The 111,334-nt window shown below is 64.6% G+C and carries 111 protein-coding genes (2 of these 111 cut by a window edge); 28 read left to right on the forward strand and 83 right to left on the reverse strand.

The genetic code is table 11. The features are described 5' to 3' along the window. On the forward strand, nt 1-227 hold the final stretch of the coding sequence (locus B6V74_RS01310; protein ID WP_075774530.1) for an MFS transporter. 997 nt of this gene lie to the left of the window's left edge; 227 of the gene's 1,224 nt are visible here — the last part of the coding sequence; the start codon falls outside the window, past its left edge; the stop codon is at nt 225-227. Between the two features lie 238 nt (nt 228-465). On the opposite strand, the gene B6V74_RS01315 is transcribed toward B6V74_RS01310, so the two are convergent. After that, nucleotides 466-966: an Lrp/AsnC family transcriptional regulator gene (locus B6V74_RS01315; protein WP_075774529.1), complete on the reverse strand. Its 501-nt coding sequence runs from the start codon at nt 964-966 to the stop codon at nt 466-468. 168 nt (nt 967-1,134) lie between these two features. Between B6V74_RS01315 and trxB the strand changes: the two genes are divergently transcribed. The 3 genes from trxB to B6V74_RS01330 are packed head-to-tail and all read left to right on the forward strand — an operon-like array spanning nt 1,135 to nt 3,166. Further along, entirely contained in the window at nt 1,135-2,085 is a 951-nt protein-coding gene (gene trxB / locus B6V74_RS01320) for a thioredoxin-disulfide reductase (RefSeq protein WP_088718868.1), read from the forward strand. Beyond that, a complete protein-coding gene (locus B6V74_RS01325) occupies nt 2,082-2,561 on the forward strand; it encodes an RES family NAD+ phosphorylase (RefSeq protein WP_088721756.1) in 480 nt (159 codons plus the stop codon). The genes trxB and B6V74_RS01325 overlap by 4 nt, the downstream gene beginning before the upstream one ends. Before the next feature lie 59 nt (nt 2,562-2,620). Continuing rightward, on the forward strand, nt 2,621-3,166 hold the full coding sequence (locus B6V74_RS01330; protein WP_088721757.1) for a VOC family protein: 546 nt from the start codon (nt 2,621-2,623) through the stop codon (nt 3,164-3,166). Between the two features lie 13 nt (nt 3,167-3,179). On the opposite strand, the gene B6V74_RS01335 is transcribed toward B6V74_RS01330, so the two are convergent. The 8 genes from B6V74_RS01335 to B6V74_RS01370 form a co-directional block, all read right to left on the reverse strand. After that, nucleotides 3,180-4,229, reverse strand: a complete 1,050-nt coding sequence (locus B6V74_RS01335; RefSeq protein ID WP_088718871.1) for a low specificity L-threonine aldolase — start codon at nt 4,227-4,229, stop codon at nt 3,180-3,182. After that, nucleotides 4,226-4,675 carry a YcgN family cysteine cluster protein gene (locus tag B6V74_RS01340; protein ID WP_075774736.1) on the reverse strand — a complete coding sequence of 150 codons (450 nt, stop codon included), beginning with the start codon at nt 4,673-4,675 and terminating at the stop codon, nt 4,226-4,228. Before B6V74_RS01340 ends, B6V74_RS01335 begins: the two co-directional genes overlap by 4 nt. Before the next feature lie 259 nt (nt 4,676-4,934). Beyond that, nucleotides 4,935-5,873 carry a bifunctional riboflavin kinase/FAD synthetase gene (locus tag B6V74_RS01345; RefSeq protein ID WP_088721758.1) on the reverse strand — a complete coding sequence of 313 codons (939 nt, stop codon included), beginning with the start codon at nt 5,871-5,873 and terminating at the stop codon, nt 4,935-4,937. 29 nt (nt 5,874-5,902) lie between these two features. Then, nucleotides 5,903-6,346, reverse strand: a complete 444-nt coding sequence (locus tag B6V74_RS01350) for a MaoC family dehydratase (RefSeq protein ID WP_075774735.1) — start codon at nt 6,344-6,346, stop codon at nt 5,903-5,905. Between the two features lie 141 nt (nt 6,347-6,487). Beyond that, nucleotides 6,488-7,366, reverse strand: a complete 879-nt coding sequence (locus B6V74_RS01355; protein ID WP_088721759.1) for a TIGR01459 family HAD-type hydrolase — start codon at nt 7,364-7,366, stop codon at nt 6,488-6,490. 115 nt (nt 7,367-7,481) lie between these two features. Continuing rightward, entirely contained in the window at nt 7,482-8,333 is an 852-nt protein-coding gene (locus B6V74_RS01360) for a CpsD/CapB family tyrosine-protein kinase (RefSeq protein ID WP_088721760.1), read from the reverse strand. Nucleotides 8,334-8,348: 15 nt separating this feature from the next. Further along, entirely contained in the window at nt 8,349-9,857 is a 1,509-nt protein-coding gene (locus B6V74_RS01365; RefSeq protein WP_088721761.1) for a hypothetical protein, read from the reverse strand. Continuing rightward, nucleotides 9,857-10,813, reverse strand: coding sequence for an AAA family ATPase (locus B6V74_RS01370; protein WP_168184164.1), 957 nt, complete (start codon nt 10,811-10,813; stop codon nt 9,857-9,859). The genes B6V74_RS01365 and B6V74_RS01370 overlap by 1 nt, the downstream gene beginning before the upstream one ends. Before the next feature lie 244 nt (nt 10,814-11,057). Between B6V74_RS01370 and B6V74_RS01375 the strand changes: the two genes are divergently transcribed. Both B6V74_RS01375 and xrtD read left to right on the forward strand, forming a co-directional pair. After that, the gene (locus B6V74_RS01375) at nt 11,058-13,583 is read left to right on the forward strand and encodes a tetratricopeptide repeat protein (protein WP_088721763.1); all 2,526 of its coding nucleotides are present in this window, start codon (nt 11,058-11,060) and stop codon (nt 13,581-13,583) included. Nucleotides 13,584-13,664: 81 nt separating this feature from the next. After that, on the forward strand, nt 13,665-15,245 hold the full coding sequence (gene xrtD / locus B6V74_RS01380) for a VPLPA-CTERM-specific exosortase XrtD (protein ID WP_088721764.1): 1,581 nt from the start codon (nt 13,665-13,667) through the stop codon (nt 15,243-15,245). 5 nt (nt 15,246-15,250) lie between these two features. Here the strand turns inward: xrtD and B6V74_RS01385 are convergent, their stop codons facing one another. Both B6V74_RS01385 and B6V74_RS01390 read right to left on the reverse strand, forming a co-directional pair. After that, nucleotides 15,251-15,544 carry a hypothetical protein gene (locus B6V74_RS01385; RefSeq protein ID WP_168184165.1) on the reverse strand — a complete coding sequence of 98 codons (294 nt, stop codon included), beginning with the start codon at nt 15,542-15,544 and terminating at the stop codon, nt 15,251-15,253. Between the two features lie 158 nt (nt 15,545-15,702). Further along, on the reverse strand, nt 15,703-16,899 hold the full coding sequence (locus B6V74_RS01390; protein ID WP_088721766.1) for a glycosyltransferase family 4 protein: 1,197 nt from the start codon (nt 16,897-16,899) through the stop codon (nt 15,703-15,705). Between the two features lie 226 nt (nt 16,900-17,125). Between B6V74_RS01390 and B6V74_RS01395 the strand changes: the two genes are divergently transcribed. Continuing rightward, a complete protein-coding gene (locus B6V74_RS01395) occupies nt 17,126-17,815 on the forward strand; it encodes a metallophosphoesterase (protein ID WP_240497026.1) in 690 nt (229 codons plus the stop codon). 75 nt (nt 17,816-17,890) lie between these two features. Here the strand turns inward: B6V74_RS01395 and B6V74_RS01400 are convergent, their stop codons facing one another. After that, nucleotides 17,891-18,574, reverse strand: a complete 684-nt coding sequence (locus B6V74_RS01400) for a sugar transferase (protein ID WP_077701185.1) — start codon at nt 18,572-18,574, stop codon at nt 17,891-17,893. A gap of 396 nt (nt 18,575-18,970) precedes the next feature. Here B6V74_RS01400 and B6V74_RS01405 point away from each other — a divergent pair, with 396 nt between their 5' ends. Then, nucleotides 18,971-19,285, forward strand: a complete 315-nt coding sequence (locus B6V74_RS01405) for a TM2 domain-containing protein (protein WP_075774515.1) — start codon at nt 18,971-18,973, stop codon at nt 19,283-19,285. On the opposite strand, the gene B6V74_RS01410 is transcribed toward B6V74_RS01405, so the two are convergent. Together B6V74_RS01410 and B6V74_RS01415 are read right to left on the reverse strand one after the other, a co-directional pair. After that, nucleotides 19,282-20,097, reverse strand: a complete 816-nt coding sequence (locus tag B6V74_RS01410; RefSeq protein ID WP_088722168.1) for a DUF3445 domain-containing protein — start codon at nt 20,095-20,097, stop codon at nt 19,282-19,284. The two genes, B6V74_RS01405 and B6V74_RS01410, sit on opposite strands and share 4 nt — an antisense overlap. A gap of 45 nt (nt 20,098-20,142) precedes the next feature. Then, complete coding sequence (locus B6V74_RS01415) at nt 20,143-20,559, reverse strand: DUF6314 family protein (RefSeq protein WP_088721767.1); 417 nt, start codon at nt 20,557-20,559, stop codon at nt 20,143-20,145. Nucleotides 20,560-20,630: 71 nt separating this feature from the next. On the opposite strand from B6V74_RS01415, the gene purB reads away from it, so the two are divergent. The 7 genes from purB (at nt 20,631) to B6V74_RS01445 (ending at nt 26,858) form a co-directional block, all read left to right on the forward strand. Next, entirely contained in the window at nt 20,631-21,935 is a 1,305-nt protein-coding gene (gene purB, locus B6V74_RS01420) for an adenylosuccinate lyase (protein ID WP_075774513.1), read from the forward strand. Between the two features lie 100 nt (nt 21,936-22,035). Next, nucleotides 22,036-22,188 (forward strand): hypothetical protein, encoded by a 153-nt coding sequence (locus tag B6V74_RS18860; RefSeq protein WP_157771572.1) that lies wholly within the window; start codon nt 22,036-22,038, stop codon nt 22,186-22,188. 135 nt (nt 22,189-22,323) lie between these two features. Beyond that, a complete protein-coding gene (locus B6V74_RS01425; RefSeq protein WP_240497058.1) occupies nt 22,324-23,361 on the forward strand; it encodes a FliG C-terminal domain-containing protein in 1,038 nt (345 codons plus the stop codon). Nucleotides 23,362-23,539: 178 nt separating this feature from the next. Next, the gene (gap, locus tag B6V74_RS01430) at nt 23,540-24,541 is read left to right on the forward strand and encodes a type I glyceraldehyde-3-phosphate dehydrogenase (protein WP_075774731.1); all 1,002 of its coding nucleotides are present in this window, start codon (nt 23,540-23,542) and stop codon (nt 24,539-24,541) included. 31 nt (nt 24,542-24,572) lie between these two features. Next, nucleotides 24,573-24,716, forward strand: coding sequence for a hypothetical protein (locus tag B6V74_RS18865; protein ID WP_088718884.1), 144 nt, complete (start codon nt 24,573-24,575; stop codon nt 24,714-24,716). A 108-nt stretch (nt 24,717-24,824) separates the two neighbouring features. Next, the gene (gap, locus tag B6V74_RS01440) at nt 24,825-25,826 is read left to right on the forward strand and encodes a type I glyceraldehyde-3-phosphate dehydrogenase (protein ID WP_088721768.1); all 1,002 of its coding nucleotides are present in this window, start codon (nt 24,825-24,827) and stop codon (nt 25,824-25,826) included. Between the two features lie 240 nt (nt 25,827-26,066). Further along, nucleotides 26,067-26,858, forward strand: coding sequence for a YfdX family protein (locus B6V74_RS01445; RefSeq protein ID WP_088721769.1), 792 nt, complete (start codon nt 26,067-26,069; stop codon nt 26,856-26,858). On the opposite strand, the gene coaD is transcribed toward B6V74_RS01445, so the two are convergent. From coaD to B6V74_RS01460, 3 genes are all read right to left on the reverse strand, one after another. Continuing rightward, nucleotides 26,859-27,356 carry a pantetheine-phosphate adenylyltransferase gene (gene coaD, locus B6V74_RS01450; RefSeq protein WP_088721770.1) on the reverse strand — a complete coding sequence of 166 codons (498 nt, stop codon included), beginning with the start codon at nt 27,354-27,356 and terminating at the stop codon, nt 26,859-26,861. It lies immediately after the preceding gene. A 90-nt stretch (nt 27,357-27,446) separates the two neighbouring features. Beyond that, entirely contained in the window at nt 27,447-27,881 is a 435-nt protein-coding gene (locus B6V74_RS01455) for a CBS domain-containing protein (protein ID WP_075774509.1), read from the reverse strand. A gap of 89 nt (nt 27,882-27,970) precedes the next feature. Next, nucleotides 27,971-28,870, reverse strand: coding sequence for a LysR family transcriptional regulator (locus tag B6V74_RS01460; RefSeq protein ID WP_075774508.1), 900 nt, complete (start codon nt 28,868-28,870; stop codon nt 27,971-27,973). A 115-nt stretch (nt 28,871-28,985) separates the two neighbouring features. Between B6V74_RS01460 and B6V74_RS01465 the strand changes: the two genes are divergently transcribed. Next, nucleotides 28,986-30,488 carry a CoA-acylating methylmalonate-semialdehyde dehydrogenase gene (locus tag B6V74_RS01465; protein WP_075774507.1) on the forward strand — a complete coding sequence of 501 codons (1,503 nt, stop codon included), beginning with the start codon at nt 28,986-28,988 and terminating at the stop codon, nt 30,486-30,488. Nucleotides 30,489-30,584: 96 nt separating this feature from the next. Here the strand turns inward: B6V74_RS01465 and B6V74_RS01470 are convergent, their stop codons facing one another. The 7 genes from B6V74_RS01470 to B6V74_RS01500 form a co-directional block, all read right to left on the reverse strand. Continuing rightward, complete coding sequence (locus B6V74_RS01470) at nt 30,585-30,935, reverse strand: H-type lectin domain-containing protein (protein ID WP_075774506.1); 351 nt, start codon at nt 30,933-30,935, stop codon at nt 30,585-30,587. A 106-nt stretch (nt 30,936-31,041) separates the two neighbouring features. After that, nucleotides 31,042-31,443 (reverse strand): F0F1 ATP synthase subunit epsilon, encoded by a 402-nt coding sequence (locus tag B6V74_RS01475; protein ID WP_088721771.1) that lies wholly within the window; start codon nt 31,441-31,443, stop codon nt 31,042-31,044. A 9-nt stretch (nt 31,444-31,452) separates the two neighbouring features. Next, nucleotides 31,453-32,871: a F0F1 ATP synthase subunit beta gene (atpD, locus tag B6V74_RS01480; RefSeq protein WP_075774504.1), complete on the reverse strand. Its 1,419-nt coding sequence runs from the start codon at nt 32,869-32,871 to the stop codon at nt 31,453-31,455. A gap of 21 nt (nt 32,872-32,892) precedes the next feature. Continuing rightward, nucleotides 32,893-33,771: a F0F1 ATP synthase subunit gamma gene (locus B6V74_RS01485; RefSeq protein WP_075774503.1), complete on the reverse strand. Its 879-nt coding sequence runs from the start codon at nt 33,769-33,771 to the stop codon at nt 32,893-32,895. 21 nt (nt 33,772-33,792) lie between these two features. Continuing rightward, nucleotides 33,793-35,322, reverse strand: coding sequence for a F0F1 ATP synthase subunit alpha (gene atpA / locus B6V74_RS01490; RefSeq protein ID WP_075774502.1), 1,530 nt, complete (start codon nt 35,320-35,322; stop codon nt 33,793-33,795). Continuing rightward, a complete protein-coding gene (locus tag B6V74_RS01495) occupies nt 35,323-35,883 on the reverse strand; it encodes a F0F1 ATP synthase subunit delta (protein WP_075774730.1) in 561 nt (186 codons plus the stop codon). 402 nt (nt 35,884-36,285) lie between these two features. Further along, nucleotides 36,286-37,044, reverse strand: a complete 759-nt coding sequence (locus tag B6V74_RS01500; protein ID WP_075774501.1) for a methyltransferase domain-containing protein — start codon at nt 37,042-37,044, stop codon at nt 36,286-36,288. A gap of 62 nt (nt 37,045-37,106) precedes the next feature. Here B6V74_RS01500 and gloB point away from each other — a divergent pair, with 62 nt between their 5' ends. After that, entirely contained in the window at nt 37,107-37,877 is a 771-nt protein-coding gene (gene gloB, locus B6V74_RS01505) for a hydroxyacylglutathione hydrolase (RefSeq protein WP_075774500.1), read from the forward strand. A gap of 3 nt (nt 37,878-37,880) precedes the next feature. On the opposite strand, the gene B6V74_RS01510 is transcribed toward gloB, so the two are convergent. From B6V74_RS01510 to B6V74_RS01520, 4 genes are all read right to left on the reverse strand, one after another. Next, on the reverse strand, nt 37,881-38,351 hold the full coding sequence (locus tag B6V74_RS01510) for a LysE family translocator (protein WP_206185169.1): 471 nt from the start codon (nt 38,349-38,351) through the stop codon (nt 37,881-37,883). Then, nucleotides 38,352-38,495 (reverse strand): hypothetical protein, encoded by a 144-nt coding sequence (locus B6V74_RS19045; RefSeq protein ID WP_206185170.1) that lies wholly within the window; start codon nt 38,493-38,495, stop codon nt 38,352-38,354. It lies immediately after the preceding gene. Between the two features lie 81 nt (nt 38,496-38,576). Continuing rightward, nucleotides 38,577-40,334 (reverse strand): sulfotransferase, encoded by a 1,758-nt coding sequence (locus tag B6V74_RS01515; RefSeq protein WP_088721772.1) that lies wholly within the window; start codon nt 40,332-40,334, stop codon nt 38,577-38,579. 173 nt (nt 40,335-40,507) lie between these two features. Next, nucleotides 40,508-42,301 carry a sulfotransferase gene (locus B6V74_RS01520; RefSeq protein WP_168184166.1) on the reverse strand — a complete coding sequence of 598 codons (1,794 nt, stop codon included), beginning with the start codon at nt 42,299-42,301 and terminating at the stop codon, nt 40,508-40,510. 203 nt (nt 42,302-42,504) lie between these two features. Here B6V74_RS01520 and B6V74_RS01525 point away from each other — a divergent pair, with 203 nt between their 5' ends. The 3 genes from B6V74_RS01525 (at nt 42,505) to B6V74_RS01535 (ending at nt 47,459) form a co-directional block, all read left to right on the forward strand. Beyond that, nucleotides 42,505-43,893 (forward strand): HPP family protein, encoded by a 1,389-nt coding sequence (locus B6V74_RS01525; RefSeq protein WP_088718893.1) that lies wholly within the window; start codon nt 42,505-42,507, stop codon nt 43,891-43,893. A 261-nt stretch (nt 43,894-44,154) separates the two neighbouring features. After that, the gene (gene clpA, locus B6V74_RS01530; RefSeq protein ID WP_088718894.1) at nt 44,155-46,473 is read left to right on the forward strand and encodes an ATP-dependent Clp protease ATP-binding subunit ClpA; all 2,319 of its coding nucleotides are present in this window, start codon (nt 44,155-44,157) and stop codon (nt 46,471-46,473) included. 56 nt (nt 46,474-46,529) lie between these two features. Continuing rightward, nucleotides 46,530-47,459, forward strand: coding sequence for a M23 family metallopeptidase (locus B6V74_RS01535; RefSeq protein ID WP_088721774.1), 930 nt, complete (start codon nt 46,530-46,532; stop codon nt 47,457-47,459). Between the two features lie 3 nt (nt 47,460-47,462). Here the strand turns inward: B6V74_RS01535 and B6V74_RS01540 are convergent, their stop codons facing one another. After that, the gene (locus tag B6V74_RS01540; protein WP_088721775.1) at nt 47,463-49,343 is read right to left on the reverse strand and encodes a cation:proton antiporter; all 1,881 of its coding nucleotides are present in this window, start codon (nt 49,341-49,343) and stop codon (nt 47,463-47,465) included. Nucleotides 49,344-49,618: 275 nt separating this feature from the next. On the opposite strand from B6V74_RS01540, the gene B6V74_RS01545 reads away from it, so the two are divergent. After that, nucleotides 49,619-51,184: a DEAD/DEAH box helicase gene (locus tag B6V74_RS01545; RefSeq protein ID WP_088721776.1), complete on the forward strand. Its 1,566-nt coding sequence runs from the start codon at nt 49,619-49,621 to the stop codon at nt 51,182-51,184. Between the two features lie 125 nt (nt 51,185-51,309). On the opposite strand, the gene B6V74_RS01550 is transcribed toward B6V74_RS01545, so the two are convergent. From B6V74_RS01550 to B6V74_RS01700, 31 genes are all read right to left on the reverse strand, one after another. Continuing rightward, complete coding sequence (locus tag B6V74_RS01550) at nt 51,310-52,932, reverse strand: ribonuclease J (RefSeq protein WP_088721777.1); 1,623 nt, start codon at nt 52,930-52,932, stop codon at nt 51,310-51,312. 47 nt (nt 52,933-52,979) lie between these two features. After that, a complete protein-coding gene (locus B6V74_RS01555) occupies nt 52,980-53,756 on the reverse strand; it encodes a type III pantothenate kinase (protein WP_075774490.1) in 777 nt (258 codons plus the stop codon). A 16-nt stretch (nt 53,757-53,772) separates the two neighbouring features. Further along, complete coding sequence (locus B6V74_RS01560; RefSeq protein ID WP_075774489.1) at nt 53,773-54,525, reverse strand: biotin--[acetyl-CoA-carboxylase] ligase; 753 nt, start codon at nt 54,523-54,525, stop codon at nt 53,773-53,775. Then, nucleotides 54,515-55,954 carry an NADH-quinone oxidoreductase subunit NuoN gene (gene nuoN / locus B6V74_RS01565; protein ID WP_075774488.1) on the reverse strand — a complete coding sequence of 480 codons (1,440 nt, stop codon included), beginning with the start codon at nt 55,952-55,954 and terminating at the stop codon, nt 54,515-54,517. The genes B6V74_RS01560 and nuoN overlap by 11 nt, the downstream gene beginning before the upstream one ends. Nucleotides 55,955-55,965: 11 nt before the next feature. Next, nucleotides 55,966-57,504 (reverse strand): NADH-quinone oxidoreductase subunit M, encoded by a 1,539-nt coding sequence (locus B6V74_RS01570; protein ID WP_075774487.1) that lies wholly within the window; start codon nt 57,502-57,504, stop codon nt 55,966-55,968. After that, complete coding sequence (nuoL, locus tag B6V74_RS01575) at nt 57,504-59,705, reverse strand: NADH-quinone oxidoreductase subunit L (protein ID WP_088721778.1); 2,202 nt, start codon at nt 59,703-59,705, stop codon at nt 57,504-57,506. Before nuoL ends, B6V74_RS01570 begins: the two co-directional genes overlap by 1 nt. 6 nt (nt 59,706-59,711) lie before the next feature. Beyond that, on the reverse strand, nt 59,712-60,017 hold the full coding sequence (gene nuoK / locus B6V74_RS01580; RefSeq protein ID WP_075774485.1) for an NADH-quinone oxidoreductase subunit NuoK: 306 nt from the start codon (nt 60,015-60,017) through the stop codon (nt 59,712-59,714). A 49-nt stretch (nt 60,018-60,066) separates the two neighbouring features. After that, a complete protein-coding gene (locus B6V74_RS01585; RefSeq protein ID WP_075774484.1) occupies nt 60,067-60,675 on the reverse strand; it encodes an NADH-quinone oxidoreductase subunit J in 609 nt (202 codons plus the stop codon). Then, entirely contained in the window at nt 60,672-61,082 is a 411-nt protein-coding gene (locus B6V74_RS01590) for a carboxymuconolactone decarboxylase family protein (RefSeq protein WP_075774483.1), read from the reverse strand. The genes B6V74_RS01585 and B6V74_RS01590 overlap by 4 nt, the downstream gene beginning before the upstream one ends. After that, on the reverse strand, nt 61,079-61,570 hold the full coding sequence (nuoI, locus tag B6V74_RS01595; RefSeq protein ID WP_075774482.1) for an NADH-quinone oxidoreductase subunit NuoI: 492 nt from the start codon (nt 61,568-61,570) through the stop codon (nt 61,079-61,081). The genes B6V74_RS01590 and nuoI overlap by 4 nt, the downstream gene beginning before the upstream one ends. Before the next feature lie 3 nt (nt 61,571-61,573). Continuing rightward, complete coding sequence (nuoH, locus tag B6V74_RS01600) at nt 61,574-62,611, reverse strand: NADH-quinone oxidoreductase subunit NuoH (protein ID WP_075774481.1); 1,038 nt, start codon at nt 62,609-62,611, stop codon at nt 61,574-61,576. Between the two features lie 15 nt (nt 62,612-62,626). Continuing rightward, nucleotides 62,627-63,037, reverse strand: coding sequence for a hypothetical protein (locus B6V74_RS01605; protein WP_075774729.1), 411 nt, complete (start codon nt 63,035-63,037; stop codon nt 62,627-62,629). A 14-nt stretch (nt 63,038-63,051) separates the two neighbouring features. After that, nucleotides 63,052-65,085, reverse strand: coding sequence for an NADH-quinone oxidoreductase subunit NuoG (gene nuoG / locus B6V74_RS01610; RefSeq protein WP_088721779.1), 2,034 nt, complete (start codon nt 65,083-65,085; stop codon nt 63,052-63,054). Between the two features lie 52 nt (nt 65,086-65,137). Next, nucleotides 65,138-65,476 carry a hypothetical protein gene (locus tag B6V74_RS01615; RefSeq protein WP_075774479.1) on the reverse strand — a complete coding sequence of 113 codons (339 nt, stop codon included), beginning with the start codon at nt 65,474-65,476 and terminating at the stop codon, nt 65,138-65,140. Continuing rightward, nucleotides 65,467-65,844: a hypothetical protein gene (locus B6V74_RS01620; RefSeq protein WP_143597887.1), complete on the reverse strand. Its 378-nt coding sequence runs from the start codon at nt 65,842-65,844 to the stop codon at nt 65,467-65,469. The genes B6V74_RS01615 and B6V74_RS01620 overlap by 10 nt, the downstream gene beginning before the upstream one ends. A gap of 5 nt (nt 65,845-65,849) precedes the next feature. Beyond that, nucleotides 65,850-67,145, reverse strand: a complete 1,296-nt coding sequence (nuoF, locus tag B6V74_RS01625) for an NADH-quinone oxidoreductase subunit NuoF (RefSeq protein WP_075774477.1) — start codon at nt 67,143-67,145, stop codon at nt 65,850-65,852. 10 nt (nt 67,146-67,155) lie between these two features. Continuing rightward, the gene (locus tag B6V74_RS01630) at nt 67,156-67,371 is read right to left on the reverse strand and encodes a DUF5337 family protein (RefSeq protein WP_088721780.1); all 216 of its coding nucleotides are present in this window, start codon (nt 67,369-67,371) and stop codon (nt 67,156-67,158) included. Between the two features lie 10 nt (nt 67,372-67,381). Further along, on the reverse strand, nt 67,382-68,293 hold the full coding sequence (locus tag B6V74_RS01635; RefSeq protein ID WP_088718901.1) for a hypothetical protein: 912 nt from the start codon (nt 68,291-68,293) through the stop codon (nt 67,382-67,384). Nucleotides 68,294-68,343: 50 nt separating this feature from the next. Next, on the reverse strand, nt 68,344-69,579 hold the full coding sequence (locus B6V74_RS01640) for an NADH-quinone oxidoreductase subunit E (protein WP_088718902.1): 1,236 nt from the start codon (nt 69,577-69,579) through the stop codon (nt 68,344-68,346). After that, nucleotides 69,579-70,823 (reverse strand): NADH-quinone oxidoreductase subunit D, encoded by a 1,245-nt coding sequence (locus B6V74_RS01645; protein WP_075774473.1) that lies wholly within the window; start codon nt 70,821-70,823, stop codon nt 69,579-69,581. Before B6V74_RS01645 ends, B6V74_RS01640 begins: the two co-directional genes overlap by 1 nt. Further along, complete coding sequence (locus B6V74_RS01650) at nt 70,820-71,431, reverse strand: NADH-quinone oxidoreductase subunit C (protein ID WP_088721781.1); 612 nt, start codon at nt 71,429-71,431, stop codon at nt 70,820-70,822. The genes B6V74_RS01645 and B6V74_RS01650 overlap by 4 nt, the downstream gene beginning before the upstream one ends. A 12-nt stretch (nt 71,432-71,443) precedes the next feature. Then, complete coding sequence (locus tag B6V74_RS01655) at nt 71,444-71,968, reverse strand: NADH-quinone oxidoreductase subunit B (protein ID WP_075774728.1); 525 nt, start codon at nt 71,966-71,968, stop codon at nt 71,444-71,446. Further along, nucleotides 71,968-72,333 carry an NADH-quinone oxidoreductase subunit A gene (locus tag B6V74_RS01660; RefSeq protein ID WP_075774471.1) on the reverse strand — a complete coding sequence of 122 codons (366 nt, stop codon included), beginning with the start codon at nt 72,331-72,333 and terminating at the stop codon, nt 71,968-71,970. Before B6V74_RS01660 ends, B6V74_RS01655 begins: the two co-directional genes overlap by 1 nt. Nucleotides 72,334-72,630: 297 nt before the next feature. After that, nucleotides 72,631-73,413 (reverse strand): crotonase/enoyl-CoA hydratase family protein, encoded by a 783-nt coding sequence (locus tag B6V74_RS01665; protein ID WP_088721782.1) that lies wholly within the window; start codon nt 73,411-73,413, stop codon nt 72,631-72,633. Further along, complete coding sequence (locus B6V74_RS01670; protein WP_088721783.1) at nt 73,406-74,269, reverse strand: hydroxymethylglutaryl-CoA lyase; 864 nt, start codon at nt 74,267-74,269, stop codon at nt 73,406-73,408. The genes B6V74_RS01665 and B6V74_RS01670 overlap by 8 nt, the downstream gene beginning before the upstream one ends. After that, nucleotides 74,262-74,930, reverse strand: coding sequence for a glutathione S-transferase family protein (locus B6V74_RS01675; RefSeq protein ID WP_088721784.1), 669 nt, complete (start codon nt 74,928-74,930; stop codon nt 74,262-74,264). Before B6V74_RS01675 ends, B6V74_RS01670 begins: the two co-directional genes overlap by 8 nt. Continuing rightward, nucleotides 74,927-76,843, reverse strand: a complete 1,917-nt coding sequence (locus tag B6V74_RS01680) for an acetyl/propionyl/methylcrotonyl-CoA carboxylase subunit alpha (protein WP_088721785.1) — start codon at nt 76,841-76,843, stop codon at nt 74,927-74,929. The genes B6V74_RS01675 and B6V74_RS01680 overlap by 4 nt, the downstream gene beginning before the upstream one ends. 130 nt (nt 76,844-76,973) lie before the next feature. Further along, nucleotides 76,974-78,578 carry a carboxyl transferase domain-containing protein gene (locus B6V74_RS01685; protein ID WP_088721786.1) on the reverse strand — a complete coding sequence of 535 codons (1,605 nt, stop codon included), beginning with the start codon at nt 78,576-78,578 and terminating at the stop codon, nt 76,974-76,976. Next, a complete protein-coding gene (locus tag B6V74_RS01690) occupies nt 78,575-79,039 on the reverse strand; it encodes a lysozyme inhibitor LprI family protein (protein ID WP_158275119.1) in 465 nt (154 codons plus the stop codon). The genes B6V74_RS01685 and B6V74_RS01690 overlap by 4 nt, the downstream gene beginning before the upstream one ends. 47 nt (nt 79,040-79,086) lie before the next feature. Continuing rightward, nucleotides 79,087-79,593, reverse strand: a complete 507-nt coding sequence (locus tag B6V74_RS01695) for a lysozyme inhibitor LprI family protein (protein ID WP_088721787.1) — start codon at nt 79,591-79,593, stop codon at nt 79,087-79,089. Continuing rightward, nucleotides 79,593-80,753 (reverse strand): isovaleryl-CoA dehydrogenase, encoded by a 1,161-nt coding sequence (locus tag B6V74_RS01700; protein ID WP_088718909.1) that lies wholly within the window; start codon nt 80,751-80,753, stop codon nt 79,593-79,595. The genes B6V74_RS01695 and B6V74_RS01700 overlap by 1 nt, the downstream gene beginning before the upstream one ends. Nucleotides 80,754-80,937: 184 nt before the next feature. On the opposite strand from B6V74_RS01700, the gene B6V74_RS01705 reads away from it, so the two are divergent. Beyond that, nucleotides 80,938-82,179, forward strand: a complete 1,242-nt coding sequence (locus tag B6V74_RS01705; protein WP_088721788.1) for an FAD-dependent oxidoreductase — start codon at nt 80,938-80,940, stop codon at nt 82,177-82,179. A gap of 25 nt (nt 82,180-82,204) precedes the next feature. After that, entirely contained in the window at nt 82,205-83,128 is a 924-nt protein-coding gene (locus B6V74_RS01710) for an ornithine cyclodeaminase (RefSeq protein WP_088721789.1), read from the forward strand. A gap of 19 nt (nt 83,129-83,147) precedes the next feature. Here B6V74_RS01710 and B6V74_RS01715 read toward each other — a convergent pair whose 3' ends face one another. The 3 genes from B6V74_RS01715 to B6V74_RS01725 are packed head-to-tail and all read right to left on the reverse strand — an operon-like array spanning nt 83,148 to nt 86,267. Then, a complete protein-coding gene (locus B6V74_RS01715; RefSeq protein WP_088721790.1) occupies nt 83,148-84,326 on the reverse strand; it encodes an aminotransferase class I/II-fold pyridoxal phosphate-dependent enzyme in 1,179 nt (392 codons plus the stop codon). Next, nucleotides 84,326-85,549 carry a TCR/Tet family MFS transporter gene (locus B6V74_RS01720; protein WP_088721791.1) on the reverse strand — a complete coding sequence of 408 codons (1,224 nt, stop codon included), beginning with the start codon at nt 85,547-85,549 and terminating at the stop codon, nt 84,326-84,328. Before B6V74_RS01720 ends, B6V74_RS01715 begins: the two co-directional genes overlap by 1 nt. Nucleotides 85,550-85,595: 46 nt before the next feature. Continuing rightward, on the reverse strand, nt 85,596-86,267 hold the full coding sequence (locus B6V74_RS01725; RefSeq protein WP_088721792.1) for an HAD-IA family hydrolase: 672 nt from the start codon (nt 86,265-86,267) through the stop codon (nt 85,596-85,598). A gap of 107 nt (nt 86,268-86,374) precedes the next feature. Between B6V74_RS01725 and glmU the strand changes: the two genes are divergently transcribed. The 3 genes from glmU to B6V74_RS01740 are packed head-to-tail and all read left to right on the forward strand — an operon-like array spanning nt 86,375 to nt 90,387. Then, on the forward strand, nt 86,375-87,721 hold the full coding sequence (glmU, locus tag B6V74_RS01730; protein WP_075774457.1) for a bifunctional UDP-N-acetylglucosamine diphosphorylase/glucosamine-1-phosphate N-acetyltransferase GlmU: 1,347 nt from the start codon (nt 86,375-86,377) through the stop codon (nt 87,719-87,721). Between the two features lie 3 nt (nt 87,722-87,724). Next, complete coding sequence (gene glmS / locus B6V74_RS01735; RefSeq protein ID WP_088721793.1) at nt 87,725-89,539, forward strand: glutamine--fructose-6-phosphate transaminase (isomerizing); 1,815 nt, start codon at nt 87,725-87,727, stop codon at nt 89,537-89,539. Continuing rightward, complete coding sequence (locus B6V74_RS01740; RefSeq protein ID WP_088721794.1) at nt 89,536-90,387, forward strand: DNA alkylation repair protein; 852 nt, start codon at nt 89,536-89,538, stop codon at nt 90,385-90,387. Before glmS ends, B6V74_RS01740 begins: the two co-directional genes overlap by 4 nt. On the opposite strand, the gene B6V74_RS01745 is transcribed toward B6V74_RS01740, so the two are convergent. From B6V74_RS01745 to B6V74_RS01755, 3 genes are all read right to left on the reverse strand, one after another. Then, the gene (locus B6V74_RS01745; RefSeq protein WP_088721795.1) at nt 90,382-91,071 is read right to left on the reverse strand and encodes a D-lyxose/D-mannose family sugar isomerase; all 690 of its coding nucleotides are present in this window, start codon (nt 91,069-91,071) and stop codon (nt 90,382-90,384) included. The genes B6V74_RS01740 and B6V74_RS01745 overlap by 6 nt on opposite strands. 26 nt (nt 91,072-91,097) lie before the next feature. Next, entirely contained in the window at nt 91,098-91,871 is a 774-nt protein-coding gene (locus B6V74_RS01750) for a gamma-glutamyl-gamma-aminobutyrate hydrolase family protein (RefSeq protein ID WP_075774454.1), read from the reverse strand. 123 nt (nt 91,872-91,994) lie between these two features. Further along, entirely contained in the window at nt 91,995-93,056 is a 1,062-nt protein-coding gene (locus B6V74_RS01755) for a Hint domain-containing protein (RefSeq protein ID WP_088721796.1), read from the reverse strand. Between the two features lie 208 nt (nt 93,057-93,264). On the opposite strand from B6V74_RS01755, the gene B6V74_RS01760 reads away from it, so the two are divergent. Further along, complete coding sequence (locus tag B6V74_RS01760; protein ID WP_088721797.1) at nt 93,265-93,501, forward strand: hypothetical protein; 237 nt, start codon at nt 93,265-93,267, stop codon at nt 93,499-93,501. A gap of 11 nt (nt 93,502-93,512) precedes the next feature. Then, nucleotides 93,513-93,860: a hypothetical protein gene (locus B6V74_RS01765; RefSeq protein ID WP_088721798.1), complete on the forward strand. Its 348-nt coding sequence runs from the start codon at nt 93,513-93,515 to the stop codon at nt 93,858-93,860. Between the two features lie 342 nt (nt 93,861-94,202). On the opposite strand, the gene B6V74_RS01770 is transcribed toward B6V74_RS01765, so the two are convergent. The 17 genes from B6V74_RS01770 to mraY all read right to left on the reverse strand — a co-directional run. After that, nucleotides 94,203-95,441: an aminopeptidase gene (locus tag B6V74_RS01770; RefSeq protein WP_088721799.1), complete on the reverse strand. Its 1,239-nt coding sequence runs from the start codon at nt 95,439-95,441 to the stop codon at nt 94,203-94,205. An 80-nt stretch (nt 95,442-95,521) separates the two neighbouring features. Continuing rightward, nucleotides 95,522-96,493, reverse strand: coding sequence for a UDP-glucose 4-epimerase GalE (gene galE / locus B6V74_RS01775; protein WP_088721800.1), 972 nt, complete (start codon nt 96,491-96,493; stop codon nt 95,522-95,524). Next, nucleotides 96,494-97,798: an SEL1-like repeat protein gene (locus B6V74_RS01780; RefSeq protein WP_088721801.1), complete on the reverse strand. Its 1,305-nt coding sequence runs from the start codon at nt 97,796-97,798 to the stop codon at nt 96,494-96,496. A 20-nt stretch (nt 97,799-97,818) separates the two neighbouring features. Beyond that, the gene (locus B6V74_RS01785) at nt 97,819-98,298 is read right to left on the reverse strand and encodes a prepilin peptidase (RefSeq protein ID WP_075774447.1); all 480 of its coding nucleotides are present in this window, start codon (nt 98,296-98,298) and stop codon (nt 97,819-97,821) included. Then, nucleotides 98,295-99,020 carry a helix-turn-helix transcriptional regulator gene (locus B6V74_RS01790; RefSeq protein WP_157771571.1) on the reverse strand — a complete coding sequence of 242 codons (726 nt, stop codon included), beginning with the start codon at nt 99,018-99,020 and terminating at the stop codon, nt 98,295-98,297. The genes B6V74_RS01785 and B6V74_RS01790 overlap by 4 nt, the downstream gene beginning before the upstream one ends. A 378-nt stretch (nt 99,021-99,398) precedes the next feature. Next, nucleotides 99,399-100,400 (reverse strand): type II secretion system F family protein, encoded by a 1,002-nt coding sequence (locus tag B6V74_RS01795; RefSeq protein ID WP_088721802.1) that lies wholly within the window; start codon nt 100,398-100,400, stop codon nt 99,399-99,401. A 16-nt stretch (nt 100,401-100,416) separates the two neighbouring features. Then, entirely contained in the window at nt 100,417-101,388 is a 972-nt protein-coding gene (locus tag B6V74_RS01800) for a type II secretion system F family protein (protein WP_088721803.1), read from the reverse strand. A gap of 3 nt (nt 101,389-101,391) precedes the next feature. After that, nucleotides 101,392-102,822 carry a CpaF family protein gene (locus B6V74_RS01805; RefSeq protein WP_088718924.1) on the reverse strand — a complete coding sequence of 477 codons (1,431 nt, stop codon included), beginning with the start codon at nt 102,820-102,822 and terminating at the stop codon, nt 101,392-101,394. A gap of 13 nt (nt 102,823-102,835) precedes the next feature. Next, complete coding sequence (locus B6V74_RS01810) at nt 102,836-103,735, reverse strand: hypothetical protein (protein WP_141104879.1); 900 nt, start codon at nt 103,733-103,735, stop codon at nt 102,836-102,838. Between the two features lie 18 nt (nt 103,736-103,753). Then, nucleotides 103,754-104,404, reverse strand: a complete 651-nt coding sequence (locus tag B6V74_RS01815; protein ID WP_088718926.1) for a TadE/TadG family type IV pilus assembly protein — start codon at nt 104,402-104,404, stop codon at nt 103,754-103,756. After that, on the reverse strand, nt 104,401-104,910 hold the full coding sequence (locus tag B6V74_RS01820; RefSeq protein ID WP_075774440.1) for a TadE/TadG family type IV pilus assembly protein: 510 nt from the start codon (nt 104,908-104,910) through the stop codon (nt 104,401-104,403). The genes B6V74_RS01815 and B6V74_RS01820 overlap by 4 nt, the downstream gene beginning before the upstream one ends. A gap of 5 nt (nt 104,911-104,915) precedes the next feature. Further along, nucleotides 104,916-106,409 (reverse strand): pilus assembly protein TadG-related protein, encoded by a 1,494-nt coding sequence (locus B6V74_RS01825; protein ID WP_088722170.1) that lies wholly within the window; start codon nt 106,407-106,409, stop codon nt 104,916-104,918. A 33-nt stretch (nt 106,410-106,442) separates the two neighbouring features. After that, a complete protein-coding gene (gene cpaB, locus B6V74_RS01830) occupies nt 106,443-107,249 on the reverse strand; it encodes a Flp pilus assembly protein CpaB (protein ID WP_088718928.1) in 807 nt (268 codons plus the stop codon). Between the two features lie 127 nt (nt 107,250-107,376). After that, the gene (locus B6V74_RS01835) at nt 107,377-107,592 is read right to left on the reverse strand and encodes a Flp family type IVb pilin (protein WP_088721804.1); all 216 of its coding nucleotides are present in this window, start codon (nt 107,590-107,592) and stop codon (nt 107,377-107,379) included. A 431-nt stretch (nt 107,593-108,023) separates the two neighbouring features. Beyond that, on the reverse strand, nt 108,024-109,421 hold the full coding sequence (murD, locus tag B6V74_RS01840; RefSeq protein ID WP_088721805.1) for a UDP-N-acetylmuramoyl-L-alanine--D-glutamate ligase: 1,398 nt from the start codon (nt 109,419-109,421) through the stop codon (nt 108,024-108,026). A 215-nt stretch (nt 109,422-109,636) separates the two neighbouring features. Beyond that, nucleotides 109,637-110,227, reverse strand: a complete 591-nt coding sequence (locus B6V74_RS01845) for a hypothetical protein (RefSeq protein WP_088721806.1) — start codon at nt 110,225-110,227, stop codon at nt 109,637-109,639. A 180-nt stretch (nt 110,228-110,407) separates the two neighbouring features. After that, nucleotides 110,408-111,334 carry the 3' portion of a phospho-N-acetylmuramoyl-pentapeptide-transferase gene (gene mraY / locus B6V74_RS01850; RefSeq protein ID WP_075774434.1) on the reverse strand. The gene runs 156 nt beyond the window's last position, so the window shows 927 of its 1,083 coding nt (coding positions 157-1,083); its start codon lies beyond the right edge, outside the window; the stop codon is at nt 110,408-110,410.

The following is a 111,334-nucleotide window of genomic DNA, read 5'->3' on the forward strand; positions in this document are numbered from 1 at the left end:
CAGCCCATAGCCCGGAAGAGCGCGGGCATGTGCAGGGGATGAACGATTTCGTGGTGTTCGGCGGCGTCTTCCTCGCCTCGCTCGCCTCGGGCGGGCTGATGAACTGCACCCAGAGCGGCAATGCCCAGGCGGGCTGGCAGGCAGTCAACCTCGCGATGATCCCGTTTCTGACGCTGGCCGGCGCCGCGCTGATCTGGCTGGTGCTGCGCCCGAAAGAGACGCGCTGAGGGGCGCCGCCCCGTCGCCGGACGGCGAAATATATCAAGAAACGCGTCGCCGGCCGGCGACATATATCAAAAAAGAAGTGGGCTCTGCCCCCGAGGCCTACGGCCCCCTCGGGATATTTCTCAAGAGCGAAGCGGCCACGCGCCCCTTCGGCTTGGCGAAAATATCCCGGGGCGGGAATTCGCGACAGCGAAGGGAGGGGCAGCGCCCCTCCGGCAACGGATGGGTTCAGGGCAAGGCTCAGGCCAGTTTGGCGATACGCTCTTCGAGCACGTCGAAGGGCACGCCCGGCTCGTCCTTGGCACAGCGGATTACCAGCGAGGTTTTCACGCTGGCGACGTTCTCGGCGGCGGTAAGTTGTCCTGTCAGGAAGCTCTGGAAGCTCGACAGGTCGGGCGCCACGCATTTCAGCACGAAATCGATCTCGCCATTGAGCATGTGGCACTCGCGCACGAGCGGCCATTCCCGGCAGCGCGCCTCGAAATTCGACAGGTCCGCCTCGGCCTGGCTGTGCAGGCGCACCATCGCGAAGACCTGCACCTCGAATCCCAGTTCGCGCGGGTTTACATCGGCATGGTAGCCACGAATGTAACCCGCCTCTTCGAGCGTGCGCACGCGGCGCAGGCACGGCGGGGCCGAAATCCCCACGCGTTTCGCCAATTCGACATTCGTCATCCGCCCGTCCGCCTGCAGTTCAGCAAGGATTTTGCGGTCGATATCGTCGAGCCGAGAGGTGGCCATGTTGAAATAATCCTTCGTGCGTTGCGGCAGAACTTACCGCCGGAAGAGAGGAGGCGCAATAATATTTCGCGACACGCTCCGCAAGTGCTATTTGTCGCGGCATGCAGGGGCTTTTCGGCGCGCTTCGCTCCGACTATATCCGTCGGGCAGATTTCCAAGGAGGCGGGCATGTCCGAGACGAAGAAAACCAAGGTTCTGATCATCGGTTCCGGCCCTGCCGGCTACACGGCGGCGGTCTATGCGTCGCGTGCGATGCTCGAGCCGGTTCTGGTGCAGGGCATGCAGCCGGGCGGCCAGTTGACCATCACCACCGAGGTCGAGAACTGGCCCGGCGAGAGCGAGATCCAGGGCCCCGAGCTGATGGTGAAGATGGAAGAGCATGCCCGCGCGATGGGCACCGAGATCATCATGGATATGATCACCGAGCTCGACACGTCGAAGCGCCCCTTCGTTGCAAAAGGCGATTCGGGTACGACCTACGAGGCTTCGGCGGTGATCCTCGCCACCGGTGCGCAGGCGAAATGGCTTGGGCTCCCCTCGGAAGAGAAGTTCAAGGGCTTCGGCGTCTCGGCCTGCGCGACCTGTGACGGGTTCTTCTATCGCGGCAAGGAAGTCGTGGTGATCGGCGGCGGCAACACCGCTGTCGAAGAGGCGCTGTTCCTGACCAACTTCGCTTCCAAGGTGACGCTGATCCACCGCCGCGACACGCTGCGTTCGGAGAAGATCCTGCAGGAGCGCCTGTTCAAGAACCCCAAGGTCGAGATCGAGTGGAATCACACGGTCGAGGAAATCCTCGGCGACGAAAATCCGCTGGGCGTGACCGGCGTGCGCGTGAAATCCACCGCGGACGGCTCGGAGAAGGTGATTCCCTGCGACGGGTTCTTCGTGGCGATCGGCCACGCGCCTTCGTCGGAACTGGTCAAGGACAGCCTGAAGATGCAATCGGGCGGCTATGTCTGGGTGGAACCGGGCTCGACCCGGACCTCGCAGCCGGGCATTTTCGCGGCAGGCGACCTGACCGATCACACTTATCGTCAGGCGGTCACCTCCGCCGGCATGGGCTGCATGGCCGCGCTCGACGCCGAGAAATTCCTCGCCGAGCAGGGCGAAGCCGAGTGATCTCTTTCCACGGCACGGTCTGGCGGATCCTCTCTGCCGATCGTGCCGAAGATGCTTGCGAACCGGCCCGCCATCCGGAGGGCCGGTTTCATCATTCCGGGCAGGTAGCCCTTTATGCCTCGCTGAGTGCCGAAGGGGCTGGCGTAGCCCTGCGGCGTTACGTGCGGGCCAGCGATCCGCCGCGGGTGATCGTTCCGTTGCAGATCACAGCGCAGGCGGTGGACGACCTGCGAGGCACGCCCGATCAGGCGGCGGCGTCGGCGGTCTGGCAGGATGAGAGGGCGAGCGGCGCGCCCTCGTCCACTTGGCACTTCTCGGATCGAGCGCGGAACAGCGGCGCGCAAGCGATGCTCTATGCGTCGCGCTCGCGTCCCGATCTGAGCCATCTCGTGCAGTTCGAGGTTACCCCCGCGACGGTCCGGCAGCTTGCTCCCGCGAAGGTCTGGCAGCCGCCCTACCCTATCCCGTCTGCGTGAAGCGTCATTGCATGGTCGCCTGCCTCCTTTAGTGTGAAGGCAACCGAAGGAGGCCTCTCATGCGCTGGCGCGGGGTCAATCACGTCGAATTTTCGGTGCTCGACTATGAAAGGTCGATCGCCTTCTACGATGCGATGTTCGGATGGCTTGGATATAAGAGCTTCTGGACGCTCGATATCGGATATCGGTCGACCTATTACATGGCGCGCTTCCCGATGCCGCATTCCTATATCGGCATCCAGCCCGCGCATTCCGGCAAGAAGCTGGATCATGACGCGCGGGCGGTGGGCATACATCACATCGCGCTCTGGGCGAAGTCGCGCGCCGAAGTGGATGCGTTTCACCGAGATTTCCTGATCCCGCGCGAGCTGTCGGTGACCGACGCCCCGCAGGAATATCCCGTCTATGCGCCGGGCTATTACGCGGTGTTCTTCGACGATCCGATCAACGGCATTCACTGGGAGCTCGCACATATCCCGCGCATTCCGGGCCTTGGTGCGATCCGCCGGTTCCGCGCGGCCCTGAGAGCCGCACAGAAAGAGCATCCGGAATGGGATGGCCCGCCCGAGAAGATCGCCTTTCGCGAGCTGCCCGGGGGGCGCTGATCTTCAGCGCCGATTACGCCAGGTGGCTGAGGAAGGCGTCGATTTCCTCGGGCGTTGTGGCCCAGGAACAGACCAGACGCGCGGCCAGAAGCTCGTCTTCAGGGCCTTCCAGCGACTGATCGAAGGGCCAGAGATAGTAATAGGCCCCGGCCGCATTCGCGCGCTTATGCGCGCCGCGCGGCAAGGCGGCGAAGACCGCATTGGCCTGCGTCGGGTGGATCAGCTTCGCGCCCTCGATCTGGCCGATGCCTTCCGAGAGTTTGCGTGCCATTTCATTTGCATGCCGCGCGGTCTTCAACCACAGATCATCGGCCAGATAGGCCTGCATCTGGGCCGCGAGGAAACGGTGTTTCGAGAAAAGATGGCCACCGCGCTTGCGGCGCAGCTCGAACTCCCAGGCGCGTTTGGGATCGAAGATCACCACCGCCTCAACCGCCATGCAGCCGTTCTTGGTGCCGCCGAAGCTGAGCACGTCGACGCCCGCCTTCCACGTCATCTCCGCAGGAGTGCAACCCGCAGCGACCAGCGCATTGGCAAAACGCGCGCCGTCCATATGCACCGGCAGATGGTAGCGGCGTGCGACATCGGTCAGCGCCTTCACGTCCTCGGGCGAATAGACCGCGCCTGCCTCGGTCGAGTTGGTGATCGAGACCATGCCGCGCTGCACGTTATGGATACCGCCGCGGCCCGTGTGCGCGATGGTGCGCGCCAGCGCGTCGGGGTCCATCTTCGCATCCGGCCCGTCGACGAGAACCAGTTTCGAGCCGTTGGTGTAGAATTCCGGCGCGCCGCACTCGTCTTCCTCGATATGGGCGTTGCGGTGGCAGAAGATCGCGCCCCAGGGATCGGTCAGCACCGCACAGGAGAGCGCATTGGCCGCCGTTCCGGTCGCGACCAGATAGACACGCGCTTCGGGTGCCTCGAAGATCTCGCGGATCTTCGCCTGAACGCCCTCGGTGATCGGATCGTCGCCATAGGAATGCAGATGACCCTCATTCGCGGCCGTGAGGCCCTCGAGAATGGCGGGATGGGCGCCGGACGTGTTGTCGGAGGCAAAATTCATGAGAGATCCTCGATCGTGTATTCGTCCCACTCGTCTTCGGGCACTTCGAACTCGGGCACGGTCCAGCCGCGCACGCTCTCCCCGGCCTCATGGACCGTCTCGCGCGAGCCCGAGATCAGGTAGTGCCAGTCGTGTAGAGGTTTGTCTTCGAAGCGCAGCCGGTAGGCGCAGGTCGCGGGCATCCAATAGGCGATCTTGTGGATCGTCTTGGGGCTCAGCGTCACGCATTCGGGGACGAACTGGTGGCGAATGTCATATTGCGTGCAGCTGCAGCTCTCACCATCGAGCAGCCGACAGGCGACGCGGGTGAAGACGACCTCGCCCGTATCCTCGTATTCGAGCTTGTTCAGGCAACATTTGCCGCAGCCATCGCAAAGCGCCTCCCATTCGGGGGCGGTGAGCTTCTTCAGCGGCAGTTTCCAGAACTCGGGGCGCAATTTGGTCATGGCGCGGAAAATGGGGCAGCGGCGGGGAAATGGAAAGGGCAGATCGGCGTATCGTGAGCGGATCTGCGATTTGGACGTGGCGGGACGGGCTGCGCCCGACCTCGGGCGGGCGTTCGCGACTCTCGTGGTCTGAGCTTTATGGTCCCGTCACCGAGCGACGTCGATGCGCGCGCTGGCGGCGAAAAGCGCCCTCCCGCTGGGAGGTCGGGCGCGGCCCGGGCGGGTCGCCCGGGCGGGAGTTGAGGTCGGCGTTCGCCTCTCAGCGCTCCGCCAGAATCTCCCGCGCGCGGACGCAATCGGCATCCATCTGCGCGACCAGCGCCTCGAGCACGTCGAACTTCATCTCGGGGCGCAGGAATTCGACCAGCGCGACCGAGACATGCTCGCCATAAAGGTCGCCTTTGAAATCGAAGACATAGGTTTCGAGGTTCGGGGTGTTCTCGCCGAACATCGGACGCACTCCGAGGCTCGCCGCCCCCAGATAGCTACCCTTGTAGGGACCGGTCAGCACGTCGAACTTCACCGCATAGACGCCAAGCTTGGGCAGATGCAGCCCGGCCATCGACATGTTCGCGGTCGGATAACCCAGATCGCGTCCGCGCTTGTCACCGTGGAGCACTTCGCCCTCGATCCGGTGCAGGTGACCCAGCATCGCGGCGGCATCCTCGGGACGGCCCTCGGCCAGCGCGGTGCGGATCGCGGTCGAGGACGCCTCGACCCCCTCGACATGCAGAAGCGGCGCGACGGTGACCTCGAAGCCGTATTTCGCGCCCAGCTCCGTCAGCATCGCCACGTCGCCCTCGCGCCCCTTGCCGAAGCGGAAATCGCCGCCCACCGCGACATGGGTCACGCCCAGCCCTTCGGCCAGCACCTCGCGGGCGAACATGTCGGCGCTCATATCGGCCAGTTCGTCGTTGAAGGGCAGCTCATAGAGGCGATCGACGCCGAGCTTGGCGAGCCGGTTGGCGCGCGCCTCGGGGTTCATCAGCCGGAACGGCGGCAGGGTCTTGCTGGCGCGCGCTGCGAAGAATTCGCGCGGATGGGGTTCGAAGGTGATGACGCCCAGCGGCGCATCTTTCCCGCGCGCCTGATCGATCACAGATTGATGGCCGAGATGGATGCCGTCGAAATTGCCCATCGCGACGGAGGCCCCGCGCGAGGATTTCTCCAGCGATTTCCAAGTGGTCAAGCGTTTCATCCACCCCGCCCTCCGGCGAGGTCGCCGGGTCAGTCGAACTTGCGCGAGGGCGCCAGAACCAGCGCCTCGCCTTTCACGACCACCGTATCGCCCACCGCGCAGTGGGTTTCAAGCGTGACACGGCGACGCGAATGGTCGATCGCCGTGACCTTGACCTCGGCGTAGACCACATCGCCCGGGCGCACGGGGGCCATGAATTTGAGCGACTGGCCCAGATAGACCGTGCCGTGACCGGGAAGCTGCTCGCCGATCACCGCCGAGATCAGCCCCGCGGTCAGCATGCCATGCGCGATTCGACCCTCGAAAATGGTGTCTTGCGCATAGGCATCGTCCAGATGGACCGGGTTATGGTCGGTGGAAACCTCCGCGAACATCTCGATGTCGCGGTCGGTGACCTCCTTGCGGAGGTAGCGCACCATGCCGATTTCCAGATCTTCGATGCAGATCGTGCCACGGGGCAGGTTGTCGAGCATATCCATAGGTCCCAGCCGGAAGTTCATGTTGCACTGCGGCATAGCACATGCGGCAGAGCACAGGCAAGGCGCCTGCGCAACTTTTTTACCCTACCGAGACAAAAGTCGCAACAAAGTTACGTAGAGAATTTGATGCTCCGCTCAGGTCAGTTGCCCCATGCTGTAGAGTGGATCGCGCTGACGCGCCTCCAGCCAGGTGCGCAGCAGCTCCGGATTGGGGTTCTGCGGATCGGCGCCGAACTGGTCATGCGCCAGACCGCCGGTGATGAAGAGGCAGTCCATCCCCTCCCCCGCGGCGCCGGCCACGTCGGTATTGATCCCGTCGCCGATGGCGAGGATGCGCTCATCCTCCGCGCCGCCCAGACGGCTCAACTTGCGCCGCGCGAGATCGTAGATCGGCGGATGGGGCTTTCCGAAATACATCGCCTCGCCGCCCATTTCCTCGTAGAGCGCGGCCAAAGCGCCAGCGCAATAGATGCGCTTGTCGCCCAGATCCACGACGATATCGGGGTTCGCGCAGAGCATCGGCAACTCGCGCATCTTCGCCAGCAGGAATTTCGGGCGGTAATCCTCGGGAACTTCGTTCACCTCATCGAAGGGACCGGTGCAGACGATACCCTCTGCATCGTCGAAATCGACGCGAGTGATCTCGGCTTGCCCCTGCCATTCTTCCGGCACCTCGGTGAAGAAGCCGTCATCCTTGGACGGCCCCAGATGCCAGACCTTCTTGCCAACGGCGCCCGCGAACATCGCATCCTGCGCGGCATCGCCGGAAGAGACGACGAGGTCATAGGCGTCGCGCGGACAGCCCAGCTTGTCGAGTGACTCCATCACGAACTTCGACGGACGCGGCGCGTTGGTCAGGAGGACGACCTTGCCGCCCTTCGCGCGAAACGCCTGCAGCGCCGCGACAGCCCCGGGGAAAGCCTCGACCCCGTTATGCAGGCAGCCCCACAGATCGCAGAACAGCGCGTCATACGAGTCGGAAATCTCGGAGAGAGAAGAGATGATGCGGGTCATATCGGCCTTTCGTCAGCAGAGTTTGGCGCGGTCCGAAGCCTCGGCCTGCGGGACCTCGCTCGCTTACCGAGGCTATATGGCACGGGCGTGACGGAAGGCAAAGCGGCGGCACCGCTCAGTTCGCGTCCGAAACGACCCCGTAACCGTAACCATAGGCATAGCCATATTCGGGGGCCGCGAAGCGGAACTTGTTGACCACGACGCCCATCACGTTGGTGCGCTCGGCCAGCTCGCGCTCGCAGATGTCGATTTCCCGGATCGTGGTCTCTTCGGTCGCGGCGATGATCAGCACGCAATCGACATGGGCGGCGAGCGAGAGCGTATCGTCGCTGACCAGCACGGGCGCGGTGTCGAAGATCATAAGGTCGGGGGCGTAGATAGCCTCGATCCGCTCCAGCGCCTCGGTCGCGCGGCGCGACTGGATCAGCTCGGCCGGGGTCGCGACCGGTTTGCTGTTTGCTCCGATCGCGAGGTTGGCGCCCAGACGCAGCGCGTGATCGGCGAACTCGGCTTCCCCTGCGAAAACGTCGGAAACTTGCGGGCCGCGCGGCGCGTCGAGCAGTTTAAGAAGCGAGGGCTTGCGGAAATCGGCCTCGATGAGCAGGGTGCGCCGCTCTTCTTGCCGTGCGAGGCTCAGCGCGAGATTGAGTGCGACGGTGGATTTCCCGCACCCCGCCGAGGGCGAGGTGATCGCCAGCCGCCGCCAGCCATTGGCCCGCATCTGCTGCACGATCTTCGTGCGCATCAGGTCGATCGGGGCACTCTCGGCGCTGCTGTCGGGACTGACGATGCGCTTGCCGCGCAGTCGCCCGAGGTTCGGGGCAATCGGCGTCAGCGCCTGCCACGCGTTCGCGGTGAGACTGTCACTGCCCTGATACGCTGGCGCGCGCGCGGCAGGCTCGAACGCCGTACGCCCGGTGCGGGCGGCCCGGGCCTTGGCAATCGCATCTCGAAGTCTTTCGGCCATCTCGCTCTCCTTGCCTCAGAACAGCCGGTCGAGCGGCATGTAGAACGCGCTGAACAGCACCACGACCGCGATGAACGCCCCGCCGACCATCGAGCCGGAGACCACTATATTGCGGCGACGGGCGCGTAAGTCTTCGGGCGTGCTCAGGTAGGGCAGCGTCGCGAAAGCCGCGATGCCCAAATGGCGCTGCAGGTCTTCGGGGCGACGGATACCGGTGCTGAGCAATTCCTTCAGCGCGATCGCGACGAGGCCGAGCAGTAGCCCCACTCCGACCCCGGCCAGCGCCAGCGTCTTGCGGTTGGGTTTCACCGGCTCGCCCGGTGCCACCGCCTGATCGATCACGGTCAGCTTCTCGCCCTTGGCCAGCGACTCGATCGTGTCGCCCGTCTCGGCCACCGCGCGCGCCTGCACGGCGCTGTCGTACTGATCGGCGAGATTGTCGTGATCGCGGCGCAGCGCTTCGAGCGCCGATGCATTGGCGGGCACTTTCGCCATGGCTTCGCGAAGCTGCGTCATCTTCAAGTCAGCGGCCTCGCCCGCAGCCTGCGCCACGAAAAGCGCATCGGTCAACTCGCGCAGACGGTTCTCGAAGGCCGACTTCGCTTTCGGCAGCGGTAGTTGTGCCTGCTGCGACAACTCCTGAATTTGCGCCCCCAGCGCCGCGAGGCGCGCGTCATCAGCGGGCAGAAGAGGTTTGAGCGCGTCGCGCTGCGCTTCCAGCCGGGACAGTTCGCGGGCTGCGGGCGGGTAGATCGCGTCGCGGTCGACCTTGCGCCCTGCCGCCTCGCGCAGGCGCACCAGCCGGTCGATCTCCGTTTCGGTCTCGTTCACATGCGCGAGCCGGGTCTCCGCGTCCGCCTGCACCGCGGCGAGACGGTCGCGAAGCAGCGGCAGCTCCTCGGGCAGCGCGTCGCCGTTCTCCTGCTTGAACTGCAAGATCGCCGCGGAGGATTTCGACAGCTCCGCCTCCAGCCGATTCACCTCGCGCGAGAAGAAATCGAGCGTATCGCGTGCGGCCTTGGTGCGAATATCGGCGTCTTCCTTCAGAATGCGCGTCACCAGCTCGTTCGCGACCCGCGCGGCGCGAGCCGGAGCGCCGGCGCGAAAAGACACCGTCATGAAAGTCGCGTCCTTGGGGGCGGAGCGCGATCTGCTCTGCTCGGAAATTTCGATCGCGACCGAATTCTTCAGCGCCTCGAACACTGCGTCGGCATCGCGCGCGCCGGTCTCGGTGCGCAGGTCCGGAAACAGCGCCATCCGACGCGCCATGTCGAGAAGGCTCTCACGCGAGAGCACGCGCTTGCGGATCACCTGCAGCTTGGCGTTGGTATCGGTGTGCGCGGTCGAGGCGGCGAGACGGTCGGGGATGCGATCGCCTTCGACAACCAGAAGCGCCCTGGCCTCGTAGATCGGTGTGATCATCCGTCCGGCCGCCAGCCCGACAAGCGCCCCCAGCAGCACCGCCAGCAAGAGCCAGTGGATCCGCCGGGCGAACAGGGCCGCGTAGAAGCGGAGCTCCCGCATCAGCGCCCTCCCCTGTGCAGAAAGGCGGGCGCGGGCTCCGGCTGTGAGGGACCGGGCGCAAGGCCGGCATGCCCAGCGCTTGCAGCAGAGATCGGCGCGGGTGCGATCACGCGCGGCTTGGCGCGCTGCGTCTCGACCGGGAGATAGAAGACATTGTCCTCGATCACCCTGTCGATGATCTCGCCGGTGACGACCTCCGAACGCGCCGAATAGGCATAGACCATGCCCAGATCGGCCAGCTGGTTCATCAGCCGCGGCAGGCCGCCGCAATGGGCGTGCAGTTTCTGTGCGGCCTCGGGGGTGAATATCTCCCGCGTCGCACCTGCAACCCGCAGGCGATGGGTGACATAGGGCTGCGCGCAATCGGCGGGCATCGGCCCGAGATGGAAGCCGGAAGACACACGCTGCGCGAACTGGCGCAGCTCTGGCCGCGCGATCAGGTCGCGCAGTTCCGGCTGCCCCATCAGGATCAGCTGCACCAGCTCGTCTTTGTCGGCGTTGATATTGGTGATCATGCGCAGCTCTTCGAGCACGCCCGCATCGAGGTTCTGCGCCTCGTCGATCACCACCACCACGCGCCGCCCGGCAGCATATTCCTGGATCAGAAGCTGCTGGAACCGATCGTAGATCAGGACGTAATCCTCGCCCGCCTCCACCCGCTGGCCGAGCGAGAGCATGATCCAGCGGATCACGTCATCGCGCGAGCCCCGCGCGTTGGAGACCAGAGCGATCGTTACATCCTCGGAGATGGTCGCCATCAGGTGACGTAGCAACGTCGTCTTGCCCGCCCCCACCTCTCCCGTGATGAGCGTGATCGGCGCGCGCGAGAAAAGCCCGTATTCGAGCATCGTCGCCGCGTGCTTGTGCTCTGGCGACCAGAACAGGAAGTCGGGATCGGGCAGCAGCGAAAAAGGCCGCTCCGCCAGTCCGAAGAATTCGGTGTAGATTTCGTTCATGCCTGTACCGGGCCTTTGGCCTCTTGGATTTGCGCCAGTAAGCGGCATCCCCCCGCACTTCGCAAGAATTCGTGAGGAAATCGTGAGAAGTTACAGCCAAACTGTCGCAAAAACGCGTCTATCCCTCGAAAAACTGGCCTTTTAGACAGGGGTAGGATGTTCAAATCTCTTTATAGTTGACGTCGCAGCAGCTAGCCTTCTTGCCAAGCGCCGATCAGAGCGCAGTAGCAGACAGGCAAGACAGATGCCCCGATACCAGTATGCGCGCGCGAGCTGTCTCGCGCTTTGCGCAGCGCTCGCATTGAGCGGTTGCAAGAGTGACGAAGACAAGGCCGAGGCCCATTACCAATCGGCCCAGACGCTTCTGGCCGAAGGCGATCCGCTCCGCGCGATGGTCGAGCTGCGCAATGTCTTCGAATATGACGGCACGCATAAGGCCGCGCGGCGCGCCTATGCCGATCTGCTGCTGGCGCAGGGACGGCTGCAGGAAGCCTTCAGCCAGTATCTGCGCCTTCTCGAACAATATCCAGAGACCGTCGATGTCCATCGCATCCTTGCGGAGCTGTCGCTGCGCACAGGCAACCTGCCCCGCGCGCAGGAAGAGGCGGACGCGGTCAAGGAACTCGCGCCCGACGATCCCGGCGCGCAGGCGGTGCAGCTTGCGCTCGACCTGCGGGACGCCAGCCTGTCGCGCGATACCGCGCGCCGCTCCGAGATCGCAGCGACGGCCGAAGCACTGACCGAAGCGCATCCGGAGATCCTCACCGGCTGGCACGTACTGATCGACGCGCGAAACGCGGAAGGCGATGACGCGGCGACGCTTACAGCCCTCGATGCCGCGCTGACCCGCGACCCGGCGCAATACCGTTTGCAGGTCCTTAAGCTGGAGCTGATCTCGAAACACGGCTCAAGCGCCGAGATCGGCGCGCAGCTCGAAGTGATGCAGAGGCTGTTTCCCGAGGACACGAAGACCCGCACCGCGCTGATCGCATGGTATGTGCTGCGCGACGATCCGGCGGGGGCCGCGCGCTTCCTGCGCAAGCTCACGACCGATCGCGACCGGCAGACGAGCGGCTATCTGGAACTGGTGCGCTTTCTGGCCCGCGCAAAAGGGGCCGACGCTGCGCGGGCGGAACTCGACTCTTTGATCGCGCAGTCGCAGGGCGAGCCGAACGAGGCGATCTTCACCGCGATGCGCGCCGATCTGGATTTTCAGGCGGGTGACCGGGCAGCGGCGCTTGCGCGGATGCAGGCACTTATCACCCGCCATCCCGACAGCGAGGAGATGCGTCAGGTCCGCACCGCTTACGCCCGGATGCTCGACCACGACGGGCAACGCGAAAAGGCGAAGGCCGAGATTGCGGCCATCCTGAAGACCGACCCGACAAACGTCCCTGCCCTGCAACAGCGCGCGACTTGGCGGATCGAGGAAGATCGCACCGATCTCGCGATCACCGATCTGCGCAGCGCCTTACAACAGTCCCCCGACAACCCGCAGACCCTGACCCTGCTGGGCGAGACCTATATGCGCGACGGCGCCCCCGATCTCGCGCTGGGGCAGTTCAGCCAAGCCTATGACGCGGCGGGCCGCGCCGCGCCGGAGGCGATCCGCTATGTCGATTTCCTTTTCGCGCACGACCGCGCCAGTGCCGCGCGGACGGTTCTGGCCGAGGCCGTGGAGGTCACTCCGAACAGCCCGGGCCTGCTCAAGCGACAGGCCGATCTGGCGCTGGCCGATCACGACTGGGCACTCGCCCATCGCAGTGCCGACCGGCTCGCCGCGCTTGCCGCGCCGGGCACCGAGGGGTTGGCGCAGTCGATCCGTGCCGCGATCCTCCTCGGGCGCGGGCGAAGCGAGAGCGCGATAGAGACGGTGAAAACTCTGGTGCAGGCGTCCGGCCCCGGCGACGACGGCATCACCACGGCCACGGCAGTCTCCGCAGCGGCGGTCTCGGCGGTGGTGCAGGCGCAACTGGCCTCCGGACGTGGGGCCGAGGCCCGCGCCTATCTCGACGCTCAACTGGAGCAACAGCCCGGTAATCGCGGCTTGCGCCTGCTGGCGGCCAATCTCTCCGCGATCCGGGGCGACACCGATCAGGCGGAGGCGGCGCTGCGCACACTGATGCATGAAGCCCCCGCCGATCCGCGTCCCGCGCGCCAGCTCTATCGCCTGCTTGCGTCTCAAGGGCGCGAAGGCGACGCGCTTGCGGTGATCCAGACCGCTCTGGAGAAGGCTCCGCAGGCCGATCCGGTGCTACTGCTCTACCGGGCGCGGTCGGAAGAGAAATCGGGCCGGTTCGACGCGGCGATCGCGACCTATGACGATCTCTACACGCGCGACAGCAGCGACCTGATTGTCGCCAATAACCTTGCGAGCCTGCTGAGCAGCCATCGCGACGACCGACCCAGCCTCGAGCGCGCGGCCCGGATCGCGAAACGCTTCCGCGAGCGACCTGAACCTGCCTTCAAGGACACCTATGGCTGGACAGAATACCGGCTGGGAAATTACGGCGCCGCGCGCCCCCTTCTTGCCGCTGCCGCGGCCGGGCTGCCGGAGAACGCGCTGGCGCAATATCACTACGCTGCCGTGCTGATAGCGCTGGAAGAGACCGACCTCGCCGAGGCCGCCTTGCGCGATGCGCTGCGCTTGGCCGGCGCGCCACTGCCGCCCGCCATGCAAGGCGCGCAGGAGCAGCTTGCAGCGCTGACCGGGACCGCGCGGGCGGGCTCGTCGGGCAACACCCCGCGCCGGGCCCCGGACCAGCGCTGATTTTGTCTTTGGATCAAAGCTCTCGCAGGGTAAGCTCATGTGAAAGCGCCGCGTCAGACGGCCTATGAGCGAGCAGTCGAGATGATCACTACGAGCCCCCCTCTGCGCGAGGAGCGTGCCCTGCCATGGGGCACGCTCGGCCTGCTGACGCTGGCCGTCCTTTCCTATCCGTTCTTCGCATTGGGGCTGGCCAGCCTCGGGGCTGCGTGGTCCACGCCGGAATACAGCCACGGGCCGCTGATCCCGCTGATTTCGCTCTATCTTTTCGCGCGCGAACTGCACCACGCGCCGCTGCAACTGGACGCCCGCCCGCAGCGCTGGCAAGGCGTCACGGTGATCGCAGTGGCGCTCTCCCTCGCTGTCTTCGGCGCGCGCGCGCAGATCGCCGACCTCGTGACCTATGCGCTGATTATCTGGACGATGGGCGTGGTGCTGCTGAGCATGGGCTGGCAGGCGGGCAAGCGCCATTGGAAGCCGGTGCTGCATCTGATCTTCATGCTGCCGCTGCCGCAGATCCTCTACTGGAAACTCACCATCGCCCTCCAGCTCGTCTCGTCCGAGCTGGGTGTGATGCTGGTGCGCGCCGCTGACATTCCAGTGCATCTGAGCGGCAACGTCATCGACCTCGGCGTCTACAAGCTGCAGGTGGCCGATGCCTGTTCGGGGCTGCGCTATCTCTTCCCCATCCTCAGCTTTTCCTACCTGTTCGGCATCCTCTATCGCGGGCCGTTCTGGCATAAGGCGGCGCTCTTCGCGATGGCCGCGCCGCTGACGGTGCTTCTGAATTCGCTGCGCATCGGCATGGTCGCGATCCTCGTCGACGCTTACGGCATCGAGCAGGCCGAGGGCTTTCTGCATGTCTTCGAGGGTTGGGTGATCTTCGGCGCGGCGATCGCGATCCTCAGCCTCACCGCGATCGGGCTGCAGCGGCTCGTGGCCGAGCCGAAACCGCTCTCCGAGGCGCTAGATCTGGACTATCGCCGCTTTGCGCCTGAGGCACGCCGCTTGCGCAATCTCGCACCGTCGCGCGATCTGGGGTTGGCGGTCATCCTCACGGGGGTCGCGCTGGTGCTCTGGTCGGGCCTGCCGCAGATGACGACGCTCCCGCCGGAGCGCGCGCCCCTGTCGTCCTTCCCGACGCAGATCGACAGTTGGCAGGGCACGCGCCACCCGCTGGAGCCTGCGACCGAGCAAGTCCTAGCGGCGAGCGATTATCTCAACGCGGTCTATGCCGATCCCGCGCAGGACGCGCCGGTGAACCTGTTCGTCGCCTGGTATGCCGATCAGAGCCAGGGCGACGGCATCCACTCGCCCGAGGTGTGCCTGCCCGTCGGTGGCTGGGAGGTCAGCGCCTTCCGCCCGCATCGCATCGCCCTGCCCCACCGCGCCCCCTTCGAGGTCAACCGCGCGATCATCACCAAGGGGCTCAACAGGCAACTGGTGTATTACTGGTTCGACGGACGTGGCCGCGCGATGACGAGTGACTGGCGCGCGAAGCTGTCGGTGATCGCGGATGGCCTCACGCGCGGACGAACCGATGGCGCGCTGGTACGCTATGTCACGCCGATCCGCCGCGACGAGGATATCCGCGCGGCCGACCGGCGCCTTACACGTTTCATCGGACAGTCGCTGCCCAGGCTGAGCACCTCGATTCCAGAGTGACGGGCTTACGAGCCCAGCGCGACGGTCCCGCCCCAGCAACCCGGGATCGGGTTACGGGTGTCGAAGACGAGCGGACATGTTTCCACGGCTTTGATCGCGCGGTCCACGCGCGCATCTGCCATCGCAGGCGTCAGCCCGATCGCGAGCGCATGGGCCACCGGATCGTAAAGCGAGCGGCCCGTCTGACCGGGCATCGAAGTCGGAGCGGTTTCGCGCAGATCACCCGCGAAAGAAGAGCTGGCCACACCGGTCACAACCAGTGCGGCAAACGCTACCGCCGATGTCCTCCAATGCGCCATACAGGATCCAAGCCGAATGCCGAATGAAACAGCGCGAACCGCAACGCTGCTCGCCCCTTGAGTTTGTGGCGCAATTGGGGCCGCGCGCAACTGGAATCTTGGCGAAAATCAAGCGAAAGTAACGATTTAGGAGAAACAGTTTAGCCTGATCTCAGGCTTTATTTCTCCATCTTGGAGAATATCCGGTCATAGGCCGAAAGGAGCTGTCGCGCCGAGAAATCCCAGGACAGCGCATCGAGCACCCGCGCCCGGCCCAGTCGCCCCATCGAACGCGCGCGCTCGGGCGCTTCGATCAGGGCCGCGATGCGGGTGGCGAAGTCCTTCGGATCGTTGGCACGTGCATAAAGCGCGGCCTCCCCTGCAGAGGCCCGCCCTTCGGTCAGTTCGAACTGCACCAAAGGCTTCTCGAGCGTCATGTATTCCATGACCTTGTTCATGGTGGAAATGTCGTTCATCGCGTTTTTCGGATCGGGCGCGACGCCGATATCGATCGCATTCATCGTCGCGAGCATCTCTTCGCCGTAAAGCGGGCCGGTGAAGGTGAAAGACTCGCTCAGGCCCCGCGCGGCGACGTCGGCCTCCACGTTAGGCAGTTCGGGGCCGAAGCCCACGATCACCACATGTAGATCGGTATGGCCGAGCTTGCGCACCAGATGCTCGACCGCCTGAACCAGAAGGTCCATCCCCTCCTGCTGGCCGATCACGCCGATATAGCCGAGCACGGTCTTCGCGCCCTTGCGATAGGCCGGATCGCCGGGTCCGGGCAGGAAGGTCTCGACGCGAGGGGCGGAGCGGACGACGAAGACGTCCTCGGGGGCCATGCCACCGCGGGTGATCGCGATCTTGCGGAAGCTCTCATTCGTGGCCATCGAAACCGAGGCGCTGGCGAAGGTGATCCGCTCCCAGATGCGCATCACGGCCCACAGGAGCCCCTTCTTGCCGAACTTGGCCTCGAACAGCTCCGGGCAGACGTCGTGGTGGTCGAACATGTAGCGCACGCCCGACAGCCGGTAGCGCCACGCCAGAAGCCAGATCAGGTCGGGCGGGTTGCAGCCTTGGATCACGTCGAAGCCGCGCTCGCGCTTCACCTGTTTCGCCAGCCGGAACCACGCCTTGATCGCGTGCCAGTATTCCCGCGCATAGGCGACCGCGCCGGAATGGGCTTCGGGTGGTGCGGGATGGCGGTAGATATGGATGCCCTCGATCTCTTCATAAGCCGCGTCCCAGCCGCGACCCATCGGACAGATCACCGAGACCTCGTAGCCCGCGGCGCGCAATGTCGTGGCCTCCAGCCAGACCCTGCGATCCAGCGGCACCGGCAGGTTCTCCACCACGATCAGAATGCGTCTCGCCATGCCGCTTAAGACCCGCCCTTGCCACGGGGGCGGTTTGCCGCCCATTTTTATGTGAGCCCCTTTCGCTCACGTCTTGCGACGGTTATGTCCCAGCCACGCGTTGGTTTCCACCCCGCATAACTCCGGATTTCCCCATATGTTGCGCTCTCTACTCTCCCGTCTCAAACCAGAGACCGCTCCCTCCTCGGCACCCAATGGCCTGCCCCGTCCGGAGGCGCCGATCTGCGTGATCGGGGACCTTCACGGCCGCGCCGATCTCTTGGCCAAGATGTTCGAGCGGATCGGGCAGGAACCGGAAGGGGCAAAGGCCCGGATCATCACGCTCGGCGACATGATCGACCGTGGCCCGAATTCGGCGCGGGTGCTCGCGACGCTGCACGCGGCGCAGCTTGCCAACCCCTCGCGGATGATCTGCCTGATGGGCAATCACGAGCGGATGATGCTCGATTTCCTGCTCGCGCCCGACGCACGCACGGCCGGTTGGCTGCGCGTCGGTGGGGCGCAGACGCTGCAAAGCTATGGCATCGCGCCGCCCGATCCCAACGAGACCGATCTCGAGGTGCTCGACGCGGTGCGGATGGATCTCGCGCGTGCGCTGGGGCCCGATCTGCTGGCCTGGCTCGATGCGCGGCCCGCGATGTGGCGCGAGGGGCGGTTCGCCGCGACCCATGCCGGGGCCGATCCCTATCACCCGATGGAACGCCAAAGCCGCGATGCGCTGCTCTGGGGCCATCCCCGTTTCGGACAGATGACCCGGCGCGACGGGGTCTGGATCGCATTCGGCCATTGGGTCGTCGATCAACCCATGGCCGATCAGGGCCGCATTGCAGTTGATACCGGCGCCTATGAAACCGGGCTCCTGAGCGCAGCATGGCTCGACAAGGGCGGGCTGCGCTTCCTGCAAGTCGCGAATTGAACCAATACGGGCGCCCCGATGGGAGCGCCCGTTGGCAGGTTACAAGCCGTCTCTCTCTCGCAACCGGTGTCGGAATTACTTGCCCGTCTGGCGCAGCACCACGGCGACGGTCATCAGGCAGAGCCACAGATCGGTCAGCAGCGACAGTTTCGCGTAATAGCGTTCGTCGAAGCGCACGCGATCCACGAAGGCGGTGGTCGAACGCCCCGCGACCTGCCACAGCCCGGTGATGCCGGGGCGCATCTTGTAATAGGCCCGGCCCATGGCGCCTTTGTAGCTGGCCTCCTGATCGAGCATGAAGGGGCGCGGCCCCACGAGGCTCATCGAACCGAAGAGCACGTTGAAGAACTGCGGCAGCTCGTCGAGGCTGGTGCGGCGCAGGAAGCGGCCGATACGCGTGATCCGCGGATCGTCGTCGAGCTTCTGGTTCACCGACCATTCCAGCGCGAGCGCCGGGTTTTCGTTGCACATACGCACGAGCTGCGCCTCGGCATCGACATGCATGGTGCGCAGCTTGTAGCAGCGGAACCGCTTGCCGCCCTGCCCGACGCGTATCTGCGAATAGAAGGCGGGACCGCCATCGGCGCGCACCGCGAGCGCCAGAAGCGCGATCAGCGGCAGCAGAACCGGAAGGATCGCGACCACGGCGAGAATGTCGAAAAGGCGCTTTCCCATGCCTTCGTAGCGCAGAATACGCGCTCCTGTCCGGGTCGCGCCCGTCGCATTTGCCAGTTCGAAATTGGTCGAGAGATCCGACATTTTCTTCCCTATTGACTGCCTCAAAGTGCGAACCTTCGAGCCCGCTTTTCTTTAACCCGGTTTTTACCTTTGATTCGTCCATAATTGTGACGAAAGCCGCCAATTGTTGCGGCTCCGGCCCATAAACGGATCTCGACAAAAAATCACAAGCCGTTGATCACCGTTTTTTATCTTGTTGTTTTATATGTTACATTTCTTCCTAACTGCCGTAATCCGCAGCCTCGCCGCACTCGCGCATAAGGCGAATGGCGCTACGCTGCCCCTAGGTAACTTTTGGTTAAAGACTTATAAATCCGGACGCCTGCGTCGCCCCGCCGCCATGGCGGAATTTCCGCCCCCTCTTGATCGCGCGGCACAACTGCCCATATCGGCTGGGAAGATGTTATGGAGATTAACATGACCCGAGACGATGCCCGCGCGCTCTATATCGAGCAGCGCGTCGCGAATGAGAAGAAGTCGGCCCTGCTGGGCTATGTGCTGTGGTTCATGCTGCCCATGCTTGGCGTGCACCGGATGTATATGGGGCGCGTCTTCTCCGGCGTGGTGATGCTGGCGCTGACCGGGATCGGCACGCTTCTGTCGCCCATCCTGATCGGCTTCATCCCGCTCGGCCTTGCAGGCCTGTGGTGGCTGATCGACGCGCTGCTGATCCCCGGCATGGTCTCGCAGGATATGGCAGAGACGCGCTGGCGGCTGATGCAGGAAGCTTAATCCGCCTGCCGGATCGGGTGTTCGGCCAACGCCTGCGCCTGATCCGGGCTCAGGCTTTCCGGTCGCACGACCTGCGTGTGGATCGAGAAGACCACGGCATTCGTGCGCGGCAGCCGGAACAGGCATTGCCGCTCCACCCTAATATAAGGGGCGTCGGCGGGCGCGTGGGCGAATTCGTATTCCGAGCGTGGATCATGCAGATGTGCCGCCGAGCGCGAGGCGGTCCCGCGCATCAGCCCCCCGCCCTCACGCACGCCATCCAGCAAGCGCTGCACCCGCTTGCCGAGATCGTCGGTGTAGAGCTCGATCGGTTCGTGAATGCGCATCATCGGGCGCATGAATTTCTCGCGCAGCGTCCAGCCCGACGGGAAACACAGCACACCGCCGGTCAGCACATGCTCGGTATGGCCGAACGCGTCGGGGTCGGCTTCCATCAGGCATAGATCGCATTGCAGCAGCCGCCCGAGCGTGGCGAGCGGGTCCGTGCGATCCAGCGCGACCACCGCCCCATCGGGCCGCGTGACCGTCTCCGCACTGCAGGCAAATCCCAGCGCCGGCAACATCGGCAAGATCAGATCGTAGAGCTCCTCCGCCGCAGGTCGTCCGTGCTCCGACAGGCCCAGCACCAGATCGCGCGCCTCCTCGATCAGCCGGTCGCGCAGGCCCATCTGGGCGGCGTAGGCATCATCGACCTCCAGCCAGTCCTCATATGTCACCGGGATCACACCTGGCAGCCGCCGCGTGCGCGGATCGGCCCAAGGCGCGAAGCTCAGGCGGTTTTGCAGGATCGGTGTGGCGACAAGGTCTTTCATCCCCGCAGATTGCCGCGCGCCGCGGCCCACGACAAGAGGCCCTCGTCAGGGCGGCCCCGCGCCGCGCACGTAGTCCGAGATCATCTGGTAATCCTTGCGCGGCCCCTGCACCCGCCAGATCGCCCGCCATGCGGGCCAGGCCTCGAAATCGTAGCTGACGCGGTAGTCATCGGGATCGCACCAATGGCTTGCGGTGGGCTTCAGCGGATCGAAGCTATGGAAAGGCCGCCCATCCTCGAACGCGACCGCGATCTGCCCCGCCTCCAGCCGCCAGAAATAGCTGCGCTCGGCATGAAAGCTCTGGCCGCCCGGCATCATCAACTCGCCGCTCTCGCGATAATGCAACCCGACCCCTTCGGGCGCGAAACTGGCGCGGCCCTCGAACCGGGCCTCGGTGCCATCCGCATGCAGAATACGGCGCGTCAGCACCCAGTCCCCCTCGAAATCCGACAGCTGCGGCATTGGCTCTCCCTTGCCCCAAAGGCAGCTGCAGTCTAACAAGCGCGCAACCACACGCAATCAAGAGGCCGCCGATGATCCCGCGTTATGCCCGCAAAGAGATGGTCGACATCTGGGAACCCGCCACCAAGTTCAAGATCTGGTACGAGATCGAGGCGCATGCCTGCGACGCTCAGGCCGAGCTGGGCGTGATCCCGAAAGAGAATGCCGAGGCTGTCTGGAAAGCCAAGGATGTCGAGTTCGACGTCGACCGCATCGATGAGATCGAAGCCGTCACCAAGCATGACGTGATCGCTTTCCTCACCCATCTGGCCGAGCACGTGGGCAGCGACGAAGCGCGCTTCGTCCATCAGGGCATGACCTCGTCGGATGTGCTCGACACCTGCCTCAACGTGCAGCTGGTACGCGCCGCCGATATCCTGCTGGCCGATCTCGACAAGGTTCTGGCGGCGCTGAAGAAGCGCGCCTACGAGCACAAGGACACGGTGCGCGTGGGCCGCTCGCACGGCATCCATGCGGAGCCCACCACGATGGGCCTGACCTTCGCGCGCTTCTACGCAGAGATGGACCGCAACAAGGCGCGCCTCGCGGCCGCCCGCGAAGAAGTCGCCACCGGCGCGATCTCGGGCGCTGTCGGCACCTTCGCCAATATCGACCCGCGCGTCGAAGAACATGTCTGCAAGATGCTGGGTCTGCGCCCCGAGCCGATCTCGACGCAGGTGATCCCGCGCGACCGTCACGCGATGTTCTTCGCGACGCTGGGCGTCATCGCCTCGTCGATCGAGAACGTCGCGATCGAAATCCGCCACATGCAGCGCACCGAAGTGCTCGAAGGCGCGGAATTCTTCTCGATGGGCCAGAAGGGCTCTTCGGCGATGCCGCACAAGAAGAACCCGGTCCTGACCGAGAACCTCACCGGCCTCGCCCGCCTCGTGCGGATGACCGTGATCCCGGCGATGGAGAACGTGGCGCTTTGGCACGAGCGTGACATCTCGCACAGCTCGGTCGAGCGCGGGATCGCCCCCGACGCCACCGTGACGTTGGACTTCGCGCTGAACCGTCTCGCCGGTGTCGTCGACAAGATGATTATCTACCCCGAGAATATGCTGGAGAACATGAACAAGTTCCCCGGCCTCGTGATGAGCCAGCGCGTCCTGCTGGCGCTGACCCAGGCTGGCGTATCGCGCGAAGACGCCTATGCGATGGTGCAGCGCAATGCGCTGAAGGTCTGGGAAGACCGCGTCGATTTCCGCGAGCAGCTGCTGGCCGACAAGGACGTCGTGGCCGCGCTCGGCGTGGACGGCATCAACGAAAAATTCGACATGGGCTACCATACCAAGCATGTCGACACGATTTTTGCCCGCGTTTTCGGCGAATAATCGAGACACAAGCCCGTTTCGCGCCGCCTATGTCGACAGACTATAGGCGGCGCGCGTGATTCGGGCTTACCCTAGGGCATCTGGCAAAGGGAGATTGCAGATGATCCGAACCATCCTTGCAGCCACCGTGCTGATCTTCGCCCCGCTCGTGGCTTCCGCCGAATGCTACGGCGATCATCAGGCCTCCATGTCCTGCCCGCAGGGCAAGGTCTGGGATAAGGACGCGAATGCCTGCGTCCTGCAATCCAGCTGACCGCTGAGACGGTAAGTCCGTCTTAACGTCCTCCGTGCAAAGCTGACCGCGAAACCGCATTGGCCGCCCGCGCGGCCGATGCCCAGCACGGAGGTTCTCGCGGTGAATGCGATCGCGCCCATGGCGCTCGGCCATATGCCCGGGTCCGACTCGGCCAGCGACAAAGCTGCCCGCCCCGGGCCGCTGTCGCGGCGCCAGAAAGCTGCGATCATCGTGCGGCTGCTCGCCTCCGAAGGGCTGAAACTTCCGCTGACGGAGTTGAGCGACGATCAACAGACCGAATTGACCGAGACCGTGGCGCAGTTGCGCCTCGTCGATCGCGACACCGTCGTCAGCGTGGTCGAGGAGTTCTGCGGAGAACTGGAGGCGGTCGGCCTCGCCTTCCCCGGTGGGCTGGAAGGGGCGCTGTCTCTGCTCGATGGGCAGCTTTCGCCCTCGGCCTCGAACCGACTGCGCCGACTGGCCCTCGGCTCCTCCCGGGGCGACCCGTGGCAGCGGATCGCGGGCCTCTCGGCAGAGGTACTTCTACCCGTGCTGGAAGGCGAAAGCGTCGAGGTGGGCGCCGTGATGCTATCGAAGCTCTCGGTCGCGAAATCGGCGGAGCTGCTTGGTCTCCTGCCGGGAGAGAAGGCGCGCCGGATCGCCTATGCCGTCTCGCTGACCGGGAATGTCGCGCCGGAAACGGTGCTGCGCATCGGGCAGGCGCTTGCCGCGCAACTCGATGCCGCCCCGCCGAAAGCCTTCGATTCCGGTCCCGTGGAAAGGGTCGGCGCGATCCTGAACTACTCCGCATCTGCGACCCGCGACGCGGTGCTCAAGGGGCTCGAGGAGGAGGACAAGACATTCGCCGACGAGGTGAAGAAGGCAATCTTCACCTTTGCCAACATCCCCGCCCGCATCGACGCGCGCGATATCCCGAAAGTGCTCCGAGTCGTCGATCAGGCGCAGCTGACCGTCGCACTTGCCGGGGCGACCGGGTCGCTTAAACCCTCGGCAGAGTTCATTCTCACGAACATGTCCCAGCGCATGGCGCAATCGCTGCGCGACGAAATGGCGAATCTCGGCAAGGTGAAGGAGAAAGACGCCGAAGAGGCGATGAGCGCGGTCGTCGCCGCCATTCGGGAGATGGAAGCGGCGGGCGAGATATTCCTCGTCGCGGAGGATGAGGATTGAACGAAAGATTCTGTCGCAGAGTCCCGTCTGGCGAAGCCCTTCACCTCAAAGTCCCGCCCTGCCCCGCAATGTTATCGCAAACACCGCGTGTTTACGCTAACATACTGTTTCAAAACCTTTTCTCACTCTGCATGCAATGGTATCCAGCGCCGAAATCACGCGCTTCGGAGAGATCATCATGACCGTCACCATCGGCATCAACGGCTTCGGCCGCATCGGGCGCTGCACGCTCGCGCATATCGCGGAAGCCGCACGCAACGACGTGCAGGTCGTCAAGATCAACGCCACCGGCCCGATCGAGACCAACGCGCATCTCCTGAAATACGACTCCGTCCACGGCCGGTTCGGCGGACAGGTGAAAGTCGCGGGCAACACGCTCGACCTCGGGCGCGGCCCGATCGACGTGATGTCGACCTATGATCCGGAAGAACTCGACTGGGACGGCGTCGATGTCGTCCTCGAATGTACCGGCAAGTTCAACGCCCGCGACAAGGCCGCAGTCCACCTGGGTCGCGGCGCGAAGCGGGTGCTGGTCTCCGCGCCCGCGACCGATGCCGACAAGACCGTCGTCTACGGCGTCAACCATCGCGAATTGACTCAGGCGCATCACGTCGTTTCGAACGGGTCGTGCACCACGAACTGCCTCGCCCCGCTCGCCAAGGTGCTCAACGACGCAATCGGCATCGAATCGGGCGTGATGACGACGATCCACTCCTATACCGGCGATCAACCCACGCTCGACCGCCGCCACAAGGATCTCTACCGCGCCCGCGCCGCCGCGATGGCGATGATCCCGACCTCGACCGGCGCTGCCAAAGCCTTGGGAGAAGTGCTGCCCGAACTGAAGGGCCGACTCGACGGCACCGCGCTGCGCGTTCCGACCCCCAATGTTTCCGCAGTTGATCTGACCTTCGAGGCCCGCAAGTCCGTGACCCGCGAGGAGGTGAACGAGATCGTCCGCGAAGCCGCCGCCGGCTACATGGGCATGGTGCTGGGCTACGACCCCGAGCCGAAAGTCTCGATCGACTTCAACCACACGCAGCAATCCTCTATCTTCGCGCCGGACCAGACCAAGGTCGTGGGCAAGCTTGTCCGCGTCCTTGCCTGGTACGATAACGAGTGGGGGTTCTCCTGCCGGATGGCCGATGTGGCCGGGGCGATGGGGCGACTTGTGCATTGACGCGCCGGGCAAGGGCGCGCGAAGGGAATAGATGACCAATCGGATCGCGCTCTGGCTTGGGGGCCTCCTCATATTTCTCATTCTGGCGGATGTATTGGCCGATGACGGCCGGATCCTGCTCTTTCTGGCGAAAAAAATCGTCGATCTCGTTCAATATGTCGCGTTCTGGCGCTAGCTTCAGGGTGTAACCCCGTTGACCTTTGGCGCTGAACGCGCTTGTTAGCGTTAACGGAAGACCTGCCCGTGCAACTCCCTGCCGGGCAGCCAGCCAGAGGAGACGGATATGACGGTTAAAGTTGCCATCAACGGGTTCGGTCGCATCGGCCGCAACGTGCTGCGCGGGATCATCGAGTCGGGTCGCACCGATATCGAGGTGATCGCGATCAACGATCTCGGCCCGGTCGAGACGAACGCGCATCTGCTGCAATTCGACTCCGTGCACGGCAAATTCCCGCAGGAAGTCACGACCGGCGAAGACTGGATCGATGCCGGCCGCGGCAAGATCAAGGTCACCGCGATCCGCGACCCGAAAGAACTGCCCTGGGGCGATGTCGATGTCGCGCTGGAATGCACCGGCATCTTCACCGCGCGCGAAAAGGCAGCCTTCCACCTCGAGAACGGCTCGAAGCGGGTTCTGGTCTCGGCCCCGGCCAGCGGCGCTGACAAGACGATCGTGTTCGGTGTCAACGACGGTGCACTGACCGCGGACGACCTCGTGGTCTCGAACGCGTCCTGCACCACGAACTGCCTCTCGCCGGTCGCGAAAGTCCTGAACGATGCGATCGGGATCGAGAAGGGCTTCATGACCACGATCCACAGCTACACCGGCGACCAGCCGACGCTGGACACGATGCACAAGGATCTCTACCGCGCCCGTGCGGCCGCGCTGTCGATGATCCCGACCTCGACCGGCGCGGCCAAGGCCGTGGGCCTCGTGCTGCCGGAGCTCAACGGCAAGCTCGACGGCGTCGCGATCCGCGTGCCGACGCCGAATGTCTCGGTCGTCGATCTGGTCTTCGAGGCCGCAAAAGACACCAGCGTCGAAGAGATCAATGCCGCGATCAAGGCAGCAGCGGACGGCCCGCTGAAGGGAATCCTCGGCTATACCGAGAAGCCCAACGTCTCCAGCGACTTCAACCACGACTCGCATTCGTCGATCTTCCATATGGACCAGACCAAGGTGATGGAGGGCCGCATGGTCCGCATCCTGAGCTGGTACGACAACGAATGGGGCTTCTCCAACCGCATGGCGGATACCGCCGTCGCGATGGGCAAGCTGATCTGACGTGATCGGGGTGCTGCCCCGGCAAGGCGAAAATGACGAAGGGCGGTCCAAGTTGGGCCGCCCTTTTCGCGTTCACCTCTCACACACGGCTCACAGAGGGCGCACGGCCCCTCTCGGGCGCGCCGTGAGCCTTGATGCGTGGTGATAGAACCCTTTGAAATCGGGGACGTTTCAGGGTCATGGAGCGCGCCGCCCGGCGGCTCCGCCTTAGCTGAACCCCATCACGAAAGGGAATATCCCATGGAACGCAGCAAGAAATTCCTCGCCCTCGCCCTCTCCTCCGCGCTGATCGCGGGTCCCGCAGGCTTCGAGATGGCCTCCGCGGCCACGACGAATTCCAACAGCAATTCCGGGGGGAGCGCGATCCAGAGCAGCCAGAGCCAAAGTAATGACGCGGTCTCGCAGACCACGGCGAGTTCCACCGACAAGGAATTGCTGACCACGGTCGACGACGCCTACACCGCGATGCGCGAAGTACGCGCCGCGCGGCTGGCGATCTTCGACGGCAATACCGACATGGCGAGGAAGATGACCAAGGACGCCACGGCGAAAATGCAGGCCGCCGAGAAAGCCGAGAGCCAATGGGGCGTGCCCTCGAAGGCTGGCACGAAAGGCGTGACCTACCTGCCCTTCGACAGCTCCATCGCGCTTGGCGAGAGCTTCACCGTGACGCCGGAGAACCAGAAGGCCGTCGGCAAGGCCAATCAGCAGATGGCGAACGGCAATGCGAAGGCGGCGGCCAAGACGCTTAAGGATAACGATATCGATGTGTCGATCTCGGCGGCGTTGGTGCCGGCGAAGTCTTCGCTCACCCATCTGCAGGATGCGTCCAAGCTGATCAAATCGGGCAATTACTACGAGGCGAACCTCGCGCTGAAAGGCGTCGAGGATTCCGTCGTGATCGATCAATGGGGGCTCGACAACCTGCCGCAGCAGGCGGGCAACGCCGCCAACGCCTCGGCGAATGCGAGCGGCAGCACCCAGATGCAGCAGAAATCGCAGCAATCCGGCAAGTCAGCCTCGAAAGACTGATCAGCGGTTGGCGTAAGCCTTGATCAAGGCATCGCGCACGGCGGGGGTGACGAATTTCGAAACATCCCCGTCGAGCCGCGCAATTTCCTTCACCAGTTTCGAAGCAATCGCCTGCCGCCGCGCATCGGCCATCAGGAACACCGTCTCGACCGAGGAATCGAGCGCGCGGTTCATTCCGACCATCTGGAACTCGTATTCGAAATCGGCCACCGCACGCAGCCCGCGCACGATCACGGTCGCACCGACATCCTTGGCGCAATCGATCAGCAGGTTTTCGAAAGGATGCACGACGATTTCGCCGCCGCGGCGGTCGGTGATCTTGGCGCATTCTTCCTGGAGCATGGCGACGCGTTCCTCGAGCGGGAAAAGCGGCCCCTTGTCACGGTTGATCGCGACCCCGATCACGAGCCGATCCACCAGAGCCATCGCGCGCTCGATAATGTCGAGGTGACCCAGCGTGACCGGATCGAAAGTTCCGGGGTAAAGACCGATCCGCATGGCATCCTCCCTCGTCGCCCGCCAAAAAGCTCAGCGCACGCAACTATATTGCGCGATCAAATGCAAGCGGGAAGGTGCTGCAATGCGGCATCAGTTGCCCATGATCATGCCCTGAAGCGACTCTTTCTCCATGTGAAGCTCGTTCAGGCGCGCCTTGACCACGTCACCGATCGAGATCACACCGACCATCTTGCCATTTTCGCGCACCGGCATGTGGCGGAAACGGCCCTCGGTCATCAGGCTCATCACCTCTTCGGTGCTGTCCATCGGGGCGCAGTGCTTGACGTCACGGGTCATGACATCCGCGGCCGTCATCACCAGACACTCCGCACCGCGCTTGGCGATCTCGCGCACGACATCGCGCTCAGAGACGATCCCGTCCACGGTTTCGCCATCCTGCGAGACGATCACCGCACCGATGCGTTTCGAGGCCAGCTTGGCGATTACCTCGCTCAGCTTCATGTCCGGGGCGACGGTAAAAATTTCCATCTCGCCCTTGTTCTTGAGAATCTGCATCACCTGCATCGACGTCTCCCTGAAAAGGTCGTGTAGACTCGAGCGTCCCACTGCTTTCATAGATTTGTCAACGGCTTTGCGGTTCACGGGGCCAACAGTTATATTTCAACCGCAGCGTGTTCGAGCCGTGCGACCTCGTCGCGAAGCCCCTGTCCCAGCGCCTCCGCGAAGCGCGTCAATCGCTCGGAACGGCGATCGTCCGCGTGGCGGATCAACCAAAAGGCGCGGTTGAGCCGGATCTCGCCACCCAGCACCCGCTGCACCCCGGGGGCGAAGGGAAGCGCGAAATCATGCACGATCCCCACACCCGCACCTGCCTCGATCATCCGCGTCTGTACCGCCGCCGAGTTCGAGGCGAGCCCCATCACCTCTGCCTCGGTCTCGGCGAAGTAGTCCAGTTCCTTGTCGAAGATCATGTCGGGGATGTAGCCGATCATCCGGTGATGACGGAGATCCTCCTTGCAGGTAATTGGCGGCGCTTTCGCGAGATAGTCGCGATGGGCGGCGAGGCTGAGATGATAATCGCTCAATTTTTGCACGGTCAGACGGCCCGCCGTCGGGCGCGATACCGCGATCGCCATATCCGCCTCACGCTTCGAGAGGTTGAAGACGCGCGGCAGGGCGACGACCTGAATCTCCAGCCCCGGATTTTCTTCGGCGATCTTCGCGCAGACCTGCGGCAGAAGGTAATTCGCGCAGCCATCGGGCGCGCCGATCCTCAGCTGGCCGGTCAACTGGCCCGCGATCCCGGACATTTCCTCGTCCGCGCCCGCAAAGACCTGCTCCGCCGCTTCGGCATGCGGCAGGAGCCGATCCCCGGACTCGGAAAGCGCATAGCCCTGCGGCGACTTCACGAAAAGCTTCGCGCCCATCCCCTCTTCGAGCCGCGCGATCCGACGCCCCACGGTGGCCGCGTCCAGCTTCAATCGCCGCCCCGCACCCGACAGGCTCTCGGCCCGCGCGACGGCAAGGAAAATCCGCAGATCGTCCCAATCCATACCACGCCCCTCTTTGCAAAAACGCAAAACGCTTTTGAGCTACTTCCTCTTTTATGCTCATTTTCGCAAGGCTAGAGTGCGCTCAAGCCAAGATTATCTGTAGGAGGAGCGTCTCATGGAAGAAATCGGTCACTGGATCAACGGCAAGCGCGTTGCGGGCACTTCGGGCCGCTTCGGCGAAGTCTTCAACCCCGCTACCGGCGAGCAGATCGCCAAGGTGGCACTGGCCACCCCGGCCGAGCTCGACGCAGCGATCGCGGACGCCGCGAAAGCGCAGCTGGAGTGGCAGAAGGTCAACCCGCAGCGCCGCGCCCGCGTGATGATGAAATTCGGTCAGCTGATCGAGCGCGACATGGACAAGCTCGCCGAGGCTCTGTCGAAAGAGCACGGCAAGACCATCCCCGACGCGAAGGGCGACGTGCAGCGTGGCCTCGAAGTGATCGAGGTCTGCATGGGCGCGCCGGCGATGCTCAAGGGCGAATACACGGGCGACGCAGGCCCCGGTATCGACCTCTACTCAATGCGTCAGCCGCTGGGCGTCGTGGCCGGTATCACGCCGTTCAACTTCCCCGCCATGATCCCGCTCTGGAAGATGGGTCCGGCTCTGTCGGCCGGTAACGCGATGATCCTCAAGCCGTCCGAGCGCGTGCCGACCACCGCGATCATGCTCGCTGAACTGGCGCAGGAAGCCGGTCTTCCCGATGGCGTGCTGCAGGTCGTCAACGGCGACAAGGAAGCCGTGGACACGATCCTCGATCACGAGACGATCCAGGGCGTTGGCTTCGTGGGCTCGACCCCGATCGCGCAATACATCTACGGTCGCGCCGCCACCAACGGCAAGCGCGCGCAGTGCTTCGGCGGTGCGAAGAACCACATGATCATCATGCCCGATGCGGACATGGACAAGGCCGCCGACGCGCTGATCGGCGCGGGCTACGGCGCCGCTGGCGAGCGCTGCATGGCGATTTCGGTTGCGGTTCCGGTGGGTGACGGCACGGCGGATGCGCTGGTCGAGCGTCTCGTGCCGAAAATCGAGAAGCTGAAAGTCGGCCCCTATACCGGCGGCGACGACGTGGACTACGGTCCGGTCATCACCAAGCAGGCGCAGGAGCGGATCAAGTCGCTCATCAATTCGGGTGTTGAGCAGGGTGCAAACCTCGTGGTCGATGGCCGCGACTTCTCGCTGCAGGGTTATGAGGACGGCTTCTTCGTCGGCCCGTCGCTTTTCGACAACGTCACCCCCGACATGGACATCTACAAAGAGGAAATCTTTGGCCCGGTCCTGTCGATGGTGCGCACGAAGTCCTATGACGAGGCGCTCGATCTGGTGGTCGACAACCCCTATGGCAACGGCACCGCGATCTACACCGCCGATGGCGACGTCGCTCGCGACTTCGCGGCGAACGTCAATGTCGGCATGGTCGGCATCAACTTCCCGATCCCGGTTCCGCTGAGCTACTACACCTTCGGCGGCTGGAAGAAGTCGGCCTTCGGCGACCTCAACCAGTACGGCCCGGACGCCTTCCGCTTCTACACCAAGACCAAGACCGTCACGGCGCGCTGGTTCTCGGGCATCAAGGACGAAGGCGCAGCGCTCAACTTCAAGGCGCTCGACTGATCTTGAGACGGGCGGTTTGCGAACCGCCCTCCCCCACACATAGGAAAACGCCCCGCCGATCGGCGGGGCGTTTTTCATCGGCCTTATCGACGCGGCTCAGTCGATATCCCAATCATCCTCATGCGAGACCCCGCCCAACGCCAGCCAGTCGGCACGCACACGTGCCACGCGGCTGTCCCCCCAAGTGCGAAAGACGATCACGAAGCCCTCGGGCGTGACGCCGTCGCTCGAGATATCCATCCGCGAATTGTGCTTGCTGTCCACGTCCCACATCGACAGGGAGACCTGCACCATCGGGGTCGCGCGGAACGGCTCGGGGAAGGCGACCTTCTTGCGCAACTCGCGCGGGCCCTCGCCCGTCCACATGGCGCCGCCATCCTGAAAATCGGAGAACAGCACGAGCGAGCCGCGTTGCATTCCCAGACGGTGGCTTTCGATAGTGATCATCGCGAGAGGGCCTTTTCCTTTCAACCTGAGGCAGAGCTTACTCGAACTGCAGGCAATAAAAAGCCCCGGAAAATCCGGGGCTTCCTAAATCTTATCGCGAAAGCTCTCAGCCCAGCATATGCGAGCCGAGGGCCTCCATGTCGGCCAGAAGCTTCGCGGTCATGTCGGCCACCGAAGGATGCGCCTCGTCATGGACGCGACGGGCTTCCTCGATGAGGCGCTCGTGCACTTCCTTGGTGAACTCTTCCGCAGGCAGCGAACGTTCGGCCAGAACCGTGATCCCCTCGGGGGTGATCTCGGCGAAGCCACCCGTCACCGCGTAGCTCTGGGTTGCCGACCGCGTCACCATGGTCAGCTTTCCCGGACGCAGCGTGGTCAGCATCGGGGCGTGGCCCGGCATGACCGTGAGGTCACCATCCGCGCCGGGCACCATGACCTCGACCGCTTCCTCTTCCGAGGCCAGCTTGCGCTCGGGCGCAACGAGATCGAATTGCATCGTGTCGGCCATAATGCCTCCTTACGCCGCAGCGGCGAGTTTCTCGGCTTTCGCTTTCACGTCCTCGATGCCGCCAACCATGTAGAAGGCCGCTTCGGGCAGGTGATCGTATTCGCCTGCAACAACCGCCTTGAACGACGCGATGGTGTCTTCGAGCGGAACCTGAACGCCGTCCGAACCGGTGAACACTTTCGCAACGTCGAAGGGCTGCGAGAGGAAACGCTGGATCTTACGGGCACGTGCCACGGTCAGCTTATCCTCTTCGGACAGTTCGTCCATGCCGAGGATGGCAATGATGTCCTGCAGAGCCTTGTAGCGCTGGAGGATCTCCTGCACCTGACGCGCGACCTTGTAGTGCTCTTCGCCGACGATGCCCGGATCGAGGATACGCGAGGACGAGTCCAGCGGGTCCACGGCCGGGTAGATGCCGAGTTCCGAAATCGCACGCGACAGAACGGTCGTGGCGTCAAGGTGGGCGAAGGTGGTCGCCGGAGCCGGGTCGGTAAGGTCGTCAGCCGGAACGTAGACGGCCTGGATCGAGGTGATCGAGCCGGCTTTGGTCGAGGTGATGCGTTCCTGCATCGCGCCCATGTCGGTGGCCAGCGTCGGCTGGTAGCCCACTGCCGAGGGGATGCGGCCCAGAAGTGCCGACACCTCGGAACCCGCCTGCGTGAAGCGGAAGATGTTGTCCACGAAGAACAGAACGTCGGTACCCGACTGGTCGCGGAACTGCTCTGCCAGGGTCAGACCGGTCAGAGCGACGCGCGCACGCGCACCCGGAGGCTCGTTCATCTGGCCGTAGACCAGTGCCACCTGCGAGCTCGACAGATCGTCGGGCTTGATGACGTTGGATTCGATCATCTCGTGATAGAGGTCGTTCCCTTCACGGGTCCGCTCGCCCACACCAGCGAACACGGAGTAACCCGAGTGCACCTTCGCGATGTTGTTGATCAGCTCCATGATCAGAACGGTCTTGCCGACGCCAGCGCCGCCGAACAGGCCGATCTTACCGCCCTTGGAGTAGGGCGCGAGCAGGTCGATGACCTTGATGCCGGTCACGAGGATTTCCGAGGACGTCGCCTGAGCTTCGAAGTTCGGCGCGGGCTGGTGGATGGCACGGGTTTCTTCCGCTTCCACGGGACCCTTCTCGTCCACGGGCTCACCGATCACGTTCAGGATGCGACCGAGCGTGGCGTTGCCGACCGGCACCGAGATCGGCTTGCCGGTGTTCTTCACTTCGGCGCCGCGCACGAGGCCTTCGGTCGCGTCCATCGCGATGGTGCGCACCGAGTTTTCGCCGAGGTGCTGAGCCACTTCGAGAACGAGGCGCTTGCCGTTGTTCTCGGTTTCCAGCGCGTTGAGGATCGCAGGCAGCTCGCCGTCGAACTGCACGTCGACGACGGCGCCGATGACCTGGGTCACTTTACCATTGCTTGCCATGTCTGTTTTTCTCCGGTTCCGTCAGAGCGCCTCGGCGCCCGAAATGATTTCGATGAGTTCCTTGGTGATCGCGGCCTGGCGCGTGCGGTTGTATTCGATCGTCAGCTTGTCGATCATTTCGCCCGCATTGCGCGTCGCAGCGTCCATCGCGGACATCCGCGCACCTTGTTCCGAGGCACCGTTCTCCAGCAGAGCCGTGAAGATCTGCGTCGCGACCCCACGCGGCAGCAGGTCGGTGAGGATCTGCGTCTCGCTGGGTTCGTAGTCGTAATTCACGCTCGGCGTTTCTTCGCCCTCTTCCGGTTCGTAGGAAGCGGGGATGATCTGCTTCGCGGTCGGGCGTTGCGCGATCACGCTCTCGAAGAGCGAGAAGAAGATCGTCGCAACGTCGAACTCGCCCTTGTCGAAGCGGCCGATCAGGTCGCGGGCGATCTTCTGCGCGTCGTCATAGCTCAGGCGCTTGACGTCGCTCAGATCGACATGGCCGATGAAGTACTGACCGTATTCACGGCGCAGCGCATCGCGGCCTTTCTTGCCGACGGTGATGATCTTCACCTCTTTGCCCTCGGCCAGCAGCTTGTCAGCCGTCTGGCGCGCGAGCTTCGCAATATTGGCGTTGAAGCCACCGCACAGGCCGCGTTCGGCGGTCATGACCACCAGAAGCTGCACCCGGTCCGAACCGGTCCCCGAGAGCAGGCGCGGCGCATTGTCCGATCCCTGCACCGAGGCCGCGAGCCCGGCCATCACGGAGTGCATCCGCTCGGCATAGGGGCGCGCAGCCTCCGCCGCCTCTTGGGCGCGGCGGAGTTTCGCGGCGGCGACCATTTGCATCGCCTTGGTGATCTTCCGCGTGTTCTTGACGCTTCCGATCCGGTTTTTGAGGTCCTTAAGGCTGGGCATGTCCCTGTCCTTTCAGGCCAATCACGCGTAGGTCTTGGCGAATTCGTCGATAGCGGCTTTCAGCTTGTCGGCCGCGTCACCCTTGATCTTCGGATCCTCGTTCGTCAGCCAGTCGAGGATGTCCTTGCGCGAGTTGCGCAGGTAATCCAGCAGACCCTGTTCGAACTTGCCAACCTCGGACACCGGGATGTTATCGAGATAGCCGTTGGTCCCCGCGAAGATGACCGCAACGATTTCCGCGTTGGTGAGCGGCGAATACTGCGGCTGCTTCATCAGCTCGGTCAGGCGCGCACCACGGTTCAGCAGCTTCTGGGTTGCGGCGTCGAGATCCGAGCCGAACTGAGCGAAGGCCGCCATTTCGCGATACTGTGCGAGTTCCAGCTTAACCGGGCCTGCAACGGTCTTCATCGAGTTCGTCTGAGCCGACGAGCCGACGCGCGACACCGACAGACCGGTGTTCACGGCGGGACGGATACCTTGGTAGAACAGTTCCGTCTCGAGGAAGATCTGACCGTCGGTGATCGAGATCACGTTGGTCGGAATGAAGGCCGACACGTCGCCGCCCTGCGTTTCGATGACCGGCAGAGCGGTCAGCGAACCGGCGCCGAAGTCCTCGTTCAGCTTCGCCGAACGCTCCAGCAGGCGGGAGTGCAGGTAGAACACGTCGCCCGGGTAAGCTTCGCGGCCCGGCGGACGACGCAGCAGCAGCGACATCTGACGATAAGCGACAGCCTGCTTCGAGAGGTCATCATAGATGATCAGCGCGTGCATGCCGTTGTCGCGGAAATATTCGGCCATCGCGGTCGCGGTGTAGGGCGCGAGGTACTGCATCGGCGCGGGGTCCGACGCGGTCGCGGCGATCACGGTGGTGTATTCGATCGCACCGGTCTCTTCGAGCTTCTTCACCAGCTGCGCCACGGTCGAGCGCTTCTGGCCGATCGCGACGTAGAAGCAGTGCAGCTTGTTGGACGGATCGGCGTCGTTGTACGACTTCTGGTTCAGAATGGTATCGAGCGCGATTGCGGTCTTACCGGTCTGACGGTCGCCAATGATCAGCTCACGCTGGCCACGGCCGATCGGGATCATCGCGTCAACCGACTTGAGGCCGGTCGCCATCGGCTCGTGAACCGATTTACGCGGGATGATGCCCGGGGCTTTCACGTCGGCGACGCGACGCTCTTTCGCTTCGATGGCGCCTTTGCCGTCGAGCGCGTTGCCGAGACCGTCGACCACGCGGCCGAGCAGCGCTTCACCGACCGGCACGTCCACGATGGAGTTCGTGCGCTTGACGGTGTCGCCTTCTTTGATGTCCTGGTCCGAACCGAAGATCACGACGCCGACGTTGTCGGTTTCGAGGTTCAGTGCCATCCCGCGGATACCACCGGGGAATTCAACCATCTCGCCGGCCTGGACGTTGTCGAGCCCGTAGACGCGCGCGATACCGTCGCCAACCGACAGCACGCGACCGACTTCGGCCACTTGGGCGTCCTGCCCGAAATTCTTGATCTGCTCCTTGAGGATCGCAGAAATCTCAGCTGCTTGGATGCCCATTTATCCGACCTCTTTCATGGCGTTCTTGAGAGAAGCGAGCTTCGAACGGATCGACGTGTCGACCATGCGCGAGCCCAGCTTTACGATCATGCCACCGATGAGGCTTTCATCGACGGCGGTGTTCAATTTGACGGTCTTGCCCGTCTGGTTCTTCAGCACTTCGGCGAGTTTCTTGGCCTGCGCGGCGCTGAGCTCGTTGGCCGAGGTGACATCGGCGGTCACTTCGCCCTTCTCGTCCGCGATCAGGTCCGACAGCGCCTTGAGAAGCTGCGGCAGCACGAAGAGGCGACGCTTGGCACCCATCAGCTGCAGGCCATTAGACATCGGGTCCGACAGACCCATTTTCCCCGCCAGAGCGCCAATCGCGGCTGCCTGCTGGTCGCGCGTGTAGACCGGCGATGCGATCACCTCACGCAGCTCGGCAGAGCCCGCCAGCGCCTCCGACAGCGCGGAGACATCGGCTTCGAGCGCGGCGAGGGCATTTTCTTCGCGCGAGAGTTCAAAAATGGCCAGCGCATAGCGGCCGGCGATGCTTGCGGAAATCGAAGCTGGTTCGGACACGTCCACCCTTCCGATGCTTTTTTGCCCCGACCCGGAACAGGCCTTGGGGCGCTCCCCCGGCGCGCTTGAGACATGCCCTCCGCGCCGCTTATCGGGGAGGTCACTAGCAGAGCAATCCCCCCCTCGCAACCGTCTTGAGCACGAGAATGTGAGCAGAAGCCCCCCAATATGCCCTTCGTCGCGGGAAGGTGACAGGAAGAGGAGGATTTTGTGGGCGCTAACAGGAATTTGGAGCGCTCGGTCACGGATCGCTGTGCGGAAGTGATTCACCTCAATGCGCGTTGGTTGTCGGATAATTATTCCGCACCTGCGGCGGACGACCGAGAGTTGCGCCCCGGGGCGGTATGCGAACCTGAGTGTTGCGCGGCGACGTTCTGCCGCGCGCGAGGCGTTAACTCTGGCTCAAACCGGGTCCGTCGCCGGCTTCACCGCCCCTTCGAGAATCGAAAGCGGCTTGCGCACGCGCGCGCCCAGACCTGAATCGCGGCGCGCATGGACTTGCTTGGAGACCTCGAGCATCACCACCCCGGCGGCCAGCACGCCGGCGGCCTTGGTGCCCACGCGTTCCCACATAGCGGCCGAGCGCAGCCAGAAGCGGCGATGGCTCGGCGGGATATAGAGCGCACCGGTATGACGTTCGGGCACGAAGCCGGAACGGCGCGCGAGCTGGTCGAGCTGCCCCAGAGTGTAGGGCTTGCCGAAGCCGAAGGGCGTGGCTTCGCGCGGCGCCCAGAGCCCGGCCCGGTTCGGAACGATGAACATCGCCCTGCCCCCCGGGCCCAGCACCCGCCAGCATTCCTGCATCAGGGCCTCGGAATTGTCCGAGGTCTCCAGCCCATGCATCACGATCAGCCGATCCACCCGGCCCGTCTCCAGCGGCCAGCGCGCCTCGTCGCACAGGACAGAGACATTGGGCATGCCCGCTGGCCACGGCATCACGCCCTGCTCTGCCGGCATCAAGCCGATCACCCGGCGCGCGGGCTCCAGGTAAGGACGCAGCAGCGGCACCGCGAAGCCGTAGCCCGCCACCGTGAGCCCCGCCATCTGCGGCCCCGTCGCGGGCCACATCGAAACAACCCGGTCCCGGATTGCCCGCTGCGCCGCGCGGCCTAGCTGCGTCCGGTAGTAGAAATTCCGCAGGTCGAGTACGTCGAGATGCATTGCGCCTTTCGCTTCCTTCGGCTTAGCTATGTTCCAAGATAATCAAAGCGGTAGAAAACACCATGGCCGTTGAGCTTCTCATCATTCCCTGCCTCTCCGACAACTATGCCTATGTCGTGCATGAGGCGGCGACGGACACAACCACCGTGATCGACGTTCCAGAAGCGCCTCCGATCCTGAAGGCGCTGAACGAACGGGGCTGGAAAGCGAATCTCATCCTGCTGACACATCACCACGCCGATCACATCGACGGCGTTCAGGCGTTGTCGGCGGCGACGGGGGCGAAAATCGTCGGTGCCAAGGCGGATGCGCATCGCCTGCCCAAGCTCGATCAGGAGGTCTCGCCGGGCGAGAAACTCGCGATCGGGATGGAGCATGTCGAAATTCTTGCCGCCGACGGCCACACGGTCGGCCATATCGCCTATTACTTCCCCGAAGGCGGCCTGCTGTTCTCCGGCGACAGCCTGATGAGCTGGGGCTGCGGAAGGCTCTTCGAAGGCTCGGCGCAACAGATGTTCGACACGCTGAGCCGGTTCTGCGAACTGCCCGACGATACACTGGTCTGTTCGGGGCACGAATATACCGAGGCGAACGGTCGCTTTGCGCTCTCGATCGAGCCGGAGAATCCGAACCTTCTTGCGCGGATGGAAGATGTTCGCGCCACCCGCGCCCAGTCCCGGCCCACCGTTCCGGTCGAACTGGCACTTGAGAAGACCACCAACCCGTTCCTGCGCGGCACCGATCCGCAACTGCGCGACGCGCTCGGCCTGCCCGAGAGCGCGTCACCCGTCGAGGTTTTCACCGAAGCCCGCGCCCGCAAGGACCGGTTCTGAACCTCACCGCCGCGCATCGCGCAACACGCTCAGCGCCAACGCGGCGAGCACCGTCCCCATCGCCCAGCATTGCACCCGCATCCAGAGCGGGCGCGTCGCGAGGAACCGGGCCATTGCGCCTGCGCCGATCACGATGGCGACATTCACGCTCACCGAGATCACGATCTGCACCGCGCCAAGCGCCAGAGATTGCGCCAGCACCGATCCGGCTGCGGGGTCGATGAATTGCGGCAGCAGCGACAGATACATCACCGCGATCTTGGGATTGAGCAGGTTCGTGACGAACCCCATCAAGAACAGCTTGCGCGGCCCGTCGACCGGCAACTCGCGCGTCTCGAAGGCAGAGCGCCCGCCCGGTCGCACAGCCTGCCATGCCAGCCAGAACAGATAGAGCGCCCCGGCAATCCGCAGAGCGTCATAGGCATAAGGCACGGCAAGAACGACTGCGGTGATCCCGAAGGCGGCACAGAGCATTTAAAAGACGAACCCCAATGCCACCCCGCCCAGCGAGATCAGCCCCGCGCGCCGCCCTTGGCAGATCGTGCGTGAGACGAGATAGATCATGTTCGGACCGGGGCTCAGCACCATCGCAAGCGCCACGGCACCGAAAGCGAGCATATGTTGAGAGTTCGGGCATGGCGGAACTTTCCGTTGGGTGCGGTCAGCTTAGCGAGCCTTCCTCACGCCACAAGCCCGCGCTTAGTCTAACTTCGCGAAAGCGGCCTCCAGATAGGGCGCATATTTCTCCCATGCCTGCGAACTGCCCTTGTAGATGGGCTTGCGCACCTGCGTGTCCGATGTCGTCGCGACCGTGCGGGCGTTGTCCTGCGGGCGCAGGCAGGCGTCTTCCCAGCGCAGCCCGAGCGCATCGATCAGCGCGCGGCTGCGCGCCTCAGGGGCTTCCGTCAGCGCCTCATAGTCGCAATCGACGATCGCACCGGGCTGCACCGCCCAATGCGCCATCAGATCGCGATAGAGCCCGTGATAGGCCACGAGATCGTCCAGATCATGTGCGTAGCCATTGCCCGTGCTGGAAAAGAAGTTGCGATAGATCGACCAGAGGGTCGCGCGCGGATCGCGATGGACAAGCACGATCGAAGCGCGCGGAAACAGCGCCCGGATCGCTCCGATCCAGCGGAAATTGAGCGGCATCTTGTCGGTCACGAACGGCTTGCCATCGGCCAGTCTGGTGAGCGTCTCGTAATAGGCGGAACGTATCCGCCCCGCCTCCCGGCTAAGCGCCTCCGGGTCGCTCCAGTCGAGCGCACTCATCTCGCGATCGAGCGTGGCGATCTCATCTCCGGGCGCGACCTGACTGTGCTGGGTGACGATCTGCTCGACCAGCGTCGTGCCCGAGCGCGGAAGGCCCAGCAGGAAGATCGGCACCGGTGCGGCCTTGTCGGTCTCTGTCTCAGGGATTGGCGGATGGGGCGCGGCAAAACGCTTGCGCAGCTGCGCAAAAAGCTTGCGATCCTGCGCGATGTCATAGCCCAGTTCAGCCTTGCGCCGCGCATTGGCCGACTGCCAGAGCGCGAAGGCCCGCTCCGTCCCGCCCACATCGTGCATCGCCTTGGCGAGCGCGAATTCGAGCAGCATCAGGTCATGCTCGGAATGCGCCTCCGCCGCGACCTGCGCCTCGAGTTGCGAAAGCAGCGGATCGTCCGGCGCGAAGCCATGCAGGCGAGAGAGATTCCACCACGCCTCGGCATAGCTCGGGTCGGCCGCGAGCGCCGCCTCGAACCGCGTCCGTGCCCCGGCGATATCGCCTTCGGCGAGGAGAATGTTGCCAAGGTTGTTCAACGCGAAGACATGGCGCGGGTCGGGCGACCGCGCTTGTGCGGCCCCAGACATCGCATCGCCAGTGAGCTTATCGTCCGCTACGGCCTCCAGCGCCGCCTCGAACCGTGTGCGCGCCTCGATCTCGCGGCCGAGCGCGAGGAAGGCATTGCCCTGATTGTTCAGCGCCACGGGGTCACCCGGGCGCAGCGCCAATACGCGGTCGAACGACGCGATCGCGTCTTCATGGCGCCCCAGCTCCATCAGTTCATTGCCCAGGTTGCCGTGGGTGTCGGCGTGATCGGGCCGCAGGGAGATCAGGCGGCGATAGGTCTCGGCTGCAGCGTCGTGATCGCCCAGGCCCCCCTCCCCCGCAGCTTTTAATTCGAGCAAGAGGATAGCCTCCGGATACTCTGTCAGCGCCCGTTTCGTCTGCTGGACGAGCTCGCGGTTGCGCCCCGTCTGCATCAACCCCATCAACTGCTGCAGCAGCGCGCGCGGCGGCCCCGCGGCCGGTTTCCCCTTGCTGACCTGCGCGAGCGCTTCTAGCCCCGCCTTGGCGCGCTTGTTGCCCGGAAAACGGCCGAGCACGTCACGGTAAAGCGCCTCGGCCTGCCGGTATTCCCCGCGCTTGGCATGGCCACGTGCGGCGAGCAGCATCTTGTCAACGGACCCGGCCATCGGCTCTCCTTCGCGAAATCGACCCGACCATAGCGAGCCGCCGCGCGATGACAAGCACGGCAGCAGCGCCACCGGGAGGGGCGCCGACAAGCGGGAACGAAGACCGTCCGAACGGAACGCTCAGCGAAATGCGCCCGCAGAGGAGCGGGCGCAGTTAGGCCGAAGACCGAACATCAGTCGAGCTTCGCGAATGCCGCCTCCAGATACGGGGCGTATTTCTCCCACGCCTGCGAGCTGCCCTTGTAGATCGGTTTGACCACCTGATCGCGCGATGCGGTGCGGGCGATGCGCTTGTTGTCCTGCGGGCGAAGGCAAGCCTCGTCGAAGGGCAATTCGAGATAGTCGAGCAGCGCGCGAATTTCGGTCTCCGGATTTTCCACCAGACGCTCGTAGTTCAGGTCGTAAATCGTCTCGGCGAAGAGCGATTTCCAATGCGCCATCAGGTCCTGATGCAACGCCCGATAAGCCACCAGATCGTCGAGGCTATGCGCGTAGGCGTTGCCATCGGAGCCGAAATTCAACCGATAGATCGACCAGATCACCGCGCGCGGGTCGCGCTGAAGATGGATGATCTTTGCCTTGGGAAACAGCGCCCGGATCGCCCCGACCCAGCGGAAATTGAGCGGCATCTTGTCGGTCACGAAAGGCGCGCCTTTGGCGTGCGCGCGCAAAACCTCGCGATATTCGGCCCGGATTTCCTCGGCCTTCGCGCGGAAGTCCTCTGGATTCGACCAGCCGATCTGGGACAAGGGGCTGCCGAGTTCGATCAACTCGCCGCCCGGCGCGACCATCGGATGGGCGCTCACGATCTGTTCGCTCAGTGTCGTGCCGGAGCGCGGCAGGCCGACGATGAAGATCGGCTCCGGGCCATCTTGCGCGGCCTCGGGAATGGCTGCAGGCACGGCCGGGAAGGCCTGCTCGATCTGCGCGAACAGCGTCTCGTCCTGTTCGATCGTGTAGCCCAGCAGCTCTTTGCGACGCGCATTGCCGCGTGCATAGAAAGCGAAGGATTTGTCGATGTCGCCGATATCCTCATAGGCTTTGCCCAGGGCGAATTCGTATCGGACCCGTTCCCTCTCCGAATGATGCGGTGCCTCAAGCAGACCTTCAAGGCGTGCGACGAGAGGATCGCCTTCGGAAATACGCGTCGCCATAATCAGCGACGCCAGCGCTTCGGCATGGTCGGGATTGATTGCGAGCGCACGCTTGTAATAGTCGATCGCACCCGGCTTGTCGCCGAGATCGCGTCGCACGTCGCCCATCGTCGTCAAGGCGCGGAAATTGTCGGGCAACTTCGCAAGAACTTCCAACAGATGAGGCTCGGCCTCTTGCGCTTTATGGCTCAGGACGAGCGCGTTGGCGAGGTTCAGCTGTGCCTCGACGAAATCGGGCGCGGCCTCATGGGCGGCGCGATACATCTCGAGCGCCTCGCTTTGCTCGCCCGCGCGGCGCTTGGCGTTACCGATATTGTTGAGCGCAACCGGGTCGCCTGGGCGCAATTCCAGAACGCGCTCGAATTCGACCACGGCTTCGTCGTCGCGATTCAGCGCCATCAACTCGTTGCCGTAGCTGCCGTGGGCATCGGGCGCGTCGGGAAACATACCTACCAGTTCGCGCAAGAGCGCCGCGGCCCCCTCGTGATCGCCCAGGGTCGAGAGCGCCGCGGCCCGCACTTCCATCGCGGCAGGGGCGCGCGGGAATTGCTTGAGGACACGGGCGGCGACTTCGGCGGCCTCGCGATCGCGGCCCGCCTTCTTCAGGCCGAAGAGCTGGTCGATCACCGGGCGCGGCGGGTTCATCGAACGGGTCGCGCGCGACTGCGAGATCTCGGCCAGCCCGGCCTGCGCCCGCTTGTTGCCGGGAAATCGCGCGAGAACCTCGCGATAGAGCGCCTCGGCCTCCGCGAAAGCTCCGCTTTTTGCATGGGTCTTCGCCGCGCGCAGCGTCTTGTCTATCGGTCCGGCCATCGCGCTCTCCCCGTTTTTCGTCCTGCCTGAGAATTCGCGCCCGACCATAGACGCGCCGCGCCTGATGGCAAGATGCCAGACGGGCTTCGGGGAGCGTTTAGCCCTGAGATGGCGTTCCCGCCGCCCGGCCTCTCGCCGCCCCCGCGCTTGCATCCGCGCGTGGCAGGCGCGATACCTGTCGCGAATTCAACCCCAGCGAACCGATGCCGATCTCACGCCTGCCCAAGAATGTCCGCCGCCAGCTGCGCCGCTTCGGCCCCTCCATGGGGCGTAGGCCCGCGGTCGACATCCTGCGCGGCGCGGTGGGCGCAGGAGTGGCGATCCTCGTCGTGACCTTCATCGTGGCCACCTTGCCCCATTCACGACAGGCCGGGATCTATCTCGTGTCCAGCTTCGCCTCGATGGCGGTTCTCCTGTTCGTTCTGCCGAACTCGCCGCTGGCGCAGCCGTGGTCCGCGATGATGGGGATGATGATCTCCGCCGTGGTGCCGGTCGCGGTGCTGATGGTGACCCCTCCACCCTATGCGGACGGGCTCGCAGTGGGCGGGTCGATCGCGGCGATGATGGCCGCGCGCGCGCTGCATCCGCCAGCCGCCGGGATCGCGCTGCTCGTGATCTTGGAACACGAGGCGGGGCGGCGTCTCGGCTTCGATTTCGCGATCTTCCCGATCGCGGTGATGACGGTGCTGATGATCGGGTTCGCAATGGTCTGGAACCGGCTCTTCGGGATTTCCTACCCGACGCGCCCTCTCGCCTATTCCCCGGCCCATGTCGGACGTGCGCGCGGCCCGGCCCGCTCGCTCAGTCAGCGCGACCTGTCGAACCTGCTGGTCGAGTTCAACCAGTCGGCCAACATGGACCCCGCCGATCTGGCGCGGCTCATGGCGGTGGCCGAACACCGCGCCGCCGAGTCGCTTCTGGCCGACACGCATGTGCGCGATCTGATGACGCAGAACCCGGTGACCGTCAGCCCCGAAGCGCCGCTGTCCGAGATCGTGCGCAAGATGACCGCGCTCAACGTCCACACCCTGCCGGTGGTCGACAATTCGGGATACTATCTGGGCGTGGTCGATCAGCATGACGCGCTCGAAGAGCTGTTCAAGGAGTTCGACATCCTGCGCCGCCCCCTGCGGTTCCGCGCCGCCCCGCCCGAGGCCGAGGTGCGCGCGATCTTCCATACCGATATCGAGACCGTCGAGGGCGACACGCCGGTGGGCCAATTGCTCGAACGGCTGGCCCGACGCGAGGCGCGGGTCGTGCCGGTGACCGAAAGCGGGCGGCTCGTCGGCATCCTGACCCGGACCGACATCATAGCGCTGCTGCTGGAACATTCGCCAGCCGCCCATTCCGAGGCGGAGCTCGAGGAGGAAGGCGACGAGGACGAGGAGGACGCGCCCCAAAAGAGAGAGGATGCTTCCCCGGGAACCAGAGCCACCAAGCGCCCCGGCAAGGCGCCCGCATCCAAGGGCAAAACCGACCCCGAAGACGCCGAACTGGCGGCGGAACTGCACCAAAGTGCGGCGCGCCGCCCGCCAGTCCACGAGGACACGCAGCACGACACCGCGCAAAGCCGCGCCGAGTCGCCCAAGTAACCGTCAGAGCGCTTGAACCCGCGAAAACCCTCCCCATATGGGAGAGGTCAAACGCAACTCCCCTAGATATTGCGCGCCTCATCGGTATCCCTGCACCGTCGCGCCCGCTAAATGATCGTTTTTTCCGTACGAATCGGAGTCCGATCTGTTTTTGGGCATGAAAAGACTTGAAGCGCGACGAATTCCACCGAACTTTAATCTTATAGGGCAACACTAGGCTGGGTATCCTCCCGCGCCGCCCTTCGAGGAAAGGAGCAGATAATGCCGTCGTTTTCCAATACGCTCGAACAGGCAATCCACGGGGCGCTGGCGCTCGCCAATGCCCGAAAGCATGAACTCGCGACGCTAGAACACCTGCTCCTCGCCTTGATCGACGAGCCGGACGCCGCGCGGGTGATGAAGGCCTGCGCCGTCGATACCGACGAATTGCGCCAGACCTTGGTGGAGTTCATCGATGATGAACTGTCCACCCTCGTGACCGAAATCGAAGGCTCGGAAGCCGTGCCGACCGCCGCCTTCCAGCGCGTGATCCAGCGCGCGGCCATCCATGTCCAAAGCTCGGGCCGCTCGGAAGTGACCGGGGCGAATGTGCTCGTCGCGATCTTCGCCGAGCGCGAAAGCAACGCCGCCTACTTCCTGCAAGAGCAGGACATGACCCGCTACGACGCGGTGAACTTCATCGCGCATGGCGTGGCGAAGGATCCGGAGTTTGGCGAAACGCGCCCGGTGTCGGGTGCCGAGGAAGAGGCCAAGGCCGAAGGGGCGACCCAGGCCGAAGCCAAGGATTCCGCGCTCGAGAAATACTGCGTGAACCTCAACGCGAAATCCGAGAAGGGCGATGTCGACCCGCTGATCGGGCGCGAGCATGAGGTCGAGCGCTGCATTCAGGTCCTCTGCCGCCGCCGCAAGAACAACCCGCTTCTGGTGGGCGACCCCGGCGTGGGCAAGACCGCGATCGCGGAAGGCCTCGCGCTGAAGATCACCCGGGGGGAGACCCCGGAAATTCTCGCCAATTCGACGATCTACTCGCTGGATATGGGCGCACTGCTCGCCGGCACCCGCTATCGCGGTGACTTCGAAGAGCGCCTGAAGGCCGTGGTGAAGGAGCTTGAAGAGCATCCCGACGCGATCCTCTTCATCGACGAAATCCACACCGTGATCGGTGCAGGCGCGACCTCGGGTGGTGCCATGGATGCCTCGAACCTCCTGAAGCCCGCGCTTCAGGGCGGCAAGCTGCGCACCATGGGCTCTACCACCTACAAGGAGTTCCGCCAGCACTTCGAAAAGGACCGCGCGCTGAGCCGCCGGTTCCAGAAGATCGACGTGAACGAGCCCTCGGTGCCGGACTCCATCAAGATCCTGATGGGTCTGAAGCCCTATTTCGAGAAGCACCACGACATCCGCTACACCAACGACGCCATCAAGACGGCGGTGGAACTGTCGGCGCGCTATGTCCATGACCGCAAGCTGCCCGACAAGGCGATCGACGTGATCGACGAGGCGGGCGCGGCCCAACATCTCGTGGCCGAAAGCAAGCGGCGCAAGACCATCGGTCCGAAAGAGATCGAGGCGGTCGTCGCCAAGATCGCGCGGATCCCGCCGAAATCGGTCTCGAAGGACGATGCCGAGGTGCTCAAGGATCTCGAGAAGTCCCTCAAGCGCGTCGTGTTCGGCCAGGACAAGGCGATCGAGACGCTGTCCTCCGCGATCAAGTTGGCCCGTGCGGGTCTGCGCGAGCCGGAGAAGCCGATCGGCAACTACCTCTTCGCGGGTCCGACCGGTGTCGGCAAGACCGAGGTCGCCAAGCAGCTCGCCGATACGCTCGGCGTGGAACTGATGCGCTTCGACATGTCGGAATACATGGAGAAGCACGCGGTCTCGCGCCTGATCGGTGCGCCTCCGGGCTATGTCGGCTTCGATCAGGGGGGCATGCTGACCGACAGCGTCGACCAGCACCCGCATTGCGTGCTGCTGCTCGACGAGATCGAAAAGGCCCACCCGGATGTCTACAACATCCTGCTGCAGGTGATGGATCACGGGAAGCTCACCGACCATAACGGCCGGACCGTCGACTTCCGCAACGTGATCCTGATCATGACCTCGAATGCGGGCGCCGCCGAACAGGCGAAGACCGCAATCGGCTTCGGGCGCGATCGGCGCGAAGGCGAGGATATGGCCGCGATCGAGCGGACCTTCACGCCCGAGTTCCGCAACCGTCTGGACGCGGTGGTCAGCTTCGCGCCGCTGCCGCGCGAGGTGATCTTGCAGGTGGTCGACAAGTTCGTGCTGCAACTCGAAGCGCAGCTCATCGACCGCAACGTCCATATCGAGCTCACCCCGGCCGCCGCCAATTGGCTCGCCGAGAAGGGCTACGACGACAAGATGGGCGCGCGTCCGCTGGGCCGGGTCATTCAGGAGCATATCAAGAAGCCGCTCGCCGAAGAGCTGCTCTTCGGCAAGCTCACGAAGGGCGGTGTCGCCAAGGTCTCGATCAAGGACGACAAGATCGTCATCAAGGTCGAGGAACCGGGCAAAAAGCGGATCTCCGGCTCCAAGCCGCGCCTGCTGACCGCCGAATGATCTAGGCCGTGCTCCGCGCGGTAGTGATAAGCCTTCTCGTCCCGGCCGTGCCCAGCATGGCCGGGACTTTTCTATTTGACGCGCCGACGCTGCAAATGCCGGTCGACTGCACCCTTGGCCAGGATTGCTATATCCAGAATTACGTCGACCGCGACCCCGGTCCCGGCGCGCGCGATGCGGGTTGCGGCGGGCTGACCTATGACGGCCACAAGGGCACCGATTTCGCGCTCCTGACCGAAGCGCAGATGCAGGAGGGCGTGAAGTTGATCGCCGCCGCGCCGGGCCGGGTCGTCGCCACCCGCGATGGAGAGCCCGACGGAGCTTATGTCAGCGGACGAACGGTCGCGGTCGCGGGCAAGGAATGCGGCAACGGGATCGTCATCGATCTAGGACGCGGCTGGCAGACCCAGTATTGCCATCTGCGCGAAGGCTCGATTTCCGTTGCACGTGGCGCGCGGGTCGAGGCGGGCACCCCGCTCGGCCTCGTCGGCCAATCGGGTCAGGCGGAATTCCCGCATCTGCATCTGTCGCTGCGCCATGAGGGCACGGTCGTTGATCCCTTCGACCCTGAGATGCAGGACACCTGCGCGACTGCCGCACCGCGGAGTCTCTGGTCCGCCCCCGTCCCCTACATGCCAAGCGGCTGGCTCGCGACCGGGTTCACCGCCGCACCGCCACGCTTCAACGCGATCCTCGCCGGCGACCCCCTGCCGCCGCCCCGCGAAACCGGACCCGCCCTCATCTTCTGGGGCTACGGCTTCGGCCTGCGTGCGGGAGACACGATCAGTTTCGAGATCACCGGCCCGGATGGGATCAGCATCAGTACGACCAGCGAGGTCGACGCACCCAAGGCCCGGTTCTTCCGCTATGTCGGCAAAAAGACCCCGCCTTACGGCTGGCCCAAAGGTCCCTACGCGGGCCAGATCGCGCTGCGCCGCGACGGCGCGGTGATCGCCCGTCGATCAGCCACCGCCCGGATCGAATGAACCTCAAGGGATCCGCGCGGCGGGGCCCGGCTGGCCCGAGGGTTTCTCCCCGGCCTTGGCCTTCTGCACGGTCTCTTCCTCGAAGGCCTCGGGTGGCAGCAGCGAGATGATCCGCCCGCCCGGCTCGACCTTCATTTCGGCCGGGTCGATCACGAAGCGAAGGTCACCGCTCTTCGCCACGACCATCACAGGCTTCGCCTTGGGTCGCTTCTCGCGCCACCGGGCCAGCGTGTATTCCTCGGTGATCCGGGTCACGCGGAAGCGCCAGCCCTCGGCGAGCAGTGTCTCCCACCCCTCGAGCGTGCGCCCCTCACCAAAGCGGCGCCCACCGAGCTGCGTCGGCAGCGCGTGGCGTTCGCGATCGTCCTTCTGACGCGGCACCTGCCAGACCTTGTCGCGGCCCAGCTCGGGCGCGAGATCGGTCGCGACGAGCGTGTTATAGGCGTCGTTGTCGGTCGCGGCGAGCAGGGTCGAATAAGCCATCAGCTCGACCTTGTCCTCCGCCGCCTCGCCCAGAATGTCGCCGTAGAAAGTCTTGAGCCCATTGGCGCGGGGCCGGATCAGGTGCGCATGGTTCGGATCGGTGATCAGCACCGGCACCTCGGCCTTGCTCAGCGTCTCGGCCAGCGCCGACGTGAAGCGCGAGCCGCCCACGATCAGCAGCCCCGGCTTGTCGGCATTGGCCAGTCCCAGCTTCCGCGCCAGCGGCGCCAAGGTGAAGCCGTGCACGATCACAGTCACCAGCACCAGTACGAAGGCCAGCGGCCCGATGCGCAGCCCGTCGGCCACCCCGATCTCGGCCAGACGCTGTCCGAAAAGGCCCGCAACCGCCACGAGCACCACCCCGCGCGGGCCGGTGAAGGCGATCAGCAGGCGCTCGTTGCGCGGCAGGCCCGTCCCTATCAGCGAAATCAGGACCGTCATCGGGCGGGCGACCAGCACCACCAGCACGACGAACAACAGCGCGTGCCAGTCGAGGGCGGCCAGCTGGTCGATCTCGATATTCGCGGCGAGCAGGATGAACACGCCCGAGACCAGAAGCACCGTCGCATGCTCCTTGAACCGGCGCAGCTCCTCGTAGGAGGGCAAATCGGCATTTCCGATCACCAGCCCCATCACCGTCACTGCGAGCAGCCCGCTTTCATGCAGCACGTAATCGGTCACCGCGAAGGTCGCCAAAAGGGTCGCGAACAGCACCGGGACTTTCATGAATTCCGGCACCCATCCGCGCGAGAAGCTGCGCGCGATGCCCCAGCCGACCGCGCCGCCGATCGCCGCGGCAAAGCCGATCCCGAGCGCGAGATGCCAGACCGCCTCGCCCATCGGCAGGTTGGAGCGCAGCGTGAACACCACCTCGAAGGCCAGAACCGCCGCCAGCGCGCCGATCGGGTCGTTCACGATGGCTTCCCATTGCAGCAGCCGTGCGGGGCGGCGGGCAAGTTTCGCCGTGCGCAGAAGCGGCGCGATCACCGTCGGGCCGGTAACGACCATGATGCCGCCGAAGACCGCCGCGCTTTCCCAACTCAGCCCCGCGCCCCAGACGAGAGCGAGTGCCGAGAGAAACCAGCCAAGCGGCGCGCCGATGAAGACAAGCCGCCTGACCCCGGTTTTCGCGTCGCCCAGACGGTGGAAATCCAGCGAGAACCCGCCCTCGAACAGGATCACCGCCACCGCGAGCGCGATCAACGGGCTCAGCAGCTCACCGAAGTCGCGGCTCGGGTTCAAAAGCCCGGTCGCTGGACCCGCAATAAGCCCTGCGACCAGCATGATCACGATGGCCGGAAGGCGCATCCGCCATGCCAGCCATTGCGCGCCGACACCGCAAACACCTACCAGCGCAAAGGCCAATACCGGGCCGAGACCCGCCGATTCCGCGACTGCCATATCTGTCCCTCGTCACACTTCGGGATCAAACCCCGTTCAGAAGGTCAGGTTCCGTGCCCCTTTGCAAGAGCCCCTTGCCATAGGAGCGTCCCGCCCGCCGGTTAGTGGCCCTGCCCTGAAAAGATTGACCTTTGCGTCGCAATCCGGTACGCCGCAGCCAAGCTCCGTAATCCGGCGGGGCTCTTCCTGGGCGCCCGGTTCCTCAAGCGCCCGATAGCGGCCCCGCCCGATGCGGGTCGCGACAGGACGCGATTAAAGGTAAACCAAGGATACCCATGACGAAATTCACCGATCTGAAGCTGGACCCGAAGGTCCTTTCCGCCGTTGTCGACGCTGGCTACGAAGAGCCAACGCCCATTCAGGCTGGCGCCATTCCGCCCGCACTCGAGGGCAAGGACGTGCTCGGCATCGCGCAGACCGGGACCGGCAAGACCGCCAGCTTCACCCTGCCGATGCTGACGCTGCTGCGTCGGGGCCGCGCCCGCGCCCGGATGCCGCGCTCGCTCGTGCTGTGCCCGACGCGCGAATTGGCAGCGCAGGTCGCCGAGAACTTCGACCTCTACGCCAAGAACACCAAGCTCACCCGCGCGCTGCTGATCGGCGGCGTATCGTTCGGAGAGCAGGACAAACTGATCGACAAGGGCGTCGACGTGCTCATCGCGACGCCGGGCCGCCTGCTCGACCATTTCGAGCGCGGCAAGCTGATCCTGACCGACGTGAAGGTCATGGTCGTGGACGAGGCCGACCGGATGCTCGACATGGGGTTCATCCCCGATATCGAACGCATCTTCCAGCTGACGCCCTTCACGCGCCAAACTCTGTTCTTCTCGGCCACGATGGCGCCCGAGATCGAGCGGATCACCAACACCTTCCTGCATGCGCCGGTGCGCATCGAAGTGGCGCGTCAGGCGACGACGGGCGCGAATATCACCCAGAAGCTGATCGAGATCGAACCGGCGCGCCGCGACCAGACCGCGAAAGCCAAACGCGAATTGCTGCGCGCGGTGATCGAGGCCGAGGGCGAGGCCTGCACCAATGCGATCGTCTTCTGCAACCGCAAGGTCGACGTGGATATCGTTACGAAAAGCCTGCAGAAATACGGCTTCGACGCGGCCCCGATCCATGGCGATCTCGACCAGAGCCAGCGCACCCGCACGCTCGAGAGTTTCCGCGATGGCAAGCTGAAGCTGCTGATCGCCTCTGACGTCGCCGCGCGCGGCCTCGACGTGCCGTCGGTGAGCCACGTGTTCAACTACGACCTGCCGATGCATGCCGAGGACTATGTCCACCGGATCGGCCGCACCGGTCGCGCGGGCCGCAAGGGCACGGCGATCTCGATCGCGGTCCCCTCGGACGAGAAATTCCTCGGCCAGATCGAAAGCCTCGTCGAGCAGGAAATCCCGCGCGCCGAGCCGCCGGAAGGGTTCGAGCTGTCCGAAGGTGCGAAGCAGCCCGCGCGCAAGCGCGAGGACTCCAAGGGCGGTCGCTCGCGTGGCGGGCGCAGCCGCGATCGCGGCGGGCGTGGCTCGAAACGCGAGCGCAGCGAAGAGACGCAGCAACCGCAGATCGCCGCGCCGCAAGAGCAAAAAGAAGCTCCGAAGGCCGAGGCTCAACCCGAAGAGGCTCGCAGCGAGCCCCAGGAGACCGCGAGCGCGCCGAAATCGCAGCCCCGCGATCAGGGTAATGACGAAGGCAACGCACGCCGCTCCCGCGGGGGCCGCAACCGTCGCGAGCGTGAGAACGAAGTGGTGGGCATGGGCGACCACGTCCCGGACTTCCTCACCGTTTCCTTCCGCCCCGGCGCGATCGAAGAGACCGCCGAGGACAGCGCGGACAGCTGACGCTTTCGTATTGGTAAAAGTATCCCCGCCGGAGGCGTCCTCCGGTGGGGCTTTTCTTTGTCTCTGAGGATGGGGCGATGCCCTACCCGTTCGCGATCCGCGCCATTGACGGCGCGGACTCGCGCTCACTCGGTCAGACGGCTCGTGACGACGATCACTTCGGGCTTCTTGCCAATCTCTTCCATCGCGACCTGACGGGCGATGCGGCGCAGGCCCTCGTCCAGCTTGTCGTCATTGCTCAGGATCTTGACCGGCGCGCGCTCAAGATATTCGGTCATCTCGTCCTCGATCGTCTCGGCCAGCGGCGCGCCGGAGCGGCCCAGTTTCGGCAAGCCGTTCAGCTCGACCCAGGGCTCGCCCAGCGGCTGGTCCTGCTCGTCGAGGATCACCGTCACGAGGCACAAGCCGTTCAGCGCCATTCGCATCCGGTCGCGCACCACGCCGTCCATCGCGCCGATCTGCACCGAACCGTCGAGATAGGTGCGGCCCGCTTCGATATATTCGACGACTTTCGGCACCTCGCCGGTCAGGTCGATCATCGTGCCGTTCGTCGCGACTTCCGACGCGATGCCCTTGTCCGCGGCCAGCTTCGCATGTTCGCGCAGGTGGCGATGCTCGCCATGCATCGGGATCAGCATCTTCGGCGCGATCAGTTCGTGCACCGCTTCGAGATCGGGGCGGTTGGCGTGGCCCGAGACGTGATAGAGCCCGCCGTGATCGTCTACCACGTCGACTCCCATCTCGGAGAACGCGTTCATGATCCGGATCACGCCGCGCTCGTTGCCCGGGATCGTCTTCGAGGAGAACAGGAACGTGTCCCCCTCCTTCATCTCGAGCCCCAGGTACTTGCCGCGGCTCAGCTGGGCCGAGGCAGCGCGTCGCTCGCCCTGGGAGCCGGTCACGATCAGCATTAGGTTCTGGCGCGGCACGTCGGTCGCCTCTTCCGCCGAGATCGTGCCGGGCATGCCTTTCAGCACGCCGGTTTCCTCGGCGACCGAGACCATGCGCTTCATCGCGCGCCCCAGCAGACAGACAGACCGACCCGCGGCTTTGCCCGCTTCGGCAAGCGTCTTCAGGCGCGCCACGTTCGAGGCGAAGGTGGTCGCGACGACCATGCCGGTCTGCGCGCGGATGAGTTCCGAGATCGGCTCGGCCAAAGTGGCCTCCGAGCGGCCCGGCAGCGGCGAGAAGACGTTTGTGGAATCGCTCACCAGAACCTTCACGCCTTCGCCTTCCTTGGCAATGGCATGCCACATTTCGGGGTCGAAGGGCTCGCCGACGATCGGGTTGCCGTCGAGCTTGAAGTCGCCCGTATGCATGACGCGGCCCGCAGGTGTGTCGATGATGAGGCCGGAGCTTTCGGGGATCGAATGCGAGATCGGCACGAATTGCACCTTGAACGGGCCGGCCTCGATCACCTTCGGGCGCGGCTCGACGATCTGGATCGTCTCGGGCGGGATGCCCGCCTCTTCCAGCTTCAGCTGGCCGATCCGACCGGTGAAAGCGCGCGCGTAGACCGGCTTGCGCAGCTTGTTCCAGACATGCGGCAGCGCGCCGATGTGGTCCTCATGCGCGTGGGTGATGAAGATCGCGTCGATGCGGTCGGCATTCGCTTCCAGCCATTCGAGATCGGCGAAGATCAGGTCGACGCCGGGCGTGCCGTCCATATCCGGGAAAGTCACGCCCAGATCGACAACGATCAGCCGCTCTTTCCCCTCTGGGCCGTAGCCGTAGACATAGGCGTTCATGCCGATTTCGCCGGCACCGCCGAGGGGGAGGTAGATCAGTCTGTCACTCACGCGGGAAGGTCCTTGTTATAGTCGTTGAGGAGGCGAAGGCCGTGCATGGTAAGGTCGTATTCCACACTGTCAAACAGGTCGAACCCCTGGCTGAACAGCTCTGCCAGACCGCCGGTCGCGATGACTTTCATCGGTCGGTCCCGCTCGAGCCGGATTTGGCGCACGACGCCTTCGACGAGGCCGATATAGCCCCAGAAAACGCCCGATTGGATACAGGCGACGGTGTTGGTGCCGATCGCCTTCTCGGGCATCGTCACATCGACATGAGGTAGGGCGGCCGCGGAGGCGTGCAACGCCTCGAGCGACAGGTTGACGCCGGGTGCGATCACCCCGCCGATATAGGCCCCGTCGGAGGCGACCACGTCGAAAGTGGTCGCAGTACCGAAATCGACGACGACGATATCGCCGCCATGCCGGTCATAGCCCGCAACCGTGTTCACGAGGCGATCCGGCCCGACGGTCGTGCCCGGATCGACGCGGGGCTCCACCGGTAGGCGGCATTCGGGCTTGCCGACGACCAACGGGCGGCAGTTGAAGTAACGGTTAGACAGAACCCGCAGGTTGAAGACCACCCGCGGCACGGTCGAGGAGATGATGACCTCGGTGATCGCGCCTGCGATCTCCTGCACGCGCATCATGCCCGACAGCCAGAGGAAATATTCGTCCGCCGTTCGCTGGTGATTGGTTTCCATCCGCCAAGTGGCGATGAAATCCGTCCCGTTCCAGACCGAGAAGACGGTGTTGGTGTTGCCGCAGTCGATGCAGAGAAGCATGGCTCCCCCCTTCCGCTCAGAAAAAGATATCCGCCGCCGAGATGGCACGGCGGCCCTCGGGCGTCGTCAGGATCAGCGCGCCGGTCTGGTCAATCGTCTCGAAGGTGCCGCGATAGGTTTCGCCGCCGACGCGTGCGGTGATTTCTTCGCCCAGACGCGCCGCCCGCGCGAGCCACGCATTGCGGATCGCGTCGAAGCCGTAATCGCGGAACTGTCGATCATAATGATCGAAGGCCTGCGCCAGCATCGGCAGGAAGTCGACCGGAGCGATCTGCATCCCGGTCTCGCCCAGCAGGCTGACCGGCGCCATCGCCTCGGGCTCGATCTCGGACCGCTCGGGGGCCACTGCGAGGTTCACGCCGATGCCAATCGCGATTGTCTCTGCGCCCTGCAGGCTCTCGAGCAGGATGCCCGCGACTTTGCCGCCGTTCAGCAGCACGTCATTGGGCCATTTGATGGTCAGCCGCGCATGCGGTCCCGCGACATGCGCGAGCGCGGCCTCCAACGCGAGTGCCGCGACGAAGGAATAGAGCGCGGCATGAGCCAGCCCGCCTTCGGGCCGCATCACCAGAGTCGCCGAGAAATTGCCGGATGGCGCGCGCCACGCCCGCCCGCGCCTGCCGCGCGCGGCGGTCTGCTCATGCGCGAAGATCCAGGCTGAACCGGAGAGGCCCGGCGCTAGCCGGGCCGCTTCATCCATGGTGCTATCGACCGAGGGCAGGACGTGTCGCGCCACGCCCTCGGGCCAGTCATCGCGCTCAGTTGACAAGAGCCGCCGCCGCAGCCTGGGCCGCGCCCTCGATGCCGAAGAGGTTGAAGATGCCGATCAGCATCGCCAGCGCCGAGACCACCAGAAGGCCCCACTGGATCGCGGGCATCCGATTGTCGAGCGGATCCGTCTCCTTGCCGAAATACATGTAGAACACGATCCGCAGGTAGTAGAAGGCCGCCACGACCGACGCGATCACGCCCAGCAGCACGAGCCAGATATAGCCCGCATGCAGCGCCGCTTCGAGCACCGCAAACTTGGCGAAGAAGCCCAGCATCGGCGGCACACCGGCGAGCGAGAACAGCAGCACCAGCATCGCCAACGCCTTGACCGGGGCCTGACGGGCGTATTGATTGAGCGCCTTGAGTTCGGTCACCGGCTGGCCGTCACGCTCCATCGAAAGCATGAAGGCGAAGACGCCGACATTCATCGTCACGTAGATCGCCATGTAGGTCAGCATCGACTGCACACCCTCGACCGTGCCCGCCGAGAGGCCCAGCAACACGTAGCCCATATGGGTGATCGAGGAATAGGCCATCAGGCGCTTGATGTTCGACTGACCGATCGCCGCGACCGAGCCCCAGACCATCGACAGGCCCGCGAGCAGCGCGAGGATCTGGCCCCACTCCGCCGGCACCTGGCCGAAGGCGTCGAAGACGAGACGGGCGATCAGCGCCATCGCGGCGATCTTCGGCGCCGTTGCGAAGAAGGCGGTGACCGGCGTGGGCGAGCCCTCGTAGACGTCGGGCGTCCACATGTGGAACGGCACTGCCGAGACCTTGAAGGCGAGACCGGCGATCAGGAAGACCATGCCGAACAGTAGGCCGATCGGCAGGTGACCGGCTTGCACGACCCCGATGATGCCCGCGAATTGCGTGGTGCCCGCGAAGCCGTAGGTCAGCGAAGCGCCGTAGAGCAGGATGCCCGAGGACAGCGCGCCAAGGACGAAATACTTCAGACCCGCTTCCGAGCTCTTCTCGCTCTCGCGGCGCAGCGCGGCCACGATGTAGAGCGCGAGCGATTGCAGCTCAAGCCCCATGTAGAGCGACATGAGGTTGCCCGCCGAAACCATCATCATCATGCCGATGACGGCCAGCGTCGCGAGGATCGGGTATTCGAAGCGCAGCAGGCCGCGGCGCTGCATGTAATCGGTGCCCATCGCGAGCACCAGCGCGGCCGCGATCAGGATCATCACCTTGGTGAAGCGCGAGAACGCGTCGTCGATGAAGAGGCCGCCGAAGGCCTCATGCGAGCCCACCTCGGCCAGGCCGATCCAGGCCGCGATCACCAGCATGACGCCGGAGGTGATCCACAGCAGCGTCGGCGCAAGCTTGTCCTTGCCGAACCACACACCCGCGAGCAGGGCCACCATCGCGTAGACGGCGAGCAAAAACTCCGGAAGGACGATCGAGAAATCCGCAGAAGTCATCCCTCAGCTCCTCAGTGTTCGACCAGGTCGGACAGATACGTGTCCGGCAAGGCATCATGATAGTTCTGGACGAGTTGCGTCACCGACGGCCCGATGATGTTGGTCACCAGATCGGGGTAGACGCCAAGGATCAGAGTCATCGCCACCAGCGGCGCGAAGATCCACTTCTCGCGCGTGGTGAGATCGGTGATCGAGCGCAGGCTCTCCTTGATCAGGTCGCCGAAGACGACCCGGCGATAGAGCCAGAGCGCGTAGGCGGCCGAGAGGATCACGCCCGAGGTCGCGAACATCGCGGCCCAGGTGTTGACTTGGAACGTCCCGGCGAGCGTCAGGAATTCCCCGACGAAGTTACCGGTACCCGGCAGCCCCACATTGGCCATGGTGAAGAACATGAAGATCGTCGCATAGGCCGGCATCCGCTTGACGAGGCCGCCATAGGCGTCAATCTCGCGGGTGTGCATTCGTTCGTAGATGACGCCGACCAGAAGGAACAGCGCGCCCGAGACGAAGCCGTGCGAGACGACGAGGAAGATCCCGCCCTCGATGCCCTGCTGCGTCCCCGAGAAGATCCCGAGCAGCACATAGGCCATGTGCGCGACCGAGCTATACGCGATGACGCGTTTGATATCGGTCTGCACCAGCGCCACCAGCGAGGTCCAGATGATCGCGATCACCGCGAGCCACATCGCCCAGGGGCCCACCACGATGTTGCCCACCGGGAACATCGGCAGCGAGAAGCGCAGGAAGCCGTAATCAGCCAGTTTCAGCAGGATCGCGGCCAGCACGACCGAACCGGCCGTCGGGGCCTGAACGTGCGCTGCGGGAAGCCAGGTATGCACCGGCCAGAGCGGCATCTTGATCGCGAAGGAGATGAAGAAGCCGATCCACAGCAGCGTTTGCACCCCGCCGGGGATCGATATCCCCAGAACATCCACCGGTGTGTATGGGAACTCGTAGACGAGTAGCCCCGGCATGTCCGTCGTTCCGGTGTGGAAGTAGATGTAGATGATCGACACCAGCATGAAGACCGAGCCGAAGAAGGTATAGAGGAAGAACTTGAACGCGGCGTAGACGCGCTGCTTGCCCCCCCAGATGCCGATGATCAGGAACATCGGGATCAGGCCTGCTTCGAAGAACAGGTAGAACAGCACCAGATCGAGCGTGACGAAGGTGCCCACCATCAGCGTCTCGAGGACGAGGAAGGCGATCATGTATTCCTTCACGCGGTCGGTGACGTTCCAGCTGCCGATGATCACCAGCGGCATCATGAACGTAGTCAGCATCACGAAGAGGATCGACAGCCCGTCGACACCCACGCGGTACTGGAAGCCCATGATCCAGGAGTATTTCTCCATGAACTGGAAGCCGGTGTTGGACGGGTCGAACCCGGCCAGCAGGAACAGCGAGATCAGGAAAGTGACCGAAGTCGCGGTCAGCGCCACCCATTTCGCGTTGCGGTCCGCCTCGGGCGAGCCGCCACGCAGAACCAGCGCGAGGATCAGCGCCGCCACGGCGGGCGTGAAGATGACGATGGAAAGAAGGTGTTGCATCAGTTCGCCCCCCCGTTGAGGACGACCCAGAGCATGAGACCGACGATCCCGATCACCATGGCGAAGGCGTAGTGGAACAGATAGCCCGATTGCATCCTGTTAAGGAACCTCGTGAATGTCGGGACGATGCCAACGGCCATACCGTCGATGACCCGGTCAATCGAGCCCTCGTCCCCTTTCTTCCAGAATTGATAGCCGAACCAGAGCGCCGGGCGCATGAAGACACGCTCGTACAGCTCGTCGAAATACCACTTGTTGAGCAGGAAGCTGTAGAGCCCGGGTTGGGCTTCAGCCATCCGCCGCGGCAGGCTCACATCCTTGATGTAGAACATCCAGGCGACAAGCAGCCCGGCCAGCATCGCCACGAAGGGCGAGACCTTGACCCAGGCCGGCGCGTGGTGCGCCTTGTCGATCACCTCGTTCTCCTGCCCCATGTAGATGGAGCCCTGAGGTGCGACACTCGGATACTCGATGACCGCGGTCGAGGCGCCGACGCTCGGCGAGGTCTTGGCCTCGTCCATCAGCTCGGCCTCGGCCTGCTGTTCGGACATGTTCGGATCCGGCACCGGCGGCGTTTCACCCTGCCCTGCGGCATGGCTTGCCTCGCCCGACTGCGCGGCTTCGCCACTCGTCGCGTGCCCGGCATCCGCCGTCTGCTCGGCATGCGCGGGAAGGCCGAAGAACTTCACCAGCTTCGCGTGATCGCCGAAGAAGACGTTGTACCAGATCATGCCGGCGAAGATCGCGCCGAAGGACAGTACGACCAGCGGCACCGTCATGACCCACGGGCTCTCTTTGACGTGATCATGCGCATGATGATCGCCGCGCGGCTTGCCGAAGAAGGTCATGAAGATCAGGCGCCACGAATAGAAGGACGTGAAGGCCGCCGCGATGACCAGAAGCCAGAAGGCATAGCCAGCACCCGAGCCGCCCCAGACGCTCTCAATGATCGCGTCTTTCGACAGGAAGCCTGCGAAACCGATATGGGTGAAGGGAACGCCGACACCGGTGATCGCCAGCGTGCCGAAGATCATCGCCCAGAAGGTCAGCGGCACCTTCTTGCGAAGGCCACCGTAGTTGCGCATGTCCTGCTCGTGGTGCATCGCGGTGATAACCGAGCCCGCCGAAAGGAACAGCAGCGCCTTGAAGAAGGCGTGGGTCAGCAGGTGGAACATCGCCACCGAATAGACGCCGACGCCCGCGGCCGCGAACATGTAGCCCAGCTGCGAACAGGTCGAATAGGCGATGACGCGCTTGATGTCGTTCTGCACCAGACCCACGGTCGCTGCGAAGAAGGCGGTCGAGGCGCCGATGACGACGATGAAGGTCTGCGTATGCGGCGCGTATTCGTAGACCGGCGACATCCGGCAGACGAGGAACACACCCGCGGTCACCATGGTCGCGGCGTGGATCAGCGCCGACACCGGCGTCGGGCCTTCCATCGCGTCCGGCAACCATGTGTGCAAGAAGAGCTGCGCCGATTTGCCCATCGCACCGATGAACAGAAGGAAGGCACAGAGCTCGACCGCGTTCCAGTTCCCCCAGAGGAAGTCCAGGCTCGTTTCGGACAAAGCTGGGGCCGCAGAGAAGACGTCGTCCATCTTCAGCGAACCGGTCATGTAGAACAGACCGAACAGCCCGAGCAGGAAGCCGAAATCGCCGATACGGTTCATGATGAAGGCTTTCATCGCCGCCGCATTGGCCGAAGGCTTCTTGTAGTAGAAGCCGATCAGCAGATACGAGGCGAGACCCACGCCTTCCCAGCCGAAGAACATCTGCAGCAGGTTGTCCGAGGTCACCAGCATCAACATGGTGAAGGTGAAGAAGGACAGGTAGGCGAAGAAGCGCGCCTTGTAATTCGCGCCCTTCCCTTCGTCGAAATTCTCGTCATGGGCCATGTAGCCCCACGAGTAGAGATGCACGAGCGAGGAGACCGTCGTCACCACGATCAGCATGATCGCGGTCAGCCGGTCCATCCGGATCGCCCATGCGACGTCGAGGTCGCCCGAGGTGATCCAGTTCATGACATGGATGTGCTGCGTCTGATCGCCCAGCGTGAGAAAGACGATCCAGCTGAGCGCGGCGGCGAGGAACAGAAGGCCCGTGGTCAGGACCATCGCGCCCTTTTCGCCGATCACCCGCCAGCCGAAGCCACCAAGGATCGCACCGACCAGCGGCGCAAAGAGAATGATCGTTTCCATCGTCCCTTATCCCTTCATCACGTTGACGTCTTCGACCTCGATCGAGCCGCGGTTGCGGAAGAAGACCACGAGGATCGCAAGGCCGATCGCGGCCTCGGCTGCCGCAACGGTCAGCACGAAGAGAGTGAAGATCTGTCCGACGAGGTCATCCAGATAGGCCGCGAAGGCCACCAGGTTGATATTCACCGCCAACAGCATGAGTTCGATCGACATCATGATGACGATCACGTTCTTGCGGTTCACGAAGATCCCGAAAATGCCGATCACGAACAGCGCGGCAGCCACGCCAAGGTAATGTTCCAATCCGATCATGCGTTCACCCTCGTTTCCGAACTCGCGTTTTTCGCTTGCTTTTGTTCGCTCACAGCCCCTGCCCCGGTTTGACGTCCACCATTTCCATCGTCTTGGACGGATCGCGATGCATCTGCGCGATGACGTTCTGGCGCTTGACGTTGGTGCGATGGCGCAGCGTCAGCAGGATCGCCCCGATCATCGCGACCAGCAGGATCAGGCCCGCCGTCTGGAAGAGGTAGAGGTATTTGTCATAGACGAGCAGACCGATCGCCTGCGCGTTGGTCATGCCCTCGGGCACCGGATCGGCACGGAGGTTTTCCGCCATGCCGGAGGTCTGCCACGCCCCGAAGGCGATGCCCAGCTGCACCAGCATGATGACCGCGATCAGAAGACCCAGCGGCATGTAGCGCGCCAACTCCCCCTTGAGCGCGGCGAAATCGATGTCGAGCATCATCACCACGAAGAGGAAAAGCACCGCGACCGCGCCGACATAGACGATGATCAGCAGCATTGCGACGAATTCCGAGCCCAGAAGCACGAAAAGCCCCGCCGCCGACAGGAAGGTCAGGATCAGCCAGAGCACCGAGTGGACCGGGTTCTTGGAAATCACCACCATGAAGCCCGCGACCAACGCCGTAATGGCGAAAAGGTAGAAGGCGAAAGCAAACACCGTCATTCGTTCTCTCCCGAATTCTCGTCGAAGACCGATTGCGCGATCTCGAGCGCGCGGGTCATGGCGGGCACCCCGCCGAACATGCTCATCTGAAAGATCACCTCGGCGATCTCGCGTTGCGTGGCCCCGGCCTCGAGCGCGTGGCGGATCGTCAGGCGCAGCTGCGAGTCCGCCTGCGCGCCCAGCACCGTGAGCGCCGCAATCGTCACCAGAAGCCGGGTCCGGCTGTCGAGACCTTCACGGTTGAAGGTCTTGCCGAACCACATCTCCATCATGTCCTTGGACATGGTGGGGAAGAGCTTCTCCATCGCAGCCGGGTTGAAACTTTCCAGCGCCGGATTGAACAGCCGGGCCATCTCGGCCGACTGCTCCATCATCGTGCTGAAGAGTTTCGAAAAATCGTCGGTCATCTGTAAGGCGCATCCAGTTCGAGGTTGCGTGCGATCTCGGCTTCCCAACGGGCCCCGTTCTCGAGGAGCTTCTGCTTGTCGTAGAACAGCTCCTCGCGGGTCTCGGTCGAGAATTCGAAATTCGGACCTTCGACGATCGCATCGACCGGGCAGGCTTCCTGACAGAAGCCGCAATAGATGCATTTCGTCATGTCGATATCATAGCGCGTCGTGCGGCGCGAACCGTCGGCGCGGGGTTCCGCGTCGATCGTGATCGCCTGCGCCGGGCAGATCGCCTCGCACAGTTTGCACGCGATGCAGCGCTCTTCCCCGTTGGGGTAGCGGCGCAGGGCGTGCTCGCCGCGGAAGCGCGGCGAAAGCGGCCCCTTCTCGTGGGGGTAGTTCAGCGTGGGTTTCGGCGCGAAGAAATAGCGCATCCCCAGACCGAAGCCTTTGATGAAGTCCACCAGCAGGAAATACTTGGCAGCGCGGTTATAGTCGAAAGCCATCTATCAGCTCCCCATCGCCCAGCGGGCCCAGAAGTGCCCGAAGATTTCGAATTTCGCGAGGAAGGCGATGATCACCACCCAGGCCAGCGACAGCGGCAGGAAGACTTTCCAGCCAATCCGCATAAGCTGGTCGTAGCGGTAGCGCGGCACGATCGCCTTAACCATCGCGAACATGAAGAAGAAGAACACCATCTTGGCGAACATCCACAACACCCCGTCGGGCAGCCCCGGGATCGGGGACAGCCAGCCGCCGAAGAACAGGATCGACATCAGCGCGCACATCAGCCAGATCGCGATATATTCGCCGGCCATGAACAGCAGATACGGGGTCGAGCTGTATTCAACCATGAAGCCCGCGACGAGTTCGGATTCCGCTTCCGGAAGGTCGAAGGGCGGGCGGTTTGTCTCGGCTAGCGCCGAGATGAAGAACAGCGCCACCATCGGCAGGTGCGGCAGCCAGTACCAGCCCAGCAGGCCCCAGCCGGTATCCTGCGCGCGCACGATGTTCGACAGGTTGAGCGAGCCGGTCGAGATCACGACGCCGATGATGATCAGGCCGATCGAGACTTCGTAGGAGATCATCTGCGCCGCGGAACGCAGCGAACCGAGGAACGGGTATTTCGAGTTCGACGCCCAGCCGCCCATGATCACGCCATACACCTCGAGCGAGGAAGCCGCGAAGACGAACAGAAGTGCGACGTTGATATCGGCGAGCACCCAACCGTCGGCAAACGGGATCACCGTGAAGGTCAGCAGCGCCAGCACGAAGCTCAGGATCGGGGCGAGGAAATAGACGAACTTGTCGGCGCCCGCCGGCACGACGATTTCCTTGACCACGTATTTCAGCGCATCCGCGAAGGTCTGCATCAGGCCCCACGGCCCGACGACGTTCGGCCCGCGACGCATCTGCACGGCAGCCCAGATCTTGCGGTCGCCATAGACCAGCCAGATCATCGAAAGCATCACGAAGGCGATAACCGCCAAGCTCTGCAGCACGATCAGCAGGAAGATCCCGAAAGGTGTCGTGAAGAATTCAGCCATGATGTCCCACTCTCTTCATACGGTCGGAATGCCGCGATCCTTGCAATCGGCGACGGTCACTTCCGCGTCGATCGTCTTGAGTCCCTGCGGCAAGGCGGGCGAGATGGTGTAGACCGCATCTGCCCGCCAGATGCCACCCTCTTCAGTCACATTCGTGCGCACATGGCGCGCAAATCCATAGCCACGCACCAGCGCGTATTGCGCGGCTGCGCATTGGGCATAATCGGTCGCCGCTTTCTCGCTGGCGCCCTCGCCCGAGACACGCGCGCGGATCTCCACCAGATCGCTGTCGAGGAGCCGCGTTTCGGTGCCCCGATAGACCGGCTTGACCGCGCTATCCCCCTGCGCCCCGCCGGTCGGCGTGCACGCCGCCAGCCCGGCCAGAAGGCCGGGAGCGAGCGGTGCGATATTGGGCAGGGTCTGCATCATCCGTCTCAATCTCACTCGGCGGCCACCGGCGCTTCGGCCCGCGCTTTCGCGAGGCTGGCGCATTCGCCCATCACTACGGAGGCCCGCGCGATCGGATTGGTCAGGTAGAATTCGCGGATCGGCAGGCGGAAGGTGGCCTTGCCCATGTCGCGCGGCTCGATCGCCTGCACTTCGTTCTCCACGACCTGATCGACCTGCGCCAGATGCGGCACCGCCTCGACCATCGCGCGGCGCAGACCCGCAAGCGTGTCCCAGGGCTGCTTGGCGTCCAGCTCAGCCGAAAGCGCGCGCAGGATCGCCCAGTTCTCTTTCGCCTCGCCCGGCGGGAAGGCCGCGCGGAAGGCAAGCTGCGGACGGCCTTCGGTGTTCACGAAGAGGCCGTTTTCTTCCGTGTAGGCCGCGCCCGGCAAGATAACGTCGGCGCGGTTGGCTCCGCGGTCGCCGTGGCTGCCCTGATAGATCACGAAGGGACCGCCCTCGGCGCGCGGGGTGATCTCCACCTCGTCGGCGCCCATGTTGTAGATGACTTCTGCGCCGTCGATAGCCGCGAGCAGACCGCCCTCGGTCACTGCGCCCACATCCATCGCGCCGACACGGGCCGCGGCGGTGTGCAGCACCATGAACTTGGCGTTGGAGTTCTCGGCCAGCTTCATCGCATGGGCCAGAACCGCCTCGCCATCGGCTTCGTTCAGAGCGCCCTGCCCGATGATAACGATGGTGTTCTTGGCCTTCGTCTCGTCGGAGATCGTCTTGGAGGACAGCTCGGCCAGCGCGGCGCGGTCGGTGCCAACATGCTCATAGTCATAGGTCAGGTCGCAGGCTTCACCGACGAGACCGACGTTCGCGCCCTTGGCCCAGGCCTTGCGGATGCGCGCGTTCAGTACGGGTGCTTCCACGGCCGGGTTCGCGCCGATGATCTGCACCATCTCGGCGTTGTCGAGATCCGCGATCGTCGCGTTGCCCACATAGCCGTAGCGGTTGCCGATCGGCAGGCGCGCGCCATCGGTGCGGCATTCGACTTTGCCGCCCAGCCCCTCGATCAGCTGCTTGAGCGAGAAGGCTGCCTCGGTCGAGACGAGATCGCCGACGAGACCAGCGACTTTCTTGCCCTTCATCGCTTCGGCGGCGGCGCTCAGCGCCTCGCCCCAGCTTGCGGGCTTCAGCTTGCCGTCGACGCGGACGTAAGGCCGGTCGAGACGCTGGCGGCGCAGGCCGTCCCAGACGAAGCGGGTCTTGTCGGAGATCCACTCCTCGTTCACGTCGTCATTGTTGCGCGGCAGGATGCGCATCACTTCGCGTCCCTTGGTATCGACGCGGATGTTGGAGCCCACGGCGTCCATCACGTCCACGGTCTCGGTCTTGGTCAGTTCCCACGGACGCGCGGTGAACGCGTAGGGCTTGGAGACCAGCGCGCCCACCGGGCACAGGTCGATGATGTTGCCCTGCATGTTCGAGTCGAGCGTCATGTTCAGGTAGTTCGCGATCTCCGCGTCCTCGCCCCGGCCGGTCTGGCCCATCTGGGTGATGCCCGCGACTTCGGTGGTGAAGCGCACGCAGCGGGTGCAGGAGATGCAGCGCGTCATATGGGTCTCGACCAGCGGGCCGAGGTTCAGCTCGGTCGCGGCGCGCTTGGGCTCGCGGTAGCGGCTGAAGTCCACCCCATAAGCCATTGCCTGGTCTTGCAAATCGCATTCGCCGCCCTGGTCGCAGATCGGGCAGTCGAGCGGGTGGTTGATGAGCAGGAACTCCATCACCCCCTCGCGGGCCTTCTTGACCATCGGCGAATTCGTCTTGATCACCGGCGGCGCGCCTTCCGGCCCCGGGCGCATGTCGCGCACCTGCATCGCGCAGGAGGCGGCGGGCTTCGGCGGGCCGCCCACGACTTCCACAAGGCACATCCGGCAGTTGCCTGCGATAGACAGACGCTCGTGGTAGCAGAACCGCGGGATCTCGATCCCCGCCTGTTCGCACGCCTGGATCAGCGTGAGGTTCGGATCGACCTCGACCTCGTTCCCGTCGATGATGATCTTTCTCAGGTCAGCCATGGCTATCCGTCTCGTCTCTTCGGGCGCGAGGTTGCCCCCGCGCGGGTTTATTTCACGCCGCGTTGCCGCAGCCCATCGGGAAGACCCAAGCGCCATCCCGGTAAGTATCATTGATCGACGAGGCCACGGCCCCGCCGCAGATGGCGTTCGCGGCCCGCTTGGCCTCGGCGCCCTCGTAGTTCGCAAAGGGCGCGGCCTGCCGCATCACGACCAGCGCGCCGCTCGCATCATAAGCCGCTGTGTAACCCTCAACCGCCGCCAGACGGCGCGGACCTTTGGAGGCCTCGTTACCGCCCGTCGTGCCCATGCAGCCGCCAAGCGCCAGCGCGCAGCCCGATATGATCACAGCCCGCATCATGCCGCCCTGTGCCGTGGTAGGGTTCAGTTCCATCTGAGCACCTCCGCGACGGTGCTGCGCCGCAATCCGCCCTGATCCCACAAGATATGCGCGTGATCGTCCTGATTGATCTGGATCGCAACGAGCGAGGGATTGCCCGGCGGAAGCAGCGCCCCGGTCGCGACCTCGAAAGAGCGGCCGTCCGGCTGGGCGCAGCGGAACACCACGTCTCCGGTATCGCCCTTGATCGTGTATTCGATCTCGCGCCCGGTCCGCAGCGAGACCTTGCCGGTGGTGTTGAACACCTGGCACGCCGTCCCCTTCGGGAAGAACCCGAAATCGACCGTCAGCTTCGCCGGCTCGGCGGCGGCACCGCCGGCGAGCGAAAGAAGGGTCAAACTGGCAAGGGACAGGCGTTTCACGATACTCACTCCGCAGCCATCGCGCCCATGCGGCCCGTCTTGCGGGCCTTGATGCGGTCTTCGATCTCTTCGCGGAAGTGACGGATCAGGCCCTGGATCGGCCAGGCGGCCGCGTCGCCGAGCGCGCAGATCGTGTGGCCTTCGACCTGTTTCGTCACATCGAACAGCATGTCGATCTCTTCGATCTCGGCTTCGCCGCGCACCAGACGGTCCATCACGCGCATCATCCAGCCGGTGCCTTCGCGGCAGGGCGTACACTGGCCGCAGCTCTCGTGCTTGAAGAACTTGGACAGGCGCCAGACCGCTTTGATCACGTCGGTGTTCTGATCCATGACGATCATGCAGGCGGTGCCGAAGCTGGATTTCAGCTCGCGCATGCCGTCATAGTCCATGATCGCGTCTTCGCATTGCTCGGCGGGCAGGATCGGGCAGGATGCGCCGCCCGGGATCACCGCCTTGAGGTTCTTCCAGCCGCCACGGACGCCGCCGCCATGCTTCTCGATCAGTTCCTTCATCGAGATCGACATGGTCTCTTCGATGACGCAGGGCGTGTTGACGTGGCCCGACATCGCAAACAGCTTCACGCCGGTGTTGTTCGGACGACCGAAGGAGGCATACCACTCCGCGCCGCGACGCAGGATGGTCGGGACAACGGCGATGGATTCCACGTTGTTCACCGTGGTCGGGCAACCGTAGAGGCCCGCGCCTGCCGGGAAAGGCGGCTTCATCCGGGGCATACCTTTCTTGCCTTCGAGGGACTCCAGCAGCGCCGTTTCCTCGCCGCAGATATAAGCGCCCGCGCCGTGCGACAGGTAGACGTCGTAATCATAGCCGGAGCCGCAGGCGTTCTTGCCGATCAGCCCGTCTTCATAGGCTTCGTCGATCGCGCGCTGCAGCGCCTCTTTCTCGCGCACATATTCGCCGCGGATGTAGATATACGCCGCCGCGGCGCCCATCGCGAAACCGGCGATCAGCGCGCCTTCGACCAGCGTATGCGGATCGTGGCGCATGATTTCGCGGTCCTTGCAGGTCGCGGGCTCGGATTCGTCGGCATTGATCGCGAGGAAGGCGGGACGCCCGTCGCTTTCCTTCGGCATGAAGGACCACTTGAGACCTGTCGGGAAGCCTGCCCCACCGCGCCCGCGCAGGCCGGAGGCCTTCACTTGCTCGATGATCCAATCCTTGCCTTTCGACAGGATCTCGCCAGTGCCGTCCCAATGCCCGCGCATCTTCGCGCCCTGCAGAGAGCGGTCATGCATCCCGTAGAGATTGGTGAAGATCCGGTCTTGATCCTTCAGCATATCGCTTCCCTCACTTGCCGGCTTTCCGGCGCCAGATGCGCCAGACGAGTGCCAGCGCGTAGATATAGGCGGCTATTGCCGCGAGATCGCCGATCAGCGCGACCTGCGCCGACCAGCCCTGTTGTCTTCCGATCCATTGCAGGAGGAGCCAGAGGATCGTGGCGACGGCGATGATAAGGGCGGCCCTACGCCCCAACGCCCTGTCGTGCTCGTCGATCTGGCTCATTCACCCCCGCTCAGTAATCGTTCGTCTTCGCCCGTTCGAGGAACGCATCCATGCCTTCCTCGACGATGATTTTCGCCTGGCTGACCCACTTGTCGCGGGTGCAGCGGCCCTTGAAACGCGGCACGTTCTGGTCCGCATAGGCAATCTCTTCGGGGCCCCATTTCGCGATTTGGTCGAAATGGTAAATGCCCCAGCCGTTCAGCGTCTCTTCAAGCTTCGGCCCGACGCCTTCGATCTTCTTGAGATCGTCGGCCCCAGCCTTGCGCGGCTGCTTGAGCCCGCGCGGCTTCTTGCCGGCGCCTTCGGCGGCCTCGGGTTGGCCCCCGGCACCGGCAGAGGACGTGTCCGCGACCTGCGCCGACATCGCGGAGAGCGGGGTCGCATCCTCGCTCTCGGGCTCCGGCGCGTCCGCTTTCGGCTCAGCTTCGGCCTCTGCCGCAGCCTCTTCCGCTGCAGGCTCAGCTTTCGGCTCTTCCGCCTCGGCTTCGTCCGTCGCGGGCTTGGTTGTCGGGCCGGGCTCGGGCCTGTCGGCCTCGGGCGTGGCCGCCTCGTCTTTCGGCGCGACCGCGTCGGCGCGCTCCACCTCGCGCTCGGCTACGGGCGTCGGAGACGCCGCCGCCGCCTGCGCCTGTGCGGCAACGCCTTCGGGAGACGACGCGTTGAAGCTCTCAACGGGGCTTTCGGGGATCTCGGAGCCCTCGTCCGAGGCCCCGGTGCCGTCCGCCTCGCCTTGAACCCCATGCTCGGAGCAGAACGCCCAGATCAGGAAGGCCCCGAACAGCAGGAAGGTCATCAGGCCAAGGAAGAGCGCCACGAAGAAGGGCTCATGCGCCACAACCATCAGGAAAACGGTGACCACGATCCCCGTAATACCTGCCCAGATACCTGCCTTGCCGCGGCACCCCTGTGTCTGATCACCCATTCCCGTCTCTCCATTCACGCCGCCTAACGGCGGTCTCTACCCTGTTGCGCTTACTCGTAAATGCCATCTTTCTTTGCGCGGGACGAGAATTCGGTCTCTGCCCCGCTGGCCAGTTTCTCTGCCTGACCTTTCCAGTCGTCGCGGCTCGCGCGACCCTTGAACCCTTCGAGATTTGCGTCGACCCATGCGAGTTCCGCATCGGACCAGGCCGCGATCTGGTCGAAGTGATAGATGCCCATCGAATGCAAGAGCGTCTCCAGCTTCGGCCCGACGCCCTTGATCATCTTCAGATCATCTGCCCCGCCGTCGCGCGGCGCATCGAGAAGCTTGGGCTGTTCACCCTCGGACACGGCGGTGTCGGCCTTCGCATCGGCTTCGGTGCCCACGGGCTCGCGCTTCGAGCGCGGAACGGACTTCGAGGTGGCGGGCGCCTCGGCCTCGGTCACGCCGGTCTTGTCCGCGGGCGTGCCCTTGGCAGGCTTGGCCTCGGTCTTCTTGGCCGCCTTGCGGGCCTCGTCCTGTTGCGCGGCGGAGCGCGGACGCTCCTGCCCCATCGTGCCGATCGGACCGCGCTGGCCGGAGCTTTGCCACGGCGCTTCCAGCGGCACCTCGGTGCCGTCGATGCGCTTGATGGTGTCGCCGATCGCGAGCGCACGGGCGACGGAATAGTTGTAGTCTTCCTTGTCACCCTTGGTCTCGGTGAGCGCGGTCAGACCCGACGCGGGCTCCGACGAGAAGCGACCGGTCTGCGAGCCGGGCTTCGGCACGGTGCCGTTGCCCATCTCGTCGATCAGCTTCGCGAGGCTCTCCTCGGTCAGATCTTCGTAGTAATCCTTGCCGACCTGCATCATCGGGGCGTTCGCGCAGGCGCCGAGGCATTCGACCTCTTCCCACGAGAACTTGCCGTCTTCCGAGAGCTGGAACGGCTCGGGGGCGATCTTCTCCTTGCAGACCTTCATCAGGTCTTCCGCGCCGCAGATCATGCACGACGTGGTGCCGCAAATCTGCAGGTGTGCGACCGAGCCGACCGGGGCCAGCTGGAACATGAAGTAGAAGGTCGCGACCTCGAGCGCCCGCATATAGGGCATGTCGAGCATCTCGGCCACGTATTCGATTGCCGGACGGCTCAGCCAGCCTTCCTGTTCCTGCGCGCGGAACAGCAGCGGGATGATCGCCGAGGCCTGACGGCCGACCGGGAACTTGGTCATCTGGGCCTTGGCCCATGCGAGGTTCTCGGGCGTGAACTCGAAACTATCGGGTTGTTCCGGGTAAAGACGGCGAAGCATTAGCGGTCAACCTCCCCGAACACGATATCCATCGTGCCGATGATTGCAGACACGTCGGCGAGCATGTGCCCCTTAGCGACGTGATCCATGGATTGCAGATGCAGGTAACCCGGAGCGCGGATCTTCGCGCGATACGGCTTGTTCGTGCCGTCGGCCACCAGATAGACGCCGAACTCGCCCTTCGGCGCTTCGACGGCGGCATAAACCTCGCCCGCGGGGACGTGGAAGCCTTCGGTATAAAGCTTGAAGTGGTGGATCAGCGCTTCCATCGAACGCTTCATCTCCGACCGCTTCGGCGGCGTCACCTTGCCGCGGGCAAGCACGTCGCCCTGATTTTCCGGCATCCGCAGTTTCTCGATCGCCTGCAGGACAATCTTGGTCGACTCGCGCATCTCGGCCATCCGGCAGAGGTAGCGGTCGTAGCAGTCGCCGTTCTTGCCGATCGGAATCTGGAAGTCGAACTCGTCATAGCATTCGTAGGGCTGCGCACGACGCAGATCCCATGCAAGGCCGGAGCCGCGCACCATCACGCCGGAATAGCCCCATTGCTGGATTTCTTCCTCGGAGATGACGCAGATATCGACGTTGCGCTGCTTGAAGATGCGGTTCTCGGTCAGCAGCCCTTCGATGTCGTCGAGCACTTTCGGGAAGTGATGCGCCCATTCCTCGATATCGTCGAGCAGCTTCGGCGGCAGATCCTGGTGCACGCCGCCGGGCCGGAAATAGGCCGAGTGCAGACGCGCGCCGCATGCCCGCTCGTAGAAGACCATCAGCTTCTCCCGCTCTTCGAAGCCCCAGAGCGGCGGCGTCAGCGCGCCGACATCCATCGCCTGCGTCGTAACGTTCAGCAGGTGGTTCAGGATGCGCCCGATTTCGGAATAGAGCACGCGGATCAGCGAGCCGCGACGCGGCACTTCCACGCCGGTCAGCTTCTCGATCGCCAAGCACCACGCATGTTCCTGGTTCATCGGCGCAACGTAGTCGAGCCGGTTGAAGTAAGGCAGGTTCTGCAGGTAGGTGCGGCTTTCCATCAGCTTCTCGGTGCCACGGTGCAGCAAGCCGATATGCGGGTCGGCGCGTTCCACCACCTCGCCGTCCAGCTCCAGCACCATGCGCAGCACACCGTGGGCGGCCGGGTGTTGGGGACCGAAGTTGATGTTGAAGTTGCGGATGCGCTGCTCGTCGGTCAGCGTGTCCTTCGAGCCGTCATCATAGACATTGTTGCGGATATCGCCGTCCATCATTTCGCCTCCTCGCCCTTCTCGTCACCGGGAAGGATGTATTTGGCCCCTTCCCATGGCGAGAGGAAATCGAACTGCCGGTATTCCTGCGTCAGTTTCACCGGCTCATAGACGACGCGCTTGAGCACTTCGTCGTAACGAACTTCGACATAGCCCGTCGTCGGGAAATCCTTGCGCAGCGGATGGCCGCGGAACCCGTAATCGGTCAGCAGACGGCGCAGGTCCGGGTGGCCCGAGAACAGGATACCGAACATGTCGAAGACCTCGCGCTCGAACCAATCGGCACAGGGGTGCAGCTGGGTGATCGAGGGCACCATGTCCTCTTCGCGGATCGCCGTTTTCACACGGATGCGCTGGTTGCGATACATCGAAAGGTAATGCCAGACGACATCGAAACGCTGCGGACGCTCGGGCCAGTCGATAGCCGTGATGTCTACGAGGTTCGTGAAGCGGCAATTCGGATCGTCGCGCAGGAACTCGGTGAAGGCGGGAACCGACTGGGTGGTGATCGTAACCGTCAGCTCGTCGAAGGCGATCTCGGTCGAGACCACGTCATCGGGGCGCTTCAGCTCGATATGGCCGGCCAGTTCGCGAAGGGCAGTATCGTCCATCTCTCGCTCTCCTCAGCGCACCAGCGTGCCGGTGCGGCGGATTTTGCGTTGCAGCTGAAGGATGCCGTAAAGCAGCGCCTCCGCCGTGGGCGGGCAGCCCGGAACGTAGATATCGACCGGCACGACGCGATCGCAGCCGCGCACCACCGAATAGCTGTAGTGATAATACCCACCGCCATTCGCGCAGGAGCCCATCGAGATCACGTAGCGCGGCTCGGGCATCTGGTCGTAGACCTTGCGCAGAGCGGGCGCCATCTTGTTGGTTAGGGTGCCGGCGACGATCATCAGGTCGGACTGGCGCGGCGAGGCGCGCGGCGCGGTGCCGAACCGCTCGAGGTCGTAGCGCGGCATCGAGACCTGCATCATTTCGACGGCGCAGCAGGCAAGGCCGAAGGTCATCCAATGCAGCGAGCCGTTGCGCGCCCAGTTGATGATGTCTTCCGTTGAGGTCAGCAGGAAGCCTTTGTCCTGCAGCTCCTTGTTCAGCGTCTGCGTCGCAACTTCGCGATCCGCACCTGCGGTATTGGCAGAGGTCATCACGCCCATTCCAGCGCCCCTTTCTTCCACTCATATGCGAATCCTACGGTGAGAACCGCGAGGAAGACCATCATTGACCAGAAACCGACCATGGAAATCTGGCCGAAGGCCACCGCCCAAGGGAACAGGAAGGCCACTTCGAGGTCGAAGATGATGAAGAGGATGGAAACGAGATAGAAACGAACGTCGAACTTCATCCGGGCATCGTCGAAGGCGTTGAAACCGCATTCATAGGCCGACACCTTCTCGGGGTCGGGATTGCGGACCGCCACCACCGCCGCTGCGAGCATGAGCACAAGGCCCAACACGATCGCCATGGCGAGAAAGATGAGGATGGGAAGATATTCGCGCAGCATGTCATGCATGGGCTTGGCTCCCTAACATCGCGACGACTTGTCGCGCAGGTTCTGGCTAGGCGAGCAATAGCCTTGCGCCCCATTGGGGTCAACCGAGAGCAGGCCGGAAAATCATGCAAATGCGGGCCGCGGGTGCTTTTTGCATACGAAGGTATGCGAAATCTGCGAGCTTGCAGAGCGGCTCAAAGCCTGCCCGCGTTGGACTGCGCCGCTTTTGTCGCGACGCAGTCTTTTGACAAACTTAATCAGAGTTTGAATTTTCGGAATATTTGCCTTGCGCGTGGTGGGGCGCTTCTTAAGGCCGCCTTAAGCTTTCCACGCCGGATCGCGCTTCTCGAAAAACGCGGTGATTCCTTCATCCGACTCGGCGGATTCCCAGCGAGTCACCAGCGCCTCGATCGTCATGTCGATCACGCTCTCGTCGATCCGCGGCCCCAGCGACCGGACCAAGGCCTTGGCCTCGCCCACCGCGCCCGGTGCGCAGGCGAGATAGGGCTCGGCCTCGGCCATCACGGCCCGCTCCAGCATCTCGGGCAGGACAACCTTGGCCAGCAACCCCAGATCACGCGCCTCGGCGGCCTCGAAGAGTCGCGCGGACATGAAAACGCGGCGCGCCCGCGCCTCGCCCATGCGCGCGACCACGTAAGGAGAGATCGTCGCGGGCGTCAGACCCAACCGCGTCTCGGTCAGGCCGAATTTCGCACCCTCGACGCCGATGGCCACGTCACAGACCGACATCATGCCGATCCCGCCGCCGAACGCATTGCCCTGCACCGCGCCGATCACCGGTTTCGGGCACGTGTTGAGCGCCTGCAGCATCCCCGCGAGCTTGCGCGCTGCCGCCGCGCGCTCTTTCGCGCCCGCCGCGATCTGACTCTGCATCCATTTCAGATCCCCGCCCGCGCAAAAGCTGCGGCCTTCAGCGGCGAGGATCACCACGCGCACGGCGTCATCGGTGCCAAGCTGGCCGATGGCCGCGGTGATCTCTTCCATCATCTGCTCGGAGAGCGCGTTATGCTTCTCCGAACGCGCCAGCGTGAGCCGCGCGATGCCACGCGGATCGGTCTCGGTCTTGATCGTGTCAAACATCGCCCTGCCCTTTCATTTTCTTAGCCATTGCGGCGGCCTCAGCCAGAACGGCCGAATCCAGCCCGGTCTCGTAGCCTAAAGCCCCGACTCGCGCCTGCACCGCCTCCGTCGCGACATTGCCCGCCGCGCCGGGCGCATAGGGGCATCCGCCCAAACCGCCGACGCAGGCATCGAACACCCGCAGGCCCATCTCCAGCGAGGCTTCGATATTCTCCAGCGCCCGCCCGGAAGTGTCGTGAAAATGCCCGGCGAGCTTTTCCGCCGGAACTTCGTTCAGCACCGCGCGCAGCATGGCCGTCACGCTCTCGGGTGTGCCCTGCCCGATCGTGTCGCCGAGGCTGATCTCGTAGCAGCCCATGTCGCGCAGCTGCGCTGCGACGCGGGCGACATTCTCCGGCGGCGTCTTTCCGTCGAAGGGACAATCGGTGACGACGGAGATGTAGCCACGGACTTTCACATTATCGGCTTTTGCGGCCTCCATGATCGGCAAGAACCGCTCCAGACTTTCACTGATCGAACAATTGAGGTTCGCGCGCGAGAAGCCCTCGGAGGCAGAGGCGAAGATCGCCACCTCATCGGCCCTGGCCGCTTTCGCTGCCTCATAACCTTTCATGTTCGGCGTCAGCGCGGCGTAGGAAACGCCCGGTCGGCGCGCGATCCCGGCGAAGACCTCTGCCGAGTCGGCCATTTGCGGCACCCATTTCGGGCTGACGAAAGACCCTACTTCGATCCGACGGAACCCGGCCCGGCTCAGGCAATCGACCAGCGCGATCTTGTCGGAAAGCGCGATCTGGCGCTTTTCGTTCTGCAGCCCGTCACGCGGGGCCATCTCGAAGATTTCGACACTCTCAGTCATGGGTTTGCTCCATCGGGGGCAGCTCGTAGAAATCCTGCGCATACATGCTCGCACCGCCCTTCTCTACCGCGCGCTGATAGGCAGGCCGCGCCTCGATCCGGTCGCGATAGGCGGAGATGTTCGGGAAGCCCTCGCGCGGCACGAAGCGGAACATCGCGTCGATATTGAACCCCATCATGCAATCGGCCGCCGAGAACGTCCCGATCATCCAATCGCGCCCGACCAGATGCGCCTCCAGCGCCTTCATCGTGACGCCAAGCCGCTTCGTCTCGAGCGCCATCATCGCGGGCGAGCGCGCCTCGGGCGGGCGCAGGAAGATGTGTTGAATGTTAAGGCTTTGCAGGATGTTGCCCTGCGTCTCCGCGAAATGCACCCATTCGAGGAAATCCGCGCGAGTGGGTTCGCCCGTGACCGGCGCAAGCCCTGCCTCGGGCCGCGTCTCGGTAAGGTATTCGACGATCGCGCCGCTCTCGAAGATCGAGCGCCCGTCGACCTCCAGCGCCGGGATGCGCCCCGCAGGCGAGAGTTCGCGAAACTCGGGACTGCGCAGCGAACCATCCGTGAGCGACCATGTCTGAAGCTCGTAGTCGAGCCCCATCTCTTCCAGCAGCCACAGCACCCGCATCGAACGCGCGCCGGGGATGTGATGCAGTCGGATCATGCCTCGTCCTCCAGCCGGATCAGCGCGGCGCCCGCTTCGACCTGTGCGCCTTCGGCGACCAGAACCTCGGCCACGACACCGTCGCGGGCTGCGCGCATCGTGTGTTCCATCTTCATCGCTTCCATGATGGCGAGCCGGTCGCCCGCCGCCACGGTGTCGCCGGCAGAGACGAAGACCGCCTTCACCAGCCCCGGCATCGGCGCCAGCGTCAGATCGGAGGCGTCGGCATCCGCGCCGCGCGCCAGCGGATCAGGAATGTCGAAACGATGCGCACCATGCAGGAAGATCGTGATCGTCCCGTCCGACTGCGCCATCCGCGCGCCGGTCTTAGCGCCGTTCACCCGCCAGCCATCCTCGGCCAGCTCGCACGCATGGGCCTCCTCGCCCAGCTCGACCGTGACTTGGCCCGGCCCGTGCACTCGGATCGCGGCCTCTTCCTCGAAAGGCACGGCGCGGCGCGGCGACTGCCAGAGGCTGAAGCCGCTCGCCTCGCCGTCCCAAAGCCCGGCAGCGGCGATCACGGCCAGCGCCTTCGCGGCAACCGGCGTCTCGGTCGGCGCGGCGAGCGCGTCGATCTCGCGCCCGATCAGGCCGGTATCGACCTCGCCCCGAGCGAAACCCTCGTGCCGCGCGAGCCGCGCGAGGAAGGCGAGGTTCGTCACCGTGCCCGCGACTTCCGTCTCTTCCAGCGCTCGCGCGAGTTGCCCCAGCGCGGTCGCCCGCGTCGGCCCGTGGGTGATGACCTTCGCGATCATCGGGTCGTACCACGGGCTGATCGTGTCGCCCGTACGCACCCCGGTATCAGCGCGACATCCATCGGCGAAACGCAGATGCGATAGCGTCCCCGTCGCGGGCAGGAAGCCTGCAGGCACGTCTTCGGCATAAAGACGCGCCTCGAACGCATGGCCGGTGATCGTCAGATCGCCTTGCGCGCAGGGCAGCGGCTCGCCCGAGGCCACTCGCAATTGCCATTCGACCAGATCGACGCCGGTGATCGCCTCGGTCACGGGATGCTCGACCTGCAGACGAGTGTTCATCTCCATGAACCAGAACCGATCCGGGCGCAGACCGTCCGAGCCGTCCACGATGAACTCCACCGTGCCCGCACCCTTGTAGCCGATGGCCTCGGCGGCGCGCGTCGCCGCCTGCCCCATCGCCTCGCGCATCTCGGGCGTCATGCCCGGCGCGGGGGCTTCCTCGATCACCTTCTGGTGGCGGCGCTGGAGCGAGCAGTCGCGCTCGAACAGATGCACCGCTTTATCACCATCGCCGAATACCTGCACCTCGATATGGCGCGGCGAGCCGATGAATTTCTCGATCAGCACGGCGGGGTTGCCGAAGGCGGTCTGCGCCTCTCCCTGCGCGGAAGCCAGTGCATCCGCGAAGTCGGACGGCGCCTCGACCAGCCGCATCCCCTTGCCGCCGCCGCCCGCGACCGCCTTGATCAGCACCGGGTAGCCGATCGTGTCAGCCGCGCCCGCGAGATGCTCGGGGTCCTGATTGTCGCCGTGATAGCCCGGCACGACAGGCACGCCCGCCTTTTCCATCAGCGCCTTGGCCGCGTCCTTGAGCCCCATCGCGCGGATCGCCTTGGCCGAGGGGCCGATGAAAACCAGCCCCGCCGCCTCGACGGCGTCGACGAAATCTGGGTTCTCCGAGAGGAACCCGTAGCCCGGATGGATCGCCTGCGCGCCGGTCTGTTTGGCGGCCTCGATGATCGCATCACCGCGCAGATAGCTGTCTTTGGGCGCGGGGCCGCCAATGGCCACCGCCTCATCGGCCATCGCCACATGGCGCGCCTCGCTGTCGGCCTCGGAATAGACGGCTACGGTCGCCACGCCCAGTTTGCGTGCAGTCTCGATCACGCGACAGGCGATCTCCCCGCGATTGGCGATCAGGATCTTGGAAAACATGTCGGTCTCCCCTTTGAGAGCGTCGGAGGGGGCGCTGCCCCCGCTCCTGCGGAGCCCCCCGGGATATTTCGGCCAAGTCGAAGATTTGCGTTTCGCCTTGGTCCAAATATCCCCGCCGGAGGCATGAAAGTTACATCCGGAACAGGCCGAAGCGGGTCGGCTCGATCGGGGCGTTCAGCGCGGCGGAGAGCGAGAGCGCCAGCACGTCGCGCGATTTGCGCGGGTCGATGATGCCGTCGTCCCAAAGCCGCGCCGAGGCGTAGAGCGGGTGCGACTGGCGCTCGAACATCTCGATGGTGGGGCGCTTGAACTCGGCCTCTTCTTCGGCCGACCACTGGCCACCCTTGCGCTCGATCCCGTCGCGTTTGACGGTGGCGAGCACGCCCGCCGCCTGTTCGCCGCCCATCACGGAGATTCGCGAGTTGGGCCAGGTCCAGAGGAAGCGCGGGGAATAGGCGCGCCCCGCCATACCGTAATTGCCCGCCCCGAAGGAGCCGCCGACCAGCATGGTGATTTTCGGCACCGAGGTGGTGGCGACGGCGGTGACCATCTTCGCGCCGTGACGCGCGATGCCTTCGTTTTCATATTTCCGCCCGACCATGAAGCCGGTGATGTTTTGCAGGAAGACCAGCGGGATCGAGCGTTGCGAGCAGAGTTCGATGAAATGCGCAGCCTTCTGGGCGGCTTCCGAGAACAGCACGCCGTTATTCGCGACGATGCCGACGGGGCAGCCTTTGACATGAGCGAAGCCGGTGACGATCGTCTCGCCGAAGCGCGGTTTGAACTCGTCGAAGCGCGATCCGTCCACGAGGCGCGCGATGACTTCGCGGATATCATAGGGGGTGCGCAGGTCTGCCGGGACCACGCCGAGGATTTCCTCGGGATCGTAGGCAGGCTCCTCGGGCGATTGCCAATTCACCGTCGAAGGTTTCGTGTAGTTGAGATTGCCGACCGCGCGGCGCGCCAGCGCCAGCGCATGGGCGTCGTCTTCGGCCAGATAATCGGCCACGCCCGAGAGCCGCGTATGCACATCGCCGCCGCCGAGGTCTTCGGCGGTGACCACCTCCCCCGTCGCCGCTTTCACCAGAGGCGGCCCGGCGAGGAAGATCGTGCCCTGCTCTTTCACGATGATCGTCACATCAGACATCGCGGGCACATAGGCACCACCTGCCGTGCAGGACCCCATCACCACCGCGATCTGGGCGATGCCCTTCGCCGACATCCGCGCCTGATTGTAGAAGATGCGCCCGAAATGGTCGCGATCGGGGAAGACCTCGTCCTGATTGGGCAGGTTCGCGCCGCCCGAGTCGACGAGGTAGATGCAGGGGAGATGGTTTTCCTCGGCTATCTCCTGTGCGCGCAGGTGCTTCTTCACCGTCAGCGGGTAATAGGTGCCGCCCTTCACGGTGGCGTCGTTGGCGACCACCATGACTTCCTGGCCCTGCACCCGGCCGATCCCGGCGATCACGCCCGCACAGGGAGCCGCGTTGCCATACATGTCATGCGCCGCCGTCGCGCCGATTTCCAGAAACGGCGAGCCGGGATCCAAGAGCCCCGCCACCCGTTCGCGCGGCGCCATCTTGCCGCGCGACAGGTGCCGTTCCAGCGCGGCGGGACCACCGCCTGCCGCCGCCTGTGCGGCGGCCGCTTCGATCTGCGACAGCGCGTCGAGATGCGCCTTGCGATTGGCCTGAAAGTCCTCCGACGAGGTCAGGGCCTGCGATACCAGTTTCATTCCATCCTCCCCAAATCGCGCAGTTCCAGCGCGCGTTGCGCCGTACGCTCGAGGTAGCATTGCGACGCCACGACCGTGCGGATCGTGCCGTCCTTCCAAATCTCGTAGAGCAGCCCGCAATCGGCGTCGCGATACTGCCCCCACGCGCTTTGCGCATCGAGAAGCATGTTGGCGAGGTCGGTGCCCCCCTGCTCCAGCAGACGGGCGCGCGCCGCCTTGTATTGCGACTTCGCGATATCGTCCCAGACCTGCGCCTCGCCCTGAAGACACGCCGAAATACCCAGAGTCGTATCGCCGCCCGGCTCATCCTGACAGGCTGCAGCCGCCTCGCCGATACAGGCGGGATGGGTGTCCTTCGCCCCGTCAAAACAGGCGCGCACCGCGTTCGGGTCAACGCTCGGTTCCTGCGCCAAGGCGGGGGACGCGAGCATCAGGCCGCCCAGCAACCATGCCAATTTCATCGCGCGTTTCCTTTTCTCAGAGCGCCCGTGAAGGCGGAGTGTCCGTGTCATGGGCGCGCCTCGCCAGCCAGCAGCCCGGCCCAACTCTGCAATTCGAGCGCATGTTCGGCGGTCTTGCGCATCAGGCAGCCTGCCTCCTCCGCCTCTGCGCCCTCGCTCTGCAGCGCGGCCCCATAGGCGCAGGCGCCATCGCGGTAGCGCGCCCAGGCAGCTTCCGCCTCGCCCAGCTGCGCGCCTTGCAATCCGGACGGAGACTTGCCCGCCGCGATCTTCGCCGCGTCGCTGGCCGCTGCCGCCCGCCGCAAGCTGTCGAGGGCCGTCGCCGCCCGGTCGGACCAGAGGGCGCGCTCGGCGTCATAGCAGGCGCGGCGGTCCTGGACGCTCGCAGCGTCACCGATGCATTGCTCCGCCGCTTTGCCGATGCAGGACGCAGGGTCGTCAGCGCCCGAAAGGCAGCTCTCCAAAGCGGCCGGATCGAAATCCGCCCCTGCCCCTTGGGCCTGCGCCGCCAAAGGCGCCGCAAGCCCGATCAGGAGGAGAGCGCCGGCGCGCATCACGCGGCTCCCATGATCTCGCGACCGATGAGCATCCGGCGGATTTCCGAGGTGCCCGCGCCGATCTCCATCAACTTCGCGTCCCGGAACAGGCGCGAGACGTTGGAGTCGTTGAGGAACCCGGCGCCGCCAAGCGCTTGCACCGCCTGATGCGCCTGCACCATCGCCTGCTCGGAGGCGTAAAGCACGGTCGCCGCAGCATCCTGACGGGTCACGGCGCCGCGATCACAGGCTTTCGCGACCTCGTAGGTATAGGCGCGCGCGGTGTTCATCGCGACATACATATCGGCGATCTTGCCCTGCATGAGCTGGAAATTCCCGATCGGCTGGCCGAACTGCTCGCGCTCCTTGCAATAGGGCACGACCTCGTCGAGGCAGGCCATCATGATGCCGGTGCCGATGCCGGAAAGCACCACGCGCTCGTAATCGAGACCCGACATCAGAACGCGCACCCCACGCCCCTCTTCGCCCAGCACATTCTCGAAGGGCACCTCGCAATCCTCGAAGAACAGCTGTGCCGTGTTCGAGCCGCGCATGCCGAGCTTGTCAAAATGCTTGGAGGTGGAGAAGCCCTTGAAATCCTTCTCGACGATGAAGGCGGTGATGCCCTTGGAGCCAGCTTCCGGGTCGGTCTTGGCATAGACCACGAGCGTGTCGGCATCGGGCCCGTTGGTGATCCAGTATTTATGGCCATTCAGGACGTAATAGCCGTTGCGCTTCTCGGCCTTTAGCTTCATGCCCACCACGTCCGAGCCCGCGCCGGATTCCGACATCGCGAGCGCGCCGACCGACTGTCCCGAGATCAGTCCGGGCAGATATTTCTTCTTCTGCTCGTCCGAACCGTTCAGCTTGATCTGGTTCACGCAGAGATTGGAATGCGCGCCGTAGCTGAGCGCGATCGAGGCCGAGGCCCGCGCGATTTCCTCGGTGGCCACGACATGAGCGAGATAGCCCATCCCGGCCCCGCCGAATTCTTCAGACACGGTGATCCCGAGCAGGCCAAGCTCGCCCATCTCGGTCCAAAGCTCGTTCGGAAACTCATTGTCCAGATCAGTTTTGGCCGCGATCGGGGCCACGCGCTCGGACGCCCAACGGCGCACCATATCGCGCAGTGCGGCGATATCCTCGCCCAGATCGAACTCCATCGAACCTGCGAACATCGGATCTCCTCCCCCGGTTTATTGAACGCACGTTCATTTATGCGCAATTGTCGAGTCGGGTCAAGAGCCGTGGCCCCGGCCCCGGGCAAACGACGTAGCGGCACGAACCCGCGGCGCAGGGGCTGGTAAGGCGCGGCGATTGCCGCCACAAAGAGGCTTGGGACATGGAAACACGGGAGCGGAGATGGGGCAGCCACGTCATATCGTGATCGGAGCGGGCATCGTCGGCATGATGACCGCATGGGCGCTGGCGCGGCGCGGGCTGCCGGTGACGGTGATCGACCGCCTGCCCGGCCCCGCGGAGCTGTGTTCGCGCGCGAATGCCGGGATCGTCTCGATCGGCCATTCGAGCGCATGGGCGGGGCCGGATGCCTTGCCGCAGCTGCTGCGCGCGATGGCCGGGCGCAATCCCGGTGTGAAGCTGACCGCGCCGTTCGATCCGGCGCTTTGGCGTTGGGGGACGCGCTTCCTGCTCAACTGCACAGGCGCCGCGCAGGCCCGGAACACCGCGCGGATGATGCGGCTGGCCGAGACCGCGCGCGCCGCCCTGCCCGAGATGGCGCAGGAGTTGGAGCTGGACGCACTTATCCGCTTCGAGGGCGGACTCTATCTTTATAATGCGACGAATGAGATCGACGCCCATGACGACGGGCGGTTGACACGGATCGACCCGGACTGGCTGGCCGAGAACGATCCGCTGCTCGCCAGGGCGGGTTTTGAGGGCGGGTTCCTCTCGCCGATGGATGCCGCGGGCAATTGCCACGAGGTGACCCGCGCCGCCGCCAAAGCGCTTTCCGCCAAGCACGGTGTCCAGTTTCGCTACAACAGCGCGGTGACCGGGTTCAGCCATGCCCATGGCAAGATCACCGGGGTCAACCTCGCCGACGAGACGCTGCCTGCGGCGCAAGTGATCCTCGCCGCCGGGGTAGAGACGCCCGATCTGGCCCGGCCTCTGGGCTTTGCGCCGGATATCTACCCGGTGAAGGGGTATTCTGGGACATGGGAAGTGCGCGACCAGAGCCGCCTGCCCCGCCACCCCTATATCGACGAGGCCGCGATGCTGGCCGTGGCGTCTTATGGCGGGGTGTTGCGGGTGACCGCGATCGCCGAATTCGCCGGGCGCGACCGGACGCTGCGCGAGGATCGCACCAAGGTGCTGACCGATTACGTCGCCGCACGCTTCGGCGATGCGGTGAGCGATGCGCCGCCCGTTCTCTGGACCGGGCTGCGGCCCTCGACCCCGCATGGCCCGCCCTTCCTTGGCCGGGTGAAGGCTTACGACAACCTGTGGGTCAATGCGGGCCACGGGCAGTTGGGCTGGACGCTTTCGGCGGGCTGCGGCGCGCTTCTGGCCGATGCGATCACCGGTGCCGCCAACGGCCCGCGCGAGGTGTCGGCCCCGGCGCGCTGGCTGATGCCTCTGTGACGCCCGAAACAATGAAGGAGACGACATGAGCCCGAAGATCATCCCCTATGACATCGCGGAAAAGCTCGACTGGCCCGGCGCGATAGCTGCATTGCGCGCGGGCCATACGCGCCCGAAGGCGGAGTTGGGCGATACGTTTCTCGGACCCTCGGATGCGGTGCTGCTCAGCCGCGCGGCTTACATTCCGGGGCTGGGTTACGGGGTGAAATCCTTCACCGTGTGCGATGGTAACGCGCAGGCGGGGCTGCCCACGGTGCAAGGCGCGATGGTGGTGTTCGAGCCCGAGCATGGCCAGCCCACCGCGATCGTCGATTGCCCGCTGGTGACCGAGTTCAAGACGGCTGCCGATTCCGTTCTGGGCGCGCAACTTCTGGCCCGCCCGGACAGCCGCCGACTGCTGATCGTGGGCGGGGGCCGGGTCGCTCGCTCGCTGATCGCGGCCTATGCGGCGGGCTTTCCGGGGCTGACGGAGATCACGCTCTGGACGCGCCGCCCCGAGCAGGCGCAGGAGCTGGCTGCTGGGCCTGCCCCCGAGGGCGTCACGCTGCGTGCGGTGAGCGAACTGGCCGACGCTGTGGCCAAGGCCGATATCGTCAGCAGCGCCACGATGGCGCGCGCGCCGGTCCTGAAGGGCGAATGGGTCAAGCCCGGCACCCATGTCGATCTGATCGGGGCCTACAAGGCCGATATGCGCGAGGCCGACGATGCGCTGATCTCGACGGCGAGCCTCTTCGTCGACAGTCGCGACACCACATTGGGCCATATTGGCGAGCTGCTGATCCCGATCCGCGAAGGGGTGATCACGCCCGAGGCGGTGAAGGCCGATCTCTACGACCTGATCGGCGGCGCACGCGGGCGGGAAAGCGCCGAGGAGATCACGCTCTACAAGAATGGCGGTGGCGCGCATCTCGATCTGATGATCGCCGACTGGATCTCGCGCGCAGGCTGAGTGTCAGCGCTCCACCTCTTCAAACCTCGGCCTCTTCGCGCAGGATGCGGGCGATCTGGGCGGCATCGTCCGTCGAGAAAGTCAGCGGCAGGCGCAGGTCAAGCAGCGTCGCCAGCACCGCATCGGTGCGCGGCAGGTTCTGCGCTTCGGCGTAGCGCCAGCTGTCATGACGCGAGGTGAACCCTACGGGCTCATCCGCGCCGAACCATTTCAGCTCAACCCCGCGGGCCGCAGCCCGGGCGACGAAATCCAGCATCTCGGGGGCGGAGCGCCCCGGCAGGCGGAACTGGAAGGACGAGCCGACATAGCTCTCGGCCTCGGGGCGTTCGATCAGCGCCACACCCTCTGCCCCGGCAAGCCCGGCCTCGATTTCTCGGTACAGCGCATTCCAGCGCGCCACCCGATCCGCCAACGTCGGCAGCTGCGGGCGCAGGATCGCGGCGCGCAGATTGTCCATTCGGCCCGAGACATTGGGCGTGTCGTATTTCAGCCCCTCGAACACCTCCGGCCGCGGCGCGGCGCGGTGCCGCTCATAGAGCATGTAGCTGCCCGACAGCAGGATCATCCGCGCCGCCAGTTCCGCGTCGTCGGTTACGATCAGACCGCCCTCGCCCGAATTCATGTGCTTGTAGGTCTGGGTCGAATAGCACCCGATCGCGCCATGCCGCCCCGAGGGGACACCGCCCCAAGCCGCCCCCATCGTATGGGCGCAATCCTCGATCACCGTCAGATCATGGGTGCGCGCGATCTCCATCAGCGCATCCATGTCGCAGATATGGCCGCGCATATGGGAAAGCATCAGCACTCGTGCCTGCGGGGCTTTCGCCGCCAGATCGTCAAGGTCGATGGTCAATTGGTCGGTGACCTCGACCAGCACGGGCTTGCCGCCGACCGCCGCGATGGCGCCGGGCACGGGCGCAAGCGTGAAGGCATTGGTCAGCACCGGATCGCCCGGACCGACGCCCACGGCGCGCAGTGCACAGCCCAAGGCATAGCCGCCCGAGGCCACCGCAAGGCAATAGGGCGCACCGGTCAGCCCCGCGAATTCCTCCTCCAGCAACGCCACCTCGCCCGGTTCACCCGGCACCGTATTGTAGCGATGCAGACGTCCCGAGCGCATCACCTCGACGGCACGTTCGATCGCCTCCTCCGGGATCGGCTCCTGCTGGGTGAAATTGCCGTTGAAGACCTCGGACATCACTCGACCTTTCTTGCACGCACGAACAGCGCCAACGCCGCCAGCAGGATTACGGAGGCCACGTAAAAGGCCATGTCCGGCGTGCGGATCGGGGCGTTCTCGGCGAGGAATATCCCGAACACTTGGGTGAAGAACAAGGTACCCGCCAGCATCGCGAGGTTCATCAGCGCGGAAATGCCACCCTGCAGCGCGCCCTGCGCATCCTCGGGCACCGCGTTGGACATCAGCGAGGCGATCATCGGGTGCACCAGCCCCTCGATCCCGGTGATCAAGAGGACGATCAGTACCATCACCAGCGAGGTCGACAGCCCCAGCGCAATGGTCATGCCGATCCCGACGATGAGCCCGATCGCCGCCACCCGCGCCTCGCCCAGTCGGGACGCAAGCGGCCCCGCGAGCCCGCCCTGAAAAATCGCCGCGACGACCCCATAGCCTGCGAGTGTCAGCCCCACCATTCCCTCGGACCAGCCGAATTTCGCCATCCCCCAATAGGGCCAGATCGCGGGATAGACCGCCGAGGCGAACAGATAGACGCCAAGGGCAGTGCCCATAGGCAGCACGCCCGGATACCGCGCGAAGACTTTCAGCGTGCCCAGCGGATTGCAGGCGCGCCAGTTCACCGGACGGCGCAAGCCCTGCGGCAGACTTTCAGGCAGCACGATCAGCCCGTAGATCAGGTTCAGCCCCGAGAGCGCGGCGGCGACGAAGAAGGGAATGCGCGGGCCAAGCTCGCCCAGAAATCCGCCAAGCGCGGGCCCCGCGATGAAGCCGAAGCCGAAGGCCGCGCCGATCAGTCCGAAGGCGCGGGCACGCTCGGCCGGCGGGGTGATATCGGCGAGATAGGCGTTCGCGATGACGTAGGACGCGCCGCAGATGCCAGCGACGATCCGGCCCACGAAGAGCCAGAGCAGCGTCGGCGCGAAGGCGTGAAACAGGTAATCGACACCCAGTCCGCCGATCGCAAGCAAGAGGAGCGGACGCCGCCCGAAGCGATCCGAAAGGTTGCCCATCAGCGGCGCGAACAGGAATTGCGCGAGGCTGAAGGCCGCGAACATCCAGCCCCCGATCCGGCTCGCCTGCGCCAGATCGACGTGGCCCACATCCGCGATCAGCGAGGGCAGCACGGGAATGATCAGGCCGAACCCCACCATGTCGAGAAACACCGCGATCAGAACGAAGGCGGTGGCGTGAAAGCGCGAAGGACCGATGGGCGCTGCGGTCATGGCTGTTGAAGGGGCCTTCCGGGGCGGCACAGCCCCGCCGCGCCCCTCATCCGAGCATCCGCGCCACGAGCGCGGGCAGATCGTCGAAATGGTCGAGCATCGCCTCGGGCGCGAGACGCTCGATGCCACGCCCCTCGGGCCCGAAGGTCACGAGAACGCAGGGCACACCGACGGCACGAGCGGTCTCGCGATCGGTATTGGTGTCGCCCACCAGCAGAGAGGTCTCGACCTTACCACCCGCACCCTCGACGGCGGCGAGATATGGGTCGGGTGAAGGTTTGCGCAGCGGCAGCGTATCGGCACCGATCAGCGCATCGAAGAGACCGGTGACGCCGAGCCGCTCGAGCAGCACACGTGCGAGACCTTCGGGCTTGTTGGTGCAGACAGCCGTGGCAAAACCCTGATCACGCAGCGTTTTCACGGCCGCTTCAGCCCCGGGATAAAGCTGCGTATGCCGGTCGATATTCTCACCGTAATGCGCGAGTAGCGGGTAATAGTCGGCCTCGACCAAGGCTGCGATCTCGCTCTCCGCCAAGCCCAGTCGGCCATAGCCCGCCTTGAGCATCGCGCGGCCACCGTGGAAGGCGATCAGCGCGTCGCCCGCGGGATCGAGAAGCGGCGCGTGGCCGCGCGCCGTGAAGCAGGAGTTGGCCGCCGCGATCAGATCGGCGGAGGTGTCGGCCAAAGTCCCGTCGAGGTCGAAAACCACCGTGCGCATTGCCCATTGCTCCTTCCGTAACACCGCGAAAGGAAGCGTGAAGACGCACCACTTGCGGCAAGCAAGCCAATGGTTAAAACGGGGCCGAGCAGAAGAAAAGGTATCTCATGGCGATTGCATTGATCACCCTCGCGGCGGGCCAGGGCACCCGAATGAACTCCGACCTGCCGAAGGTGCTGCATCAGGTGGGCCGCGCGCCGCTTGTGGCCCATGCGCTGGCCGCCGGACGGGCACTCGAACCCGAGACCGTGATCGTCGTCGCAGGTCACGGTGCCGAGAAGGTGAAGAAAGCCGTCGCAAAGATTGATCCCGAGGCACAGATCGTGCTGCAGGAAGAGCAGCTCGGCACCGGCCATGCGGTGGCGCAGGCCCTGCCTGCGCTCGACGGGTTCGACGGCCGCGTAATCGTGCTTTACGGCGACACGCCCTTCATCCGCCCCGAGACGCTGGAGCGGCTCGCGGCGTCCGAGGCAGCGGTGACCGTGCTGGGCTTCGAGGCCGCCGATCCGGGCCGATACGGGCGCTTGGTGGCGCAAGGCGACACGCTGGACCGGATCGTGGAATTCAAGGATGCCACGGATGAAGAACGCGCCATATCCCTCTGCAACTCTGGCGTTATCGCCTGTGACGCGGTGCTTCTGACCGAGCTCGTCGCGGGGCTGTCGAACGAGAACGCTTCGGGGGAATACTACCTCACCGACATCGTCGAAGCCGCACGCAAGAAAGGTCTCTCGGCCAAGGTCGTGACCTGTGATGAAGCCGAGACGCTGGGCATCAACACCCGCGCCGAACTCGCCCGCGCCGAGGCCCTCTTCCAGGAACGGATGCGCGCCGAGGCGATGGAAAACGGCGTGACCATGGTGGAGCCCGCCAGCGTCTGGTTCGCGCTCGACACCTATATCAGCCGCGATGTCGTGCTGGGACCGAATGTCGTGTTCGGCCCCGATGTCACCATCGAATCCGGTGCGGTGATCGAGGCCTTCTGCCATCTCGAAGGCTGCCACATCTCGCGTGGCGCCACCGTCGGTCCCTTCGCCCGCCTGCGCCCCGGCGCGGAGCTCGCCGAGGACGTGCACATCGGCAACTTCGTCGAGGTGAAGAACGCGATCCTCGCCGAAGGTGTGAAAGTCGGCCATCTGACCTATCTGGGCGATGCCGATATCGGTGAACATACGAATATCGGCGCGGGCACGGTGACCTGCAATTACGACGGGGTGATGAAGCATCGCACGACTATCGGCGCGAACGCCTTCATCGGCTCCGACACGATGTTGGTGGCCCCGGTGACGGTGGGCGACGGCGCGCTGACGGGCTCGGGATCGGTAATCTCGAAGGACGTCCCGGCCGAGGCGATCGCGATCGAGCGCTCCGAGCAGGTGAACCGCCCGGGCCTCGCCACGAAACTCTTTGCGAAGCTGCGCGCGGAGAAAGCGCGCCGCATGAAGAAAGATTGATAAATGTGCGGAATTATTGGCGTTCTCGGGAAGCACGAGGTTTCCCCCTGGCTCGTTGAGAGCCTCAAGCGGTTGGAATATCGCGGCTATGACAGTGCCGGGATCGCGACGGTGAACGAGGGCAAGCTGGACCGCCGCCGGGCGGTGGGCAAGCTGTGGAACCTGTCCGATCTGCTGGTGCATGAGCCGCTTCCGGGCAAGTCGGGCATCGGCCATACCCGCTGGGCGACCCATGGCGCTGCGACCCAGGGCAATGCGCATCCGCATCGCTCGGGGCCCGTCGCGGTCGTGCATAACGGCATTATCGAGAATTTCCGCGAGTTGCGGGCCGAGCTGGCCGAGGCCGGGATCACCCCGGAGACGCAGACGGATACCGAAACCGTCGCGCTGCTGACGCGGATGTTCATGGATCGCGGCATGGACGCGCGCGAGGCGGCAGTCGCGACGCTTGGCAAGCTCGAAGGGGCGTTCGCCCTGCTGTGGCTGTTCGACGGCGAGGACGATCTGTTGATCGCGGCGCGCAAGGGCTCTCCGCTCGCGATCGGGCATGGCGACGGCGAGATGTTCGTGGGCTCGGACGCGATTGCGCTCGCGCCGATGACCGACCGGATCACCTATCTCGAAGAGGGCGATTACGCCTTCGTCACCCGCGCGGGTGCCGAGATTTTCGACGCCGAGGGCCGCCGCGCGAACCGCGACGAGAGCCGCATCGACCTAGGCCAGACGCAGGTCGAGAAGGGTGGCTACAAGCACTTCATGGCGAAGGAAATCGCCGAGCAGCCGGTCGTGATTGCAGACGCTTTGCGACATTATCTGCCCGAAACCGGGCTGAACCTGCCGGATGACTTGGACTTTTCCAACATCGACCGGATTGTCCTGATCGCCTGCGGCACGGCGCATTACGCCTGTGCGGTGGCGAAATACTGGTTCGAGGAATTCGCGCGTATCCCGGTCGAAATCGACGTGGCCTCGGAATTCCGCTACCGCGAACCGCCCTTGTCGAAGCGCAGCCTCGCCATCTTCGTCAGCCAGTCCGGGGAGACAGCCGATACGTTGGCCGCGCTGCGCTATTGCTCCGAGCGCGTCGCGAAGACCGTGGCCGTCGTGAACGTCCCCACTTCTTCCATCGCGCGCGAAGCCGACATCATGTTGCCGATCTTCGCCGGCGTCGAGGTCGGCGTGGCCTCGACCAAGGCCTTCACCGCGCAGCTTCTGGTTCTCGCAGTCATGGCGCTGAAGGCGGGTCGCGACCGCGGCGAAACGGACGCGGCGACGCTTGCCGCCCATGCCGAGACGCTACGCGCCCTGCCCGGCCTGCTCAATCAGGCGCTGGCGATTTCCGAGCCGATCTCGCATCTGGCCGAGCAACTTGCCGAGGCGCAGGACATTCTCTTCCTCGGACGCGGCGCAATGTATCCGCTGGCGCTGGAAGGCGCGCTGAAACTCAAGGAAATCAGCTACATCCATGCCGAAGGCTATGCCTCGGGCGAGCTGAAGCACGGGCCGATCGCGCTGATCGACCGCACCGTGCCGGTGATCGTGATGGCGCCACATGACAAGCTCTTCGACAAGACCGTGTCGAACATGCAGGAGGTGATGGCGCGCCACGGGATGGTGCTGTTGATCTCCGACAGCAAAGGCATCAGCGCGGCGCAGGACGGGACTTGGGGTACGCTGCAACTTCCTGATATCGCTGAACCTTTCGCGCCGATCCTTTACGCGGTCCCGGCGCAGCTGCTCGCCTATCACACGGCGGTCGCGAAGGGCACCGACGTCGATCAGCCGCGCAACCTCGCCAAGTCGGTGACGGTCGAATGAGCCGCAAGAGGGGCAAGAAGCGCGTCGCGCGGCCGAGCGCGGCGGATTACGCTCCGCTCGACCCGGCGGAGGACGCAAAGCTGCGCGCCGAGGCCGAGGCCTACGCGGCCTCAGATGCGGAATATGAGAGCTTCACCGAGGCAGAAGACGCCGACGAGCAGCTCGGCCCGCCGCCCACGCTGGAAGATGCGCTTTTCGCGCTGGAAAGCTGGGCGGATGCCGAGAAAGCCGCCGAAATGGCCGCCTATCACAAGGCGGAGCGGCGCTATTTGGGCGTGGCCGTGCCCGCGATCGAGGACATGGTCGCACTATGGCGTGGCCAGCTCGACGTGCCGGGGCGAGTCGAACTCGCCCGGGGACTTTGGGACAGCGACATTCACGAGGCGCGGATCGCGGCGGCCAAGCTGCTGACGCAAGCGCGGCTGCGCCCTGACGACGCCGCATGGGAGTTGATCGCAAGTTGGGTGCAGCAATTCGACGCTTGGGCGATTGCCGATCACGCGGCCAAGGCGGGCTCGAAACGGCTTCAGGCCGAGCCCGCGCGGCTTGACGAAGTGGCGGATTGGGTGCGCTCGGATCACATGTGGACGCGGCGCGCGGCCTTCGTCTTCACCCTGCCTTGGACCAAGCAACGCAATCCCAGGCCCGAGGACGAGGCGGTCCGCGACGAAGTTCTGGGCTGGGCCGCGCAACTGGCAGAGGATCGCGATTGGTTCATCCAGAAGGCCATCGCATGGTGGCTACGCGAGCTGAGCAAGAAAGACCCGGCGCGGGCACAGGCCTGGCTGGCCGAGCACGGCGAAAGGCTGAAGCCCTTCGCCCGCAAGGAAGCCCGTAAATACTTATGAGTACAGGAACTTGTCGTAGTCGCTGACCAGCAGGTGGCGCGGAGCTTCGTCTTCCTCGATCTCGGAGAAGCGCCCGATATCTTCGCGGAAAATGTTGTCGGTGTTGTCGTCATTGACGGTCGAGACTTCGCCGATCAGCACGTCGCCGCCCTCGCCCCAGAAGGCATGCCAGTCGCCGGGGCGCAGGGTCACGCTCTCGCCCGGACGCAGGATCAGAACCTCGCCGGGCTCGTAGCGGCGCGGGACACCGTCGCACATCACCTGCCCGCCCGCAGTGTCGTCAAATTTGCCATCTGCATCAGAGCCATAGAGCTCGATCGCGAGGTTCGCGCCGCCGCGGTTGATGATGTCCTCGGCCTTGATGATATGGGTATGCATCGGGCTGACCTGGTCCTTGCGCGAGATCAGCAGCTTTTCGGCGTACGCCATACCATGGCCCGCCTGAAGATCGCGCAGATCGCCGTTGCGCAGGGTGAAGAGGAACAGGCCCAGCTTGTCGAAATCGCCCTGACCGTAATCGGTGATGTCCCAGCCCATCGCGGCTTCCACGATGCGCTGCGCCTGCGGAAGGCGCGCCTTGAACTCGGCCGGGCTCCACCACGCGAAGGGCGGCAGGCGGAAGCCGAATTCCTGGATCATATCCTCGGCCGCGGCCATGATTTCGTTCACGCGCGAGCGTTTCATCTGTCTCTCCGTTTTGTCTTCGCGGCTCAGGCGACGCAGGCGGCGGGCCGTTCGCCGCGCGCCCAAGCGCGCACCGCATCGCCGAATGCCTCGAACAGAGGCCGCGAGACCGGATCTTCCGCCGCACGCCATTCGGGATGCCATTGCACCGATAGGGTAAACCCGGGTGCGTCCTTAACATAGATCGCTTCGGGAGTACCATCAGGGGCGCGCCCCTCGATCACGATCCGCGTGCCAGCGGTGCAAACGCCCTGCCCGTGCAGCGTGTTGGTCTCGACCTCATCCGCGCCGAAGAGACGCGCGAACCGGCCGCCGGGTGTAAGCGTGACCATGTGACGGTTCGAGAACCCTTCCTCGAGCGTCCCCTCGGGGGGCATCCGGTGGTTCAATCGCCCCGGAAGCTCGCGGATCTCAGGGTGCAGCGTGCCGCCCATCGCGACGTTTACCTCCTGAAACCCCCGACAGATGCCAAGGAAGGGCTGCCCGTTTTCAACGCACGCGCGCACCAGAGGCAGGGTGATCGCGTCGCGGGCACGGTCGAAGGTGCCGTGCTTTTCGGTCGGCTCTTCGCCATATTCATGCGGATGGACGTTCGGCCGCCCGCCGGTCAGCAGGAAGCCGTCGCAGACCTCCATCAACTCCTGAACGGACACATATTCGGGATCGGCGGGGATCAGCAGCGGGATGCAATCGGAGACCTTGCTCACCGCTTCCGAGTTGAGCTGCCCGCCTTCATGGACGGGGTAGCGGTCACCTACGAGGCCTCTATTGCCGATGATGCCGACGACGGGTCTGGTCATTGAATTCTCCTTTGTCCCGAAGCTAAGGCGGCGTTCGCGCGGAGAAAAGGCGCAAAATGCGCACGAAGCCGTGCATCTGACGCACAGCCCAAGCTTGCAGCGATCTCGCGCGGATTTGCCCGTTCACGCGGCCAGATCATGGCGCAGGATCGCGGCCTCGGAGGGCTTGAGCGCGCGACGGGCGAAGGCGCCGTAGCTAAGCGGATTTTCCTCGACCTCGGGCAGCAGCGCCTCGAGTCCGGCGCGCTGGTCGCGAGCGATCATCTCGAGCCGGGTCGAGGCGGGGTGGAAACTCTCCGTCTCGAGCCCGTTCGCGGTCAGCACCTGATGGCGCTCGAACATCAGGTGGATGTAGCTCAGGCCTTTTACCATGCCCTCGAAGCGGATCTCGCCGCCATTCACCAGATCGCATGCGCGCACCAGAACCTCGTCCTCGGCGAACAGCGCCTGTGCGGCGCGGCCCCGCACCAGCATCCGGTGCTGCGGCGACACGATCAGATCGCGGTCGGGCCGCGCGATGCCGAACGCTCCGGCCGAGATGCGCACCGGGCGCAGATGCGGCATCGCATGGAGCCGCGCGCCGGAGATGTCGCGCTTCCCGATCCAGCAGATCGGCTGCGCCCCGTCATCGCGGGTCATCACGCGGTCGCCCTCGCGCAAAGCTTCGACCGGGCGGCGGCCCCGGTCGGTTTCGATCAGCGTGCCGGGCGTGAAACAGATGACGCCCGCAGGTCCCTGCCGCGCCGCTTTCGGTCGCAGATCGAGGGCGCGATCAACCACCCACAGATCGCTGTCCACCGGCGGCATCCGACCGGCGAACATCAAGATGCGGGTGCCGCTTTCGGGCAGTTCGATCAGGGTGACGACATAGGCGTGATAGCCATCAGTCACGGTAAAGCTTTGATTGGGCGTCTCGATCTCGTCGGGCTCGTCGAGCGTGCGGGGGCTTCCCACCGCCTCGCCCAAAAGGCGGCGCACCGCGCGGGCGGCTTTCGTGCGCCGCTCCGCCTCGCCGCGCGCATTATGCAGGATGAGCCGATCGTTTGGCCCGTCGACGCAGATCGCCTGCCCCGTCCAGCGCCAGCACGCGCCAACGGTCACGACATCCAGCGGCGGCACCGGCGTGCCGTCGACCTCTGTCTGCGCCCATGAAATGACGAAGGTGCCCTGATAGCCCGCCTTCATAGCTCTGATCCTGCCCGTATTTTTGCGAGGACTTATGTCTGCCCCCTGCTTATTGAGTGTCACGGTATCATGATGAATTTCCGATGTGAATCCCCCATCTTGACGCTTGGGGCAAGCCGCATTCACCGAAACTTGCGCGCGCCCGAGCTTGCCCCGCGCCCGCGCAACTGCATCTTCCGTCGGGAAGAGCAGCCTGAGGAGACTCACGATGAAAGCTATTGCCCTGATCGCAGCCCTCGCCTGCGCCGCGATGCCGTCGCTGGCCGCCGCGCAGCAGCAGCCGCTCAATGCGATTGAGATTCAGCGCGTTCACGCTCTGGTCGGAAATGTCGACCTGTCCCACCTCACCGACCGCCAGATCGTGCAGATCAAGGACGCGCTGGTTCAGAATGTCGATCGCACCGCGAAAGAGACGCTGATCCGCATGGCGCTTAAGAAGAAATGAGGAACCTGCTTATGACCATTCGACTTACCGCTTCCGCGCTTGGTTGCAGCCTGGCAGTCGCTCTTAGCCTCGGCACCGGCATTGCGCAAGCGGGCGCCGCGTCGCAACCGCCCGGCGGCCTCGGTCCGCAAGCTCCCAAACCGCAAAGCTCGAGCGGCCCCGACCCGGCCTATTTCATGCCCGCCAATCCGCATCTCAGCATGCTCGATCAGACGCGCGCCGCGAAATTCGCAAAAGGCAAGTCGCTCGAAGATATCGGCTTCACGCAAGTCGCGGCGATCGAGAACGCATTGCTGCATCCCTCGCTCGCGCAGAACCGCGAGGCGCTCATTACCAAGAGCCTCGATACCGGTCAGTGAGCAATACGGGAATTCGGGCTCTTTCCGCTCAGGCTGGGCACCGCCCGGCCTGAACGCGTTTTCGGGGAGGAGGATCGAAAGTCCGCGTCGGCCGGGCGGCCCTTCACACGGCGCAAGATGCGCGGGTTGCCCAAGAGGGTCAGCCAAGCCCGACCCTTGCTTTCAGATTTCGCCTAGTTTCCGTTTTCGTCAAGCGGCACCCGCGCAGCGCGGTGCCCTGCTACCCCGGCCGTTTCGAACTGCGCAGAACGGGGCGAAATTCCCTGCAAATGCACAAAATACAAGCGCCCGACACACCAATCGGCGTGTCGGGCGCTACACTTTGTCAGGTTCCGCGGGCGATCAGGCCCATTCGCCCTTGCGGAAGACCGGGACGCGGGTGCCGTCGGGCTTGATGCCGTCGATATCGGTCTCGGGACCGCCGATCATCCAGTCGACATGGATCATCGAGCTGTTGCCGCCCTTCGCCGCGACCTCGTCCTCGCTCAGCTCGCCGCCGTTGATGAAACATTTCGAATAGCACTGCCCCATCGCGATATGGCAGGCCGCGTTCTCGTCATAGAGCGTGTTGAAGAACAACAGCCCCGAGGCCGAGATCGGCGAGCCATGCGGCACCAGCGCGACCTCGCCCAGACGGCGCGCGCCCTCGTCGGTGTCGATCAGCTTTTGCAGCACCGCCTCGCCGCGGCTGGCCTTCGCCTCGACCACTTTGCCGCCCTCGAAACGCATCTCGATATTCTCGATCAGGCTGCCTTGATGCGACAGCGGTTTGGTCGCGCGAACGATCCCGTCGACGCGCTCGGCATGGGGCGTGGTGAAGACCTCTTCGGTCGGGATGTTCGGGTTGCAGACGACGCCGTTATTGGCCTCCGAAGCGCCGCCGCTCCACTCGTGATCGTCGGCGAGGCCCACGGTCAGATCGGTGCCACCACCGGTGAAGTGCAGCGCCGAGAAGCGCTGCTCGTTCAGCCAGTCGCGGCGCTTGCGCAGGGCGGCGTTATGCGCCTCCCAAGCGGCGACGGGATCGGGCTGGTCGGCGCGCGAGGCCGCGAAGATCGCGTCGGCCAGTTTGCCCACGGCCTCCTCTTCGGGCAGGTCGGGGAAGACGCGCTTGGCCCAGGCCACGGTCGGGTAGCTCACGATCGACCAGTTGATCTCGAAATTCGAGATTTTCTCCAGCGCCGGCTTGTAGGCGATGGAGTTGGCCTTGCCCGCGCGCGAGACTTTTTCCGGGTCCTGTTCCGACAGCAGCATCGGGTCTTCGCCGACGATCGCCATGCGGGCCGCGCCGCCTTCGTAAGCTTTCGCCATGCCCTGATAGAGCCAATCCGGCGCACGGTCGAAGCTGGCATCCTTGGCGTTCTCGAACCGGGCCAAGGTGATCTCGCCATCGCTGAGGATCGGAGTGAAGGTGCCTGCGCCCGCGCGATAGGCTTCGGCGGCGATCCGGCGCACCAGCGGCAGCGCTTCGACGGGCGCGGTCAACACCAGATCCTGACCGTCTTGCAGGTTCAGCCCCACCTGCACGGCAACCTCGGCCAGCCGGTCGAGAAGTTGCGGATCGATTGCGTCGCTTGCCATGAGAGCCTCCTGAATTGCGTTGAGCCGCAAGATAGATGGCTGGGCGGCAGGCTCAACCCCGGCGATGGGCGAACCCGAGGTCAGAGACCGAACCACGGGGCGGCATGGGACACGATCTCGTCAAGTTCACGGTAGCGCGCGGTAAAGCCCAGAGCGTCGCGCGCCCGCGACGGATCGGCCACCAGTTCCGCCGGATCGCCGGGGCGGCGCGGCGCGTCCTCGAAGGGCACCTTGCGCCCCGTCACCCGCTCGACCGAGGCGATCACCTCGCGGATCGACGCGCCCCGTCCGGTCCCTAGGTTCAGTTTCAGGCTATCTCCGCCGCCCTCCAGGTGATCGAGCGCCAGAAGATGCGCGCGGGCCAGATCGTCGACATGGATATAGTCGCGGATGCATGTGCCGTCGGGCGTCGGATAATCCGTGCCGAAGACCTTCACCGCCGGGCCCTGCCCCGAGGCCGCACGCAGCACCAGCGGGATCAGATGGGTTTCCGGGTCGTGGCGCTCGCCGATCTCGCCGCTCGGATCGGCGCCGCTCGCGTTGAAGTAGCGCAGGGCCGCGAACCGCAACCCGGTCGCGGCGGCGGCATCCTCCAGCATCCATTCGCAGATCAGCTTGCTGCGGCCATAGGGGTTGATCGGGTTTTGCGGCGTGTCCTCGGAAATCGGCAGCGTCTCGGGCGTGCCATAGGTGGCGCAGCTCGACGAGAAGACGATCTTGTCGAGCCCCACCGCCTGCATCGCGCCCAGAAGGGCGGTCATCCCACCCAGATTGACGTCGTAATATCGGGTGGGCTCGGCCACGCTCTCACCGACATAGGCCAGCGCCGCGAAATGGATTACGGCGTCGATCTGGTGGTCCTTGAGCGTCGCCCTGACCAGTTTTCGGTCGCGCAGATCGCCCTCGACCAGAGGCCCCCAGCGCACCGCATCGGCATGGCCGCGCGACAGATCGTCAAAGACCACAGGGGTGTGCCCCGCCTCGGCGAGCGCCTTGCAGCAATGCGACCCGATGAAGCCCGCGCCCCCGGTGACCAGAACCTTCGACGTCACTTAGGCGCCCCACCCGTCGCGCAGCATCGCCCCCACGATCTCGGGCGCGAGAACCCCGTCACGGCAGGCCATATCGCCCGGCATCTTGCCGCAGGCGCGCTCCATCGCGCGCAGCGTTCCGCGCCCGGCGAAGCCGTCGAGCGGGCCACGGTACAGCCCCTGCTTGGCGAGATGTTTCTGGATCAGATAGACCGCGAGCCTCGGATTGGCCTTGAAAAGGTCGCGTGCCTCTGCGGCGGACATCTTGGCCATGGCCGGCGCGATCTCTCCGGCGAGCGGCGCGAAATCTGCGTCGTGCCGATGCATCGCTGCGCGGATGGTCATCTCGTAATTCGCCCGCTCTTCCGGCGTGAACAGATCGGCATGCGCTTCTAGGAACGTCGACGCCCCCTTGGGATCGCGCCGCACGTTGTAGGCGTTGCCATCGCGCAAGAGACCGACGAGATAGCGCGCCGCCGTGCGGTTGCCTGCTTCGGCGGCCTCACGCAGTTGCGCCACCGCCATCTTGCCATCACCGCGCATCGAGATGCCCCAGATGCGGCGTGTGGCGTCGAGCACTTCGATCCGCTCGTTTCCGGCCGCACGGGCGGCCTTGGCGTAGCCGTCGAACTTGGCCCGCGAGACCTTGCCGCTGCCGAGATAGCCATACATCGCGCCCTCGGCCAGCGTCGCATAAGCGCTGCCGATGCCCGCGGCCCCTGCGCGCTGCAACATCGTCTCAGCCGCGGCCGGATCGCGCTGCGACCACATCATCTCCTCGCCAAATTTCCACAAGCCGGTCGCGTCGCCCGCCTCCGCCGCAGTCTCGAACAGGTCGCGCGCCTTTTCGCGGTTCCGGGGCACGCCGATGCCATAGAGATAGGCTTCGCCCAGCTTGATCGCCGCATCCCGGTTTCCCGATTTCACCTGCGCCTCGAGAAGGGCCCGGCCACGGTCGGTGTCGCGCGGCAGCACCCAGCCGCCCAGCAATTGCTCGCCCAGCACGCGCGCGGCGCCGGCATCGCCGGCATCCGCGGCTTGCGACAGGAGCTCCGTCGCGCGGGCGCGATCCGTCGGGACCGGACCACCCCAGAGGAGCAGCTCTCCGGCCATCCGCGCGGCCTGGGCATTACCCTCTGACGCCGCGCGTTCCAGCATCGCGAGCCCCGTTTCGGGATCGGCGGGAACCTTCGGTGTCCCCCAGATCAAATCATGAGCACGCGCCGTCGTGTCGGGCTGCGTCTCCTCTGCCTGCACCGCGCCACCTGCGACGCAGAGCACGAGGGCGAAAGCCCCCAACGTGTCGGTCCAAATCTTGCGTGACATAGGTCCTCCCTTGGCGGGGCCTACCCGCCGACCAGATAAGGCAAAGCCAGACCGGCAAGCGCGATCGAGACGCCCATCGGGAGCTTTCCCCGTGCGTAACAGCTCTTCCAACCCAAGCGAGGCCCGAGGCGCGCCGCAACTGGCGCGCTTTGCAGCCCCATCGTCAGCGCCGAGCCTGCGAAAAGCGCGACGGAAAAGGCGATCAGAAACTCCCCCATCGCCGCAGAGGGCACGAACAGCATCAGGGCCGCGAGGAATTTCACGTCCCCGCCTCCGAAGGCGCGCAGCACGAAGAAGACGTAGCCAACCGCGAAAGTGATCGCTGCCGCGGCCAGCCGCAGGCTCAGTTCGTGCAGAGCCAGGAACGGCGCGCAGAGCGCAAAGAAGCCCAGCGTAATCAGCACGATCCTGTTCGGGATGCGCATCTCGCGCAGATCGCTGAGCGCAACCCAGATCAACACCGGGGCCAGCGCCGCCAGCGGCAGGAGTTGCGCAGTCATGCGACCCGTCCGGATTTCGCGCCGCCGAGTTCGAACGGCAGTCCGGAGACAAGCTGGAAGGTCAATTCCGCCAAGTTGCGCGCGCCGGTCTTGGAATAGAGATTGCTTAGATGGGTGCGCAGGGTGGATTCCTTGATCCCCAGCTCCGCAAGCATCTGATCGGGCGACTGGCCATGGCGCAGCAGCAGGCAGACGCGATATTCCGAACGGCTCAGGCGCGCCGGGTTATCCGCGCTCAGGATCGGCGAGCCGATGAGCGGCGCGGCCTGCTTGGCGGCCGATTTCAGCAAGCTCTCGGTGAACATGCCTCGCGCGCGGTTGTGCCAGGTGCGGCTAAGCGTATCGCCGAGCGTCGTCAGCACAGCCTGCTGATACTGGCGCAACTTCTCGGTGAAATGCAGCTCCAGCGTATCGACCCAGCGATCGCTGATCTCGAGCGGGATGACCACCATCTCGATCAGGTTGCGACGGGCGAGCGCCGAGGCGACCGCAGGCGGCACGTCCTCGTCCTGCATCGAGCGATACCAAGTCGAGCCCTTCTTCGCCTTGTCCAGGTAATCGCCCAGCAGATCGCCCGCGAAGCTTTGCTCCAAGGGGATCCGGCAACCCGATCTCGCCCTGTCATGAACCAGCGCCCGCGCCGGTGCGCCCGCATCTCGCGGATAGCGCGCCAATATGATGGCCTCGGCCCCGATACTGTCGGTCAGATATCTCAATGCCATGCGGAGCGGGTTCGTCCCGTGCAGACACTCACACCACTGTGCAACGGCCCCAATCATGCCCGCTTCGATAGCGCGCTCCTGCCCGGGCGGTGCCCCGGCTGTTCCATAGTCTCGCATGGTCCCCACCATCCCCAGAAACTATTATATGTGGCCCCTTTTCTTAGCGTGACAGCGCGTGGGCCATCTCTAAGCGTAACTCCTAAATGGGTTAATTCCTAAGCTAGCCATTTGGACTATATCCACAGAACCCAGGAATGTATCCACAGGCAACCGATACACCCAAAGGTTGCAATTTCGGCATTTAGGTCGAAATTTCGTCCGTAAAAATTGCCCGTAAACAATGCCTTGGGAAAAGCGCCGATTTGAAAACGATTCGATTTACTGGGCGTAGTTCATAAAATATCGAATCACCACGGGGCCGACCGCGATCAGGATCAGCGCCGGCAGCATCAGCGAAGCGAGAACCCCGGACATCTGCACCGGCAGGCGATTGGCCTTTTCCTGCGCGCGCATCTCGCGGATGCCACGCAGATCGGCGGCATAGGTGGTCAGGGCCTGTGCCATGGACGCCCCGAAGCGCAGCGACTGGCTCGCGACATTGGCGAAAGCGCGCACGGTCTCGACCCCGGTGCGGTCGGCCATGTCCCGCAGGGCCGCCTCGCGCTCGCGACCGGCCTGGACCTGTCGCTGCACCGAGAGGAACTCGAAGGAGATCTCCGGCGAGGTCTCGGCCAGTTCGTTGCCGACGCGAGTCATCGCCGCATCGAACCCCATGCCGCTCTCGATGGCGACCTGCATCAGGTCGAGCGCGTTCGGAAAGCTTTCCTCGATGCGCAACCGCCGCTCACGCATCCGGCCGTTTAGCCACATCAGCGGCAGCAGGTAACCGCCAGCGACAAGGCCGGTGAGTATCTGGTAGGTCGCGATACCGCTCAGGCTGCCGAGGCGGGCATCCAGCCCCAGCGGCAGCGCGATGTCGGGGCTACGCGCGGCGATCAGGAGCCCCATGAAAATCCCCGGCAGACCGATCCCCAGCGCGATCCGGATCAGAGTGAAGCGGCGCAAGGCGCTCGCCCCGGACAGACCGGCCTGCGCGAGTTTGCGTTCGAGCTTGGAGCGGGTCTGGCGGTCTGCGGGCACGAAGGCCTTCAGGATCTGACCCGGACGGGCCTCCGGCGCCTTGAGATAGCCATGCTCGGCACGTCCCCCCGTTTTCGGCCCGCCAATGGCCGCAATGCGCTCGGCGGCGCGGTCGCGCTGGAAGGCGGCCTGAAGCCCGACGATCAGCAGCAGCAGGCCGAAGCCGATCCCGGCGGCCAGAAGCGTTTCGGGCGCGATGCCCATCCGAAGCGCAAAATCCTCGATCCGTGTCATCAACATGGTCTCTCTCCCCGGCTCAGATCCGGAACTGCACCAAGCGGCGCAGCACCACGGCATTCAGGACAATCAGCGTGATGACGATGATCGCCATCGTGCGGAACATCGGCTGATCGGCGACCTCGCCATAGTAATTGGGCGAAATCAGCGAGGTGAAGCCGAACATGATGAAGGGCAGAGCGGTCAGGAACCACGCCGAGGCGCGCCCCTCCGCCGAGATCGCGCGGATCTTGCGCCGCATCGAGATCCGGCCCCGCGTCGTCGCCGCCAGCACTTCGAGGACGCGGGCGAGATCGCCGCCAGTGCCATGCTGGATGCCGATGCTGGCGGCGAGATAATCGGCGTCTTCCAGCCCCACCCTCTCGGCGAATTCCAGCACCGCGTCAGGAAGATCTTCACCGTAGGTGACCTGATCGAAGATGATGCCGAACTCGGTGCCGATAGGGTCCGGCATTTCCTCGGCCACGGCGCCGATCGACATGTTCAGCGGATGGCCGATCTTCAGACCGCGCGCCAGCATGTCGAGCGCGTCGGGAAGTTGGCCGGTCAGCACCTTCATCCGCTGCGTCGCCCGCGAGCGCAGAACCAGAAAAGGCAGAACCAGCCCGATGACCAGTGCCGCCGGGGCCGCCCGCAACGGGCCGAGCGGCGCAAGCGCGAGTACGAAACTCCCGATCGTAAGCGCGGCGCAGAGCAGCAGGAATTTGTCCGGCCCGATCCGGAAGCCCGCACGATGCAGCAGGCGCGGCAGGTCGAAGCTCTTGGGGAGCCGCGCGATCCATCCTTTGCGCGGATCGGGCTTGAGCAGCGCAAGCACCTCCTCGGTGTCGCGGCCCTTCGCGATCATCTTCATCCGGCGGCTCTTGGCCTCGCCGCTGGTCTCCGTCCGGTTGAGCAGATGCAGCCCCCCGGTCAGCGCCAGCAGCACGCCAAGCGCGATGCCGCTATAGGCGACATAGGCGGCAAGGTCTTTTTCGATCATCTCCCACATGGCTCAGTGCCCCCGCATCTTGAAATCAGTCGGATCGACCGCGACGCCCGCTGCGATCAGGTCTTCGAGGCAGCGCGGGCGCAGGCCGGTGGCGGTGAACTCGCCCTCGATCGCGCCATCTGCGGTGGTGCCGGTCTTCCGGAACGTGAAGATGTCCTGCATCATCACGATATTGCCCTCCTGCCCGGTGATTTCCGAGATTGACAGCACCCGGCGGCGGCCGTCGGAGAGGCGCGCAATCTGCACCACGATGTCGAGTCCGGAGGCGATCTGCGAACGGATCGCGGTCAGCGGCATGTCGAGGCCGATCATGGTCACCATCTGCTCGATCCGCCCCAGGGCATCACGGGCGGAATTGGCGTGGACGGTGGTCATCGAGCCGTCATGGCCGGTGTTCATCGCCTGCAACATGTCGAAGGCTTCCGAGCCGCGCACCTCGCCCACGATGATCCGGTCGGGCCGCATCCGGAGCGCGTTCTTCACCAGATCGCGCTGGAGCACCGCGCCCTGCCCGTTCGGATTTGGCGCCCGGGTTTCCAGCCGCACGACGTGCTCCTGCTGCAGCTGCAGTTCCGCTGCATCCTCGATCGTCACGATCCGCGTGCGCGGGTCGATGGCGGCAGAGATCGCGTTCAGCAGCGTCGTCTTGCCCGAGCCGGTGCCGCCGGAGATCAGGATGTTCTTGCGGGCATGGACCAGCCCCTGCAGGAACCGCGCCGCCGCCCCGGTCATCATCCCGGTCTCGACGAGCCGCTCCAGCGTATAGGGCTGGCGCGAGAACTTGCGGATCGAGAGGCTCGGCCCGTCGATCGCGCAAGGCCGGATGATCGCGTTCACGCGGCTGCCGTCATCGAGCCGCGCATCGACCCATGGGTTGCTCTCGTCGATCCGGCGGCCCACCCGCGAGACGATCTTGTCGATGATCCGGAGCAGATGACGCTCGTCGCGAAAGCGCACCGCTGTGCGCTCCAGCACGCCGTGACGTTCGACGAAGACGCGGTTGCAGCCGTTGACGAGAATATCGTTGATCGAGGGATCGGCCAGCAACGGCTCGAGCGGGCCAAGGCCCAGCACCTCGTTGAGAAGCTCGTCGACCAGCGTCTTGAACTCCTCCGCGCGCAGCGGGGTTTTCGCGTCGCGCAGTTCTTCGCTGACCAGTGCGGCCACTTCGCGGCGGAGTTCCTCAGGCACGACCTTGTCGAGCATCGACAGGTTCAGCCGATCAAGAAGCGCATCGTGCAACCGGCTTTTCAACTCCAGCGCGCGGCGCTGGCTTTCTTCGTCGATCGAAGGCGCCGCCGGTTTCGGCGGGTTCTTTTGCGCGACCATCTCGCGCGCCTCTTTCGGCGGACTTCCCGCGAAGGGCTTGCCGAGCGGGATCACCTTTTCGGTCTCGGTACGTTTGGACCCGCGATCCGTGAAATTGCGAAACATCTCGTGTTCCCCCTCAGTTCGACCGGGCCGCGCTCTGTGCGAGCCGCCCTTTCGCAAGACCGGCGATCGCTTTCGACAAGGCGGAGCGCCGTCCGATCCGCGCCAGCGGCACTCCGCGATCGGCGGCCTCCCGTGCGGCGCGCGGGTCGTCGGGAAGCCAGTGGCTGAGGTCGCGATCGAGCGCCTTCGCCGCTTCCTGCTGCAGCCGTGAGCGCATCAGCGGACGGCTTTGATGGTTCACGACCACCTCGATCTCCAGCGCGAGGTTTTCCTCGCGATAGGCGTCGATCAGGCGGCGTGCCTGCTGCAGCGACGGCACCGCGAGATCGGTCACCAGATACAGCAAGGAGGCGCGCGCCAGCACCGGCGAGACCCAGTCGATCAGCGCATGCGGCAGATCGACGATGACGTAATCGCAGCGCGCCTGCATCAGCGTGATCAGCTCGGTCACCTGATCGGCCCCGAGCGCGCCGAGCGGCGCAAAGGCGGCAGGAGCGCAGAGCACTTCCAACCCGTCTTTCGAATATTGCAGCGACTGGTCGAGGAAGGTCTCATCGGGCATCGCGCCGCTACGCGCCATGTCGTAGAGCGCCGGGCTCGGCTCGAGGTCCAGGAACCCCGCGACCATGCCGAATTGCAGGTCGAGGTCAATCAAGCCGACGCGGCGCGGCGCCTGCCCTTTCTTGGCGCCCTGCGCCGAGAGCTGATGCGCGAGGTTCACCGCCAGCATCGTCGCCCCGATGCCACCACGGCTGCGCGCAACCGCGATCACCTGGCCTTCATCGTCGGGCGCCTCCGTCTGCGCCATACGCCCGGTCTCGGCAGAAAAGCTCAGCCGGCGCTTGGCGGGTGCGGCAAGGTCGCGAGCGCTCGGCTCGGGCACCAGGACCATCGGATTGGTTCTACGAGTCATTTCATCTCTCCCCTTGCTTTAGCTACCCGCGCCCTGCGCGAGATCCTCGCCCGGCATCGACGTACTCATGCTCGGGAAGGCGATATCTGCATCAAGATTTTCATCGGCGGTGCCCGTCACGAGCCCCACCAGCGCGCCCAGCGGCGTCGCGAATACGAAGTTCACATTCTGCAATTCGACCGTGACCATCGGCACATAGGGCCCGCCGAGGAACCCGAGTTCGGGATCGTAGGAATAGCTGAAGGACAGGTTCGCCGCGCTCGAGCCATTGGGCAGCGCCGGGGCCACGATCGGCCAGATCTCGGCCACGGTCGGATTCGTCATCGCGCCCGAGCAGCTTACCGTCGCTGGTGCGGAGCAGACCCAGCTCTCGGCGCTGCAATTGGTGCCGAATTGGGGCTCCGCCTGGTCCTTCGGCGTCACGCCGCGCGTATTCGTCTCGGGCACACCGGCGCAGGCCGGCGGGCGCACCGCGGCGAGCCGCGCCGCAACCTGCAGCCCGCGCTGCATGTTCACGTAGTGATATGCCAGACGACCGAAATCCAGCAGCCCGAAGAACACCAGCAGGTAGAGGCCGAAGACCAGCGTGAACTCGACAAGGGTCGCGCCCTCTTCGTCACGCAGGAAGCGGCGGAAGCCATGTGCCCGATATGCGAAACGCGCGCTCATGAGCCGAAGACCCGGTTCTGGTCGGCGACGACCGTGGTCACGGTGCCGAGCGTGGAGGGCGTCACGAGGGTGAAGAGACCAGCGAAGGGGAAAGTGATCGTCACATTCGCCGCAACTTCGACGATTGGCGCATCGCCGAAACGATAGCTTCCTGCGATGCAGTCGAGGCTCGGTTCGACGCTGGTGACTGTCACGCCGCCGCCCAGAACGCTGCCGCCGGTGATCGCGTTGCCGACGATATTCGCGAGCGTCGCCGCCTGACCGTCGACGCTGCCACCGGTTTCGCAGATGCTGCGCGGGGTGATGCGGGCGAGGTAGCGGCTCGCATCGCGCACCCCGCCGATCACCGTCTGGTAGGCGAGGAACATCCGCCCGCTCTCTATGATCGCGGCAAACAGGATCAGCATCAGCGGCAGCACCAGCGCAAATTCCACCAGCTGCGCACCCTCATCATCGCGCCAGATCCGGCGCGGGCTGCGGAGGCGATATGCACGAAACCACCGCATCGCGCTCACCGGTAAAGCTGGACAACGTCGCGGACCATGCCGCCCGTGCCCAGTTCCTCTTGATCGCCGTTGCTGGCAGAGCCGATAACCTCGCCCCAGATATCCATCGTCGGCGGGCTCGATCCGTCCTCGCCCACCGGCTCGGTCAGGAAGACCTTGACGAATTCCTTGACCGGCACGTTCGAGGCCGCGCCCTTGATCACGGTGCCCGTCTCGGCGCTGCAATCGATCCCCGCGACGATCAGCACGCGGCGATCGGCGTTAGGGGCGGCCGCCGGCGCGCAGCTCGGCAGGCCCGTCTCGGCCCGGTTCGACAGTATATCGCCGCCATTCGCCGCCGCGATCTCGGCAAGGTAGAGATCGTAACGGGTCACAGCGTCGGCGAAGGGATCCGTCGCACCCTCTGCCGTGATGTCGATGCCGTAATTCTTCTGCATGTAGGTGATGCGACCCTGCGACCAGTCGCCATCGCCGAAGCGACCGCATGGCTCAGCTGCGCCCGGCATGAAGCAATCGTCACGCGGCAGACCGACCGTATCGGGCGAGACCTCCTCGTTCTCCTTGATGCAGGCGTTCTTGCTGGTGTTTTCCTTCCCGCTCGGGTTGGCGGCGACGATCCCCTTGATGACATTGGGTGCGGGCGCGTAATTGGGATCCTTGCTGAGGCCGTTCATGATCGCCTGGTACATGTCGAAGCGCACATTGAAGATCGCCGCGTTGCGCCCTTCCTTCTGGCCCGGCTCGAGGTCGACGCCGCGCTGGTTGAAGCATTGGGTGATCTTGCTGACCGCACCGAGCAGGCAGGCGTCGAGCTGGGCTCCGGATTTATTCGCGCAGGGCCCGTCCTCGTCGACCTTGGCGCGTTTCGGATCGAGAAACCCGAAATCACCGGGCCCCCAGGCTGCATCGCCGCCCCCGCCAGAGCGCAGCAGGATCATCTGTCCGATGTCTTTCTCCGCGTCGAAACCCGGCGGGACGCAGAACATCAAGGGTGTGACGTCGCATGCCAGGATTTCGAGCCCCGCCACCGCCTGCGCCGAGGCCGAGCCGTCGAAAGCGTCATAGCCGCCCACCGTCGTGAAGGCCGCGGCGAAGACGCCCTGAACTTCGCGTTCGTTGACGTCAACTCGGACGAAGGCGGCTTTTGTCGGATCGGTGGTGACCGCGTCTGTTGCGTCATTGTCGTTTGCCGGGAGCGCGCTGAGATAGGTCAGGGTCACGTCATTCGCGGCCCCAAGCACCCGCGAGCCAGTCGCGAAGCTCTGGCTGTCGACGATGAGTTGGGCCGCGGCATCGGCCCGCGTGATCGCGTCATTGTTGCCGTCAAGTTCGCCTGCCGCCGCCAAGGCTACCGAGTCCGCGAAGGATTGCAGCTCCGAGCGGGTGCTGCCGAGCCGCCCCAGGTCGAAGGACAGCGCGACGAGCCCCAGCAGCACAACGAGGCTCATCCCGAAGAAGACGAGGATCGTCCCGTCTTCCTCTCTGGCGAAACGCCGCATGCTGTTCTGGATGCGCCCCATCGACCCCGAGCCTCACTTGATCGCGGTTTCGGTGACTTCGGTGCCGCGCCGGACGATCACGGTGCGGATCGGCGTCGGTTCGAGCTTGTTCTTCGGGCGCTCGCTGAGAATGTCCGCGAGACCGATCGAAGGCAGCGGATCGCTCTCGGCGTCGTCCAGCGTGCGCAGCGTCAGGCTCAGCGTGCCCGCCTTCTGCGCGAGTGCGAGGCGCTGGCCCTGTTCGGGCGAAACCTCGACGGTGACTGTACGCGCCACGCCGGGGGTCTTTACCTTCTCATCGGCTTCCTGATCGACCCCGATGACGCGGACGTCCTGAAGGATCGTCACGGTCTTGAGCGTCTCGTTGCTGCCGCGCGTCATCATCACATCGACGCGGTCGCCCGGTGTCACGAAACCACCCACCCCGCTCGAGGCGTTGACCTCGATCGCCATGGCGCGGCTGTTCGGGCCGAGGGTCTGGACGATTGTAACCTTTTCGCCGTAATTCGAGACCTTGGAGGCGAGGATCAATTCGCCCTGCGCGATCTCGGCGCGGGCCCGGCGCGGCTCTCCGCCCGATTTCGGCAGGAGGGCTGCGTAATCGGTAAAGACACCCGGCGGCAGCGCGTCTTTCGGCCAGGAGATCGAGGTCAGCTTCTGAGCCTCGATGGTCTGACCGAAGGGAATGTTCTGTGCAGCGGCGAGCACCTCGACGAGGCCTTCGCGCTCGGCGGCGACTTCGCGTTTGTATTTCGCCTCGAAGAAATCGCGCGCCAGGTAAGCCGAGCCACCTGCCACGGCGAGTCCTGCGGTGAAGGTCAGCAAAGATGCGATACGCATGGCGCTCTCCGTTTTGAATTTTCGGTGTAAGCGGGGCAGCTACCCCAAAGCTGCCCCGTTTGTTTATGCGCGGCCTCTGCGAACTCCCCGGTGCAGAGGCGCGCGAAACAGGTGGCTTGAGCTGCGCTTACTGAACAGCCGTTACCGTTCGAGCAGTCGCAGTGTTCGGCGTCATGATGTTGGTCGCGCCAGCCAATTGGTTGAACACGGAATCCCCGAGGCTGCCATAGATCGTGGCGCCAATCCCAACGGCGATCGCCAGCGCGATCCCGTATTCGACGACGGTGACGCCCTCTTCGTCATTCTTCAGACGGCGCAGCGAAGCGAGTTTGAACAGTTTCATGGTCTTTCTCCGTTTTTGAGATGCCGGCCCACCCCGGCGTTTAAATCTGGCCCCGTGTCCCCTGTTGAGCCGGGCAGCCAAGATTCAGATTGCGAGGGTTTCGACGCGGAGACATCGGCGCGGCGTCGCAATATAACAACTCAAAGTTGTATTTTTTGGCAGCGGTGCCGAAATCTGGACCCCGGACACGCCGATGCCCCCCGCGAATGCGCGGCAACGCCCATGCCGCGATTCGTCGGTTGGGCGCGATTCTCGTCTTGTTGCGGAGGTTTGGCGCGTGCCACGGAATGACGCCGTTCAGGCTACTGCGCCGTTCGAGCTACGGCCCGAGCGCCGATGCGGTGACAAAAGCGCCAAAATCGACGGCTGCCCCGAAGCGGGACACCCGGCGTCGCGAGATGGGCGGACGGTCCGCTCTGCGAAGGTAAGCCTCAGCCGGGCAATGCGTCCACGAGCTGCGCGAAATGATCGCCGCGTTTCTCGAAATTCGGATATTGGTCGAAGCTCGCCGCGGCGGGCGCCAGCAGGACCGTGTCGCCCGCCTCGGCATCGCGGGCGCAGGCGGCGACGGCGGCTTCCATCGTCTCGCAAATCTCATGCTCGACCGCCAGTTCCAGCGCGAAATCGCGCGCCGAGTGACCGATGAAATAGGCTTTCTTCACCGCACCGAGATGCTCGGATAGCGAGGCCACCCCGCCCTCCTTGCCCAGACCACCCGCAATCCAGCGGATATTCCGGAAGGCCTGCAACGCTTTCGCAGCGCTGTCGGTATTGGTGGCCTTGGAGTCATTGACCCAGCGCACGCCGCCCTTTTCGGCGACGGTCTGGCTGCGATGCGGTAGTCCGGCGAAGGAGTGAAACGCCTGCTCGATGACGCGCGGCGAAATCCCGAGCGCGCGCACGGCGGCATAGGCCGCGCAGGCGTTCTGGTGGTTATGCGCGCCAGGCAGCCCGGTCACCTCGCGCAGATCGATCGATGCTACCTGCTTGCCCTTGCGCCATTCGCTGAGGAACCCCTTGCGGGCGAAGACCGACCAGCCCCAGTCGCCCAGCTTGCGCGACGCGGAGACCCGGATCAGGCGGTCATCGTTGCGGCCCATCATGATCTGATTGGCAAGATAGATGCCTTCGGGCTCGTCTACGCCGATCACCGCGCGATCCGGGCCGCCTTCGGCGAAAAGACGACGCTTGGCCGCGAAATAGCCGCCCATGCCGGCATGGCGGTCGAGGTGGTCGGGAGAGAGATTGGTAAAGACCGCGATGTCGGGCGTCAGAGCCCGCGCCAGATCTGTCTGATAGGAAGACAGCTCCAGCACCACGACCTCGCCATTTTCGGCCGGTTCCAGATCGAGCACGCCGCGCCCGATATTGCCCGCCATCTGGGTCGGGCGCCCGGCCTCTTCCAGAATGTGGTGGATCAGCGCCGTCGTCGTGGATTTCCCGTTCGAGCCGGTGACGCAGATCGTGCGCGGTGCCTGATCGTAGCGCATGAAATCGTCGGTGGCCCATGAGGCGAAGAACAGGCCGATATCGTTGTCGACGGGCACGCCCGCCTCCATCGCCGCAGAGATCACCTGGTTCGGCTTGGGATAGAGATGCGGGATGCCTGGCGAGACGATCAGCGCCGCGACACCCTCGAAAGCGCCGTGGCGGGTCAGGTCGCGGCAGCTATAGCCTGCATCCTCGGCGCGCGCGCGGCCTTCGGGGCTGTCATCCCAGCAGATCGGCTCGGCCCCGCCTGCGCGCAGCGCCGCCGCCGTCGCCAGACCCGAACGCCCGAGCCCGAGCACCGCCACCTTCTGTCCGTCAAAGCCCTGCACCGGGATCATGGAAGTCTCCTGTCGCCTCGCGGGAATGCCCCGCCCTTCAGACCTGTCGCGCTCAGCGCCGCAGGGGCCTGCCCCCGCACCTCCGGGATATTTGAACCGATACGAAGGGGAAAGGGGGAACACGGCGCGGAGAGGGTAAGACACGCAAAAACGGCGCGCACGGAGGGGGAGGAACCGTGCGCGCCGAAAAGGGTCTTCTTGGTCCGGTCGTTAGATTACGACTTCTGGTCTTGCTGCTTTTCGAGCTCCGTCAGGATATCCGACAGGCTCGCGTTGAGGGTCAGTTTGCCCGAGCCGACTTCCGACGCCGGAACGGTGATCTTGAACATCGAGACAGCCGTGTCGAGCGTGTCATCGGTGCGGACATAGACCTGGTCGGTCTTGCCCATGTTCATGACCTTCGTGATCGTACCGACCGCAGCACCGTCCGAAGACACGACGGCGTCGTCAACGCCTGCCTGAACCTCGTTACCGACGATGCCGGCATCCGTTTTCAGCTGGTTCTGCGCCGGGATCGATTCACCACCGTTCGAGGTCTGTTCGGCCGTCGCGGCGCCGACTTTCTTGCCGGCGACACCGGCGGTGTTGTTGACGTCGCTCCCCGTGGTGACGTTCACGGCGGGCGGGTTGCCCGTGGAGGTCTGATCGTTCGGAACGACCTGCATCTTGTAGTCGACGAGACCGTACTGGCCGTTCTCCGCGTTGCTGCCCTGGGTCACGCCATTTGCGTAGGTGGCAACGGCGCCGAGCGAGAGCGTAGCGGCAAGAGCGGTCGTCGAAAGGATGATGTTGAACTTGCGGGTCATCGGGGTCTCCTCGCTAAAAAACTTTTGCGACATCTCGCGTCGCGGTTCGGGGAGACAACCAACGAATTCCGCTCTGGTTCGCTCAAATAATTTTGAGAAAAACCACGGCGCGCCTCGAGGAACCAAAGCGCGCCGGAAGAGATCGCGCGCGGGGCGCGATCGGGGAAAAAGATGTGCGGGTCAGCGGATCTTCAGTGTCGCCAGACCGATCAGCGCGAGGATCAGCGAGATGATCCAGAAACGGATGACGATCTGCGGCTCCGACCACCCCTTCTTTTCGAAATGGTGGTGGATCGGGGCCATCAGGAAGACCCGTTTGCCGGTGCGTTTGAAATAGGCGACCTGGATGATCACCGAGAGCGCCTCGACCACGAAGAGCCCGCCGACGATGCCGAGGACGATCTCGTGCTGGGTGCAGACCGCGATCGCGCCGATCGCGCCGCCAAGCGCGAGGCTGCCGGTGTCGCCCATGAAGACCGCCGCCGGCGGCGCGTTGTACCACAGAAAGCCCAGACCGCCCCCCATCAGCGCCGCGGTGAAGATCACCAGTTCCCCGGTGCCGGGCACGAATTGCACGCCGAGATAATCGGTGAAGTCGGTGCGGCCCACGACATAGGCGATCGCGCCCAGCGTACCTGCGGCGATCATCACCGGCATGATCGCGAGCCCGTCGAGCCCGTCGGTCAGGTTCACCGCATTGGCCGCGCCCACGATCACGATCATCGCGAAGGGAATGTAGAAATAGCCTAGGTTCAGCACCAGATCCTTGAAGAACGGGATCGACAGCCGCCCTTCCAGATCGGACGGGTGCAGATACCACGTCAGGAGCGACGCCAGAAGCGCGAGCAGGAAGCCGAGCGCGAGCCGCGCCTTGCTGCTGACCCCTTTGGTGTTCTGCTTGGAAACCTTGGCGTAATCGTCGGCGAAGCCGATTGCGGCGTAGCCGTAGGTCACCATCAGCACGACCCAGATATATCCGTTGTCGAGCCGCGCCCAGAGGAGCGTCGACACCAACAACGCGGTGAGGATCAGGATACCGCCCATCGTGGGCGTCCCGGCCTTGGAGATATGCCCCTCGGGCCCGTCATCGCGGATCGGCTGCCCCTT

Source organism: Thioclava sp. F42-5 (assembly GCF_002213195.1).
Taxonomy (GTDB): domain Bacteria; phylum Pseudomonadota; class Alphaproteobacteria; order Rhodobacterales; family Rhodobacteraceae; genus Thioclava; species Thioclava nitratireducens.

Bases quoted from the DNA above. Each gene is read 5' to 3' on its own strand.
- B6V74_RS01710 (WP_088721789.1), top strand. From the start codon at position 82,205: ATGAGCCCGAAGATCATCCCCTATGACATCGCGGAAAAGCTCGACTGG.
- B6V74_RS01345 (WP_088721758.1), bottom strand. From the start codon at position 5,873: ATGAAACGCTTGACCACTTGGAAATCGCTGGAGAAATCCTCGCGCGGG.
- B6V74_RS01545 (WP_088721776.1), top strand. From the start codon at position 49,619: ATGACGAAATTCACCGATCTGAAGCTGGACCCGAAGGTCCTTTCCGCC.
- murD (WP_088721805.1), bottom strand. From the start codon at position 109,421: ATGATCCCGGTGCAGGGCTTTGACGGACAGAAGGTGGCGGTGCTCGGG.
- B6V74_RS01335 (WP_088718871.1), bottom strand. From the start codon at position 4,229: ATGAATTTTGCCTCCGACAACACGTCCGGCGCCCATCCCGCCATTCTC.
- trxB (WP_088718868.1), top strand. From the start codon at position 1,135: ATGTCCGAGACGAAGAAAACCAAGGTTCTGATCATCGGTTCCGGCCCT.
- nuoN (WP_075774488.1), bottom strand. From the start codon at position 55,954: ATGACTTCTGCGGATTTCTCGATCGTCCTTCCGGAGTTTTTGCTCGCC.
- glmU (WP_075774457.1), top strand. From the start codon at position 86,375: ATGGCGATTGCATTGATCACCCTCGCGGCGGGCCAGGGCACCCGAATG.
- B6V74_RS01585 (WP_075774484.1), bottom strand. From the start codon at position 60,675: ATGACGGTGTTTGCTTTCGCCTTCTACCTTTTCGCCATTACGGCGTTG.
- B6V74_RS01750 (WP_075774454.1), bottom strand. From the start codon at position 91,871: ATGACCAGACCCGTCGTCGGCATCATCGGCAATAGAGGCCTCGTAGGT.
- B6V74_RS01535 (WP_088721774.1), top strand. From the start codon at position 46,530: ATGGCCGGGACTTTTCTATTTGACGCGCCGACGCTGCAAATGCCGGTC.
- B6V74_RS01715 (WP_088721790.1), bottom strand. From the start codon at position 84,326: ATGTCCGAGGTCTTCAACGGCAATTTCACCCAGCAGGAGCCGATCCCG.
- B6V74_RS01700 (WP_088718909.1), bottom strand. From the start codon at position 80,753: ATGTTCGCAGGTTCGATGGAGTTCGATCTGGGCGAGGATATCGCCGCA.
- B6V74_RS01720 (WP_088721791.1), bottom strand. From the start codon at position 85,549: ATGACCGCAGCGCCCATCGGTCCTTCGCGCTTTCACGCCACCGCCTTC.
- nuoG (WP_088721779.1), bottom strand. From the start codon at position 65,085: ATGGCTGACCTGAGAAAGATCATCATCGACGGGAACGAGGTCGAGGTC.
- B6V74_RS01475 (WP_088721771.1), bottom strand. From the start codon at position 31,443: ATGGCCGACACGATGCAATTCGATCTCGTTGCGCCCGAGCGCAAGCTG.
- B6V74_RS01485 (WP_075774503.1), bottom strand. From the start codon at position 33,771: ATGCCCAGCCTTAAGGACCTCAAAAACCGGATCGGAAGCGTCAAGAAC.
- B6V74_RS01350 (WP_075774735.1), bottom strand. From the start codon at position 6,346: ATGCTCGACAACCTGCCCCGTGGCACGATCTGCATCGAAGATCTGGAA.
- B6V74_RS01460 (WP_075774508.1), bottom strand. From the start codon at position 28,870: ATGGATTGGGACGATCTGCGGATTTTCCTTGCCGTCGCGCGGGCCGAG.
- B6V74_RS01340 (WP_075774736.1), bottom strand. From the start codon at position 4,675: ATGACCAAATTGCGCCCCGAGTTCTGGAAACTGCCGCTGAAGAAGCTC.
- B6V74_RS01570 (WP_075774487.1), bottom strand. From the start codon at position 57,504: ATGCAACACCTTCTTTCCATCGTCATCTTCACGCCCGCCGTGGCGGCG.
- B6V74_RS01445 (WP_088721769.1), top strand. From the start codon at position 26,067: ATGGAACGCAGCAAGAAATTCCTCGCCCTCGCCCTCTCCTCCGCGCTG.
- gap (WP_075774731.1), top strand. From the start codon at position 23,540: ATGACCGTCACCATCGGCATCAACGGCTTCGGCCGCATCGGGCGCTGC.
- B6V74_RS01405 (WP_075774515.1), top strand. From the start codon at position 18,971: ATGACCCGAGACGATGCCCGCGCGCTCTATATCGAGCAGCGCGTCGCG.
- B6V74_RS01360 (WP_088721760.1), bottom strand. From the start codon at position 8,333: ATGGCCGAAAGACTTCGAGATGCGATTGCCAAGGCCCGGGCCGCCCGC.
- B6V74_RS01630 (WP_088721780.1), bottom strand. From the start codon at position 67,371: ATGAGCCAGATCGACGAGCACGACAGGGCGTTGGGGCGTAGGGCCGCC.
- B6V74_RS01550 (WP_088721777.1), bottom strand. From the start codon at position 52,932: ATGAACGCCTATGTCTACGGCTACGGCCCAGAGGGGAAAGAGCGGCTG.
- B6V74_RS01770 (WP_088721799.1), bottom strand. From the start codon at position 95,441: ATGGCAAGCGACGCAATCGATCCGCAACTTCTCGACCGGCTGGCCGAG.
- B6V74_RS01820 (WP_075774440.1), bottom strand. From the start codon at position 104,910: ATGCGGTGGTTTCGTGCATATCGCCTCCGCAGCCCGCGCCGGATCTGG.
- B6V74_RS01510 (WP_206185169.1), bottom strand. From the start codon at position 38,351: ATGCTCTGTGCCGCCTTCGGGATCACCGCAGTCGTTCTTGCCGTGCCT.
- B6V74_RS01765 (WP_088721798.1), top strand. From the start codon at position 93,513: ATGACCATTCGACTTACCGCTTCCGCGCTTGGTTGCAGCCTGGCAGTC.
- B6V74_RS01790 (WP_157771571.1), bottom strand. From the start codon at position 99,020: ATGGCATTGAGATATCTGACCGACAGTATCGGGGCCGAGGCCATCATA.
- B6V74_RS01675 (WP_088721784.1), bottom strand. From the start codon at position 74,930: ATGATCCGACTGCATCACATCCCCGGCGCGCGTTCGATGCGGGTGCTG.
- B6V74_RS01745 (WP_088721795.1), bottom strand. From the start codon at position 91,071: ATGAAACGCTCGCGCGTGAACGAAATCATGGCCGCGGCCGAGGATATG.
- B6V74_RS01415 (WP_088721767.1), bottom strand. From the start codon at position 20,559: ATGCCGCAGCTGTCGGATTTCGAGGGGGACTGGGTGCTGACGCGCCGT.
- B6V74_RS18865 (WP_088718884.1), top strand. From the start codon at position 24,573: ATGACCAATCGGATCGCGCTCTGGCTTGGGGGCCTCCTCATATTTCTC.
- purB (WP_075774513.1), top strand. From the start codon at position 20,631: ATGATCCCGCGTTATGCCCGCAAAGAGATGGTCGACATCTGGGAACCC.
- B6V74_RS01695 (WP_088721787.1), bottom strand. From the start codon at position 79,593: ATGCGCGCCGGCGCTCTCCTCCTGATCGGGCTTGCGGCGCCTTTGGCG.
- B6V74_RS01780 (WP_088721801.1), bottom strand. From the start codon at position 97,798: ATGTCACGCAAGATTTGGACCGACACGTTGGGGGCTTTCGCCCTCGTG.
- B6V74_RS01385 (WP_168184165.1), bottom strand. From the start codon at position 15,544: ATGGCGCATTGGAGGACATCGGCGGTAGCGTTTGCCGCACTGGTTGTG.
- B6V74_RS01590 (WP_075774483.1), bottom strand. From the start codon at position 61,082: ATGACCGACGATTTTTCGAAACTCTTCAGCACGATGATGGAGCAGTCG.
- B6V74_RS01670 (WP_088721783.1), bottom strand. From the start codon at position 74,269: ATGACTGAGAGTGTCGAAATCTTCGAGATGGCCCCGCGTGACGGGCTG.
- xrtD (WP_088721764.1), top strand. From the start codon at position 13,665: ATGATCACTACGAGCCCCCCTCTGCGCGAGGAGCGTGCCCTGCCATGG.
- B6V74_RS01660 (WP_075774471.1), bottom strand. From the start codon at position 72,333: ATGCATGACATGCTGCGCGAATATCTTCCCATCCTCATCTTTCTCGCC.
- B6V74_RS01515 (WP_088721772.1), bottom strand. From the start codon at position 40,334: ATGGCCGGGTCCGTTGACAAGATGCTGCTCGCCGCACGTGGCCATGCC.
- B6V74_RS01425 (WP_240497058.1), top strand. From the start codon at position 22,324: ATGCCCGGGTCCGACTCGGCCAGCGACAAAGCTGCCCGCCCCGGGCCG.
- B6V74_RS19045 (WP_206185170.1), bottom strand. From the start codon at position 38,495: ATGCTCGCTTTCGGTGCCGTGGCGCTTGCGATGGTGCTGAGCCCCGGT.
- coaD (WP_088721770.1), bottom strand. From the start codon at position 27,356: ATGCGGATCGGTCTTTACCCCGGAACTTTCGATCCGGTCACGCTGGGT.
- B6V74_RS01390 (WP_088721766.1), bottom strand. From the start codon at position 16,899: ATGGCGAGACGCATTCTGATCGTGGTGGAGAACCTGCCGGTGCCGCTG.
- B6V74_RS01615 (WP_075774479.1), bottom strand. From the start codon at position 65,476: ATGGAACTGAACCCTACCACGGCACAGGGCGGCATGATGCGGGCTGTG.
- B6V74_RS01365 (WP_088721761.1), bottom strand. From the start codon at position 9,857: ATGCGGGAGCTCCGCTTCTACGCGGCCCTGTTCGCCCGGCGGATCCAC.
- nuoL (WP_088721778.1), bottom strand. From the start codon at position 59,705: ATGGAAACGATCATTCTCTTTGCGCCGCTGGTCGGTGCGATCCTTGGT.
- B6V74_RS01760 (WP_088721797.1), top strand. From the start codon at position 93,265: ATGAAAGCTATTGCCCTGATCGCAGCCCTCGCCTGCGCCGCGATGCCG.
- B6V74_RS01605 (WP_075774729.1), bottom strand. From the start codon at position 63,037: ATGCAGACCCTGCCCAATATCGCACCGCTCGCTCCCGGCCTTCTGGCC.
- B6V74_RS01370 (WP_168184164.1), bottom strand. From the start codon at position 10,813: ATGAACGAAATCTACACCGAATTCTTCGGACTGGCGGAGCGGCCTTTT.
- B6V74_RS01805 (WP_088718924.1), bottom strand. From the start codon at position 102,822: ATGTTTCGCAATTTCACGGATCGCGGGTCCAAACGTACCGAGACCGAA.
- B6V74_RS01725 (WP_088721792.1), bottom strand. From the start codon at position 86,267: ATGCGCACGGTGGTTTTCGACCTCGACGGGACTTTGGCCGACACCTCC.
- B6V74_RS01400 (WP_077701185.1), bottom strand. From the start codon at position 18,574: ATGTCGGATCTCTCGACCAATTTCGAACTGGCAAATGCGACGGGCGCG.
- B6V74_RS01680 (WP_088721785.1), bottom strand. From the start codon at position 76,843: ATGTTTTCCAAGATCCTGATCGCCAATCGCGGGGAGATCGCCTGTCGC.
- B6V74_RS01690 (WP_158275119.1), bottom strand. From the start codon at position 79,039: ATGAAATTGGCATGGTTGCTGGGCGGCCTGATGCTCGCGTCCCCCGCC.
- B6V74_RS01500 (WP_075774501.1), bottom strand. From the start codon at position 37,044: ATGCATCTCGACGTACTCGACCTGCGGAATTTCTACTACCGGACGCAG.
- nuoK (WP_075774485.1), bottom strand. From the start codon at position 60,017: ATGATCGGATTGGAACATTACCTTGGCGTGGCTGCCGCGCTGTTCGTG.
- B6V74_RS01800 (WP_088721803.1), bottom strand. From the start codon at position 101,388: ATGTGGGAGATGATCGAAAAAGACCTTGCCGCCTATGTCGCCTATAGC.
- glmS (WP_088721793.1), top strand. From the start codon at position 87,725: ATGTGCGGAATTATTGGCGTTCTCGGGAAGCACGAGGTTTCCCCCTGG.
- atpA (WP_075774502.1), bottom strand. From the start codon at position 35,322: ATGGGCATCCAAGCAGCTGAGATTTCTGCGATCCTCAAGGAGCAGATC.
- B6V74_RS01470 (WP_075774506.1), bottom strand. From the start codon at position 30,935: ATGATCACTATCGAAAGCCACCGTCTGGGAATGCAACGCGGCTCGCTC.
- gap (WP_088721768.1), top strand. From the start codon at position 24,825: ATGACGGTTAAAGTTGCCATCAACGGGTTCGGTCGCATCGGCCGCAAC.
- atpD (WP_075774504.1), bottom strand. From the start codon at position 32,871: ATGGCAAGCAATGGTAAAGTGACCCAGGTCATCGGCGCCGTCGTCGAC.
- B6V74_RS01740 (WP_088721794.1), top strand. From the start codon at position 89,536: ATGAGCCGCAAGAGGGGCAAGAAGCGCGTCGCGCGGCCGAGCGCGGCG.
- B6V74_RS01795 (WP_088721802.1), bottom strand. From the start codon at position 100,400: ATGTTGATGACACGGATCGAGGATTTTGCGCTTCGGATGGGCATCGCG.
- B6V74_RS01330 (WP_088721757.1), top strand. From the start codon at position 2,621: ATGCGCTGGCGCGGGGTCAATCACGTCGAATTTTCGGTGCTCGACTAT.
- B6V74_RS18860 (WP_157771572.1), top strand. From the start codon at position 22,036: ATGATCCGAACCATCCTTGCAGCCACCGTGCTGATCTTCGCCCCGCTC.
- B6V74_RS01645 (WP_075774473.1), bottom strand. From the start codon at position 70,823: ATGATGGACGGCGATATCCGCAACAATGTCTATGATGACGGCTCGAAG.
- nuoF (WP_075774477.1), bottom strand. From the start codon at position 67,145: ATGCTGAAGGATCAAGACCGGATCTTCACCAATCTCTACGGGATGCAT.
- B6V74_RS01825 (WP_088722170.1), bottom strand. From the start codon at position 106,409: ATGCGGCGTTTCGCCAGAGAGGAAGACGGGACGATCCTCGTCTTCTTC.
- B6V74_RS01375 (WP_088721763.1), top strand. From the start codon at position 11,058: ATGCCCCGATACCAGTATGCGCGCGCGAGCTGTCTCGCGCTTTGCGCA.
- B6V74_RS01815 (WP_088718926.1), bottom strand. From the start codon at position 104,404: ATGAGCGCGCGTTTCGCATATCGGGCACATGGCTTCCGCCGCTTCCTG.
- B6V74_RS01455 (WP_075774509.1), bottom strand. From the start codon at position 27,881: ATGCAGGTGATGCAGATTCTCAAGAACAAGGGCGAGATGGAAATTTTT.
- B6V74_RS01315 (WP_075774529.1), bottom strand. From the start codon at position 966: ATGGCCACCTCTCGGCTCGACGATATCGACCGCAAAATCCTTGCTGAA.
- B6V74_RS01785 (WP_075774447.1), bottom strand. From the start codon at position 98,298: ATGACTGCGCAACTCCTGCCGCTGGCGGCGCTGGCCCCGGTGTTGATC.
- B6V74_RS01835 (WP_088721804.1), bottom strand. From the start codon at position 107,592: ATGAAACTGTTCAAACTCGCTTCGCTGCGCCGTCTGAAGAATGACGAA.
- B6V74_RS01810 (WP_141104879.1), bottom strand. From the start codon at position 103,735: ATGACTCGTAGAACCAATCCGATGGTCCTGGTGCCCGAGCCGAGCGCT.
- clpA (WP_088718894.1), top strand. From the start codon at position 44,155: ATGCCGTCGTTTTCCAATACGCTCGAACAGGCAATCCACGGGGCGCTG.
- cpaB (WP_088718928.1), bottom strand. From the start codon at position 107,249: ATGCGTATCGCATCTTTGCTGACCTTCACCGCAGGACTCGCCGTGGCA.
- B6V74_RS01410 (WP_088722168.1), bottom strand. From the start codon at position 20,097: ATGAAAGACCTTGTCGCCACACCGATCCTGCAAAACCGCCTGAGCTTC.
- B6V74_RS01650 (WP_088721781.1), bottom strand. From the start codon at position 71,431: ATGGACGATACTGCCCTTCGCGAACTGGCCGGCCATATCGAGCTGAAG.
- nuoI (WP_075774482.1), bottom strand. From the start codon at position 61,570: ATGGCTTTCGACTATAACCGCGCTGCCAAGTATTTCCTGCTGGTGGAC.
- nuoH (WP_075774481.1), bottom strand. From the start codon at position 62,611: ATGGCTGAATTCTTCACGACACCTTTCGGGATCTTCCTGCTGATCGTG.
- B6V74_RS01665 (WP_088721782.1), bottom strand. From the start codon at position 73,413: ATGTTTGACACGATCAAGACCGAGACCGATCCGCGTGGCATCGCGCGG.
- B6V74_RS01635 (WP_088718901.1), bottom strand. From the start codon at position 68,293: ATGGGTGATCAGACACAGGGGTGCCGCGGCAAGGCAGGTATCTGGGCA.
- B6V74_RS01685 (WP_088721786.1), bottom strand. From the start codon at position 78,578: ATGAAACTGGTATCGCAGGCCCTGACCTCGTCGGAGGACTTTCAGGCC.
- B6V74_RS01520 (WP_168184166.1), bottom strand. From the start codon at position 42,301: ATGGCCGGACCGATAGACAAGACGCTGCGCGCGGCGAAGACCCATGCA.
- B6V74_RS01525 (WP_088718893.1), top strand. From the start codon at position 42,505: ATGCCGATCTCACGCCTGCCCAAGAATGTCCGCCGCCAGCTGCGCCGC.
- B6V74_RS01845 (WP_088721806.1), bottom strand. From the start codon at position 110,227: ATGACCCGCAAGTTCAACATCATCCTTTCGACGACCGCTCTTGCCGCT.
- B6V74_RS01355 (WP_088721759.1), bottom strand. From the start codon at position 7,366: ATGACCCGCATCATCTCTTCTCTCTCCGAGATTTCCGACTCGTATGAC.
- B6V74_RS01755 (WP_088721796.1), bottom strand. From the start codon at position 93,056: ATGAAGGCGGGCTATCAGGGCACCTTCGTCATTTCATGGGCGCAGACA.
- B6V74_RS01655 (WP_075774728.1), bottom strand. From the start codon at position 71,968: ATGACCTCTGCCAATACCGCAGGTGCGGATCGCGAAGTTGCGACGCAG.
- B6V74_RS01465 (WP_075774507.1), top strand. From the start codon at position 28,986: ATGGAAGAAATCGGTCACTGGATCAACGGCAAGCGCGTTGCGGGCACT.
- B6V74_RS01555 (WP_075774490.1), bottom strand. From the start codon at position 53,756: ATGCTTCTCTGCATCGACTGCGGCAACACCAACACCGTCTTCTCGGTC.
- gloB (WP_075774500.1), top strand. From the start codon at position 37,107: ATGGCCGTTGAGCTTCTCATCATTCCCTGCCTCTCCGACAACTATGCC.
- B6V74_RS01640 (WP_088718902.1), bottom strand. From the start codon at position 69,579: ATGCTTCGCCGTCTTTACCCGGAACAACCCGATAGTTTCGAGTTCACG.
- B6V74_RS01705 (WP_088721788.1), top strand. From the start codon at position 80,938: ATGGGGCAGCCACGTCATATCGTGATCGGAGCGGGCATCGTCGGCATG.
- B6V74_RS01540 (WP_088721775.1), bottom strand. From the start codon at position 49,343: ATGGCAGTCGCGGAATCGGCGGGTCTCGGCCCGGTATTGGCCTTTGCG.